The sequence below is a fragment of the Dietzia sp. B32 genome (assembly GCF_024732245.1).
Classification (GTDB): Bacteria; Actinomycetota; Actinomycetes; order Mycobacteriales; family Mycobacteriaceae; genus Dietzia.
The window spans coordinates 629,029-740,837 of the sequence record NZ_CP093845.1; the positions used below are offsets into that span (position 1 = coordinate 629,029).

Sequence of the window (111,809 nt, forward strand, 5' to 3'; positions counted from 1 at the left end):
AGGTGCACACCGCTCGGCCCCATGAGCGCCAGGTCGACCGCCACGGGCGCGGGGACCTCCGTGTCCACGTCGACGGTGTGCACCACACCTGGCTCGAAGGCACCGGACAGGTCGGCATCCAGACGCTCGCCCTTGTCGGCCGCCGGTGCGAGCATGCCCCCGGCGGAGCGCAGGGGCTCGAGGTGCCCCGGCCCCGGGACGGCGACGACCAACGTCCCTCCCGGCCTGAGGACCCGGGCGAACTCCGCGGTGTTGCGGGGGGCGAACACCAGCTGCAGCAGATCGACGCAGTCGTCCACGACGGGGAGCCCGTCCCACGTGTCCGACACCAGGGCCGCCACGTCGTCGTGGACCCGGGCGAGCCGCCGCGCCGCCGCGGTCGAGATCTCCGTGCCGATCCCGAGCACCCCCGATCCGGGCCCGGTCCCGGCCACGGCGTCCACGACCGCGGCGAGGTAGAAACCGGTGCCGGCTCCGGCCTCGAGCACCACCGGACCGATGGGAGCGGTGGGAAGGTCGTGGGCCGCGCGCGCGACGGCCCCGCGCCCGAGTCCGTGCCGGGCGACGTCGCCGAGGGTCGCGGCGAGGGGGTCGAACAGCCCCGATCCGAGGACACGGTCGCGCGCCGCCACCTGGTCCGGACCGTCGCCGGGAAACCGGCGACCGCGGGGACCGAAGAGACTGAGGTGGCCCTGCCGGGCCCGGTCGAACGAGTGCCCGTCATCGCACACCATCGCGCGGTCGGCGGCGCGCATGGCCTGGCCACAGGCCGGGCACCGCAACAGCGGGACGGCCCGGTCGAGTGCCAGCGGGCCGCCCGGCACGGACCCCGTCGGTCCTCCGGTCACCGGCGTGGCCGGTCCGCGAGGTCGCGGAGCAGCGCCACCAGCGTGCGGGTCGCGAACCCGGTGGCCACGGGGCCGACCTCGTCGATCTCCTCGGGCGAGCGCGCCGGTCCGGCGATGTCGAGGTGCGCCCAGGGCCGCCCGTCGACGAAGCCCTCGAGGAACAGCGCGGCGGTGATCGCCCCCGGGCCCTTGGGCGCCTGGCGCCGGTCGGCGACGTCGGACCGGACCGCCGACCGCAGGTCGTCGGGGAGCGGCAGCCGCCACCAGCGCTCCCCCGCCACGGCTCCCGCCGCGGCGACACGGTCGGCCAGGTCGTCGTCGTTCGCCATCACCGCACCTGTGCGCATCCCCAGCGCCACCTTCATCGCCCCGGTGAGGGTGGCCACGTCCACCACGACCTCCGGATCGCATTCCGCGACGCCGTGGGCGAGCGCGTCCGCGAGGACCATCCGTCCCTCCGCGTCGGTGTTGGTGACCTCCGAGGTGGTGCCACCCACGTGGGTGACGACGTCACCCGGCCGGTAGGCGGAACCGGACAGCATGTTCTCGGCCGACGGCACCACCACGGTCAGATCGAGTTCCGCGTACCGGGGCGAGGCGTCAGCGCAGAACGCCGCGGCCGCCGCCACGACCGCCGCCGACCCCGCCATGTCCGTACGCATGAGATGCATCCCGTCGGCGGGCTTGACCGAGATCCCCCCGGTGTCGAAGGTGACGCCCTTGCCCACCAGCAGCACCCGCGGGCCGGAACCGGGTCGGCGGGCCACGAGGACGTGCGGTTCGGCCGCGGAGCCCCCGCCCACCGCGAGCACGCCACCGAACTCGCCGGAGACGAGCCCGTCCCCCTCGATGACCTCGGTGCGCATCCCCGCCGCGCCCAGTGCCTCGGCCATCCGGGCCACCAGCCACCCCGGCGTCTTCAGATCCGAGGGGGCCCCGGCGAGATCGCGGGCCATCGCGGTGGCCCGGGCGGCCTCCTCGGCCGCTGCCACCGCACGGGAGACGATCCCCTTGTCGTCGTCGTCGTTGTCGTTGCCGTCTCCCGACCCGGGTGCGACCTCCACGACAAGGTCGGGGACGACCGGAGCGGGGTCCGCGGCGAAGACATCCTGGCCCCGCGCGCCCACCAGGTACCCCAGGACCAGGTCACCCACCCGGGCGGCCGGCACCGCACCGGGCACGGCGACGGTCGCCGGACCGCTCGCCCGCGTGTCGCGCAGGTGCCGGGCCACCGCGGCACCCGCCCGCCGGTAGCCCAGTCCGTGGTCCACCGCCCCCGCCCATCCGGAACGCGGGGCGGAATCCTCCAGTTCGACCTCGATCACCGGCCGCCCGTCGAGCACACGGACCCGCGCCTCGACGGCGAGCCCACGCGGCGTGCGCCCGGGCTCGGGGGCCCGGGTGCGAACGGGTAGGGCGCCATCGGGTGCGGGACCGGAGATGACACGGACCGAGGGCAGGGGACGACCGGGGACGGCGGACATCGGGGAGGACCTTCCGGGATATGAGTCGGCGCACCCGCCACGAGGGTCGGATGCGCCGGCATCGGTGGGGCGAAGAGATCAGGAGATGGCCTGCGACAGCTCCTCGCTGAGCGACCTCGCCTCGTCGGGGGTCAGCTCGACGACCAGGCGTCCGCCACCCTCCAGAGGGACGCGCATGACGATCCCACGGCCTTCCTTGGCCGCCTCCATCGGTCCGTCACCGGTCCTGGGCTTCATAGCCGCCATCGAGTCGTTTCCCTTCGTCCTTGTCCGTGGGGCGGCGCTCTGTACGGGCGCACGTCCCCGCGATCGGTACTACTGAGTGGATGGTCTCGATTCTAGCGCGTCCGGCCGCGTCCGGACGGCGTAGCGGGACGACCGTCCATCCCCGTCCGCGAGGCGCCCTCCCCGGTGCCGTCACCCGGGGCGGGATCCTCTCCCGACAGCGAGCGCAACCGGTCGATCTCGGCTGCGGCCTGCTCGAGCGCCCAGTCGACCTCGGCCATGGTGTATCCGCGGGCGGACATGCCGAAACGCACCGCGCGCAGGTCCCCGCCGGACAGCGGGCCCTCCGGGAGACTGGTGACCGTGTGACCCCGGGCCACGGGGGGCAGCACCTCGGAACGGCCGAACACGACGAGTGACAGGGCGAACAGTCCCGCCGCCACGATCAGGGTGACGACCACGTAGACGACGATGGTGAGCATGCCTGCGCTCCCCTCCTGTAGTGACGACCTGCGGGACAAGTCTGGCACACGGGTCGCCCACCACGGGGCCGCGGCTCAGGCCAGGCCGCGCACGGTCCGAGCAGGTCGGCGGGTCCCCACGATGGACGCCACCATCTTGAGGGCGCGCATGGTCCCCGGGACGTCGTGGGTGCGGAACACCCGCGCACCCAGGTAGGCGGCGACCGACGTCGCGGCGAGGGTGCCCTCCGCGCGGTCGTCCACGCCGGTGTCCAGCGTCTCGCCGATGAAGTCCTTGTTGCTCAGGGCCATGAGGACGGGGTGCCCGAGCGCGACGATCTCGTCCATCCGGCGCAGCAGTTCGAGTCCGTGGAAGGTGTTCTTGCCGAAATCGTGGGTGGGGTCGACGAGGATGCCGTCCGCCGGGACGCCCGCCGCGAGGGCCCGGTCCGCGGCGGCGGTGAGTTCCCCGACGACGTCGCGGACGACGTCGGCGTACCCCACGCGGAACGGCCGCGTCCGCGGCACCGCGCCGCCCGTGTGGGAACACACGAACCCGGCGCTCGCCTCACCGGCGGCGGAGAGGACGCCGGGGTCGTGGCCCGCCCAGGTGTCGTTGACCAGATCCGCTCCGGCCGCCAACGCGCGGCGGGCGACCCCGCCGCGCCAGGTGTCAACCGAGATGAGGACGTGCGGGTGGCGGTCGCGGACCGCCTCCACGAACGGCACCACCCTGCGGGTCTCCTCCTCCGCGTCGACGAGGTCGCCCGGCCCGGCCTTGACGCCACCGATGTCGAGGATGTCCGCCCCGGCGGCCACCACCTCGTCCACCCGGTGCATCGCGGCGGCGTCGGTGAACGTGGCCCCGCGGTCGTAGAAGGAGTCCGGTGTGCGGTTGACGATCGCCATCACCAGTGGCCGGTCGACCGGGACCGGGCGGCCGCACAGCGTGGGCGCCGGCGCGGCACCCGCACCGGCACCGGCACCGGCACCGGCACCGGCACCGGCACCGGCAGGGTTCACCGTCGTCCTCCGCAGGCGTCGAGGGCGGCATCGAGGTCGTCGCACACCACCAGGCTGGCGAGCGCCTCGGGCTTGACCAGTCCCTGCTCCGCGAGACCGCCCACCCAGTCGAGCAGCGGCCGGTAGAAACCGATGGGGTCGTAGAGCACCACCGGCTTGTGGTGGAAGCCCAGGGAGGCGGACGTCCACATCTCGAACATCTCCTCCATGGTCCCGATCCCGCCGGGCAGGGTGAGGAACGCGTCGGAGCGCACCTCCATCTCCCGCTTGCGTTCACGCATGGTGGTGACGACGACGAGGTCGTCGGCCGCGGTGTCGGCGACCTCCCGCACCCGCAGGCCCTCGGGGATCACACCGACGGTGCGGGCGCCTCCCGCGCGCGCCGCCTCGGCGAGTGCACCCATCATCGAGACGTTGCCGCCCCCCGACACGAGCGACCACCCGCGCCGGGCGATGGCATCGCCCACCTCGGTGGCGATGGCCAGCAAGTCCGGGTCATAGGTGGACGAGGCGCAGTACACGCAGACCCGCCGACCGGGGACCGGGGCCGTCACCGCTCCACCCCGCGGTGCTCCTCGCCGTACAGGTCTTCCCGCTCCTCCGAGGACAACGCGGCCCGGTGGTGCGCCTCGCGGATGTACTCCACCGCCTCCGTCACGGAGTCGGTCAGCAGGAACAGATCCGGATCGGACGCCGAGATCATCCCCTGCTCGGCCAACGTGCCGCGGATCCAGTTCGTCAACGGGGCCCAGAACTCCACGCCGAGAAGGACGATCGGGAACCGGGTGATCTTGTCCGTCTGCACGAGCGTGATGGCCTCGAAGAACTCGTCGAGGGTGCCGAAGCCGCCCGGCGTACAGACGAAGGCCTGCGTGTACTTGACGAACATCGTCTTGCGGATGAAGAAGTAGCGGAAGTGCAGCCCCAGGTCGACCCACCGGTTCAGCCCCTGCTCCTGCGGCAGCTCGATGCCGAGGCCGACAGACTGGCCGTCGGCCTCCCACGCACCCTTGTTGGCGGCCTCCATCTGCCCGGGACCGCCCCCGGTGACCACCGCGTATCCGGCCTCCACGAGCGCCCGGCCGAGCTCGACGGCCTGCTCGTACGCGGGATCCCCGGGCCGGGTGCGCGCCGATCCGAACACGCTCACCGCGTCCGACAGCTCCGCCAGGGCACCGAAGCCGTTGACGAACTCGCTCTGGATGCGCAGCACCCGCCACGGGTCGGTGTGCAGCCAGTCGGTGTCCTGGTTCTTGTCCAGTAGTCGTTGATCGGTGGTGGTGTGCTCGCCACCCTTCTCACGACGGACGAGAACGGGGCCTCGCATGTGGACGGGGTCATTGGGGGCCATGGGCCGGGGGTCTCCTTCTGAGCAGTGGTGATGGGGCTGTGCAGTGGTGATGGGCCGAGCCTCCGGAACCGGGGACGCAGTCGGTCCGTCTCAGCCCCGCGTGGTGAGGTAGGTGCGCAGGACTTGGGCGACCTCGGTGATCTGTGCCGCCGGGCAGTGCTCGTCGCGCTTGTGCGCCATCCCGGGGTCACCGGGCCCGAGATTGACCGCGGGGATACCGAGGGCGGCGAAACGGGACACATCGGTCCACCCGTACTTGGCACGGACCCTCCCTCCGGCCGCACGGACGAGATCCGCCGCGGCCGGGGCAGCGAGGCCGGGCAGCGCCCCCGGTGAGAGGTCCGTGAGCTCCCAGTACAGCCCGGGTTCGGCGGGCGGGCTCTCCCCTTCCGCCACCCGCGGGAGGTCGGTCAGTCCCAGGGCGTCGAGCGCGTGCGCGAGTGCGGCGTCGGTGTCGCGGTCCGGTGCCGAGCGGAAGTTCACGTCGAGCCACGCCTCGTCCGGGACGGTGTTGCCGGCGACCCCCGCCGCCATCCGTACCGCCTGCAGTCCCTCGCGGTAGACACACCCGTCGATGTCCACCGATCGGGCCTCGTAGGCGCCGAGAGCACTGAGAACCGGTGCGAGCCGGTGCACGGCGTTGTCGCCCAGCCAGCTCCGTGCCGAGTGCGCCCGCACACCGCGGGCGTGGACCCGGATCCGGAGGGTCCCCTGGCACCCGGCCTCGATGAGACCACCGGTCGGCTCGCCGAGGATCGCCACGTCACCCGTCAGCCAGTCGCGATGCGTGCGTTCGAGGACGCCCAGACCGTTGGCCGTGGCCTCGATCTCCTCGCAGTCGTAGAGCACCAGCGTGAGGTCGTGCGCCAGGTCCTCCGAGTCCGCCAGGGCCGCGAACAGGTGGAGGAAGACCGCGTCCCCGGACTTCATGTCCACGGTCCCGCATCCGTGCAGGACCAGGTCCTCCCCGTCGCCGGTGACCCGGCACGGGACGTTGTCGGCGAGGGGGACGGTGTCGAGGTGCCCGGCCAGGACGACCCTGGTCGGTAGCCCCCGGGTGGTCCGGGCGAGAACCCGGTTGCCGTCCCGGATCACCTCCGTCCGGCCCGCGGCCGGCCCGGTGAAGCCCGCGACGGTCGCCTCGAGGGCGTTCTGCACGGCGGCGGCGATCGCGTCCTCCTCGCGGGAGGGGCTGGGGATGTCCACCAGTGCGCGGGTGAGGTGGACCGGGTCTGCGGTCAGATCGAGGGCGGCTGTCACGGCCCCCACCCTAGTTGCCCGCGACCCGTGCTCGTCGGGGCCGACCGCTAGCATCGGGGCCATGAGTGCACATGGAGCCGTGGCCACCGGAATCGCCACCCTGACGTCCGACCACACCGTTCTCGACGTGTGGTACCCCGAGCCGGCGCTGGGTGCCGCGCCTTCCAGCGGCCACCGGGTCCTGTCCGGCGACGAGGTCCCCGCAGAATTGTCGCCGCTGACCGGCCCCGACGCCGACCGCGGGGTCGAGAGGGTGGCCGTGCGGGTCGAGATCGAGGACCTCACCGCGCCGCCGGCCGACGCGTACGACGCCTACCTGCGTCTCCACCTCATCAGCCATCGCCTCATCAAACCGCACTACGCGAACATGGACGGCCTGTTCGGCAAGCTGAGCAACGTCGTGTGGACCAACTTCGGACCGTGCGCCGTCCAGGGGTTCGAGTTGGTGCGTGCCAAGCTGCGCGCCCGCGGCCCGGTCACGGTGTACGGCGTGGACAAGTTCCCGCGCATGGTGGATTACGTGGTCCCGTCGGGCGTGCGCATCGCCGACGCCGACCGCGTCCGCCTGGGTGCCCACCTCGCCGAGGGCACCACGGTGATGCACGAGGGGTTCGTCAACTTCAACGCCGGCACGCTGGGCGCGTCGATGGTCGAGGGCCGCATCTCGGCGGGCGTCGTGGTCGGTACCGACTCCGATGTCGGCGGCGGCGCCTCGATCATGGGCACGCTCTCCGGAGGCGGCAAGGAGACCATCTCGATCGGTGAGCGTTGCCTGCTCGGTGCGAATTCGGGCGTGGGGATCTCCCTCGGCGACGACTGCGTGGTCGAGGCCGGACTGTACGTCACCGCCGGCACCAAGGTCGACGTCCGCGCGGGCGCGTGGGCCGAGCGGGAACCGGTCAAGGCCGGGCAGCTCTCGGGCATGGACAACCTGCTGTTCCGCCGCAACTCCCTGACCGGTGCCGTCGAGGCGGTGCCGTGGAAGCGCGAGGGCGTCGAGCTCAACGCCGACCTGCACGCCAACGACTGACCCCGACGCTCGCCGGCGGCGTCGACCTCCGACGACAAGGACGTTCCGCACACATCGCCCGAGAGGCGGGTGCGCGGAACGTCCTTTTCGATGGGGAGGCCGGGCGACGCGGGAGGCCGCGCGACCCGAGAGGCCGGGCGACGCGGGAGGCCTGGTCAGCCCAGTCTGCGCACGGCCTCGTCCACCGTGGCGTCGGTGGCGGTGAGCGCGATGCGGACGTGTCGGGCCCCGGCGGGTCCGTAGAACTCGCCCGGCGCGACCAGCACCCCGCGTTCGGCGAACCAGTCCACGGTGTCGCGGCACGGCTCCTCGCGGGTGGCCCACAGGTACAACCCGGCCTCGGAGTGGTCGATCCGGAAGCCGGCCGCCTCGACCGTCGGCAGCAGGCGTTCACGGCGGGCCCGGTACCGCTCGCGCTGTTCAGCCTCGTGGGCGTCGTCGCCCAACGCAGCCGTCATCGCCGACTGGACGGGCAGAGGCATCATCATCCCGGCATGCTTGCGCACCGCGAGCAGTTCGGCGATCAGGGCGGGGTCGCCCGCGACGAACCCGGCGCGGTACGACGCGAGGTTGGAGGTCTTGGACAGCGAGTGCAGTGCGAGGAGGCCGGTGTGGTCGCCGTCGGAGACGCGGGGATCCAGGATCGAGGGCGCCTCGCCCTCCCACACCAGACCGAGGTAGCACTCGTCGGAGGCGACGATCACGCCGCGATCGCGTGCCCAGACGACCACCTTGCGCAGGTGGTCCACCCCGAGCACCTTGCCGCTCGGGTTCGACGGCGAGTTGAGATACAGCAGGGTCGGCGAGGACGGGCCGAGCTGGGTGAGCGAATCGGCCCGGACCACGGTGGCGCCCGCCAGCAGTGCCCCGACCTCGTAGGTCGGGTAGGCGACCTCGGGCACGACGACCGTGTGGCCCGGCCCCAGCCCCAGCTGGGCCGGCAGGCCCGCGATGAGTTCCTTGGTCCCGATCGCCGGCAGGACGGCGTTGGGCGTCAGACCCGTGACGCCGTATCGGCGCTCGAGCGCGTCGACCGCGGCCCGCCGAAGGGCGGGGGTGCCGACGGTCGTGGGGTATCCGGGCCGGTCCGAATCGGCGGCGAGCGCCTCGCGGATCACCGGGGCGACCGGGTCCACGGGCGTGCCGACGGTGAGGTCCACCAGACCGTCCGGGTGGGCCGAGGCGCGCGAGCGCGCGCCTGACAGGGTGTCCCAGGGGAACACCGGGAGCGCGCGCCCGGGCGGTCGACGCTCCGGGCGCGACACCACCGGGGTCACTCCTGGTTCATGGGCGGGAGCGCCTTGACCATCGGGTGGTCGTAGTCGACCTTGCCGACCTTGGCCGCGCCACCCGGCGATCCGAGCTCGACGAAGAAGTCCGCGTTGGCGGCGTTGTACTCGGTCCACTCGTCCGGGACGTCGTCCTCGTAGAAGATGGCCTCCACGGGACAGACCGGCTCACACGCTCCACAGTCGACACACTCGTCGGGGTGGATGTACAACATCCGTCCACCCTCGTAGATGCAGTCGACAGGACACTCCTCGACGCAGGACTTGTCCATCACGTCGACGCACGGCTCTGCGATCGTGTAGGTCACGTCAGCCACCTTCCTCGTAGCGGTATGACCTGCATCGTATGTCACAGGCCACGCGGATGCGGAAGCCGCCCCGCGCGCGGGCGGACCTATGTGACGACGGTCACCCCGATGGGCCGGTGGGCGGGTCCGTAGACGGTGTCCCGACGGCGGACCGGGCGTCCGATCCCGGTGGCGATCTCCTCGATCTCCTCCGGGGACTTGGCGGAACCGTTCTCGGCGCCGGCCATCCGAGAGATGGTCTCCTCCATCAGGGTCCCGCCCAGGTCGTCCGCGCCGGACCGCAGCATGGTGCGCGTCCCCGCGACCCCGAGCTTGACCCAGCTCGTCTGAACGTGGTCGATCGCCCCGTGCAGCATGATCCGCGCCAGGGCGTGGACCGCGACGTTCTCCTCCCTGGTCGGTCCGGGCCGCGAGGCGCCGGCCAGGTACAGCGGCGCGCTGCGGTGCACGAAGGGCAGTGGGACGAACTCCGTGAAACCTCCGGTGCGCTCCTGGATGCCGCGCAGGGTCCGCAGGTGGGCCACCCAGTGGCGGGGGGTGTCGACGTGGCCGTACATCATCGTCGAACTCGACCGCAGCCCCACCTCGTGTGCGGTGGTGACGATGTCGATCCACTCGGCGGCCGGAAGTTTGCCCTTGGTCAGCACCCACCGGACCTCGTCGTCGAGGATCTCCGCCGCCGTGCCCGGGATGGTGTCCAGCCCGGCAGCGCGGAGCTCGGTGAGCCACTCCCGGACCCCCACGCCGGATCGGGAGGCGCCGTTGGAGATCTCCATGGGACTGAAGGCGTGGACGTGCATGGACGGCACCCGCGCCTTGACCGCGCGGACGAGGTCGGCGTACCCGGACACCGGCAGGTCGGGGTCGATACCGCCCTGCATGCACACCTCGGACGCGCCGGATACGTATGCCTCGTACGCGCGGTCGGCGACCTCGGCGGCGGACAACGAGAACGCGTCGGCGTCACCCTTGCGCTGGGCGAAGGCGCAGAAGCGGCAGCCGGTGTAACAGATGTTGGAGAAGTTGATGTTGCGGTTGACCACATAGGTCACCGTCTCCCCCACCACGTCCGCGCGGATCCGGTCTGCGAGCCCCGCCACGGCGGCCAGACCGTCCCCGGTGGCGGTTGCCAGGGCGAGGTACTGCTCGTCGGTGAGCCCGGCGGGGTCGTTCTCCGCCGCCCGGAGCGCCGCCACGACCTCGGAGTCCGCCCGCTCGGGGGTCAGCGCTGCCGCGCCCAGCTCCGCCGCGCGGGCCCGGATGACGTCCCAGTTGCCGAAGGCCTCGCCGATGTCCGACCGGGTGTCCGTATTGCGGCCCTCGGAGTCGATCGCCGTGTGCAGATCGGTCCGTCCGCTCGAGTCCCAGTCGTCGTCGGGCTCCTGCCACGGCCGTCCCTGCGGCTGCACCACCTCGTCGTCGTCCCCCACCACGGCGAGCCCGCTCGACGGGTCCGCCAGCGCACGGACGTGGCCCGCCACCCGTGGGTCGATCCACGCGTCGCCCGCACCGACGTACCGGGGGTGCGCGGTGAGTCGTTCGGTCAGCGTCCACCCGCGCGCGGCCAGGTCGGCGGTGAGCTCGTCGAGGTGCGGCCACGGCCGCTCGGGGTTGACGTGGTCCGGGGTGAGCGGCGAGATGCCACCCAGGTCGTCCACACCGGCGTCGATCAGGGCCAGCACGTCGTCGCGGTCGACGAGGTTGGGCGGGGCCTGCACCGCCACGCGCGGGTCGAGTACCAGGCGGGCGACGGCGATCGCGGCGAGGAACTCGTCGGTGTCCGCGTCGTCCACGGCCCGCATCGCGGTGTCCGGCTTGGCGCGGAAGTTCTGCACGATCACCTCCTGCAGGTGCCCGAACTCGCGCGCCAGCCCGGCCAGGGCCAGCAGGCTCTCCGCCCGCTCGGTGCGGTTCTCCCCGATCCCCACGAGGATCCCGGTGGTGAACGGCACGGCCAGACGCCCCGCGTCGGTGAGGGTGCGCAACCGGACCGCCGGGTCCTTGTCCGGGCTGCCGTGGTGGCACTGGCCCGGGGTGGTGAACAACCGGGTCGCGGTGGTCTCCAGCATCATGCCCATCGACGGGGCGACCGGCTTGAGGGTGGACAGTTCGGACCAACTCATCACGCCCGGGTTGAGGTGCGGCAGCAGCCCGGTCTCCTCGAGCACCCGGATGGCCATGGCGCGCACGTAGTCCAGCGTCGAGGAGAAGCCGCGGGACTCGAGCCACTCCCGGGCCTCGGGCCACCGGTCCTCCGGCCGGTCTCCGAGGGTGAACAGGGCCTCCTTGCACCCGGCCTGCGCACCGCGGCGGCACAGGTCGATGACCTCGTCGGGGTCGAGGAACATGCCCTCGCCCGCCGCGCGGAGCCTGCCCGGCACGGTGACGAACGTGCAGTAGTGGCAGCGGTCCCGGCACAGGCGGGTGAGCGGGACGAACACCTTGCGGGAGTACGTCACCACCCCGGGGCGCCCCTCGTCCACCAGCCGTGCGTCCCGGCGGGCCGCGGCGAGGGAGGTCAGCCGCGCCAGGTCCTCGCCCCGCGTGGCGAGCAGCACGGCGGCCTCGGTGACGTCCAGGGTGAGCCCGTCGGAGGCCCGGCGCAGGGCGCGCCGCATGGCCGACGCCGTGGGCTGGGGATCGGCGGGGGTCGGTACGTGATCCATGCCCGTGATGATGCCCCACCTCGGGGACTCGGCGAGCACGGCGTGCTCCACGTGAGGTCAGGGGCTTGCGGTGTGCTCCCTCCCACTAGTCTTACCGTCATGCCCGATCACGCAGTCCCCCTCCGCACGAACGGGGATCCCCTGGTGTCCAGCCCGGCCCCCGGCGAGGGGGGCGCGCACGCGCTCCGCGAACCGCGCCCGACCCTCGACGAGCGCGACGCCGGCGGCGAGCTGCCGGGTGGCGGTGACACCCTGCCGGACACCGGTGACGCGCTGCTCACCACCAATCGGGTACTGGTGACCGCACCCCGGCACCGGATCGAGAAGCGCACGCCGCTGCTGTGGGTGATGGAGGGGATCTGGTCCTGGGCGGTCCTCGCCGGTCTGCAGGTGGGGTGGTACTTCTGGGGCGACAACGTCATGGGGTTCTGGAACTGGGTCGCCGTCGCGGTGACGATCCCGTTCGCGTTCATGAGCATCGTCGTGGCGCCGTGGTGGCGCTACGTCGTGGCGCGGTGGGATGTCTCCGACACCGCGGTGTGCTCCCGCAAGGGCTGGTGGACCACCCAGTTCCGGATCGCGCCGCTCGCCCGCCTGCAGACCGTGTACACCACGCGCACCCTGTTCGAGCGGTGGTTCGGACTGGCGACGGTCAACGCCTCCACCGCGTCCGCCCAGGGGACGGTGGAGATCCGGGGTCTGAACCTGGCCGACGCGGAGACCCTGGCCCAGCACCTCATCGCGATCGCGAACCTGGATTCGGAGGACGGGACGTGACCGGGCCGGACGACAACGACGACGACGAGGTCGGCTCCTCCGTCGACACCGCACAGCCCCCCGTGGCCGAACCGGCGGAGGAGGTCTCCGGCACCGACGACCCCGCGGTGGCGGGGAAGATCGACCCGGCAGCCCCCTGGGAGCGCCTGTCCTGGCGGATGCTGCTCGTGTACCCGCTGGGGATGCTCACCCGCCTCCTCCCGCTCTTCCTCATCTCGCTGTGGCTGGGTTCCAACCGCAGCAACTACTGGTTCGAGATCGTCATCGTCTCCCTGGTGATCGTCAGCGGTGTCCTCCGGTGGCTGTCGACCAGCTATCAGGTCGGCAGCACGCACATCATCCTGAAGAAGGGGTTCTTCAGTCGCCAGGTAGTCACCGTCGCCCGCCAGCGGATCCGCAGCGTTGACACGGAATCCGACCTCTTCCACCGGGTCCTCAAGGTCTCGATCGTGGAGGTGGGGACCGGGCGGGCCGACTCCGGAAAGTCCGACGCCGAGCGGTTCCGCCTCGACGCCATCGACACCACGCTGGTCGAGCCACTCCGCGACGAGCTGCTCAAGCACCGACGGGCCCTGGACCCGTCCCTCGGCGTGGAGGACGAGGAGCAGTGGGGGTCGAAGTATGGCGAGGACATCGCCCGGTGGAAGGTGACCTGGTCGCGGTTCGCACCGTTCTCCTTCATCGGGTTCGGTGTCCTGTTCTCCCTGTGGCTCGTCACCTGGCAGATGGGCGACATGCACGACCGCATCATGGGCCTGGCGGTGGTCGAGGGGACCATCGCCTGGCTGGATTCGCTGGGGCAGCCCTGGGCGGTCATCGGCAAGGGCATCGGGATCTGGATGGTGGCCGGGGTCCTGGCGGTCATCACCTACGCCATCCGGTACGGCAAGTACGCGCTGACCGAACGTGGTCAACTGCTCTACGTGCAGAACGGTGTCCTGCGGCGCAAGCACATCGCGCTGGACAAGGCACGGCTGCGTGGTGTGGAGCTGCGGTTGCCCGTCTACCTGCGGATGCTCGGGGGCGGCCGGCTCGAACCCATCATGACGGGCACCAAGAAGGGCGCCACCGCGTCCACCCTGCTGCCGCAGGCGCCGATCGAGGACGTGCGTCGGGTGGCGATCCGCATCCTGGGTGACGAGACGCCGGTGACGGTCCCTCTGCGGCGACACCCGTGGAAAGCGGCCCGTCGGCGCATCACCCGCGGCCTGCTCCCGTTCTGGGTCGTCGCCGGGGTCATCGTGCTGGTCCGGATCGACTCGGGCCCGTCGGCAGACATCTGGGTTCGCTGGGGCATCCCCGCCGCTCTGGTGTTCTTCCTCCTGCTGTCGGTGGACCGCATCCGCATGCTCGGACACGCCCTGCTGCCGGACATGCTGGTGACGTCCAGCGGATCGTGGACGGCCAAGCGTTCGATCCTCGAGGCCGACGGGATCATCGGCTGGACCGTGACCCAGTCGGTGTTCCAGCGGACGGCCGGCGTGGCGACGGCGTCTGCCGCGACCCCCGCGGGCAACGGCGTCTATTCGGTGGTCGACATCGATGCCGACGAAGCGTGGGCGCTGGCCGAGGCGCTGACGCCCGGGATCACTGACGTGTGGAATCACGCCGGGGCCCACGAGGGCCGCGTCTCACCGTCGATGGGTGTCCGGAACGGGTGAGGGCCGCAGGGTGGCCACCCACAGCGGGATGAGGCCACCGAAAGCGAGGAGTGCGAGCGCCCGCAGGCCGATCGACACGGGCGTGTCGCCTCCGGGGCCCAGGTTGATCGCGGCGAGCGTGAGGATCCACACGAGGGCGGGGAACGCCGCCACGATCTTCCTGCCCGACCACATCGAGGCGACCCGGACCAGGAACAGCGACCAGGCCCCGGCGGCGAGGACGCTGATCGGGAGCGGCACGGGACCGACGTACATGGTCAGCCACGCCGACGCGAGCACACAGCTGGCCGCCGCGCCGACCGCCAGCAGTACCAGGGCGATCGCCAGCTCAGCCGCGGGGGCCCGGCGCACCGACGGGGCGGCGGCGGTCACGACCGCGCCTCGCCGAGCCCGTCGAGCAGGTGCGCGGACCCCGGCTGGCACTTGACGTACGGCCCGTCACTCTCGGCGCGGTCCCGCGCGATGTACCACTCCACCTGGGGGACGGATTGCAGGACCCCGTTGGTCAGCGCGAGGAACCACGGCTCGCCCTCGGGGCCGGGCACCAGCTCGAGCTGCGTCGCGTGGGCCGTCAGGGACTCGAGTTTGGCGGCGTAGTCCGCGTCGTCGAGCGGGACGCGGTGAGTGAGCCGGGAATCCGCAACGGACGGCAGCTCGTCGTCCTCCGAGTGGCGCAGGTGCGGGGGCGGATCGGGGTGGGTCCGGCTGACCTCGGACCGCGCGGTGACGGTCCACGCCACCCGGTCCGGCCGATGGGTGGCCTCCTCGATCGCGGCGTGGACCGCTTCGTGGGCCCGGATGTGATCCGGGTGCCCGTAGCCGCCCTTCGGGTCGTAGGTCACCACGAGGTGCGGCCGGAAATCGTCGAGGACGGTCACGAGCTCGTCCACCGCCTCCCTGCCCGATCCCACGAACGCGCGCGGGTGGTCGGCCGACGGGGTCCCGGCCATCCCGGAGTCCCGCCACCGGCCCGCACCACCGAGGAACCGGGCGCGGCCCACCCCGAGTGCGCGCAGTGCACCGGCCAGTTCGCCGATCCGGTACCCGCCGAGCTGGTCGGCGCGGTCCGCGACGAGTCCGGCCAGCTCGCCGCCAAGCACCTCGCCCTCCTCTCCGAGCGTGCAGGTGACCACGCGGACGTCGGCGCCCGCGGCCACCAGGGCGGCGATGGTGCCGCCGGTGGTGATCGCCTCGTCGTCGGGGTGGGCGTGGACGAACAGGGCGCGCAGGCCGGTCGCGGACGGGGTCGCGGTGGACGGTGTCATCCGGTCCTCCTCCAGGTGGGTGCGGTGTCGAACACGTCGGTGACCCGCCTCGGGCCCTGTCCGTCGAGGCCCGGCCGTGCGGGATCCGCCCCGCTCACGTCCACCCCGTCGGTGGCGAGCAGCAGGGACGGTCGGACCAGCGGCACGCGCAGGGCCAGCCCGGCGACCCGGTTGCCCGCGGCGGCCAGATCGGTGTCGCCTCCCGGACCCGCCACCCCGAGCACGCGATCGAGCTCGGGATCGCAGATCCCGGCCACGTCGCCGGCCCGTGCGGGCGCGCCGCGGCCGATGGTGCGGGACGGGGTGGTCGGGGTGGAGGTGACCGTCGTCGTGGCGCTCGTCCGCGGCGCCGGGGTCTCCCCCGTGTCCGGCTCGGGTGGGATCAGGCTCGTCACCGTGGTCGGGAGGCGGGACGGGGAGACCGACGCCGACGCCGACACCGACGCCGACGTGCGGACGACCGCAGGGCTTCCGCAGGCGAAGCGCGACTCCGCCGCGACCTCCGGCCGCCCGTCGACCCGCTGCCAGCCCACCACGCCGTCGACGAGCCCGTGCGGTAGCGCATCCGCATAGAGGGCCGCGGGGTCGAGTTCCCACACCCGGGCACCGATCCCCGCGCCGCGCAGTTGGTCGGCGACGGTGTAGGCGGCGGTCACGGCCCGGTCGTCCGACGCCTCGACCCCGAGGGTGACGGACAGCGGGGTCCCGTCGCGGCGCCACCGCGGGCCCGCGCGGGTGAACCCCGCCTCGGTCAGCGTGCGCTCGACGACCCCTTCGTCGGCGGTGGGGGTGTCGGTGGATCGCTCCGGGAACGGGAACGAGGACACCGTGGGCTCGGACTCCCCGGTGACGATCCGCCCGACCACCTCGGGGTCGATCGCCGCCGAGACCGCGCGACGGACCGCGGGATCGGTGACCGCCGGGGCGACCGCGTTGAGCGCGAGTTCGAGTTGCGCCGCGCTCTCGACCGGGGCGGTGGTGACGCCCGGAACCGTCGAGGAGACGTCGGCCGCCACCGGGTTCGCCGAGACCAGGGCCATCGACCCGGGTCCGTCCCTCAACGCGGCGCCGAGCTGGCCGGCGCCCGTGGCCCGTCGCACGACGATCTGGTCGAGCTCGGGGGCGCGGGCCCAGTACCGGTCGTTGCGGACGAACTCGATCTCGCCCCGGCCGATGTCGGCCGCGCGGATCATGAACGGGCCGGCACTCATGACGGGCAGGCTCTGCATGGATCCCTGGAACCCGTCGGGGGCACCCTTGAGGATGTGGGCGGGCAGCAGGTGCGTGAACAGAGCCTGCCAGTGCTCCGGCACGGAGTCGAAGACCACGTCGACGACCTTGCCCCCCGCGCCGGATCGGATCTCGACGATCCTCTCGTATCCGGCCGGGTCGACGACGCCGGGTTGGCTGGTCATCTGCCGCCACAGGTACTCGAAGTCCTCGGCGGCCACGGGGACGCCGTCGGACCACTGTGCCTGCTGATCGATCGCGTACCGGACCGTGGAGGGAGCGCCGGGGACGAGTTCGGCGGAGACCAACAGGTCCCGGTTGAGCACCGGCTCCCCGTCGGCACCCCGGACGAACGCACTCGGCAACAGCAGCGAGGCCACGAGGTCGGTGTCCAGGCCCTGGTCCGCGAGGAGGTGAGGGTTGAACCCCGCCTCGACCCGGCTCAACGCAAGCAGGAGACCGCCGGCCGTGAGGCTGACCGACGCACCGTCGGAGCGTTCGTCACCCACCACCGTCGGAGGCGGGGGGTCGGCGACGCAGCCGGCGACGACGACGAGGGCGAGCGCTGCGCCCAGCACGGCGGCACCCCGCCGGCGCACCGACGCCCCCCTCGTCGTCATCGTTACCGGTCTAGCCGACGGTCTGCTGCTCGCGCGACTTGGCCTTGCTGCGGGCCTTGGCCCGCTCGGTCGCGGTCAGAGCGACCTTGCGCACGCGGATGGCGTCCGGGCCAACCTCGACGCACTCGTCGCCGGCACAGAACTCCATGGCCTCCTCGAGGGAGAGGTTGCGGGCCTTGGACAGCGTCTCCGTCGCGTCGGAGGACGCCGCACGCATGTTGGTGAGCTTCTTCTCCTTGGTGATGTTGACGTCCATGTCCTCGGAGCGCGGGTTCTCCCCCACCACGACGCCCTCGTAGACCTCGGAGCCGGGCTCGATGAAGAAGTCGCCGCGGTCGGCGAGGCCCAGTAGCGCGAAGGCGGTGGCCTTTCCGGCCCGGTCCGCCACGAGGGAACCGGTGTGGCGCGAGCGGATCTCCCCGACCCACGGCTCGTACCCGGCGGACACCGAGTTGGCGATGCCGGATCCGCGGGTCTCGGTCATGAAGGTGGTGCGGAATCCGATCAGGCCGCGGGCGGGGACCAGGAACTCCATACGGACCCATCCGGTGCCGTGGTTGCTCATCTGCTCCATGCGGCCCTTGCGGGCGGCCATGAGCTGGGTGACCGCGCCGAGGTACTCCTCCGGCACGTCGATGGTCATGTGCTCCATCGGCTCGTGGACCTTGCCGTCGATGCGCTTGGTGACCACCTGGGGCTTGCCCACGGTGAGCTCGAAGCCCTCGCGGCGCATGGTCTCGACGAGGATCGACAGCGCCATCTCGCCACGACCCTGCACCTCCCAGTCGTCGGGCCGCTCGGTGTCGAGGACCTTGAGCGAGACGTTGCCCACGAGCTCCTGGTCCAGACGGGCCTTGACCATGCGCGCGGTGAGCTTGGTGCCGCCGTTGCGGCCGGCGAGCGGCGACGTGTTGACGCCGATGGTCATGGAGATCGCGGGCTCGTCGACGGTGATGGCGGGCAGCGCGACCGGGTTCTCCGGATCGGCCAGGGTGTCACCGATCATGATGTCGCTGATGCCGGCCACCGCCACGATGTCGCCGGCGACGGCCTCATCGGTGGGAACGCGCTCCACGCCCTCGGTCGCGAGCAGCTCCGAGATCCGGACCGACTTGGTCTCCGTCTCGCCGTCCGGCAGGTGGTGGATCCACGCGACCTGCTGGCCCTTGCGCAGTCGACCGTTGTGGATGCGGACCAGGCCGATCCGGCCCAGGAAGTTGGAGGCGTCCAGGTTGGTGACGTGGGCCTGCAGCGGGGCGTCGGCGTCGCCGCGGGGGGCGGGGATCACCTCGTAGAGGAGCTTGAAGAAGTCGTCGAGGTTCTCCGCGTCCGGCTCCTGGCCGTTGGCCGGCTGGGTGATGGAGGCCTTGCCGGCGCGCCCGGAGGCGAACACGACGGGCAGCTCGAGGGCGTGCTCGGCGGCGGCCTGGGCGTCGGGGTCCTCGAGGTCGGAGGCCAAATCCAGGAGCAGGTCCTGCGCCTCCTCGACGACCTCGTCGATCCGCGCGTCGGGTCGGTCGGTCTTGTTGACCACGATGATCACGGGCAGCGAGGCGGCGAGCGCCTTGCGGAGAACGAATCGGGTCTGCGGCAGCGGGCCCTCCGAGGAGTCGATCAGCAGGACGACGCCGTCGACCATGTTCAGTCCGCGCTCGACCTCGCCGCCGAAGTCCGCGTGACCCGGGGTGTCGATGATGTTGAAGACGAGGTCCGCGCCACCCGCCCCCGCGCCGTGCCGGCGCACGGAGGTGTTCTTGGCGAGGATGGTGATCCCCTTCTCGCGCTCGAGGTCACCCGAGTCCATCACGCGGTCCACGAGCTCGGCGCGTTCGTCGAACGCTCCGGACTGACGCAGCATCGCGTCGACGAGTGTCGTTTTCCCGTGATCGACGTGCGCCACGATGGCGACGTTGCGGAACTCGGTCAAGGCCATACGCTGGGTTCTCCCTCGGAGGCTTACCGCGCCCGGGGCGGCTCGGGGCCGCCGGGCGCGTAATGGGAATCAGCGGCGTGTGTCAGCCGCGATCCACAGGCGCGTCCGGTCGAGCGCGCGTGCGAATCCACATTACCTGCTATACCGGACGATCTCCCTATCGTGAGACGCTCCCGACAGAAGCACCACGGTGGTGTTATTTACATCACGCACAACTTCTGTAACATCAGCACCAGATCGCCTCTCCATCCGAGTCCCGGTGCCCGTGACTCGGGACACTTATGAGAATATCTAGCGGTCGACCGGTCGGCCCGCCAGCCGGTCCGCCCGCCCAGCCGAAGAATGGACTCGCCAGTGATCCGCCACTCGCTCAGGACCTCGTTCCGGACCCTCGGCCTCGGTGCCGTAGCCGCCCTCGCGGTCGGTCTCGCCGCACCCGCCACCGCCAGCGCGCAGTCGCTCGACGAACTGGGACGTCCGACCGAGCCCGTGCTGCAGGCGATCGAGAACCTCTCCGAGCAGCAGTGGATCCCCGAGGACACGCGGGGCACCATCGCCCGCCTCGTCGGGTTCTTCCGCGGCACCGGCGAGCCCGGGACCCCGCTTCCCGAGAACGGCCCGGTCATCGCGCAGTTCGCGTACCCGACGATCATGCAGCAGTGCATCGGCGGCGACCAGACCGCCGTCGGCGCCGCGACCGCCGTCCCCGGGCCGGCCGATCTCCCGCTTCCCGGCATCGACCCCGGCAAGCTCGGTTTCATCTTCACCGCGCTGGGTACCGAGGGAGTCGCGGCCCAGCAGGCCCAGCCCATGACCGTGGAGTGGATCAACATCTCCAACGGTCGTCGCGGTTCCACCGTCCTGACCTACAACGGCATCAACGAGGGCGGGCCGGCCACGGTCAACGGCGTCGCGGACACCGGCGCGGGTCAGGTCCTCATGCTCCTGCAGGGCGGGGTCACCACGAACCTGGAGGACGGCGGGACCGCGAACTGCGTCGCCTTCCCCACCGTGGGGACCGCGTTCGTCCGGTGACCGGCGACGGTGGCGCGCCCGTCGGGCGCAGCGCCGTCCCAGACCAGGACCTGACCGAGGCCCGTCTCGCCCTTGCCGGCGGCGGGCCTCTGGTCGTTCTCAGCGGTGCCGGGATGAGCGCCGAGAGCGGCGTGCCCACCTTCCGCGACGCCCGGACGGGACTGTGGGAACGGTACGACCCCACCGCTCTGGCCACCCCGGAGGCCTGGGCCCGCGATCGCGACACCGTGTGGGCCTGGTACAGGTGGCGCGAACACCTGGTCTGGGGGGGCGAGACCGAACGACGGGCACGTCGCGGTCGCCCGCGCCGAAGCGTACCGGGACGTCGTGGTGGTCACCCAGAACGTCGATGACCTGCATGAGCGCGCTGGTTCCAGCCGGGTCCACCACGTCCACGGCAGCCTGTTCGCCCACCGCTGTGATACCTGCGGTACACCGATGGACGTCGGTCCTCCTCCCGCCGAGCCGGTCGACCGCCTCACCCCGCCGGCCTGCGACCGGTGTGGTGGGCGGGCCCGTCCGGGTGTGGTGTGGTTCGGCGAGATGCTCCCCGGCCGGCCCTGGGACGCGGCCGTCGACGCGGTCACCTCGGCTGCCGCGGTGCTCGTCGTCGGGACCTCCGGCCTGGTCCATCCCGCGGCGTCGTTGCCCGGTCTCGCCGCGGATGCGCAGGTGCCGGTGATCGAGGTGAACCCCGGCCCGTCGGGACTCGGATCCGAGGTCGCGGTCCGGGTGCGGGCGACCGCAGGTCAGGCACTGCCCGTCCTCCTGTCCCCCTGAGCCATTCGGGCCGCACTCCCCTCCCCGAGCCGCCGCACGAACGGCTGGCGGAAACCTCCCTGGGGCCGGGAGGGCGCGCTAGCGTAGCGCGCAGGGACCCACGCCCGGTGTTCCCGCTCCTCCGTTCACGCGGAGGTCAGGACCGGAGATCACGCCATGTCTGATTCATCCCCATCCGTCCCCTCCATCACCTCGGTCATCGCCGCCGAGGTGATCGGCACGTTCTGGCTCGTCCTCGGCGGTTGCGGCACCGCCGTGTTCGCGGCGGTCCAGATCGCCACCGCCGATACCGGTGACATTCCCGTCGGCGTCGGCTACCTCGGTGTCGCGATCGCGTTCGGGCTCACCGTCCTCACCGCCGCATACGCGTTCGGACACATCTCGGGTGGCCACTTCAACCCCGCCGTGACCATCGGCGCCGCGGTCGCCGGCCGCCTGCCCTGGGCCAAGGCCCCCGTCTACATCGTCAGTCAGGTCGTTGGAGGTCTGGTCGCGGGCGCGCTGATCCTCGTGGTCGCGAGCGGCAAGGACGGGTTCGAGGCCACCGGCAGCATGGCCGCCAACGGTTACGGGGCCAACTCGCCCGATGGCTACGGTCTGCTCTCTGCTCTGCTCATCGAGATCGTGCTCACGACCCTCTTCGTGTGGGTCATCCTCGGCGCCACCGATCGCCGGGCCCCCGTCGGCTTCGCGCCCGCGGCCATCGGCCTCACGCTGACGCTGATCCACCTCATCTCCATCCCCATCACCAACACGTCGGTGAACCCGGCACGGTCGACGGCGGTGGCGTTCTTCAACGGCGGCGGCGCACCTGGCCAGCTGTGGCTGTTCTGGGTGGCCCCGATCGTCGGTGCGCTCATCGCGGGCGCGCTGTACGGCCCGTTGTTCGGCGGTCGCGCCGCGAACGGCCGATCCGCGTCCGTCTCGGCCTGACGCAGGAGGGCCCGCCGGAGACGAGCGTCTCCAGCGGGCCCTCCTGCGTCAGGCCGATCCGCGGTGCGGTGGCGGCCCGTCGGGTCAGCGCCGGGGTTCATCCCGGTCGGTCCGGCCCAGCATCTTGTCCACGATCCCCGGCTTCTCGTCCCGTCGGACATCGGGGTCGACGGTGTCTCCCGGTGTCACGCTCCCGCGCCCCGTCTCTCCGAGCCGGTCGGAACCAGCGGGATCGTCGGCCCTGGCGTGGCGCCCGCCCACGTCACCCATGCCGACCCCGGTGCCACCCGAGGTCCCGGTGCCCGGCCCGTGGGCATGGGTGCCCGAACCGATCCCGGCCCCGGGAGCCGCGGAGGAGCCCACCCCGGCTCCGGTGCCGGCGTGAGTACCGGCACCGGACGCGACACCTCGATCGGTGACGCCGCCTCGCCCCTCGTCGGAGACCCTGTCACCGGGGGTCATGCCGCGATCGTGGTCACCGAGGTGGTCGTCATGGCCGAGACCACGGCCATCGTGACGGTCGTCATGGCCCAGGCCACGGTCGCCGCCACGGTCGTCATGGCCGAGACCACGGCCATCGTGACGGTCGTCATGGCCCGGGCCACGGCCGCCGTCGCGGTCGCGGTCGCGGTCGCGGTCGCGGTCGCGGTTGAGGTCATCGGCCCGGCCCTTGGGGTCGAGCTTGTGGGCAGTCTGTTCCATCCGCCGGACGTCGTGCTTCTGCTCGTCTACGGCACCACGCTGCTGCTCGGCCTCGGCGCGGAGCTTGTCGGCCTCCGCGGCCTTGGCACGGGCCTCCTGCTGAGCGGCGCTCGCGCGGTGCTCCTGCTGGCGGGCGACGGCATCCTGTTGTTCGAGCTGGTTCTCGCGTTCACGCGCGGTGCGCCGCAGTTCCGCGGCCTCGGTGAGCTTCTTGCGGTTGCTGCTCCTGATGGCCATCGCGATGAGCGCGATGACGACGATCAGCGCGATCACCCCGATGATGATCCAGATGATGGGGTCCACAGCTGCCTCCCTTTCAGGGGTCGGGTTGCTTCAGGAACGTAACCCCGCCCCCAGACGGGTGCCACCGGTCGGGTGCCACCGCTCGTCCAGCCGCCTAGTGGTGGGCACGAGGGAGCAGGCCCGCCTCCCTCGCCTCCCTGCTGAGCCGCTCGCGATGATCGGGGTGCGCGATGGCGATCAGTGCCGCGGCCCGTTCGGCGACCGACTTGCCCCTCAGCTCCGCGATACCGAACTCCGTGACGACGTTCTCGATGATGTTCTTGTGGGTCGTGACCGGACTGCCGGGCGTGAGTGACAGCGAGATCCGGCTGACGCCCTTGGAGGTCTGGGACGGCGTCACGATGAACCCGTGACCTCCCGGAGAGAAGGTGCACCCGCGGGCGAAGTCGGCCTGTCCCCCGGCACCGGACCAGTAGCGGCCACCGATGGTCTCCGAGGCCGCCTGGCCGAACAGGTCCACCTCGCTGGTCGCGTTGATCGAATAGAGGTTGTGCTCCTGGCCGATCACTCTCGGGTCGTTCACGATGTCCACCGGGAGCATCGCCACCGACGGGTTGTTGTGGAGCCAGTCCATGAGTCGCTGCGATCCCAGAGCGAACGTGGTGACGTGCTTGAACGGTCGACCGGTCTTGCGGGAGCCGTCCACCACACCGGCCTCGACGAGGTCCATCACCCCGTCCGACAACGCCTCTGTGTGGATCCCCAGATGCCGGTGCCCGGCCAGCCGCGACAGGAAAGCGTTGGGCAGCCTGCCGACCCCCAGCTGGAGACAGGCGCCGTCGGGGACCCGCTCGGCGATGATCTCCGCGATCGCGTTGTCGATGTCCCCCGGCGGCGGTGCCTCCATGGTGATCATCGGGGTGTCATTGCGGGTCACGCCCGCGACCTGCGAGATGTGGATGTGGTTGCGCCCGAAGGTGCGGGGCATCTGGGAATTGACCTCGACGAAGAACGGCACCTGCCCGATGAACGAGGCAACGTAGTCGGCGTTGGTGCCCATCGAGAAGAAGCCGTGCTCGTCGATCTCCGACACGGTGGTGATCGCCAACCCGGGAGGCGAGAATTCCCGCAGGGTCGCGGGCACCTGCGCGAAGTCGACCGGGATCAGGTCGCAGTGGCCCCGGTGGAAGTTCTCCCGCGACCCGCGCCCGAGGAAGTAGTCGACGTGCCGGAGCCTGCCCGGGTACGCACCCTCCATGAACGGCAGGGACTCCCACGGGTCCATGTGGTGGATGGTCACGTCCTCCAGACCGTCGGCCCCCGAGTCCAGTGCGCGGAGCAGCGCCGGCGGGGCGGCGTTCTGGATGGGGACGATGACGTGCATCCCCGGCGTGACGTGGTCGAGAACCGCTTCCGCCGGGAGTTCCTCGTACTCGACGTTCCTCGTCACAGGGCACCTGCTCTCGTTGACCGGGGCGCGGGATGCGCCGAGTGGGCTCAGGCCAGCGCCGGGATGACCTCGCGCTCGAACAGGTCGAGCCCGGAGGTGTCGGTGGCGATCTCGGGGAAGTAGAAGACGCCGTACTCCATTCCGAGCGCCTTGAGCTCGGACAATTTCTCGATGATCTGCTCCGGTGTCCCCACGGCCGGAAGGCCGCGGTAGGCGCCGAGTTGGCGTTCGGCCTCGTCAGCCCCGACGTGCTTCGCCAACCGGTCCTTCAGCGTCGCCAGCCGATCCTCGACGTCCTTCTCCGTCTCCCCGATCGCCACGTTGTAGTTCGCGGTCCTGGTGATCTCGGCCGGATCCCGCCCGATGTCCTCGCAGTGCCCGCGCAGGATCCGTGACTTGTGGGCGAAGCCCTCCGCGGTGCCGTCGAAGTTGGTGTAGTCGGCGTACCGGGCCGCTGTCCGGAGAGTCTTCCGCTCGCCCCCGCCCGCGATCCACATCGGGATGCCGCCCTCCTGCAGGGGCTGCGGCTGGACGATCGCCCCGTCGACCCGGTACTGCTCGCCGTTCAGCGAGACGACGCCGTCGGACCACGCCTGCGTCATGATGCGTACGCCCTCGTCGAGCATCGCCAGTCGCTCGCCCGCCGAGGGGAAACCGTAGCCGTACGCGCGCCATTCGTGCTCGTACCAGCCCGCCCCGATCCCCATCTCCACCCGGCCGCCGGAGATGTGATCGACCGTCGCGGCGATCTTCGCCAGCAGTGCCGGGTTCCGGTAGCCGATGCAGGTGCACATCTGCCCGAGCCGGACCCGGGACGTGGTCGCACCCAGGGCCGACATCAGGCTCCACGCCTCGTGGGTCGCCTCGGTCGACGTGAGCGGCGAGGTGTGCATGTGGTCGTACACCCACAGCGACTCCCACGGCCCGGCGTCGGCGCGGGCTGCCAGGTCGGAGATGACGGGCCAGTGACGGGCGGCCGGCACGTCGACCAGATCGAGGCGCCAACCCTGGGGCAGGAAGAGTCCGAATCGCATGTGCGCGAGCCTAGCCCGACGACAGGTCCCGGGTGGCCGACCTCACCACCGGTTCGGACCGGGGATCCGACGCCGCCGGATCAGAGGGTGCGGTCCTCGTCGTCGTCTGGCGGATCGAGGGTCCCCGGGTCCAGGGTGAACCCCGGCGGACGGGGACCGTCCGGAGCGGTCCCCAACAGTGCGACGCGCACTGTCGTCTCGGTCGCACCGGCCTGGTGCTCGCCGATCCTCGCGTCGACGGGGACCTCCACGTCGGCGTCGACGACCGCGGTCTCCACGCGCGCCCCGGACCGGACCACGGCTCCGGGCAGGACCACACTGTCGCGGACCCGCGCCCCCGTCTCGATGACGGCGCCGGGCCCCACGACGGAATGCTCGACCGCCCCGTGGACGACCGCACCGTGACCGAGCAGCGAGCCGGACACCTCCGCCGTCTCCCCGACCCTCGCCGGCCCGCTGTAGGTCGAGGCGGAACGAAGCGACCAACCCGGGACATCGAGCTCGTGGACAGGGGGCTCGCCGAGCAGGTCCATGTGCCCGGCCCAGTAGGACTCGACGGTCCCCACGTCCCGCCAGTAGCCCTCGTGCCTCCACTCACGGGCATGCCCGGCCTCGACCATGGCGGGCAGCACGTTGTCCCCGATGTCGCCCATGTCGGAGTCGCCCCCCGCCGAGACGACGTCCTCGTGGGCACGTTCGAGTCGGCTGATGAGGGCGGCGGTGTTGAAGACGAAGATCTCCGCGCAGATCAGGTCGCCCTCGGGGGCGTCCGGCTTGTAGCGGTACCCGGTGACGGTCCTGTCCTCGCCCACGCGGACGACCCCGTAGCGGGAGGCGTCCTCGGGGGCCACCCGCGTGGTGACCATGGTGAGCTCGGCGAACGAGTTCAGGTGGTCGCGGACCAACTCGTCGTAGTCGAGTCGGTACACGGCGTCCGCACTGACGACCACCGTCACGTCCGGCGCCGCCTCCCGCAGGGGTTCGACCTGCTTCCACAGTGCGTCCGCGGTCCCGGAGTGGAAACCGTCCCGGCCCGTGCCCTGCGACGGGTGCAGTACGAGCAGGCCGCCGTCGAGTCGATCGAGGTCCCAGGGGCGGCCACTGCGCAGGTGGGATCCCAGGGACACCGGATGGAACTGCTGCACCACCCAGACGTCCCGGAGTCCCGAGTTGGCGGCGTTGCTCAAGGAGAAATCAATCAGTTGGTACCCGGCCCCGTACGGTACCGCCGGCTTGGCCCGGTCCCTGGTCAGTGCGCGCAGCCGCGACCCGGCCCCGCCCGCGAGGACGATGGTGACCGCCGATAAGGGCGCCATGCGGGAACTCCTCTCCGGTGGGCTGCGGGTACCCCACCCCGTCCGAGAACGACACTGTAACCGGAGCGGGCGCACACTCCCACTGCTCGCGGTATGTCGTGTCCCGTCGATCAGGCCGTGGACATCGCCACGCCGCACTCGTCCAGCTCGGCCTCTCCGTCGAAGTACAGAGCCACGTACCGGCCGGCGACCTCCGCGACCTGCATCTCCATGTCGTACACCGTCTTGAGCACATCGGTGCGCATGATCTCGGCCGGGGTGCCGTCGGAGACGATCCGGCCGTCCTTCATCGCGATGATCCGGTCCGAGTAGGCGGCGGCGATGTTGATGTCGTGGATGACGAGCACGATCGTCTTGCCCCGATCCGCAGCCGTGCGACGCAGCAAGCGCATGATCGAGGTGGCGTGCCGGAGATCGAGGTTGTTGAGCGGCTCGTCCAGCAAGACGTAGTCAGTGTCCTGGGCGAGCACCATCGCGATGTGGGCGCGCTGACGCTGCCCACCGGACAACTCGTCGAGATACCGGTCGGCGAGGTCCTCGAGCTCCATCGCCCCCAGTGCGTAGTCGATGTGCTCGGCGTCGTCCGGGCCGGGACGGCCACCGTTGTGGGGGAACCTCCCGAAGCCCACGAGCTCACGCACGGTGAGTCGGATGGACACGGCGTTCTCCTGGCGCAGCACGGCGAGACGGCGGGCCAGCTCACGCCCACCATTGACCGACACGTCGACCCCGTCGACGAGCACCGTCCCGGAATCCGCCGCCTGGAGTCGGCTCATGACTCCCAGCAGCGTCGACTTTCCGGCGCCGTTGGGGCCGATGAGAGAGGTGACGCCACCGTGCGCGAAGCATGCCGTGACCTCATGGAGGACCCGGGTGTCGCCGTAGGACGAGCACACCGACCGCGCCTCGATGCCGCAGCCGGCCGACCACGGGTTCTCACCGGTGCGGTCGCCGCGGCGTCGGAACGGGAGAAGGGACATGACGTGCCTCTCTTTCAGCGTGCGCGGTTGGTCAGGAGCAGGAACAGGAACAGCAGGCCACCGGCGAACTCGATGACGATGCTCAGAGCGGACTCCACGCCGAGGGCGCCGAGGACCATCTCGCCCCCCGCCAGGGCGATCACGCCCAGCAGCGAGGCCACCGGGAGGGTGTACCGGTGCAGGGTGGTGCCGAGCAGTGCGTACGCCGCGTTGGCGACGATGAGCCCGAAGAACATCACCGGTCCGATCAGCGCGGTCGAGGCCGAGACGAGGAAGGAGACCACCACCAGGATCACGATCGTGACCTTCCGGTGGTTCACGCCGAGCGCGACGGCGGGGTCGCGTCCCAGGAGCATCACGTCGAGCCGTCGACCGAGAATCGCCACGACGACGAGCCCCGCCACCACGATGACCCCGCACGCCACCAGAACGTCGAGTTGGACCCCGCGGAAACTCGCGAACATGGCGTCCTGGACCTGCAGGTAGGCCGCCGGGTCCAACAGTCTCTGGAAGAACGAGGACGCCGAGCGGAAGAACACACCGAACACGACACCCACCAGCAACAACAGGTGGATATCGGTCCTCCGGCCCCCGAGCAGCCACAGGTACAGCGAGGTCGACGCCACCACCATGATCGCGGTCTGACCCAGGAACCCGGAGAGACCACCGCTCGTCAGACCGCCGATGACGGCGGCGTCGCGCGGGATCATGAAGAACACGAGCATCGTCTGGATGAGCAGGTACAGCGAATCGAAACCCATCAGCGCCGGCGTGAGGATCCGGTTGCCGGTGACGGTCTGGAAGATCACCGTCGAGACGCCGACCGCCACCGAGACCAGGACGATCGCCACAGCGTGGCGCGAGAGTCGGTCTAGCGAGTAGGACCAGGCCCTCGACCCGACGGTGGCCGGCAGCCCGGAGAGGATCAGGGCGGCGATCGCCGCGACGGCGACCACGGCGCACACGATCACCACGATCCACCGACGGCGGCGGTCCGACTCCGCTCGGGTCCGTCCGTGGATGAGGCCCGCCGGCGGGGCGCTGAGGATGGCGGTCTCAGGCATTGCGCACTCCTCGGAGCATCATGGCCAGGAACACCGCGCCGCCGAGGATCCCGACGATCGTGCCCACGGGGACCTCTCCGGCACCGGGTGCGCCGCCGGCGAACAAGCCCGGAAGCGACCTGCCCACCATGTCGCAGACCAGGACGGTCACCGCCCCGAGCAGCGCCACGAGTGGCAGGCCGCGGCGGGCGTCGTCGCCCACCAGCCGGGAGACCACGTTGGGGACGACCAGTCCGAGCAGCGGGAGGGCACCCACGGTGACCACCACGACGGCCGCGACCGCCGCCACGATGGCCATCCCGGCCGCGACGACGGTCTTGTGGTCGAGGCCGAGACCGGTCGAGACGTCCTCGCCCAGACCGGCGACGGTGAAGCGGTCGGCGGCGATGTAGGCGAGGACGCCGAGCACCGCCACCAGCCACAACAACTCGTACCGCCCGGCCAGGACCGCGGAGAAATCGGCGAGCATCCACGAGTTGAGCATCTGGAGCAGATCCCGGGACAGGGCCAGGAAGGCGGCGACCGCACCGACCACGGACCCGAGCATGATGCCGATGAGGGGAACCACGAAGGAGTCCGACACCGGGACGCGCCGGATACAGGCGAGGAAGAGTGCGGTCCCGGCGAGCGCGAACACCATGGCCACGAGCATCTTGGCCACGATCGGCGCGCCGGGCGCGATGATCGCCACCACCACCAGGCCCAATCCTGCCGACTCGACGGTGCCGGCGGTCGACGGTTCCACGAAGCGGTTGCGGGTGAGCAGCTGCATCAGCAGTCCTGCGATCGCCAGCGAGGCACCCGCGAGGGCGGCGGCCGCCGTGCGCGGGAGACGGGCCTCGACGAGGTAGACGCGGTGCGCCTCGGTGAGCCCACCGGTGAGCGCGTCCCACACGGTGATGTTCGCCGCTCCGACGAACACGCTCGCGACGAGCGAGACCACGAGCGCAACGACGCCGAGCGCCGGCCACAGCGAAGTATGCTGCAGCCGGCGCTCGACCAGGGTCGTCGTCATCAGTGAGTGGTGTCCACCGTCAGGAGACGGCGGAGTCGATCTCGTCGATCATCGCCTCGAGCACCCCGAGGCCGCCCCCGACGAGGTACCAGTTCTGGCCGTCCAGGAAGTGGACGTTGTCGTTGGTCGCGGCAGCCGTGCGGTTGAAGAGCGGGTTGTCGAGCAGGGCGGCCGCAGCCTCACCCTCGGCGCCGATCGCGGCATCGCGATCGATGACGAAGACGTGGTCGGGGTTCAGCTCGGCGATCTGCTCCCAGCTGAGCGGGGCACCGTGGCTCCCCTCCGCCTCGAGCTCGCCGGCGGGGGTCATGCCGAGCTCGTTGAAGATCAGGTCGAAGCGCGATCCCGGTCCGTACCCGGTGACCTTTCCGCCGGACGTCATGAGCACGAGGGCCGTGCCGGCGCCCTCTGCCTTGGCCTTGGTGGCGGACACCATCTCGTCGATCTCGGCGAGCTCGCCCGCGGCCTTGTCCTCGGCTCCGAACAGCGCGGCGATCTCTTCGACCTTCGCGCGGTTCGACGCGATCGTCTCGGAGGTGTCCGGGTCGCCCGCGATCACCTGGTCGGAGATCTTGGCGAACTCCGGCTCCATCTCCCGGGTGCGGTTACCGAACAGGATGAGGTCGGGGCCCAGTTCGGCGATGACGTCCATCTTCGGCTCCTTGAGGCTGCCGATGTCCGTGTACTCGTCGCCCGAGTACGCGTCCAGCGCCTCCGGGAAGACGCCGGTCTTCACCAGTCCGACGACGCGATCCTCGAGATCGAGCTCATCCAGCGTATCGGCCGCGGCGTGGCTGGTGAGCACGACGCGGGTCGGCCCCTCACCCTCGTTCCCCGCGGACTGTGCATCCGAGCTCCCGCAGGCGGTCAGGGCGCCACCGGTCAGCGCGATGGCGGCCGTCGCTGCGACGATCTTGGGGAATCGCTTCATGTCACTCCAAGGTTGGTTCGGAAGGTTAGGCTCACCTTAAACACCCTCGCGGCTCCTGGGCAAGTCTTAAGTATGGCTTACCTCACCTGGGGGCGTCGCCGTGACTCACCCGGCCGGTCGGGCGAGTGGCCGTCGACTCGCCGTCCCGCGGCCTGACCGGATGCGGAGAGTCCCCCGTCGTCGCACAATCGACGGCATGGATACCGATCGCGAATTCGACCAGGACACCGACGGCGACCACGACGAGAACACCCTCGACGGCAGCGAGGGGCTGGACGCGGACGTCATCTCCACCGACGGGGAGGACCTCACCGTCGACGCCCCGGAGTCGTGGAAGCCCGTCGAGGAGAACGACACCCTCGACGAGAAGCTTGCCGCCGAGCGTCCGGACGTCGACTCCCCCGAGCCCGAGGACGGGGGAGTCCCGACGGAGCCCCACGACGCGATCGACGACCTCGACCCCGAGGGCGGGACGCGGGTCCTCGGCGAGGCGTAGCGCACGGGGGGGCCGGTGGAGCGCGGACGGGACCCGGCGCGGCCACCGCCCGGCGGGAGGAGATGTCGCGGTGAACACCCACAGCATCACGGAGGCCATGCGAGCGCAGGATCGACGCCACTTCCTCCCGCCGGAGGTCGCCCCGGACCACGAACTCGACGCGCCCCTGCCCATCGGGTTCGGGCAGACCAATTCGCAGCCGTCGACCGTCGCGGCGATGCTCGCCCTCCTGGAACCGTTTCCCGCAATGCGGGCCCTCGACGTGGGCTCGGGCAGCGGGTGGACGTCTGCGATCCTCGGTGAGCTCGGGGGCCCTGAGGCGTCGGTGTTCGCGGTAGAGCTGGTTCCCGAACTGGTGGAGCGCTCCCGGTCCGCGATCAGACAACCCTGGGTACATGTCCGGCGGGCGGAACCCGGCGTCCTCGGTCTTCCCGCACTGGGACCCTTCGACCGCATTCTCGTCTCGGCCATGGCCGACGACCTCCCCACGGAGCTGGCCGACCAACTGGCGCCGGGCGGCATCCTGGTGGCGCCCTGGGCCGGCGTGATGCACCGCGTACGACGGACGGATGACGGTGTCGAGATCACCGATCACGGGCGGTACCGGTTCGTCCCCCTCATCCACACCCGATTCTGACCTGGTGACCCCGGCCACTATCCTGAGGGAAGTTTGTCCACCTGCAGAACCAGGAGCCTCTGATGGCCGACTTCCTCTACGAGGACCTCCTTCCCGTCGGGGAGGACACCACCGAGTACCGCCTCCTCACCACCGAGGGCGTCTCCACGGTCGAGGGTCCCGACGGCCTGACGTTCCTCCGGGTGGATCCCGAGGCGATCCGGCTGCTCACCGAGACGGCGATGCACGACATCTCCCACTACCTCCGTAGTGACCACCTGGCCCAGGTCGCGAAGATCCTCGACGACCCCGCGGCCAGTGACAACGACAAGTTCGTCGCCCTCGACCTGTTGAAGAACGCCAACATCGCCGCCGGCGGGGTGCTCCCCATGTGCCAGGACACCGGGACGGCCATCGTCAAGGGCGAGCGTGGACAGCACGTTCTCACGCCCGGCCCGGACGAGCAGGCCGTCGCACGCGGCGTGTACGACGCGTTCACCCGCCTCAACCTGCGCTACTCGCAGAACGCGCCCATCACCATGTGGGACGAGAAGAACACCGGGTCGAACCTTCCGGCGCAGATCGAGATCGGCGCCAATACGACGCCGGGCGGGGAGAACGCCTACAAGTTCCTCTTCATGGCCAAGGGCGGCGGGTCAGCCAACAAGTCGTACCTGTACCAGGAGACCAAGGCGATCCTGAACCCCGAGCGGATGATGCAGTTCATCGAGGAGAAGATCCGTTCCCTCGGAACCGCCGCGTGCCCGCCGTACCACCTGGCGATCGTGGTGGGCGGTACCTCGGCGGAGTTCGCGCTGAAGACCGCCAAGCTCGCCTCCGCCCACTATCTGGACGAGCTCCCCCGCGAGGGCGCGATGACCGGGCGCGGCTTCCGTGACGTCGAGCTCGAGGAGAAGGTCTTCGAGCTCACCCAGCAGATCGGCATCGGCGCGCAGTTCGGTGGCAAGTACTTCTGCCACGACGTCCGCGTCGTCCGCCTGCCCCGGCACGGCGCCTCGCTTCCGGTCGCGATCGCGGTGTCCTGCTCCGCCGATCGCCAGGCCAAGGCCAAGATCACCCCGGAGGGCGTGTTCCTCGAGCAGCTCGAGTTCGAGCCGGGCCGGTTCCTGCCCGCCACCACGGACGCCGAGCTCGACGCCGCCACCCACGGCGTCTCGGGCACGGGCAAGGGCGCCGCGGTGAAGATCGACCTCAACAAGCCGATGCCGGAGATCCTCGCCGAGCTCAGCAAGCACCCGGTCAAGACCCGTCTGGCGCTGACCGGTCCGCTCGTCGTGGCCCGCGACATCGCACACTCCAAGATCAAGGAGAGGCTGGACGCCGGCGAGGAGATGCCGCAGTACCTCAAGGACCACCCCGTCTATTACGCCGGGCCGGCCAAGACGCCCGAGGGCATGCCGTCGGGGTCGTTCGGCCCCACCACCGCCGGCCGCATGGACTCCTACGTCGAGCAGTTCCAGGCTGCGGGCGGCTCCATGGTGATGCTGGCCAAGGGAAACCGCTCCAAGCAGGTCACCGATGCCTGCGCCACCCACGGCGGGTTCTACCTGGGTTCCATCGGCGGGCCCGCCGCGCGACTGGCGCAGGACTGCATCAAGCACGTCGAGGTCATCGAGTACGAGGAGCTCGGCATGGAGGCGGTGTGGAAGATCGACGTCGAGGACTTCCCCGCGTTCATCGTGGTGGACGACAAGGGCGAGGACTTCTTCGCCCACACCGGCGAGGTCACGCTGACGATCGGCAAGCGCCCCGGACTCTGACCCACCCGCGTTCCCGCGTTCCCGCGTTCCCGCAGATCCGCTATCCGCATTCCGGATCCGCTTCTCCATGTCGAGTAGCGGATCCGGAATGCGGATAGCGGATTTCGTAGGCCAGACGGGCGGGAGTCCGGGTCAGGCGTCGGTGCCCGCAGCCGCGGCGTCGATGGCGGCCACGTCCAGTTTGACCATGTCCATCATCGCCGCGAACGCCCGTCTCGCGGCCTCGCGGTCCTCGCCGCGCCACAGGTCGTAGAGGGACTGGGGCGCGACCTGCCAGCGCACTCCGTAGCGGTCGATCAGCCACCCGCACTGGACCTCGCGGCCCCCTCCTGCGAGCAGACCGTTCCAGTAGTGGTCGATCTCCGCCTGGTCGGCGCACCGGATCTCGAGGGAGATCGCGTCGGTGTACTCGGGCTCCGAGCCTCCGTTGAGGGCGATGAAGGGCCGTCCGTCGAGCTCGAACTCCACGGTGAGCACGTCCCCCGCCCTCGGTCCCGGGGTGTCGACGGGACTGGTGTCCACGGCGACGACGCGCGAGTCGGGGAACACCGAGCAGTAGAACTCAGCGGCCTCCTCCGCCTCGGTGGCGAACCACAGACACGTGGTCATCACGGCCATCGCGGCCTCCTCCCGGGCTCGCCCGGTCGGACGGGTCTCCCGCTCCCAGTGTCCACCGGCCCGGCGCCCCCGGAAAGGACTCGGGCATCACGGTTCGGCATCGGCGGCGGCGGTGGGCGGGGTGGGCCCGGTGGGCGGGCGTCTAGAATCGCGACATGGACAGGATGACGCGTGTCCTCGCCGCTCTCGCCCTCGCCACCACGCTCGGCGTCGGCCTCACGGCCTGTTCCGGAGACGACGGCGGCGGATCGGGTGACACCGCCGCGCCGATGACGGCGGAGGAGATGACGACGACGAACTCGGCCCCCGTCCCCGGGCCTGCCGAGTCCACGGTCCACATCCCGGTGGCCGTCGCGGATCGCTGGGAGGAACTCGGTGGCCAGCAGGGCGATCTCGGCCGGGTGACGGGGCCCGCCACGGCGGTCGAGGGCGGGTCGGTCACCGACTTCGAGGGTGGGTCGATCGTGCTCACGCCGGCCGGGCGCGCCTTCGTGGTCCAGGGTGAGATCCTCGCCGCCTACGACGAGGCGGGCGGGCCCGCGGGCGAGTTGGGTTTCCCCGTCTCCGACGAGACCACCACGGACGGCGGATGGATCTCGGCGTTCGAGCACGGCACGATCGCGTTCCTGGACGGTCGGCCGGTCGTCGAGGTCCCGTGACGATCACAGCGCCGGGCGGGTAGCCCCGGTGGAGACCATCGCGATCTACCTCGTCGTGGTGTTCGGGTGCGGGTTCGTGGCCCGGCTGATGCACCTGCCCACCCTGATCGGATACCTCGCCTCGGGGTTCATCCTGCACGCCCCCGGTATCGAGGCCCTACCCGTGGTCGATTCACTCGCCGACCTCGGGGTGACGATCCTGCTGTTCACCATCGGGCTCAAGCTCGACGTGAGGATGCTGCTGCGACGCGAGGTGATGGCCACGACGGCGGTCAACCTCCTGGCCGTGGCGGGGTTGACCGCGGGGTTCCTGGGCGCGTTGTCCACCATCGGGGTGCGGCTTCTCGCCGACGCGGACTGGCAGGTGGTGGCGCTGCTCGGGTTCGCACTGTCGTTCTCCAGCACCGTGTTCGTCGTCCAGGTACTCGACGTCCGGTCCGACTCCCACACCCTGTACGGCCGGGTCGCGATCGGCATCCTCGTCCTCCAGGACGTGGTGGCGGTCGTGTTCCTCACCGCGATGAAGGGCGCCCCTCCGAGCCCGTGGGCGCTGGCGCTGCCGCTGCTGATCCCCGCCGTGTGGCTCGTCCGCCGCGCCTGGAGCCGGCTCGGCCATGGTGAACTGCAGGCGCTCTTCGGGATCACGATGGCGCTGGTGCCCGGCTACTGGCTGTTCGAGAGCGTCGGTATCAAGGGCGACTTCGGGGCGATGGTGGTGGGGGTCCTCCTGGCCTCGCACCCGCGCGCGGCCGAGTTGTCCCGGACCCTCTTCGGTCTCCGCGAACTCCTGCTCGTGGGCTTCTTCGTCTCGATCGGGCTCCATGTCACGCCCACCCCGGAGACGCTGCTGCTGGGCCTTCTCCTCGTGGCGTTGCTGCCCCTGGAGGCCGCCGTGTTCACCCTGGTGCTGGCGGCGTTCGGGCTGCGCAAGCGCACCTCGATCCTCGCCGGGCTCGCGTTGGCGAACTTCTCGGAGTTCGGTCTCATCGTCACCGCGACCGGGGTCGACGCGGGGCTGGTCGAACAGGACTGGCTCGTGGTGGTATCGGTCGCGGTGGCCGCCAGCTTCGTGCTCTCGACGCTGGTCAACCACCGGGGGACCCGCCTCGTGGCACGGTTGTCCTCGCTCGTGCCCACCCTGCGGGACGAGCGCACCCACCCGGAGGACGCCCCGCTCGACATCGGTCACGCCCGGGTGCTGGTCCTGGGGGTGGGGCGGGTGGGCCGCGCGGTGCGGGACCGTCTCACGGACGAGTACGGTCTGACGGTCGTCGGGGTGGAGAACGACCCCGTGAAGGCGTCCGGGCTCCGCGAGCAGGGGGTCCGGGTCATCGAGGCCGATGCGACCGACGACGACTTCTGGGACCGCTGTGTCAACGACGAGAAGGTGGACATCATAGTGCTGGCCATGCCGTTCCACGGTTCCAACCTCATCGCCCTCGAGCAGGTGGACGCGCGGGACTTCGAGGGCACCATCGCGGTGGTCGCCCAGTACGACGACGAGAGGGACGAACTCATCGCACGGGGAGCCGACGTGGCGTTCCACATCTTCGAAGGCACCGGGGTCGGTCTGGCCGACAGTGCCGCCGAGGCCGCAGGAGTGCGGGAGTGACGTCCTCGGAACACACCACGACCACGCCCACCCCGCCGACCACCACGTCGGTGCCGGCCACGATGCTGCTCGCACTGGCGTTGACCGGGGCGATCGGGCCGTTCGCCACCGACACCTACCTGCCGGCGCTGCCGCTGATCGTCGAGGAGTTCGGGATCACGGCCTCCACCGCCCAGCTGACCCTCACCGCGTTCATAGTCTCGTTGGCGGCGGGGCAGCTGGTGATCGGGCCGCTCTCCGACCGGGTGGGACGTCGGACCTTGCTCATCCTGGGCTCGGTGGGCACCGCGCTCGCGGCGGTGGTCTGCGCTCTCGCGCCGTCCATCTGGATCCTGGTGCTCGGCCGCGTCGCGCAGGGCTTCGCGGGTGCCGCCGGGATCGTGTTGAGCAAGGCCGTCGTGGCCGACGTGGGCCGTGGCCCGGGCGTCGCCAAGGCGTTCGCCACCCTGATGGCGATCCAGTCCGTCGCCCCGGTCATCGCCCCGCTCATCGGCGGCGCGGTCGTCCCGTTCGGCGGCTGGCGCGGAGTGTTCTGGCTGCTGGCCGGGCTGTCCGCGATCACCGTCGTGGGGGTCCTGGTCGCGGTGCCCGAGTCGCTCCCCGAGGGATCCCGCCGGACCGGTGGCGTGCTGTCCACCCTCGAAGACATGAGCATCGTGGCCACCCACGGCCCGTTCGTGGCCCGCGTGTCCGTATTCGTCTTCACCTTCGGTGTCCTGTTCGGCTACATCTCCGCGAGTCCGTTCATCTATCAGGACATGGTGGGCCTGTCCCCCACCGCGTACTCCGTGGCGTTCACCGTCAATGCTCTGGGGATCCTGGTCTCGAACGTCGCGGGTGCCCGGCTGGTCGGCAGGTTCGCCCCGGAGAAGATCATGCGCACCGGCGTGGTGGGCATGGTGACGGCGATCGTCTACCTCGTCGTCGTCGTCGCTTCCTCCTCCGCCGGCACCCTGGGGCTGGCACCGGTCACCGTGGGCTTCGTCCTGCTCACCCTGTCCGTCGGTCTGATCCTGCCCAACGCCGCGGCCCTGTCCATGCAGGCCACCCGGGGCCACTCCGGTTCCGGGTCGGCCCTCCTGGGGGCCGCGCAGTTCGCCCTGGCCGCAGTGGTCTCCCCGCTCACCGGCCTCGCCGGACCGCACTCGGCGATCCCGCTGCTCGTCGTGATGGGGGTGAACGCCGCCCTGGTCGTGGCGGCGACGTGGGCGGTGGTCAGCCGGCCAGCGCGCGCCACGTGAGCGCGGCGGCGAGCGCCCCCACGGCGTTGAACGCCCAGTGCAGGCCGATCGGGGCCAGGAGGCTGTTGCTGCGGCGGCGGATCCAGATGAACCCCGCCCCCGCCGCCGAGGTCGCGGCCACCGCCAGTCCGATCCCCGCGACCTGACCCACCACACCGGTGCCCAGCACGGCCGCGAGCCCGGCGTTGCCGGCCGTGAGCCCGAGGGACGACGTGACGTGCCACAGGCCGAAGGCCAGTGACCCGATCACGAATACCCCGGTGGTGCCGAAGGTCCGCTCGAGAGCGCCCTGGAGGACCCCACGGAACGCGAACTCCTCCGGCAGGACCGTCATCAAGGGGATCAGGACCAGCGCCGAGAACACCGCCATACGAAGGTCCGAATAACGCTCGGACAGGAAGAAGGGACTGGTCGCCGGGATCAGGCACCCGGCCGTGACCACGGCCGCGACCACGACGGTCGCCGCGAGTCCGTACGCCAGCCCGCGCGGCATGTGCCGCGCCGCCAGACCCAGGTCCGCCCACCGCATCCACCGCGCCTTGGCGACCACGACCAGCACGAGAACGGCGAGCGGAACGATCCACTCGCGGAACGGCAGACCCGCCAGGTTGGCGGTGAGATTGATCGCCACCAGCGTCGCCAGGACGGCGCCGACGCCCGCCACCCCCCGCACTCGGGAGCTGCCGGACAGGGACGGGATCATCGCGGTCATCAGTCGCGACGATACCGCGCACCCCGTCCGTACCGGGGGTATGGTGACGCGGACGACCACTTCACACGATGAGGGAGTCCGCCATGGCCACGGTGACCTCGACCGCGTCCCGCGCCCTGACCGGCGCCCGCCGCAGGGTGGGCCTGGTGGTCCGCTCCCGGGTGGCGGGCGACGACGCCGATGCGAGACGGCAGCAGATCTGGCACTCCGAGGGCGCGCGCTGGAACTCCCCGGACGACGCCATCTGCCGCGTCAACGGGGACGCCTCCATGTTCGCCGGCGGACTCACCGCGCTCCTGCTGCAGTCCCTGCACCCGCTCGCCATGGCCGGGGTGGCGGACCACAGCGACTACCGGGGCGACCCGTGGGGACGGCTCCAACGCACCTCGCAGTTCATCGCGACCACGACGTTCGGAACGATCTCCGACGCCTCCGGGCTCATCCGGGCGATCAACGGAGCGCACCGCGCCGTCGTGGGAACCGACTACCGAGGACGCCCCTACGACGCCCGCGACCCCCACCTGCTGCGCTGGGTGCACGTCGCCGAGATCTGGAGCTTCCTCGAGTGCCACCGCCTCTACGGGCGTGAGCGGCTGACGCCGGCCGAACGCGACGAGTACGTACGCCAGTCCTCGAGGACCGGCCTCATGCTGGGCGCCAGGGACGTGCCCCTCAGCGTGCGCGAACTCGAGGAGGCGCTGGCGGAGTTCCGCCCCGAGCTCGAGGCCTCCCCCGCCGCTCTCGATGCGCGGCACTTCCTGCTCGACGGACCGCCGATGGGGATGGCCGACAAGCCCGCCTACGCACTACTGCGCGAGGGCGCTGTCGCAGCGCTACCAGGGTGGGCACGGACGATGCTCGGACTCCCGGACGGGCCACTCGGATCCAGCGGACTCGGGCAGGCGCTCGGCCGCACCGGAGTCTCCTCACTGCGCTGGGTCCTCGACGCGATCGAGTGACGCGGCGCTACCCTGTGACGACCGACCCCTCCGGGGTCGGTCGTGTCGTCCGCGGGGATACCCCGCCCGTTGAGAAGTGAGGTCTGTCATGGCCGGTGGACTCGCCGCTCTGCTCGACGACGTCGCAGTACTCGCACGCATGGCCGCGGCCAGCGCCGACGACGTCGCGGCCGCCGCCGGCCGTGCCGGTGTCAAGGCCGCCGGCGTGGTGGTCGACGACACCGCCGTCACCCCCCAGTACGTCAGCGACGTCGACCCGTCCCGCGAGCTGCCCATGATCCGGAAGATCGCAATCGGGTCACTGGGAAACAAGGCGATCATCATCGTCTTCGCGCTGCTCCTCAGCCAGTTCGTGCCGTGGATCCTCACCCCGATCCTCATGCTGGGCGGGCTCTACCTCTGTTACGAGGGGGCGGAGAAGGTGTGGGAGCGCATCTCCGGGCACCACGAGGAGGCGGCCCCCGTAGTGGACCGCGGTCCCGATGCCGAGGCCAAGATGGTCCGCAGTGCCGTGACCACCGATTTCATCCTCAGCGCCGAGATCATGGTGATCTCTCTCAACGAGGTCGCCGACGAGAGGTTCTGGTCCCGGGCGATCATCCTGGTCGTCGTCGGCCTGGGCATCACCGCGCTCGTCTACGGCATCGTCGCGGTGATCGTGAAAATGGACGACGTCGGCCTCCACCTGGCCCGCAAGGAGTCCCCCGGCGTACAACGGTTCGGCCGCGGCATGGTCAAAGCCATGCCCACCGTGCTCGAGGTGATCTCCTTCGTCGGCATGCTCGCCATGCTGTGGGTCGGCGGCCACATCCTCCTCGTCGGACTCGACGAACTCGGCGTCACCGCCCCGTACCACCTCGTGCACGTCCTGGCCGAGCCCGCCGCGGGCGTCGCCGGTGTCGGTGCGGCCCTCGCGTGGCTCATCGACACCGTGTGCGCACTGGTCTTCGGCCTCGCGGTGGGCGCCGTGATCGTGACGGTCATGCACCTGCTCCCGAAGCGGCGCTCCGACTCACACGGCGACTCACCCTCACACGCCGCCTCACGCCCCGACTCACACGCCGCCTCACGCCCCGGGCCCGGCGACGAGGCCGGCACGGACAACGGGGGCCCGGACGCGCGCACCCAGCGCGGCGGGGGCCCACGAACCGGCGTGGGAGAGGACTCCGGGCACTGATGCTGCTCACCGTGGGGCACGGCCGACTGGATCGCGACGAGTTGGCACGACTGCTCACCGGCGCGGGCGTCGAACTCCTGGTGGACATCCGGCGCTTCCCGGGGAGCCGCGCGAACTCCGCCGCCGCCAAGGGCGCGGTGCCGGAGATCGTCGGCGAGGCGGGGATCGACTATCGGTGGGAAGAGGACCTGGGTGGTCGTCGCAGCCTCACGGCCGATCGTCGCAGGGCCTCCCCCGACACCTGGTGGCGTGTCGAGGCGTTCCGCGCCTACAGTGCCTGGACCCGGGACCCCGCGTTCCGCACGGCCCTGGACCGGGTCGTCGCCGACGCCAGGCTGCGACGGGTCGCGGTGATGTGCTCGGAATCGGTGTGGTGGCGTTGCCATCGCCGGATCGTCGCGGACGTGGTGGCCACCGTTCACGGACTCCCTGTGGGACATCTGATGCACACCGGCAAGATCACCGAGCACAGTCCGAGCGAGGGGCTCCGGATCGACGAGCACGGCGAACCGGTCTGGGACGGCTGACCCCGCGCGGGCGGGCTCGGCGATGGCCTAGTCTCGCGCCATGGACCCCGTTTCGACCCTGGCCCCCAACCTCACCCCCGTCGCCGCCCTGCTGGGCACCTGGAAAGGCGAGGGGGCGGGTTCGTACCCGACGATCGACGACTTCACCTACACCGAGGAGATCACGCTCACCGACGTGGGCAAGCCCTTCCTGCACTACGTCCAACGGACGTGGAGCCCCACCGGATCACCCATGCACACCGAGACCGGTTACCTTCGGATCCCCGGAGGGGGAACCGCCGAATTCGTCCTGTCCCAGCCCACCGGGCAGACCGAGCTGTGCGAGGGGACGCTCGTCGCCGAGGCGGACACCCTGGTCCTGGAGTTCCACTCGCGGGTGCACAACAGCGCCAGCGCGAAGCTGGTCGACACCACGCACCGGCGGTACGAGGTCGTCGGTGACCGGATCACCACGATGTTCGCCATGGCCGCGGTCGGCCAACCCCTCACCCACCACCTGCGTTCCGAGCTGCGCAGGGCCTGAGCCGGGCGCGGTCCGAACGGATTCCGGCGTGGACACACGTCCGCGCGACCTGCTACACCGGATCATGAACGAGGAACACCCGGGTGGAGGACGGCACGACCGTCCACGACAGGAGGGCACCGTGGCCGGGAAAAGCGACGACAACGGGGCGTCGAACATCAAGGACGAGAAGGTCTACGAGGCCCTTCGTGAGGACGGCGCGAGCAAGGAGAAGGCGGCCAGGATCGCCAATGCGTCGGCCGGGGAGTCCCGCTCGAAGATCGGCCGGAAGGGCGGACAATCCGGGTCCTACGAGGACTGGACGGTCGACGAACTCCGGGATCGGGCCCGGGAGATCGGTATCGAGGGCCGCTCGGACATGAACAAGGCTGACCTGATCAAGGCACTGCGCGACCACTGATCGCGCCCGCCCGTCCGGTGTGAACCCGACGCGGTCGGCGGTCGACGAGTGGAACGGTCAACGAGCAGAGCGGTCAACGGACACAGTGATCAACGAGCGGAGCGGTCGCGAAAGACCAGGCGGGACAGGGCGTCCAGAGCGAAACCGAGTACGCCGATCACGAGGATCACGGCCATGACCTGGTCGTACGCCAACTGGTCGCGGGCGTTGAGGATCTGGTAGCCCAGGCCGGACCGCACGCCGAGCATCTCGGCGGGTACCAACACGATCCACGCCGTGCCGAGCGCGAGTCGGATTCCACCGAGAATCGCCGGTCGGACAGCGGGTATGACCACGCGGGTGAGGCGCTCCCAGGCGCTGGCACCCATGGTCCGGGCCACATCGAGGTACCCGGGGTCCATCGCGTTCACGCCGGCTGAGGTCGAGAGCATGATCGGCCATATCGCGGCGGCGGCGACGAGGAAGATCACGGGTTCGTTGCCGATCCCGAACACCGCGATCGCGACCGGCGCCCAGGACAGCGGCGAGATCATCCGCAGGAACTGCACGAGCGGCCCGGCGACCGCCTCCGCGGTCCGCCGCAGTCCCAGCCAGAGCCCCAGTGGCACCCCGAGGAACGCGGCGACGGCGAGTCCCGCGACGAGGCGGTACAGACTCACCGCCGCGTCGGACAGCAGCACTCCCCTGTCGAGCAGGTCGCCGAATCCGGACCACGTCTCGGCGGGAGACATTCCGCCGAGCACCGGATCGTCGGTGACGAGTCCGGAGGTCAGCAGGGTCCACACGCCCAGACCGATGAGCAGTCCCAGCAGTCCGGCGGCCCAGCGCAGGAGAAGACCTGACGGCCGTGTCCCGGAGGTCCGACGTCCGCCGCGGGTGCCGGGGGCCGGGGCGTCGACGACGACAGCCCCCATCGCCACGGGGTCGGTGGCCGGGTCCGGGGTCGAGTCGGTGCGCGTCATCTAGATCAGCCGTTCGGGTCGGGTCAGGGAAGCGGGGAGACCGAGGGCCGCGGGCCCGCCGTGCCGGGCGATCGCGGCGCGGACGAAACGGTCGTCGACGAGCTCGTCGTGGACACTCGAGGGATCGAGACCGTCGAGGAAACGGGTCTCACCATCGACGACGGTCGTCCGCATCTGACGGACGAGCTCGGAGGTGAAGCTCGGGAACGGGTACGGGTGGAAGTCGATCCGGGGCCGGGGCGGGCCGCCATCCGGGTCCGGGGCGGTCCCCGCCATCGCGACCTCGACCGCCTTCGGCGGCTGCGGGAGGTACCCCTTCCCCGACAGGATGGCCGCGGCCGCGCTGCGGTCGGCGCGGATCCCGAGCTGCGCGGCGACGGCGGCGTCGACCAGGGACTGGACGGTGTCGGGGCGGTTGTCGATCAGGTCCTGGTGGACCACCGTGACGCAGCACGCGTGGTCCCGCCACACCTGGTCGAGAAGCATGTGCAGTGAGCCCACGCCCCGGGCGACCGCGCCGGCATTGAACGGGTCGGCGACCGTGAACGCTGAGATCGACCCGGTGGCCAGCGCGGGAATCATGTCCGAGGGCCCCATGACGACGAGTTCGACGGTCCCCTCGGACCTGCTCGCGGCCCGGCGGGCCACCGGGGTGAGCCCATGTGCGCGCAGGACCCGCTGGAGGAGGATGTTGTGGATCGACCACCAGCCGGGAATCGCCACCTGGGTGCCCGCGAGCTGGGCGACGTCCGTGACGTGCGGAGCGACTGTGATGGCCCCTCCGCCGGTGTGGTTCCAACTCACCATCCTGACGTCGGCGCCGATGACGTACCGGAGCTGGACCGCGGAGGGCATGAGCAGGTGGATGAGATCCACCTGGCGAGTGAGGAAGGCCTCCATGAGCGAGGACCAGGAGCGGAAGAGCACCGGTCGCCCGACGATGAGTTTCTGCTGGTCGAAGTACCCGTCTCCATGCGCCACCAGGAGCGGGGCCGCGTCGGTGATGGGCAGGTAGCCGATACGGAGTTCGTCGGTGGCCACGCCGCGGGGGGCGGTGGCGGTCGTGACCAGATTGCCGAGGGAGGCCGCACCGCCGACCGCTCCTGCGCCCACGGCGAGGGCGCCGCCGGCCCTCAGGAGCGTGCGCCGGTCGAGGAGGGGGCCACGGGCCCCGCGTTCGTGCACCATCGCCGGGTCAGGCCGTCCGGTACGCGGCGAGGATGCTGCCGCGCAGGGCCGGATCGGATTCCTGGGAGCCGTGGGTCGGGTTGGTCCACTCCTGCTGGACGCGGCCCGACGATCCCAGGAGTGCGATACGGGAACCGACGACGAGCGCCTCGTCGACGTCGTGCGTCACCATGACGGTGGTGACCCCGAGGTCTGCGGTCACTCCGACGAGCCATCGCTGTGAGTCCGCCCGCGTGACGGGATCGAGTGCGCTGAACGGCTCGTCGAGCAGCAGGATCTCCGGACGCGTCGCCGCGGCACGGACGACCGCCACGCGCTGCGCCTGGCCGCCCGAGATCTCGTCGGGACGCGAGTCGGCGAGCTCGGCGATACCGAAGTGCTCGAGCAGACCGTCGACGTGGCCGGGGTCCACCCGGCCGCGCAGTGCCCGGAAACGCCCACCCAGCGCGACGTTCTCGCGGACCGACAGCCATGGGTACAACAGCGGCTTCTGGAACACAACCGCATAGGAGTGCGCGCGGGTGTCACGGGTGTCGTCCGATCCCACCCTCAGCTCGCCGCCGGCGGGTTCCTCGAGCCCGGCGAGGAGCCGCAGGAGCGTCGACTTGCCGACTCCTGACGGCCCCAGCAGGACGAGCGACTCACCGGCGCCGACCTGCAGCTCGAGGTCGTCGAACAGCAGCCTCCCACCGGGCAGCCGGTGCTGCAGGCCCGTCACGCTCACCGCGACGGGCCTGGCGAGGACACCAGCGGTCACGAGGAGACCCCCAGTCGGTCGAGCTCCCAGCGCAGCTGGGACTGCGACGGGGACTGCACGGGCAGGAACGCCGCCTCGCGCATACGACGATTGGCCGGGGCGGCCTGGGCGTATCCCATGCCACCGCAGAGGACCGCCTCGAGGCGGGTGGCCGCCGGCGCGATCTCCGCACCGTCGAGCCGCAGCAGGAGGAGATCGCCCAGCGCGGCCTCGGTCGGTGTCGCGCCCAGGCGGTGCAGTTCGGCATGCATGTGCTGGTGCCGCACCGCCAGGTCGTCGTGCTCGTCGGCGTAGAAGGCGCCCAGACCCTCGAGACGGCCCTCGGCCTCGGTGAGGGAACGCGCGGCGACGCCCGAGCAGAAGGCCGCCTGCAGGATGAGGAACTGGGGACGCACGCCGGACAGGAAATCGCCGAGATCCTCCCCCAGCACCTGCTCGTCCGGGACCACCACGCCGTCGAGACCGATCATGGTGGAGGCCGTCGCGTTGAGCGCCAGGAGGTCAGGGGCGTTCCTGATCTCGACACCGGGTGCCGACGCCTCGAAGGTGAGCACCAGGCTGCGCCCGTCCTCGGTATTGGCGGCGAGAACGATGATGCTGTCCGGGTACACGTTCGAGGCCCACGCGATCGGTCCGTCGATCCGGTACCCCCCCGACACCGGAGTGGCGGTGATGGGGACCTTGCCCAGCCCGACGACCTGCCGCTGGGCGGCGGCCATGCCCGTCACACCCGGGCGACCGCCGTCCGCGACCGCCCGGTAGGTCCGGGCCGCCGCGTCGGAGCGGTCCGCCGCGTGCCGTAGGTAGGCGGCGGTCATGCGTTGCGCCCAGGACGCGAACGCCACCGCCAGACTCTCCGTGGCCACGGCCTCGATGACCGAGGCGGCGACGGCGACCGGGGTGCGGTCGACGTCGAAGAGACCGAGTCCGGCGAGAGCGGCGATGTCCTCCCGCAGGTCCGCCTCGTCGCGGTCCAGGGCTGACGCCCGCGCAGCGACCGAGTCGATCACCGCGACGAGCTCCGCCACGTCGACGTCACCGAAACCGCCGGCGGTCAGCCGGGCTCGGGGCGTCCCGAGAACGGGGATCTGCGTCGCGGCGGTGCTCACGACAGCTCGTGCAGTCGCGAGATGGGGGTGGAGACGATCTCACGGGCGCGGACGACCGAATCGGTGTCCGGGGCGTTGTAGAAGCACAGGCACTTGTCCGTGTCCTCGCGAACGTAGGTGCGCAGGAAGGAGACCTCGGGGATCTCGGCGTACTTCGGGGACTTCTCCTTCTTGCGTGTGAGGTAGGTGTCCATGTCGATCTCCGCGGGGATGTCCCACTCGACCAGGTAACCGGCCTCGGGGCGGGCGGCCTTGATGGTCTCCAGGTCGGTGCCGACCAGGCGGACCTGCGCGGGCGCGGTCACCTCGGCGGCGTCGATCGTGCCGGCATCGAGGACCGGGGCGTCGGTGTCGCAGGCTCCGTTGGGGCCGTCCGCCAGCTCGACGATCGTGAAGACGCGTGAGGCACCCTTGGTCACCTGGGTCTCGATGACCTCGGCACCACTGCCGGTCAGGGCGGCGGCGATGGAATCGACGAGACCGGAGGGATCGGCCTGCTGCTCCGGCGACGGAGTGATCTCGTAGAGGAAGAGGGTCATGAACAAGTCCTTTCGGGACGTCTCGTGATGGCCTAACGGTAGAGAGAACAGACCGTTCTGTCTAACTATTCCCGGCCGCCTCCCCCTTTCCGGAGGGCTGCACGGTGAACAGTGGGAGAACGGGAGCCGTCCGTCATCGAACCGGCACTACAGTCGTGTCATGCGCACTGTCTTCCATTCCAAGCTCGATGAATTCTCCGACCAGCTGGTCCGCTTCTGCGAGACCAACATCCGCCTGCTCGACCGCGCCAGCGCGGCCCTGCTCGACGGCGACGAACTCGCCGCCATCGAGGTGATCGACGGCGCTGCGGAACTGGAGGATCTCCGTGAGGCCAGTGAGCAGCACGCGTTCGAGCTCCTCCTGCTCGAGTCCCCGGTGGCCGGCGATCTCCGTCAGGTGGTCTCGGGGATCTACATCGTCGAGCACTTCACCCGCATGGCCGCGCTGGCCGGCCACATCGCCCGGGTCGCCCGGCGGCGTCACCCGCAGTCCGTGGTCCCCGAGCCCCTCGTTCCCCTTCTCCGCGAGCTCGCGCAGCGGGATGGGGAGATGGCGCGCCGGCTCACCGCGCTACTCGTCGAGCACGATGCGGACAAGGCCCGCACCCTCGATGCCGAGGACGACGCCGTCGACCGTCTCCACTCCGACCTGATGAAGCAGATCTCGAGCGAGGACTGGCCCCACGGCTCCGTCGCGGCCGTCGATCTCGCGCTCCTGGCGCGGTACTACGAGCGGTTCGCCGACCATACGGTGAGCATCGCCAACCGCGTCGTCTACCTCGCGACGGGCGAACGCCCCGAGGGGGGCTCGATCTCCCACCTCGACGACGGCACCGTCCTGGACTGAGGGCTGGCCCGTGGTCTCGGTGAGGGATAGGGTGAGCCCACCGCGTCGTTGAGGAGACCGCATGTCCCGCCCGGTGCACTTCGAGATCCACGCCTCCGATCCCGTGCGCGCCTGCCGGTTCTACGCCGACGCACTGGGCTGGACGGTCGAGGACTGGAGCGGTTTCGCCGGGGTCCCGTACTTCGGTGTGACCTCCGGGCCCGAAGACCAGCCCGGTATCAACGGCGCGATCATGCAGCGGACCGGCGACCCGCCCCCGGCCGGATCGCCGGTCCAGGGCGCCGTTCTCACCGTGGGGTGCGAGGACTTCGATGCCACCGCCCGGATGATCCTGTCGGCCGGGGGCGCCGTCGCGCTGGACAAGCATGCGCTCCCGGGAATGGCGTGGCAGGGCTATTTCCTCGACACCGAGGGCAATGTTTTCGGGCTCCACCAGCCGGACCCGGAAGCCGGCTGACACCCGGTTGCCGGGGACCGCAACCGGGTGTCGCGCGCTCGCCGGGGGGGTCAGCGGCAGATCGCCCCGGTGGAGGCCGACTGCACGAGCTTGGAGTACTTGGCGAGGACGCCGCGGGTGTAGCGCGGAGGGAGCGGCTCCCACCCGTCACGCCTGGATTGCAGCTCCGACTCCTCGACGAGCAGCTTGAGGGTGCCCTTCGAGACGTCGAGCCGGATACGGTCACCGTCGCGGACGAACGCGATCGGGCCACCATCGGCCGCCTCCGGGGCGATGTGGCCCACGCACAACCCCGTGGTCCCACCGGAGAAGCGCCCGTCGGTCATCAGCAGGACGTCCTTGCCCAGGCCCGCGCCTTTGATCGCGCCGGTGATCGCGAGCATCTCCCGCATACCGGGTCCACCCTTGGGACCCTCGTACCGAATGACGACCACGTCCCCGGCGGTGATGGTCCCGTCCTCGAGTGCGTCCATCGCGGCGCGCTCCCGCTCGAAGACGCGGGCGGTGCCCTCGAAGACGTCGGAGTCGAAGCCTGCGGACTTGACCACGGCACCCTCCGGGGCGAGCGATCCGTGGAGAATGGTGATGCCGCCGGTCGGATGGATGGGCTCCCCCATGGCACGGAGCACCTTGCCGTCCGGGTCCGGCGGGGCGATGTCGGCGAGGTTCTCGGCGACGGTGCGGCCTGTGACGGTGAGGCAGTCGCCGTGGAGCAGACCGGCGTCGAGCAGGGCCCGCATGACCACGGGGACGCCACCGATCCTGTCCACGTCGGTCATCACGTGGGCGCCGAACGGCTTGACGTCCGCCAGATGCGGGACCTTGGCGCCGATGCGGGCGAAGTCATCGAGGGTGAGCTCGACCTCGGCCTCGCTGGCGATCGCGAGCAGGTGCAGCACCGCGTTGGTGGACCCGCCGAAGGCCATGACCACGGCGATCGCGTTCTCGAACGCCTCCTTGGTCATGATGTCGCGCGCGGTGATGCCCTTGCGCAGGAGTTCCACCACTGCCTCACCGCTGGCCTTGGCGTAGTCGTCACGCCGACGGTCCGGGGCCGGCGGCGACGCGCTCCCGGGCAGCGACATGCCCAGGGCCTCGGCCGCGCTGGCCATGGTGTTCGCGGTGTACATGCCACCGCAGGCCCCCTCACCCGGGCAGATCGCGCGCTCGATGGTGTCGACGTCTTCGCGGCTCATCAGGCCCCGCGAGCAGGCCCCGACGGCCTCGAACGCGTCGATGATCGTGACCTGCTTCTCCGTGCCGTCGGAGAGCTTCGCGAACCCCGGCAGGGTCGAACCGGCATAGAGGAAGACGCTCGCGAGGTCGAGCCGGGCGGCCGCCATGAGCATGCCCGGGAGCGACTTGTCGCAGCCGGCGAGCAGGACCGAGCCGTCCAGGCGCTCGGCGCTCATCACCGTCTCCACACTGTCGGCGATCACCTCACGGGACACCAGCGAGAAGTGCATTCCCTCGTGTCCCATCGAGATCCCGTCGGAGACCGAGATCGTCCCGAACTCCAGCGGGTACCCGCCGCCGGCGTGGGTACCCTCCTTGACCGCCTTGGCCAGCCTGTCGAGGGAGAGGTTGCACGGGGTGATCTCGTTCCACGACGAGGCGACACCGATCTGTGGCTTGGCCCAGTCGTCGTCGCCCATCCCCACCGCCCGCAGCATCCCGCGCGCGGCCGTCTTCTCCAGGCCGTCGGTCACATCGCGGCTTCGGGGCTTGATGTCGGCCTCACGGCCGGTGGTCGGGTTCTCGGAGCGGGGGGTGTCGGTTCCGGAGGTCATGGGGCCAGCCTAGGCACTCACCGCGGCCGGCGCGGCCGGACCCTCCTGGGAGCCGCATCACCCGGGGTGGGGAGCACGAGTCACGACGCTGCGGTGCCCGGGGGCGGCGGCACCGCCCGGTCAGCGGGAGCGGTCCCGGACCAGGTCGTATCGGCGCAGCGCCTCGCGGCGCTCCTCGGCATGGTCGACGATCGGCACCGGGTAGCCGTGGTCGTACCCTCCCGGAGCCCTCCACGGTTCGTGCGCGGCGGCGCCGGGCAGGTGGGCCAGCTCCGGCACCCATCTGCGGACGTAGTCGCCGTCAGGGTCGAACCTGCGGCCCTGCGTCACCGGGTTGAACACGCGGAAGTACGGGGAGGCGTCGGTTCCCGTGCCGGCGACCCACTGCCACCCGTGGTTGTTGGACGCGATGTCACCGTCGACGAGGTGATCGAGGAAGTGACGGGCCCCGACCGGCCACCACACGTGCAGGTCCTTGACCAGAAAGCTGGCCGTGACCATGCGGACCCTGTTGTGCATCCACCCTTCGGCGAGCAGTTGCCGCATCCCGGCGTCCACGAACGGGTACCCGGTCCTGCCACGCCGCCACGCCTTGACGAGCTCGTCCACCTCGGGCCCGCGGTCGTAGTGCATGCCCGCGAGCGAGTCGCGCAGATCCCGCCAGGCGGACCGCGGTCGGTGCCACAGGACGTCGGCGTAGAACTCGCGCCACGCGAGTTCGGTGACGAAGCGGCGGGCCCCCTCCCCGGCCGCGACCGGGTGGTCCGCCAGCTCGGCCAGGATCGTGCGCGGGTGGATCTCCCCGTACTTGAGGTGCACGGACAACCTGCTGGTGGTGTCGAGATCTGGCCGGTCCCGCTGCTCGTCGTAGGAGTCGAGGTCGTCGCGCAGGAACTCCCGCCACCGCGTGAGCGCCGCGGCCTCACCCGCCGCGGCGCCACCGGCGCCGGTGCCGGTGCCGGTGCCGGTGCCGGTGCCGGTGCCGGTGCCGGACGCAGTGTCGGGGACATCGGGGACATCGGAGAGATCCTCCCCTGTCGCCGTGGTCCAGGGGATGTGGTCGGGCCGCTGGCCGGGCGCCGGCCACCCGTGGTCGTGCCAGGCGCGCGAGAACGGGGTGAAGACCTTGTACGGCTGCCCGCTGCCGCCCAGGACCCGCCCCGGGCCGACGGCGTAGGGGGATCCGGTCTCCACGAGTCGGCGACCGTCGGCGTCGAGCGCGGTACGAACCCGGTCGTCGCGGCGTCGACCGTAGGGGGTGGACTCCCGGCTGATGTGGACGTGGTCGGCGCCGAGCTCGCGGGCGAGTGCCGGGATCACCTTTGCGGGGTCGCCGCTGCGTACGACCAACGCTTCGTCGGTGTCCGCCGAGAGCGCCGCGAGCGAGGCGACGAGTCGGCCCGCCCGGGTGCCCGCCCGACGCAGAAGCGCGGGGTCCGGGACGAAGACCGGCAGGATCTCGTCCCCGGACGCGACGGCCTCCAGGAGGGCGGGGTGGTCGGACAGTCGCAGATCGCGACGGAACCACAGGATCGAGATCCCCACGGGGCCTCCCTCGTCGACGGGCACGGCCGGTCCGGGCCGGCGGCCACGGTGATCCGTCGAGTGTGGCAGACGAATGCCGGGCAGCCCGGTCAGTCGAGTGAAGGAAAGCGGGGCACGACGTGTTCGGCCAGCTCGTCGATCACCTCGCGGACGGGCCGACGGCAGGCCCCCAGGCCCAGCTGCACGTGGTTCACCCCGATCCCCCGCAGGTCCTCGAGGTGGTCGACCAACCGCCGCCTGCCGATCCGGAACCCGAAGTTGATCGGGGAGGCGGTCTCGTCGGGGTCGTCCGCCAGGTCGATCTGGAGCGACTGCGCGAATGGTTTGAACACCTCTCCGTCGTCGCCGTCGTCGCCGGTGGCACCGGCGGCGGCCACCATCTCCCTCCACCGCACGACCGTCCGCCGCTGGGCGTCGAAGTCCCGCGGGTAGGTCATCCACCCGTCGCCGTGCGCGGCGAGGTAGGCCACGCTCTGCTGACACGAGCCGATCATGATCGTCGGTACCGACGAGGCGCTGGGCTTGGGCACCACGTCCGCACTGTGCATCCACCCGGCCGACCACCGGATGCCCCGCATCTCGGTGGTCATGGCGTGCGTCAGGACCCTCACGTTCTCCCGGAATCTCTCGCCGCGCCCGCCCTGTTCCAGACCGAACGCCCGGAACTCCTCGGGCCGGTCCCCCGACGCCAGGCCCAGCAGGAACCGACCACCGGAGAGCCGATCGAGGCTGGCGGCGGACTTGGCGACGTGCAGTGGATGGCGCACGGGAAGGACGATGCCGGCGGTGCCCAACGCGATCCGTGAGGTGTGAGCGGCCATGTAGGTGAGGAACACCCACGGGTCGTAGACCTGCCCGACGTCACCGAACGACGGCACCCGCAACGGGATGTCACGGGCGTAGAGGGCCGCGAACCCACCGGCCTCGGCGGCCTGCGCGACCTGCGCCTGCGCGTCGGCGTCACAGATCTCGTCCCCGTCGGCCCCGGTCCGGAGGGGGAAACCCAGGCCGAGGGTGAGGCGTCCGGGCGCGTAGGTACGGCGGAAACCCGGCAACTCGCGGGGGTCACCGTCGGAGCGGGTGCACGGCGAGTCGGTCATGCCCTCCACCCTCGCACGCCCTCCCCGCCGCCCGCCCGCGGCCCGACAGCCGTGCTCTGGATTAGGATCCCCCTCATCCACCGAGCTGGAGGCGACGCGTTGACCACGACCCTGCTGGCCGCGGAGGCCTCCTCGACCGAACTGGTCTCGCTGTTCTGGGTCGTGCTGGTCGTCTTTGCCGCGCCGGTGCTGTCGTCGCTGACGCGGTCACTGGTCCCCGGCGTCGTACTGCTCCTCGTGGGCGGGATGCTGGTCGGTCCGAACGGGTTCGGTCTGGCGGTCGAGAGCGGCGGGGTGGCGATGCTCGCCGAGCTGGGCCTGGGGATGCTGTTCCTCCTGGCCGGGTTCGAGTTGGAGGTGTCCTCCGTGACGGGACGCGGTGGTCGGCGCGCCGCGGGGACGTGGCTGGTGAGCATGATCCTGGCCGCCGGGGTGGGATGGCTGGTGTCCGGGCGGTGGGAGACCTCGGTGGCGATCGGGCTGCTGCTCACCTCCACGGCGGTCGGGACGCTGCTGCCGATCCTCAAGGGCGCGGGCCATGACGGCACGCCCGTCGGCCGGGCGGTCCTCACCCACGGAGCCGTCGGCGAGTTGGGGCCGGTCCTGGTGATGGCCGTGCTGCTCGGCACGCGCAGTGTCGGGTCCTCCCTGGTGGCCGTGGGGTTGTTCTTCGCCGCCGCGCTGGTCACCCTGGTGGTCCCGGCACACCTCCTGCGCATCCCAGGCCTGGGGCGGGCCCTGGTGCGCGGTACCACCACCACGAGCCAGCTGGCGATGCGCACCGTCCTGTTGCTGCTGGCCGCGATGATGGTCGTGGCCACGGTCTTCGGGCTCGACGTGGTGTTGGGTGCGTTCGCGGCGGGCATCATCCTGCGGCGTCTGGTGGACGTGCTCGCCGATCAGCTCCGCCCGGGCGACGAGGTCCCCGGCCGGGGGCTGGCCGAGGTCCTCACGCACCAGCTGGAGACCGTGGGGTACAGCGTGTTCATCCCCGTCTTCTTCGTGGTGTCGGGAATGGCGATCAGTGTGAACGCGGTCGCCGCCGCGCCGGGGATCCTGGTCGCGGCGGTGGCGAGCATGCTCGTGATCCGCGGGGGCGGGGTGTGGGTGTCCGAGACCCTCGTGCGCAACAGCCCGGGCCTGACCACGACACGCGAGCGCGCCCGGGTGGGTCTCTATGCCGCCACGGGGCTGCCGATCATCGTCGCCGTGACCGGGGTCGCCGTGGACAACGGGCTCCTCGGCGCGGAGATCTCCTCGGTCCTCGTCGCCGCCGGGGCCGTCACCGTGCTGGTGTTCCCGATGCTCGCGGAGCTGGTGCGCACCCTCGACGACCGGCCGGACCGTTCCCGGCGGCGGGCGTCGGGCCCCGAGGGTCCGCCGATAGGGTCGGTGAGACGTGGGGACGAGCTCCCCGACGCGACGGACACGACGACGACGAAGTGAGGTACCGGTGAAGCTGACGGTCATCGGGGGTTCCCAGGGGACAGGGGCGAAAGTGGCCGAGCTCGCGCTCGATGCCGGTCACGAGGTCACGGTCGTCTCGCGCAGTGGCAGCGCACCCGCGGGTGCGGTGGTGGTGACCGGGAGTGCGACCGACCCGGAGGTGGCCCGCCGGGCTGTGGACGGGGCCGACGCCGTGGTCGTCACGGTGGGCGGCGCCAAGGGGGTCCGTCGGCAGCGCACCGGGGTCACACGGGCGGTCGTCGACGCGATGTCGGCCACCGGGGCCCGACGGTTGGTGGTGCAGTCCTCCCTCGGTGCCGGGGACTCCGGTGCCCAGATGCCGCTGCCACTCCGTCTCCTGATGAAGGTCGTGCTGGCCGCCCCGCTGGCCGACCACGACGCGCAGGAGGCCGTCGTGCGGGAGTCGGGGCTCGACTGGACCGTCGTCCGCCCGACCGGTCTCACCAACGCCGCGGGCAACGGACGATGGCGCGCCCACGAGGTCGGTGACGGCGGTCGGCTGGGCGGGACCGTCCCCCGCGCGGATCTGGCGGCCTACCTGCTCGAGGTGGTCTCGGACGATTCTCTCGTGGGCAGAGCGGTGGGCATCAGCAGCTGAGGCCCGCGGGCCATGAGCCAGCCGCCGAGCAGCGCGCCCAGGCCTCCCGCCGCCATGTCGCCGATCGTGTCCCCGTAGGTCACGTAGATGTCGTCGGTGAGGTAGGCGTGACCGAACCACTCGACCATCTCCCAGAGCGCACCGAGCGCCAGTCCCAGCACCGTGGTCAGCACGAGTCCCCCGGTGGTGGAGAAACCGCGGGCGCCCGGTGAACGGACGATTCCGCGGCGGGCCAGGAACAGGTAGGTCACCACCGCCATCGCGCCGGCGAGGACGAAGTGCACGGGGATGTCCCACCAGGTCACGGCCCGGTAGAGGTCGATGACGTTGCTCCACGCCGCCACGAGGAGGGCGACGGACACCAGGATGTCCGCCCACGGCCGCATTCCGAGGAATCTGGGGAACATGAGGCCGGGTAGCGCGAACGCGACGATGGCCGCGTCGGTGAGGCCGTGGAAGAGCACCGCGAGGACCACGCTGAGGACACCGAGCAGGCGCAGTGCGTCCGCGATCCGCTGCGCTCCGGTCTCGGCGGGCCGGAGGAAGTCGTCGATCACGTCGCCCGACCCCCTTCCTCGTCTCGCGCCGGGTCCCGCCCTGCCCGGCGACCGTTGCCCTGCCGGACCACGGCCTGCACCGGAAGGTGATCCGACGGCCACGCACCTTCGTGGCGCCGCGGGTTGATCGCGGCGTCGGTGACCCTAACCTGTGACGTGACCAGTATCCAGTCGATCCGGGTGCCACCTCGTCGCGGCTCGCGGTAGGCGGCATACGTGCCCCACGACTCGGTCCGCCGGTGCTCCGCCGCGCTCCAGCTGTCGATCAGCTCCCCCCGCGCCAGCAGGTCACGAACCGCCGGGTCGGCCGGGCCGGCGTTCAGGTCCCCGGTCACCACGGTCAGCACGTCCCCGCCGCCCAGCAGACTCCGGATGGCGCGGGCCGAGAGCACGCGGGAACGTCGCGAGAGGGGATCCAGGTGGGTGTTGACGACCCGCCACTCGTGGCCGGTGGCGCGGTCCCGGAAGTGCGCCGCCACGAGCACCCGGGGGAAGAGATTTCCCCAGGACACGGAACCGGGACGATCCGGGGTGTCGGACAGCGCGACCTGATCCCACCCCAGCAGGTCGAGCCTGGCCGTGTCGTAGAAGATCGGGCACGCCTCGCCGCCACCGTCGGATACCCTGCCCCGCCCGATGTACTCGAAACCCCGGCCGAGCCCGTCGAGCACGGTCGCGGCCTGCTCGCCGAGCACCTCCTGGGCGCACAGCAGGGTCGGCCGCTCGGCCCCCAGCAGGGCCCGGAGTGCGGGCGCACGACCACGCCACCTGTCGGCCGCGCGGGTGAACGCGGGCGGAACCGGTCGTCGGATGTTCCAGCTCATCACGTGGATCCCCGGTGCGGGCACCGGACCGATGACCGGCGCCGTCCGTTCGCCGTCACCCGCGACGGTGCCGGGGCCGGTGCCGGGGCCGGTGTCGGGGCCGGTGCCCGGGCGATGCCGTTCCATCGGGTCATCCTCGGATCTGCGCGAAAGAGCTCGGTCACGAGTGTATTCGGAGCAGCGGCACCGCGCGGACCGGTCGCCGGTGCGGCCCGCGAGGGAAGTCGCCGACCTCCCGACGTTCGCGCGGTGGGAGGATGACCACGTGTCCACTCCCCCGCCCCTGCCGTTCAAGGACGGCGTCGGGCCCACGCGGCTGAGGGTGCCGACCACCGGCCCCTGGTCGGGGATCACCGGGTTCCTCGAGTCCAGGTTCGACCACCTGGACCCGGGGGAACTGCACCGCCGGATCGGTGCCGGGGAGATCGTCGACGCCGACGGCCGGGCGATCGCCCACGACACCCCGCTGGGCACCCACGAGTTCGTCTGGTACCACCGCGACCTGCCCGCCGAGACAGTTCTGCCGTACCGGGAGGAGATCCTGTACCGCGACGATCACCTCGTCGTCGTCGACAAACCCCACTTCCTCCCCACCACGCCGTCGGGAAGGTTCCTCCGCGAGACGGCCCTCGTCCGGCTGCGTCGGCGCCTCGGCAACGACGCGTTGACGCCGATCCACCGTCTGGACCGTGAGACCGCCGGGTTGGTCCTGTTCTCCGCGCGACGTGACACGCGCGGCGCGTACCAGTCGATGTTCGAGCGGCGAGAGGTCACCAAGGTCTACGACGCCGTCTCCGCTCTCCCGACCGACTGGGACGACCGTGCACCCGCACTCGACGGGCGCCCGCTGCCGGTCGTCCACCGCAACCACATCCGGTCCCGGCGCGGCGAGCTCCGCGTCACCGTCGACCCCGGGCTCGCGCCGAACTCCGAGACCCACGTCGGCCTCCTCGCCGCCGGTCACAGTGTCACCGGGCGCGCGGTCGTGCACACGGTCCTGCGGCCCCGCACCGGCCGGCCCCACCAGCTACGCGTGCACCTCGCCGCGCTGGGCGTCCCCATCCTCGGTGACCGGCGCTACCCCGAACTGCTGCCCGAGGCGCCCGACGATCCGGACCTCCCGCTCCAGCTCCTCGCCCGCGAGCTAGAGTTCACCGATCCGCTCTCGGGAGCCGCGCGCCGCTTCGTCACCCGGCGCACGCTGGAGCACTCGCCCGTCAACGGTCTCGCCGGAAACTGAGGTGCGTGACGCCGCCGGGCGAGGGGGTGGCCTCGATGTGGAAGCGCTCCTCCAGTCCCTCCATCCCGTCCCAGAGCCGTACACCCCTGCCCAACAGGATCGGAACGAGCGCGATGTGCATCTCGTCGATGAGGTCCGCCTCGACGAACTGCCGGATGGTCGTGGCACCCCCGCCGATCCGCACGTCACCGCCCGCCGCGAGCCCCCGCGCATGGTCCAGGGCGACCGCGGGCGGGGCGTCGAGGAAGTGGAAGCTGTTCCCCCCGCCGAGCTCCAGGACCGGCCGCGGGTGATGGGTGAGCACCACGACCGGGGTGTGGAACGGCGGATCGTCCCCCCACCATCCGCGCCACTGCTCGTCCCACGGGCCCCGCGACGGGGCGAACTTGTTGCGGCCCATGATCTCCACGCCCACCCCGGTGTTCCACCGGCTCGCGAACGCCTCGTCCACGCCCACCGACGGCTCCTGCGCTCCGTGGAAACCCATCGCCTGGAACGTGCGCGTCGGCAGGGCCCACTCGAGCAGGCGGTGGCCGGCGTGACCGAACGGCGCCTCGAGGCTCTGCCCCTCGCCGGTTCCGAACCCGTCGAGCGAGACCGAGAAGTTGTGGACCCGCACCCGCGAGGTCATGACCCGGCCCGCCCGCCCGCGTCTGCGGCCAGCTCGCCGACGTAGGTCGCCAGGTGGTCCAACGTCTGCCGGCCACCCTCGACCGCGTGGTACTCGTCCACGGCACGATCCCGGTGTTCGCGCGTGGAGAAGACCGTCGTGAAGTCGATGCGGGTCCCGCCGCCCTCCGTGACGAACTCGAGTGTCGACTCGAACGCGTCGGGGTCGTCCGCGAACTCCCCGTGGAGGAGCCCGATCCGCCGTCCCGGAACGATCTCCCGCCACTGGATCCACTCCCGGTAGTCGGTTCCGTCCGGCCCGTGCATGACGAAATCCCACACCCCGCCCTCGCGGAACTCGAAGGACCGCGTGGTGGTGGTGAACCCCTCCGGGCCCCACCACCGCGACAGGTGCCGCACCTCGGTGAACGCCCGGAACACCAGGTCGGGTGGGGCGTCGACGTATCTGCTGATCCCGACCTCGCGATCCGCGGTCGGTGACACCACCGGATCGCCTCTACCGTTCGCGCTCATGGGTCATCCCTCCTCGTCCTCTGCCCGCGCCAACTCCCGGACGTAGGCGTCCAACTTGTCGAAGCTCTCGTTCCAGTACCGCTCGAAACCTCCGGCCCACTCGTGAACGGGCCGGAGCCCACGGGCGTCGAGGTCATAGAGTCGCTGCTTGCCGTCCCGGCGATCGCGCACCAGCCCGACCTCGCGGAGCACCCGGAGGTGTTTGGAGGCCCCGGGTTGGGTCATCCCCAGATCGAGGGCCACCTCGGTCACCGACCGCTCGCCGCCGCGCAGGAGGACCAGGATCTGCCGACGCTGTGGTTCGGCGATCGCGTTGAAGACGTCCGAGGTGGTCGCTGCCCGTGCCATACCGACAATCGTATGCCGATATGGGCAAGTGTCAATGGGGCGACGCATGATGCTCCCCGCCACCCCGACCCGGCCCGGCCCGACCCGGCCCGGCCCGACCCGGCCCGACCCGACCCTCCGGCTAGCAGGTCGGCGTGGGCGCCGCCCCACTCCAACGGTCGAGGGTCCACTGCACCAGCTGCGGGGTCAGCGGCGAGTCAGCCGCGACCAGACCGTTGTGGTCGAGACCCGGGTAGGTGCGGTAGTCCAGCCGATCGCCCGCCGCGCAGCGCGCGTCGACCCAGTTCTGCTGCATGGCCGGCTTGACCAACGGGTCGGCCAGGCCCTGGGCGATCAGGACGGGCGCGGGCCACGGGCCGGTCGGCGAGTTCATCCGGAGCTTCTCCCCCAGGTCGCCGTCGAGGACCGCGTCGGGGAAGACCTGTTCCGGGATCTGCGTGCCGCGCAGCAGAGCCGCGATGACGTCCTTCTCGTTGAAGCAGAGGTCGCCGACCTTCTCCACCCCGTGCGCCGTGCCCGGGTTGAGGTGCCCGGACAGGTCCAGCTCCGGATAGTTCACGTTCCACGACCGGGCGATGTACGCGGAGACGGTCTTCCCGGCCACCTCGCTCTTACTGGCCTCGGCGAGGTCGAACAGGTCCGTCGCGGGCGCCATGCCGGCGATCCCCCTGAGGGTGAGCTCGGGCGCGTAGTCCCCGGCGATCTGCCCCGTCCACAGGGCGCCGTGGCCACCCTGGGAGTGGCCCCACACCACCGTGTCGGCGCCGAGGGTGAGCCCGTCGAGTTGCCGGGCCGCGCGGGAGGCGTCGAGGACGTTGCGGGCCTCCGCCTGCCCCACCAGGTACGGGTGCATCCCGGAGGTCCCCAGACCCACGTAGTCGGAGGTCACGCCGGCCCAGCCGTGGTCGGTCACCATCTCCTCGAGCGCAGTGCCGGCGCCGTCGGCGAACGGGGTGGCGCTGAGCGACGGCGCGCACCGCGGCACGATCCCGGTGGTGCCGTGGGCGACACTGAGCAAGGGCAGCTCGTCCGCACCCCGGTCCGCGGGCGCGAGGACGGTGCCGCTCGCCACGGTCACCGTGTCGTCGGGCCGGGTGGTGGTGTAGAGGATCCTCCACGCGTCGGCCCCGGCCGGCACCCCGGCAGTGAGGGCCTCGGCACGGAGCAGGACACCCGGCTCGTCGGGGATCGGTTCGACCGGCGTGTAGAAGGCGTCCGGCTCGGGCCGCTCGTCGCCGCGGAGGAGTACCGCACTGACCACCGCCAGCGCGACGACCACCAGGAACACCGCGGCCGCCCCCAGGGTGCGCCCCCAGCGGCGCACCCGCGCGCGCCCGGCGTGCACGCGCTCGCCCACCCGTGCCCGGGCCCGTGTGAGGACGATCTCCACAAGGGCGCGCAGTCCGATGAACACCAACCAGGCGCCGACCGCGTACCGGACCAGCTCGATCGCGAGCACCGGCCAGACCAGACACAACAGCCCCAGTAGCACTGCGGCGGCACCGCTGAAGACCCCCGCGACCCTCCGGTCGGCATCGCCCCTGAACGCCCCGGCGAGGATGTGGATCCCGTGCAGGACGAGCGCGGCGACCATGACCCACAGCAGGCTGCGGACACTCGCCGACCGCCAGGCGAGGACCACGATGCCCGCCGCGACCGCGGCGAGTCCCACCGGGACGCGCGTCCGCCACCCGGTGTCGCCGGCGCCGTCGACACCGGTGACCGTGGCGAGGCCGACGACGACGAGGCCGGCCCCCGCGAGCGTGACGATCACGGGTACGCCGAAGTGGACCAGCATCAGTAGCGTCCCCAGGGCGATCGTCGCGATCGCCAACGCGACGCCGACGATCCGCCTCCGTCGGTCGGTGTGCCCGCCAGTCCCCTCGCGCATGGACCATCTCCTCCGGTGAGAGCCGGGGCCCGCACACGGCGTGCGGTTCGACCCCTCCCAGAAAGTTAGCCCGCGGCGTCCCCCGTCCGGCCTGAACGGGGACTCCCCGCCCGTCGACGCCGACCGGGCGACGCCCCACGTCGCGGCTTCCGCCCGCCCTGAGGCCCCGGCCACCGCGGGTCAGGTGCCCGCCGAGTCGACCTCACCGCGGAAGTGGTCGAGGAACTCCCGGGCCAGGGCGAGGAACTTCTCCGCATCGGCGGGACCCATCGCCTCCAGCGCGGCAGCGTATGCCCCGAGCGAGATGCCCGCGTCGTCCTCGAACGCCCGGCGCCCCTCCTCGGTGCGGTCGAACTCGTAGGCGGAGCCACCGGGACGTCGGGACCTGACGAGCAGGCCGCTCCCCAGTGCCGCGTTGACCTGACGGTTGACCGTGGACTGCTCCAGGCCGAGTTCTGCGGCGATCTCCTTGAGCGTGCGCGCGTGACCGTCGGAGAAGAGCCAGAGCAACCGCAGATCGGCGGTGCCCAGACGCATGGCGCCCTCGAGGGCTCGCCGCTGCCTGTCCAGTTGCCCGAACAGGGCCGCGAGCTGTCGCTCCGCCGGGCCGCGCCCGTCCGACCACCGGACCTTCGCCGAGGCCATGGCCACTCCTCCCCCGCACACTTGCCACACCGATTCCGGATATGTACTCTACACATCATTGATATGTATGGTACATACACGCTGGCGTTGCCGGCGTCTACGAGAGGAACCGATGTCACGGTTTTCCGACAGGGCCTCGGCCACACCACTGGTGATCATCCTGGCCCTGGGGTTCTCCAGCCTGTGCACAGCACTGATGCAGTCGCTGGTCATCCCGCTGCAGGGTGAGCTGCCCCGCCTGCTCAGCACCTCCCCGAGCAACGCCGCATGGGTCGTCACGGCCACGCTGCTCGCCGGCGGCGTGGCCATGCCGCTGTCCGGCAAGCTGGCCGACCTCCGCGGCCGCAAGCCCGTCCTGGTGGTCTCCGCCCTTCTCCTGCTGGCCGGATCGCTGATCTGCGCCGTGTCCACCACCCTGGCACCGGTCCTCGTGGGTCGTGTTCTCCAGGGGCTCGCCATGGGGTACATCCCCGTGGCGATCAGTTTCGTCCGCGAGACGGTTCCGGCGTCCATGCAGAACACCGCCGTCGCCGGCATCAGCGCGACGCTCGGTGTTGGCGGCGCCCTGGGACTTCCCTTCGCGGCCTGGATCGCCCAGTCCTACGACTGGCACGCCCTGTTCTGGGTCTCCACCGGCCTGGCCACGGTCATGGTCCTGCTCTCCGCCCTCGTCCTCCCGCACCGCGTCCCGGCTGACGACTCGCGACTGGACGTCGTCGGCGCGATCGGCTTGTCCGTCGGCGTGGTGGCCGTCCTCGGCGGCATCTCCAAGGGCGGCGACTGGGGCTGGAGCTCACCCCTCACCCTCGGCGCGATTCTCGGCGGAGCCGTGGTCCTCGTGGCCTGGGGGTTCTACGAGACCCGCCACCCCCACCCGCTGGTCGACCTGCGCACGAGCGCCCGGCGGCCCATCCTGCTGACCAACCTCGCCGCCCTGCTCATCGGCTTCGGGATGATGGCGCAGTCGATCGTCGTCCCACAACTCCTCCAGCTACCCGAGGCGACCGGCTACGGGCTCGGGCAGACGATGCTGCAGGCCGGACTGTGGATGGCGCCGGCCGGCTTGTTCATGCTGGTCTGCGCCCCGATCTCCAGCATGATGCTCACCCGGCTCGGGGGGCGCGTCACGCTGGCGGTCGGTGCGACGATCATCGCCGGCGGGTACCTCATCGGCGCCGGATTCTCCTCGGCGCCATGGCAGCTCATGCTGGCGACCTGCGTCGCCTCCGCCGGGGTCGGCATCGGCTACGCGGCGATGCCCACCCTCATCATGGAGAACTCCCCCGCCAGCGAGGCAGGGTCCGGCGTGGGCGTGAACGCCCTCATGCGGTCGATGGGAACCACCATCGCCGGTGCCGTCATGGCCCTGGTACTGACCAGCCGGATGACGGACCTGGGCGGCGGCATCCGGATCCCGGCGCAGGACACGTTCCACCTGTGCTTCCTCCTGGGTGCGGGCGCTGCCCTCGTCGGCGCCGTGGTGGTTCTGTTCCTCCCGCGCGGGCGGACCACTGCCCCCACCGGCCCGATGACGATCGAGGCCGAGCAAGAACTCGCCCCCGCGCACTGATCGCACGTGGGGCGGGCCGCACGTGGGGCGGGCCGTGCGTGGTTCTCACTCCACGAATCGTGCGAGTTGCCCCGTGACGAGGGTCCAGCCCTGCACCAGCCCCAGCGCTTCGTGCGTGCCCCGCCCCTCGTCGTCGGCGTGCCGCGCGGTGATCCGATACCTCGTGCCGTCCGGGCGGTCGCCGAGCGTGACCTCTCCGGTCACGGCCACCGGTGCGGGGTTGGTCGGACGCAGGGTGCTGTCCACCGCGTTCGTGAACACCAGGCGTTCGCACTCGTCGACCACCAGGAAGGCCGCGTCCATGTGGGGCGAGAAATGCAGCCCGTCCTCGCTCATCGACGTGACGAACCCACCGCCCGCGTGCGGCGCGAAGTGCTCCACCCGGCAGAGGTACGGTTCCGGAATCCACCACTGCGCGAACGCCGTCGACGTGGTCCAGGCCTCCCAGACCGCCTGGCGCGAAGCCCGTATTACCCGCTCGAAGGTCAGGTCGTCGTGGTGCGGATGCATGGGCATCTCCCGTCCGGCGATGGTGCGGTGGGTCGCGAACCGACTCGCGGCCGGACCCGGGCGGAGCCTCAGTTCGGAGAGCCCCAGTGGGCGAGCTGGTCCGTCGACACCTGGGCGAGCCACATCTGCCACAGCGGGCCGAACGACACCCGTCGCACCCCGAGGCCCCTCAGCGCGGAGGCGTCCCCGGCTCCGTGGCCCCTGACCGGATGCGCGGTGACGTTCAGCGGGATCGTCACAGCCTGCACGAGTCGCCCGACCTGGTCCGCCGTCGAGAGCCCGACCGGGTAGACCGATCGCGCGCCGGCGTCCTCCATCAGCCGGATCCGTGCTTCGGCCTCGGCCAGCGGATCCGTGAACACGTCGGTTCCGAGCTTGACCGCGTCGGTTCGGCCGTTGATGACGAACGCGACCCCCGCCTCGTCGGCCGCGCGACGGGCTCCGGCGATGTAGTCGGCGTGCTCCTGCCGCTCGCGGACCCTCCCGCCTTCGCCGTGGACCACATCCTCGATGTTCGCCCCGACCGCCCCCGCGTCGAGGAGTCGGCCGATGAGCTCTCCCGGCTCCAGCCCGTACCCGGACTCGACGTCCGCGCTGACGGGGACGTCCACCGCGTCGGTTATTCGCCTGACCACTGCAAGATATTCGGAGAAGTCCATGTTCTCGCCGTCGGCGCTACCGAGGGAGTCGGCGACGGGGTGACTGCCCACCGTGAGTCCGGTGAACCCCGCATCGACCGCGATGCGGGCGCTCCACACGTCCCAGACCGTCGGGAGGATCAGCAGGTCTCCGGAGCCGTGCCGGTCGGAGAATTCGGCAGCGCGTGCGCTGACATCGGTCATGGGAACCTCCTGGTGCCGTCGTTCCCCCGACCCTACGGGATGCACCCCCGTACCCGACCACCGTAGAGTGATGTGCATCACACCCACGGAGGTCGTCGTGAACCACGTCTACAGCATCACCGAGATCGTCGGGTCGTCCCCCGACGGTACGGACCAGGCCATCGCCAACGCCGTAGCGGAGGCGTCCAAGTCGTTGCGGAACCTCGAGTGGTTCGAGGTGCAGTCCGTCCGCGGCAAACTCGACGGCGGCTCGGTCACGCACTGGCAGGTCACCATCAAGGTGGGCTTCCGACACGAATCCTGAGTGCGGGCCGCGGGGCCCGGGACTCATGCACTCCGGTGCGTGACGCGCGAACCGGCGCTGCGGTTCCCCCGGGTCGAGTTCCCCACAGGCCGCTTCTCCCATTCCACAGATCCGGGGTCAGGCCTGTCGATTCGCACTGCGGTGCCGAAAACTCTCGGACATGAGATTCGAACAACTCCCAGACGACTGGTCCCGCCGCCCGCTCGACGACGCCCCGCTCGCCGCCGGCGTCATCGACCTCGTCATCGGCTACGAGGACCGCCAGCGCGACACTCTGCTCATCCTGCCCTGCGACGAGTACGACGCCGCACTGCCCTCGCCCATCCTCATCGGAGACACCGACTGGACGGCGTCCTCCCGCGACCGCCGCCGCTCGATGGCCGTGCTGTCACAGGTCCCGGTCCCCGGCTTCGTCGTGGGACTGTCGGCCGGACGCCGCCTGCCCGCCAAGGTGGTCAGGGGCTGGCTACGGACGATCGAGGACGAACTGGACTCCTCCGGGCAGGCCCTGCTCGCGTTCGGCGTGGCCGATCCCCACGGCGTCGAGATCGTCGGCGGCCGCGCAGCTCGCAACGGGAGCCTCGGAGCAGCCGCCGGGTAACATCGCACCTCGTGCCCGACAACCCACAGCCCTCGGAAACGGGCAGCATCGTCGACTACTCGGCGCTACCCGGACCGGGCGGGCGCAGGTCGAAGCTCCCCCACGTCGACGCGTCCGGGTGGACCCTCAAGGTCGCCTTGTCGCAACGGCCGTGGAGCTTCGTCGCGTCCGGCGCCATGGCCGTGGCGTTCCTGTGCAACGGCCTGACCCCGGTGGTCGTGGGGCGAGCAGTCGACGATGCGATCGCCACCTCCACACCCGACCGGCTGTGGTTCTGGATAGCGATCCTCGGCTGCGTGTTCGTCATGGCGATCGCCGCCAACTGGACCGCCCGTTTCATGTTGGTCCGCAGCCAGCAACTGGTGAGCCACGACCTGCGGACGGCGGTCACCGACCGCATCCAGGACCCCCGCGGGTTCGCTGGCCGGGATCGCACCGCCGGCGGCCTGCTGTCCGTCGCGTCCTCGGACACCACCCGCGTCGGCGACATCGTCATGATGACGGTCATGCCGGTCGCCGAGGCGGCCGCCATCACCTACGGCGCGGCGATGATGTTCGGCATCAACCCGTGGCTGAGTCTGGCCACGCTGATCGGCGGGCCCCTGCTCGTCGTGGTCGCACTGTGGGTGGCGCGCCCGCTGCAGGAACGGTCCGTCGAGCGGCAGCGGGCGATCGCCCAGGCCGCGGCCACCGCCACCGACGTCGTGCAGGGGCTGCGCATCCTCAAGGGACTGGGCGCCATCGTCACCGTCCGCGGTCGCTACGACGAGGTCTCCGACACCGCCTATCGCAGAACGGTCCACGCCGACGCGGCCGAGGCCCGCCTCAACGGCGCCACCGAGGCCGCGGGCGCCCTCTTCGTCTCAACGCTCGGCATCTCCGCCGGTGCGCTCGCCCTCGGCGGTCACGTCACGATCGGCGAGCTCATCACGGTGGTGGGCCTCACCCAGTTCCTCGTCGTACCCATGACCATGTTCGGCCGGAACCTCGCCTCCCGCTGGGCATCGGCCGAGGCGTCGGGCAAGCGGATCCGTGAGGTCCTCGGCGCCGACTTCGAACGCCTCTCCGAGGTCGACGTCGCGGCCACCCGACGCTTCATCGACGCCCTCCCTCCGGGCCTGACCGTCGTCGACGGCGGCGACCCCGAGTTGGTGCACCTGCTCGAGTCGCTGCCCCGCACGCGCGTGGTCGTGGCGCCGCACGCCGCGGACCTGTTCGACGGGAGCGTGGCCGACAACGTCCACCCGGATCGGGACACCGCCGAACGGGCGCTCGCGGTGGCCTGCTGCGACGACATCCCCGAGGGCCCCGACAAGCGCGTCGGGGAGAGCGGGCGGATGCTCTCGGGAGGCCAGCGTCAACGCGTCGCCCTCGCCCGCGCCGTCGCCTGGGGTCCGGAGGTCCTGGTGCTGCAGGATCCCACCACCGCGGTCGACTCGGTCACCGAGCAGAACCTCGCGGACAACGTCACCCGTCACCGAGCAGGCCGGATCACCCTCGTGTTCACCCGGGCCCCCGCATGGAGCGCGGTGGCCGACGCCCACCTCACCGTGAATCAGCTCCGCGCGACGGCGGAGGGTGTCCTCGTGGGGGCAGGGAGATGACGACGACGAACCGGACGCCTCCCGTCAAGACCGACAGTGCCCTGAGGTTCCCGGTCGCCTCCGCGGGCCAGGTCCGTCGCGAGGTCGCCCGGCAGTTGGGCCGGGTCCGCCACGCCGGACGGTGGCTGACCCTGGCCGTGCTCCTGCTGAGCCTCGGTGCCTACGCCGGGGTTCTCATCCCGCAGCTCATGGGCCGCATCGTGGACCTCGTCTCCGGGCAGTCACAGGGGTCGCTGTGGCTGATCGGGGGGCAACTACTCGCCGCCGCCGTCGTCGGCGCCCTGCTGAGCGCCGCCGGTTTCTACATCGTGGCGAGACTGTCCGAACGGGTGATCGCCAACCTGCGCCAGGACATGGTCGGCACCGCGCTGGGACTGCCCACCCACCGCGTCGAGGACGCCGGTTCGGGAGACCTGGTCAGTCGGTCCACCGACGACGTGGCAGAACTGTCCTCGGCCGTCACGGAGACGGTCCCGACCCTGTCCACCTCGGTGTTGACGGTCGTGGCCACGGTGATCGCGCTGTTCGCCCTGGACTGGCAGTTCGTCGTCATCCCTGTCGTCGTCGCACCCCTGTACTACCTCGCCGCGCGCCAGTACCTGGCCAAGGCACCCGATCGCTACGCCGCGGAACGCGCCGCGATGGCCGAGCGGGCCCGCCGTGTCCTGGAAGCGATCCGCGGCCGTGCGACGGTCCGCGCGTTCTCCCTCGAGGCCCGGATGCACACCCTGATCGGGAACGCCTCCTGGGACGTCGTCCGCAAGGGGATCCGGGCCCGGACCACCATGCTCGTGCTCAACGTGTGGATGCTGCTCGGCGAGTTCCTCATGCTCGCGATCGCTCTGGGGGTCGGCTACCACCTCGTCGCCACCGACGCCCTGACCGTCGGCGCGGTGACGGGCGCGGTCCTCATGATCATCCGACTGCGGGGACCGTTGAACACCTTCATGCGCATCCTCGACGTCGTGCAGTCGGGTTACGCCTCGCTCGCCCGCATCGTGGGCGTCGTGGTGGATCCGCCGGTCCCGGTACCCGACAGCGGGGTCGAGCCGGCGCAGGGGCGCGTCGAACTGCGCGACGTCAGCTTCAGCTACGGCGGCGCCTGGGCCGTCCGGGACATCAACTTCGCCATCTCCCCCGGCCAGACGGTCGCGATCGTCGGAGCATCGGGGGCCGGGAAGACCACCGTGGCAGCGCTCCTGGCCGGGCTCCTCGTCCCCGATTCCGGCGAGGTCCTCGTCGACGGCCATCCGGTCTCGTCCCTGTCGGACGGCGAACGCATCGCCCGCCTGGCCACGGTCAGCCAGGAGGTGCACGTCTTCTCGGGGACCCTGCGCCAGGACCTCACGCTGGCCAGGCCCGCCGCCACCGATGCGGAACTACTCCACGTCCTGGGACGGGTGCACGCCGCAGCGTGGTTCGACCGGTTGTCGGCGGGGCTCGACACCGTTGTCGGCGCGCGCGGGATCCAACTCGACCCCGTCGCCGCGCAGCAACTGGCGCTGGCCCGGGTGCTCCTGCTGGACCCCGCCCTCATCGTCATGGACGAGGCCACCGCGGAAGCCGGTTCCGCAGGCGCCGGGGCGCTCGAACTCGCCGCCGACGAGGTCACCCGCGACCGGTCGGCCCTGGTCATCGCACACCGGCTCGATCAGGCCTCCCGCGCCGACACGATCCTCGTCATGGACGGGGGCCGGATCGTCGAACGCGGCACCCACGGTGACCTGCTCGCCCGGGACGGGATCTACGCGCACCTGTGGTCCGCATGGTCCGTCGGCCGACGTACCACCGGCGGGTCGGCGGGGGCACCGATCGGGCCCGGGACCACACGACCGGGGTAGACGACACAGTGAAACGGCGCACAGGTGTCCGACTCGGGTGATGATGGAGTCGGCGAATTGACCCCGTTCCACAAGAACATGATCAGCCTTCGAGACGAAAAGAGTCGACATCCATGACCTCAGACAGACAGACGATCATCTACACGCTCACCGATGAGGCCCCGCGGCTGGCGACGGAGGCGTTCCTCCCCGTCGTGCGCACCTTCGCCGACGCGGCCGGCATCGACGTCACGACGAGCGACATCTCCGTGGCGGCGCGCATCCTGGCCGCCTTCCCGGAGCGGCTCACCGATGAGCAGAAGGTCCCCGACAATCTCGGCGAGTTGGGGCGGATGACCCACGAGCCGGGCACCAACATCATCAAGCTGCCCAACATCAGCGCCTCCGTCCCGCAGCTCACCAGGGCGATCGCCGAGCTGCAGTCGCAGGGTTACGACCTTCCCGACTTCCCCTGGGACCCGCAGACCGACGAGGAGAAGGAGACCGCCGAGCGGTACTCCGGCATTCTCGGTAGCGCGGTCAACCCGGTGCTGCGCCAGGGCAACTCCGACCGACGCGCCCCGAAGGCCGTCAAGGAGTACGCCAAGGCCAACCCGCACTCCATGGGCAAGTGGTCCATGGCCTCGCAGACCCACGTCGCGCACATGACCCACGGTGACTTCTACGCGGGCGAGAAGTCGATCATCCTCGACCGCGACTGCGACGTGCGTATGGAGGTCGATACGCCGGACGGCGAGACCCGCGTCCTCAAGACGGAATCCCTGTTGAAGGGCACCGTCGTGGACTCCATGTTCATGAGCAAGAAGGCTCTGCTGGAGTTCTACGAGGAGCAGCTCAACGACGCCAAGGAGACCGGCGTCATGTTCTCGCTGCACGTCAAGGCCACCATGATGAAGGTGAGCCACCCGATCGTGTTCGGGCACGCGGTCCGCGTGTTCTACAAGGACGCCTTCGCCAAGTACGGCGAGCTGTTCGACGAGCTCGGCATCAATGTCAACAACGGCATGGGCGACCTCTACGCCAAGATCGACACCCTGCCGTCGGCGAAGAAGGAGGAGATCATCGAGGAGCTGCACCGCTGCCACGAACAGCGGCCTGAGCTCGCGATGGTCGACTCGGCCCGCGGCATCTCCAACTTCCACTCCCCCTCCGACGTGATCGTCGACGCCTCGATGCCCGCGATGATTCGCATCGGCGGCAAGATGTACGGCGCGGACGGCCGCAAGAAGGACACCAAGGCCGTCATCCCGGAGTCCACGTTCGCTCGGATCTACCAGGAGATCATCAACTTCTGTAAGACCAACGGAGCGTTCGACCCCACCACCATGGGGACCGTGCCGAACGTCGGCCTCATGGCGCAGAAGGCCGAGGAGTACGGCAGCCACGACAAGACCTTCGAGGTCGAGACCGGCGGCGTGGCCAACATCGTCGACGCCGCGACCGGTGAGGTCTTGCTCTCGCAGGAGGTCGAGGCCGGTGACATCTGGCGCATGTGCACTGTCAACGACGCGCCGATCCGTGACTGGGTCAAGCTCGCCGTGGACCGCGCCCGCGCCTCCGACATGCCGGCCGTGTTCTGGCTGGATCCGTACCGGCCCCACGAGGCCAGGCTCATCGAGCTGGTCGAGAAGTACCTCGCCGAGCACGACACGGAGGGCCTGGACATCCAGATCATGTCCCAGGTGCGCGCCATGCGCTACACCCTCGAGCGCGCGTGGCGTGGACTGGACACCATCTCGGTGACCGGCAACATCCTGCGCGACTACCTCACGGACCTGTTCCCGATCCTGGAGCTGGGCACCAGTGCCAAGATGCTGTCGATCGTGCCGCTGATGGCGGGCGGCGGTCTGTACGAGACGGGTGCCGGCGGTTCCGCTCCGAAGCACGTCCAGCAGCTGGTGGAGGAGAACCACCTGCGCTGGGACTCACTCGGGGAGTTCCTCGCAATCGGTGCGAGCCTGGACGACCTCGGGCGCAAGTACGACAACCCCAAGGCCACGATCCTGGCCGAGGCGTTGGACACCGCGACCGGCAAGCTGCTGGAGAACGGCAAGTCGCCCTCACGCGTGACCGGTGAACTCGACAACCGTGGCAGCCAGTTCTGGCTGGCGCTGTACTGGGCGCAGGAGCTGGCCTCCCAGACCGAGGACGCCGAGCTGGCCTCCCGGTTCGCCCCCCTGGCCGAGAAGCTGGATGCCGACAAGGACACCATCCTGCAGGAACTGACGGAGGTCCAGGGCGACGCGGTCGATCTCGGTGGCTACTACCGGCCCGACATCGCCAAGCTGAAGGACGCGATGCGTCCCAGCGCGACGCTCAACGCACACCTGGACAGCGCCTTCGCCTGATCCCGGCCGCGCCTTGGCCAGCCCACCGCGCCCCCGCCGGAGTGATCCGGCGGGGGCGCGGTCAGTCACCGGGCCGGACTACACTCGTGTCGGAGCTGGCCCCGGTTCCCCGATGATGGGAGTCCGGATGTCCGGCACCGCTCAACCGTCCTATGCCACCTCCGATCAGCGGGAGTCCGCCGACGCCCCGGGACGCGCCCTCCTGTCGCTCGGGGTCCTCGCGAACTCGTCGATGGAGAACGAGAGGCGCCTGCCCCTGCATCCGCACCACCTGGACAGGATCGATCCGGAGGTGCGGGCGCGGATGATCGTCGAACACGGGTACGCCGCCGACTTCCAGCTCGAGCCCGGTTACGTGGAGTCGCGGGTGGGTCGGGTCGCCGAGAGGTCGGAGGTCATCCGGGACGCCGACGTTCTTCTGCTCCCCAAGCCCCAGGCATCGGATGTGCGCGAGATCCCCGCGGGTCGCACCCTCTGGGGATGGCCCCACTGCGTCCAGGACGCCGGACTGACGCAGACCGCGATCGACCAGCGCCTCACCCTCATCGCCTTCGAAGCGATGAACCACTGGACCCGGCAGGGTGACTTCAGCCTGCACGTGCTCCACAAGAACAACGAACTCGCCGGGTACTGCTCGGTCCTCCACGCCCTGAGTCTCATCGGAGCCACCGGCAACTACGGGCCACGACGCAGCGCAGTCGTGATCGGCTTCGGGGCGACCGCCCGCGGGGCGGTCACCGCATTGAGTGCCCACGGGATCCACGACATCCAGGTCCTCACGCAGCGAGGGGCGACGGCCGTCGGCTCCCCAATCCACAGCGCGCACATCACCCAGCTCCACACCGATGGCGGCGACGCCTATCTCGGCTCAGTGCCCACCGACGGCGGCGACATCCCGCTCCCGGCCTTCCTCGCCGCGCACGACATCGTCGTCAACTGCACACTCCAGGACGTGGACGCACCCATGACGTACCTGCGCACCCGGGACCTCGAAGGCTTCGCGGCGGGGAGCCTGATCATCGACGTCTCCTGTGACGCGGGAATGGGTTTCGAATGGGCGCAGCCCACGGGATTCGACGACCCGATGTTCACCGTGGGCCACGGGGTGAACTACTACGCGGTCGATCACAGCCCGTCGTACCTCTGGAACTCCGCCACGTGGGAGATCAGTGAGGCACTGCTCCCGTTCCTGCGCACCGTCATGGAAGGCCCGGCGGCGTGGGACGGCGACCTCACCCTCTCTCGCGCCATCGAGATCCGTGACGGGGTGATCGTCAACCCGAGCATCCTTCGTTTCCAGGGGCGCGAAGCGGCCTTCCCCCATTCGCTGGTCGGAACGCCGGACGCCACATAGGGACCTCACGAGGACTCCGCGTCGAACCGGGTTGCACTCACCCGCCGGGTGCGCTGGGATCGGACGATGAACGTGGAGCGGATCGTCCCGGACCTCACCGTCTCCGACCTGCCGAGGGCCGTTCAGGAGTACACGGCGATCCTCGGGCTGGAGGTCGTGATGGATCACGGCTGGATCGTGACCCTCGCGGACGCCCACGGCCGCCAGCTCAGCCTGCTCACCCGTGATGCCACCGCGGCCGTGAACCCCACGGTCTCGGTATTCGTCGACGACGTCGTCGCCGCGTTCGAGACGGCGGTCGCGACAGGTCTGGAGATCGTGTATCCCCTCACCGCGGAGGAATGGGGCGTCACGCGGTTCTTCGTCCGCGATCGCTCCGGCAACGTCGTCAATGTCGGGATGCACACCGTTCCGCAGCGCTCGGGCCCGGGGACCGCATCCTCGAATGCACGCTGACGGCCTGAGCTGGCGCGTTCCGCTCGGCGCGAGATATCAGGCCCCCGCGAACACGACGCGGTTCCCGTCAGGGTCCTCGACCACGAGAATTCTCTGACCACCGCCGGGCTGCGGCCCGGGGTTGTCGATCCCGGAAGCGTCGAGGCGCCGCGCCTCCTTGTCCAGATCATCGACCCCGATCACCACCGAAGAGTGCCCTGCCCGGCCCGGCTCGGCCCACACCTGGAGTCCGAATGAGTCTCCGAGATGCCATTCGAGGAGGCCCGGCATCGGCCGGTCGTCCGGTCCCCGGCCGAGCACACGTGAGTACCACGCTTCCGCCGCCGATCCGTCGGAGACGGTGCAATTGCCCATCAGTCGCCTATATATCGTTGCTCCTCGTCGAGAGCCGGAACAACCGGATCATATCCCCCTCGAGTCGGGCCGGATCGCTACAGAAGGGAAGTCCCCCGCAATCTTGCTGGTCGAGCCCATGGCGTTGGTCGACCCATCGGAGTAGACCTGAGGGACACGCACCAGGAGGTGGGGCGGCATGCGCTTGAACCGGCTCATCCTGCGGATACTCGACAGCCCGTTCCGCCGCGTGCTGCCGCGCGAGCTCGGCGAGATCTCCTATACCGGACCGGTCTCGGGCCGGTCGGTCCGTCTCCCCGCACTGTGCGTCGCGGACGGGAGTCGGTTCCTCGTGGTGGCCGGTCGGCCCGGGCGGAAGACCTGGTGGCGGGCGTTCCGGCATCCGTGTCACGCACAGCTGCTGCGCGGAGGAACTCGATCCGCCACCGTGGGGCACGTCCTCCCGGAACCAGAGCGTTCCACCGCGCTCGAGACCTACCTCGTCACCCACCCGGGTAGCCGACGCGGCATCGGGCCTTCGACACCGATCATCGCCTTTGAGACGCGTCCGCCGACTGGCTCGGACATCGGATCTGTGAGGTGATCACGGATGAAGGACCGATGCTGGCCAGCATCGACCTGTACTGGATACCACTCGGGGCCGGCGCCGGTGGCCGGTGCGTCCGTGGAAGCGGACGACTCTACGAGATCGTCGCCGCGATTCACCAGCACAGGCGGCGCGCCGACCTCTACCACTCGGCACTGATAGTGCACCTCGACGGTCACGATCACGCCATCGAGATGGCGCCCGTGTGGGTCACCGGTGACAGCGACCGTGGTGTCGTCTCCGAGGGCGCGGTCGGGTTCCGTTCGTGGGGAAGGTGCAGGGTCTTCCGCTACGAGGTCCGCTGCTGGCGAGACGGCGCGATCCCCGACGTCGGCTCGGCGGTCAACGGCCCCCGTCGGGTCAGCGGGAGCCGGGACCGGGCGCGACAGGTGCTGGAGCTGGTTGCGGAGTTCCCGGCGGCGACCTGGGGCCGCGACGAACTGCACAACGGCGACATGTGGAACTCCAACACCCTCACATCCTGGTTACTCGCTCGCAGTGGTCACGACATGGCGCTCATCCGACCGCCCGACGGTGGACGAGCGCCCGGATGGAAAGCCGGCCTGACCCAGGCCGGGTCCACGGCCGGTCAGCCGCTGTCCGACCCGTGACGCGCCTCGACGGCGTTCCAGACCTGACGCCAGTGCTCGGCCAGGGAGTCGATGGTCTCGTGGGCGTTCAACCCGCTCGGCTGCGGCACGACCCACAGCGTGACATCACCGGACCAACCCGGGATATCCGAGGTGTCCTGCTCCCCATAGCCGGCCTTCGGCCGCGCGAATGCGATGCGGAACGCGGTTATGCCCGCGACGGCGACGACATGAGGACGCATCTCACGGGCCAGCACCGTCACGCGCTCCGCCCCTGCCCGTAGTTCGTCGCGGGTGAGCTCGTCGGCGCGCGCGGTGGCCCGCCCGACGAGGTTGGTCATGCCGATGCCGCGCGCGAGCAGTTGGTTCTCGTCCTCCGACGAGAAGCCGGCCGCGGCGTCCACGACGTGGTCGGTCAGACCGGCCCGGTGCAGCGCCGGCCAGAACCGGTTACCGGGCCGCGCGAAGGGTGCGTTGACGGCCGCGGTCCACAAGCCCGGGTTGACCCCGACGATGAGCAGCCGTAGCCCGCTGGTGTCGGCGGGCAGGACGTCGTCGATAGCGTGCGGGTCGTCCGTCGCGAAACGGGTCAGGTCGTCACGACCGGGACGGCTCCCGCCCATCGGGGAGGGCCGCCGGGGGATGCCTGTCACGACTCGGCGGCGTCGATCTCACGCCTGTGTACACGGACGAGGTCGCTGATCAGATCATCGGCCAGTGGAGTGGCCAGGGTGAAGTGGACCGAGTGTTCGGTAGTTCGGTGGTCCGTCAGCTGGTCCTCCAGCTCCCGGATCGCCCATGAGGAGGGGTAGAAGCTCATGTGTTTCTTGGACGCGGTGAAGTACACCAGTGCCCGGTTCTTGTACATGAGCGTCGGCATCCCGTAACTCATGGTTTCCTCGACTTCCGGGACGAGCTGTCTGACGAGCGCCCGGATTCGTTCGAGCTCTGCTCGGCGCGCGGGGTCGAGCGCCCCCAGATACTCCTCGACGGTTGTCGCCTTCTCGACCATGGGGAGAGGCTAGCGCGATGAGACCCCGAGAGTCCCGGGTGCCCGGGTCCGGTCGGGGTCACCGACCCGGCTTGATTGAGGACGAGGTGTGTCCGCATCACCTGCGAGGCTGGGCCCATGAGTCAACCGGACGGCCCGCAGTCCCCCGTTGTACTGGCGACCAGAGAGCGATGGCGCGAGTGGCTCTGCAGGAATGACGAGAGTTCCGCCGGCATCTGGCTGATGCTCGCGAAGAAGGGAGTGACGTCTCCGACCTCACTCAGTTATCAGGAGGCTCTCGAAGAAGCCCTGTGCAGCGGATGGATCGACGGCCAGCGCGTCGGTTACGACGAGCAGACGTACGTGCAGCGCTTCACTCCGCGCCGAGCGCGCTCGCTCTGGTCTCTGCGGAACGTCGAGATCGTCGCGCGCCTCGCTGCAGACCAGCGACTGCGGCCGCGGGGCGTCGCGGAGATCGACCGCGCGAAGTCCGACGGTCGCTGGGACCGCGCCTACCCCGGGCAGGCGACCGCGCAACCCCCGGAATCGCTCGACATCGCCCTCGAGGCGGCACCAGCTGCCAAAGCGGCCTTCGCGCGACTCACCCGGGCCGAACGCTTCAGCGCGCTCCTGCCCCTGCTCACCGCTACCAACGAGGACGCTCTCGAGCGACGGGTGGCCCGCCTGATATCGCGGCTCACGGGGTCGTGACCGGGCCCCTCTCTCCGCCACCGGGTGTCGCTCGCGCTCCCACCAGCAATTCTCCTCACCACGGCGGCGAGCGTGCGGGCATCGACGGCAGACCGGAGATCAACCGCCTCTCGTTTGCGAGCAACCGTCACACGCCGCTGACCACGACGATTTAGCAACTCAGTTGCCGATCGCCGAATCCACTCACCGCGTCGCCACTGAGATCGGCTGGGGCTGCACTGTCGGACCCGGATGACATGATCCGTGCCGCGCCGACGTTGGCAGGCATCGTCGGTCCACCAACCCACAATGAGGTGAGCGATGCCCCGCAGAACGGCACAGTGCGAGACCGACCGGGTCTGGCGTCTCCTGCTGGCTGCAGTCGAACAACTCCACGGCCGCGGATTCACCGGAATCCGGGCCCTTCCCTACTTCGGTGCAGTCGGCTACTGGCGTATCGACGTCACCGCCGCGGCGAATCTCCGGTCGGGCGTCAACCTCCCGGAGCGTGATCCGGACGCAGTCTTCCGGACGACAGAGGGTGGGTTCCCGCGTGTCGGCGGCCTTGTGGTCGAGTCATCGACAACGGTGGATGACGTGGCGGACGAGATCCTTCGCCATCTCGGTTCGCCGAGGGAAGTGATCTACTTCAACGACTCTGAGTACTGCAGATGGTTCGCTGACCTACGTCGGTTGTCGTACGAGATCGGCATTCCCCCTTCGGCATTCCAGGAATTCCACGACGGGTGGCGGTGCGGGGAGGTCGACATCGCTCCCCCACCGGGATGGGAGACGAAGCAGTGGTGACGCGAGACGATCACGGCGCAGCATAGAGCGCCTGACGGTGCTCGGCGCTCGCGACCCTGTTCGGTCGGTCAGGGGCGGTCCCCGGAGAGCTCGTCCTTCCTTTCCCGGCGTCTGCGCAGTCGTCCCAGCGTCAGACTCGTCCGGTCCGACGCTGTCAGTCGGCGAGCGGCTGCGCTTCGGGAGCGAGTTCCTCTTCATCCTCGTCCCCGCGGCGCACCGGCGGCGTCGCCGGTAGTCCCACGGTGGCGAGGAGCCCGATCAGCAGGGCACCCGCTGCACCGAAGGTCGCGACGCGGGCGGCGGTGACCATGGCATCCTCCGCGGCCTGCTGCACCTCCTCGTTCGAGCCCGGCATCTCAGCCAGGCCCGGAATCGCCGTACCCGCGGACCCCTTCACCGCCGAGACGATCTGCTCTTGTTCCTGCGGGGTGAATCCACCGAGGTCCTCGAGGTTTGACGACGCCGCGTTGGCGAGAGTGGTCACCAGAACCGTGCCGAGGATGGCTACGCCGAGAGCCGAGCCGAGTTGCCGCACTGTGCTCTGGAACCCGGAGGCCTGCCCGCTCTGGGCCACCGGGACGTCGACCATGATCACGTTGGTGAGCTGCGCTGTGGCCAGACCCACGCCCACGCCGTAGAGGAAAAGCCACGCGGCCAGGACCCAGGCGTCGGCTGTGGCCGAGATGCTCAGCGCCAGGCCCACCACCGCGATCATCTCGAGCAACAGCCCGATGCGGACGATGCTGCGTCCGCCCATGCGGCCGGCGAGCTGGGCTGTGCCACCGGAGATCAGGAACGTACCCAATGCGAGGGCCAGGATCAGCAGGCCGGTGTTGAGTGGAGTGTATCCGAGCACGCCCTGGACGTAGAGCGGGAGGGCGAACAGCATGCCGAACTCGCCTAGCGAGACGATGAGCGCGGCGATCGATCCGTAGCGCAGGCTCCGGATCCGGAGCAGTCCGAGGTCCAGCAGCACCGGGCGTCCGGCGCGGACACGCCTGCGTTCAACGGACACGAAGGCCGCCATCGCCAGCACCCCGAGGGCAAACGCGAACGGCACCGGCGACAGTGACGACGGCCAGGTCCAGCCGCCGATCGAGGGCGGGGTGTCGATGTTCCACCATCCGTAACGTTGGCCCTCGATCAGGCCGAACACCAGCGCAGACAAGCCGATCACCGACAGTGCGATCCCGGCGATATCGATTCCGCGATCGGTGTGGAGATCGCGAGTCTCGGGAACCCAGCGGATCGTGCCGATCACGATGATGATGCCGATCGGCAGGTTGATGAGGAAAGCCCAGTGCCAACTGACGTAGGTCGCGAGCCATCCGCCGACGAGCGGGCCGACCGCGGCCATGCCACCGATCGTCGAGCCCCAGATCGCGAACGCGATGCCGCGCTCGCGCCCGGTGAACATGGCGTTCACCGTGGCCAGGGTCGAGGGGAGGATCATCGCGCCGCCGACACCCTGCAGCATTCGGCCCAGGAGAAGCACCGAGCCGTTCGGTGCTGCGGCGGCGATGAGGCTCGCCAGCACGAAGACCGTGATGCCGATGAGCAGGAACCGTCGGCGACCGAACAGGTCTCCCATGCGGCCGACCGTGATCAGCAGCGCCGCAAAGACAAGCGCGTAGATCGAGTTCGCCCACTCGGCCTCGGACACGTTGAGCGAGAGATCCTGGATCAGCACCGGCAGGATCACGTTAACCACGGTGGCGTCCATGATGATGATCGACACGGCCAGCGACACGATCGCCATCGCATACCAACGCTTGGGATGAGGGAAAATCTGCGGTTCGCCCACGTGGTCCTTCGTTCTCGAAGCAGAGTCACTCGGCGCCAGAGGTTACTGACACCACGTCAGCATACTCCTGGATGCCCGCACACGAACGCGAGTCGCCCGCCGGGTACATCCGCCCATCGAACGCCGATCGCCCCGGATCCGCTGACTGGATTCGGGGCGATCAGAGTGCCTACTAGACGTTGAAGCGGAACTCCACCACGTCGCCGTCGACCATGACGTAGTCCTTGCCCTCCATGCGAACCTTGCCGGCGGCCTTGGCGGCGGCCATCGACCCGGCCGCGTCCAGATCCTCGAAGGAGACGATCTCGGCCTTGATGAAGCCCTTCTCGAAGTCCGTGTGGATGACGCCGGCGGCCTTGGGGGCGGTGTCGCCCTTGCGGATGGTCCAGGCGCGCGACTCCTTGGGGCCGGCGGTGAGGTAGGTCTGCAGGCCGAGGGTGTGGAAGCCAGCGCGGGCGAGCGAGTTCAGACCCGGCTCGTGCTGACCGATCGACTCCAGCAGTTCCATGGCGTCGGCCTCGTCGAGCTCGAGGAGCTCCGCCTCGACCTTCGCGTCGAGGAACACGGCGTCGGCCGGGGCCACCGCGGCACGCAGTTCGGCCTGTCGCTCCTCGTTGGTGAGCACGGCCTCGTCGGCGTTGAAGACGTAGAGGAAGGGCTTGGCGGTCATGAGGTGCAGGTCCCGGAGCAGGGTACGGTCCACCTCGTCCTGCGCCTTGAACAGGGTCCGGCCGTCCTCGAGAACTGCCTGCGCCTTGCGGACCTCGTCGAGGGTCGCGACGAGGGACTTGTCCTTGCGAGAGTCCTTCTCGAGCCGCGGGATCGCCTTCTCGATGGTCTCCAGGTCCGCCAGGATCAGCTCGGTGGCGATCACCTCGATGTCGGCCATCGGGTCGACCTTGCCGTCGACGTGGATCACGTCCGGGTCGTCGAAGACCCGCACGACCTGGCAGATGGCGTCGGCCTCGCGGATGTTGGCGAGAAACTTGTTACCCATGCCCTCGCCGGTGCTGGCGCCCTTGACGATGCCGGCGATGTCGACGAACGAGACCACGGCCGGCAGGATCCGCTCGGACCCGAAGATCTCGGCGAGTCGGTTCAGGCGGGGGTCGGGCAGATCGACCACGCCGACGTTGGGCTCGATGGTGGCGAACGGGTAGTTCGCCGCGAGGACGTCGTTGTTCGTCAGGGCGTTGAACAGGGTCGACTTACCGACGTTGGGCAGTCCGACGATTCCGAGGGTGAGGCTCACGAGGCCCGAGTCTACGTCCCGCCTCCCCCGGGCTCCCGCCCCGCCACCCCGGCCCTCGACAGTGAGCGCGCCCGCGTGGCCTCTGTCATCATGTGGGGCATGAGTGATGAGCCGAAACCGCCTCCCGCGCCGGGTGCAGAGGAGGAGCACGTCGACCGGTCCGTCCTCATCGGCATCGGGGGTCGCTGGGTCACCGACTGGGCGTTGCGGCTGGCCATCCTGCTCGTCGCCTGCTGGCTCGTGTCCCGTATCGGCGGCGCACTGTGGGTGGGGATCCTCCCGATCCTGCTGGCGCTCATCGTCTCCACCGTGCTGTGGCCCCCGACGGGGTGGATGACCCGACACGGCGTCCCCAAGTCGTTGGCCGCGCTCATCTCCCTGGTCGGGTCCCTCGGGGTGGTCGCCGGGGTCATCGCGCTGATCGCCCCGTCGATCGTCGAGCAGAGTGTCCAGCTCGCGGATCAGACCTCCGACGCGATCGGCGAGGTCCAGGACTGGCTCCGCGGGCCCCCGCTCAACATCCGTGACGAGCAACTCGACGGTGTCCTGGGTCAGCTCAGTTCGACCCTCCAGGATCGCGGCGACCAGATCGCCAACGGGGTGTTCACCGGGGTGACCGCGGTGGGTTCCCTCGTCGTCACCCTCGTCCTGGTGCTGGTCCTCACCTTCTTCTTCATCAAGGACGGCCCGCGCTTCCTCCCGTTCGTCCGTCGGATCGCCGGCCGCAACGCCGGCCGCCACCTCACCGAGGTCGCCACCCGCGCGTGGAACACCCTGGGCGGGTTCATCCGGACGCAGGCGATCGTCTCGTTCGTCGACGCCTCCCTCATCGGAATCGCCCTGGTCGTCCTCGGGGTCCCCCTGGCGTGGGCGCTGGCTGTGATCACGTTCCTCGCCGGCTTCATCCCCATCGTCGGTGCGTTCACCGCCGGCGCACTGGCGGTCCTCATCGCACTCGTCGCCAATGGGTTCACCACGGCGATCATCGTGCTGATCGTGATCGTCGCCGTGCAGCAGCTCGAGGGCAATATCCTCCAGCCGATCCTGCAGTCCCGGGCGATGAACCTGCATCCGGTCGTGGTGCTGTTGGGCGTCGCCGCCGGCAGTACCCTGTTCGGCATCGTCGGCGCGTTCCTCGCCGTCCCGATCCTGGCCGTGGTCGCGGTCATCCTGCGGTATCTGGGCGAACAGATCGATCTGCGGACCGGGGACGTCACCGCCTCCGACCTCGCGTCGGCGACAGACGAGGGTCGCCTGACGGCCTGGCTGGGTGAACTGTCGAGCTCGCGTTTCGCCCCCCTGCGCAAGAGCAGTAGCGCCATCATGGCCGGGATGATGGACGCGCGCCCGGGTCTCGGGGTCGGGGCGCCGGGGATGGTCCCGCCCGTGGTGCCCCGACCGGGCGCCACAGCGGTGGGGACCGGAGGGGACGACGACGAGGTCGTCCCCCCGACCCCCGATGCCACCGATCCGTCTGCGGACGAGGCGGATCCGCCCACCGGCCCGGTCGACCCCGACGCCGTGACCGGCGACCGCCCGTCGCCGTCGGAAGGCAGGACCAACCCCCTGAGACGCTTCGGCCGATTCCTCGCGCGACGCCTCGAAGGTTAGAGTCATGTCCCGTGAGTAGACGCAGGAGTGGCCGGGTACCGGCGGACGAACGGTCCGTGGTGTCCTCCGTAAGGGGGCTTCCCGCCTGGACAGCGGTCCTGTTGGCGGTGGCGATCTCACTGACCGGCGTGGCGATCGACTCGATCTCCGGAGAGCTCGGCACGTCGTTCACGATCACGTTCTTCCTCGGCTGCCTCGTGTCCGTGCTCGCGGTCGTCCGTCGCTCGGTGTTCGTCGCCGGGGTTCAGCCGCCGATCATCATGGCCGTGCTGGTGCCGCTGGTCTACGTCACCTCCGGCGTCGGTGCCGGCGCGGACGTCTTCTCGCGGACGCAGCTCGTCTCGATCATCCTGCCGTTGGCGACCCGCTTCCCGCTGATGATGACCACCACGATCGTGGTGGTCGGGATCGCCCTGATCCGGGCCTTCGTGTGGGAACCGCGTCCCCGGAACTCCCGTCCGGTGGCCCCCCTCGTACAGCGGAGCGCCCCGGCGCACTCCCGCCGCTGAAGGCAGGGGGCGCCGCGGCGCTCTCCGGATACACCACGTCTCCCCCGCCGCTTCTCCGGCGGGGGCGACCGATCAGACCTTCTTGGGGACCCGCAGCTCACGGGGCAGCGAGAACGTGATGGTCTCCTGCGCCGTCCGCACCGTGGAGACGTCGCCGAAGCCGTGGTCGGCAAGCAGGTCCACCACGCCCCGCACGAGGATCTCCGGCACGGACGCGCCCGAGGTGACCCCGACCGTGGTGACGCCCTCGAACCAGGACGTGTCGATCTCCTTGGCGTAGTCCACCAAGTGCGCGTCGCGGGCTCCCGCCTGCAGCGCGACCTCCACCAGTCGCACGGAGTTGGACGAGTTCTGTGAACCCACCACGATCACGAGGTCGCACTGCGGGGCCATGGTCTTGACCGCGACCTGACGGTTCTGCGTGGCGTAGCAGATGTCGTCGGAGGGCGGGTCGATGAGCGTGGGGTACTTCTGCTTGAGGCGGCGCACCGTCTCCATGGTCTCGTCCACGCTGAGCGTGGTCTGCGAGAGCCAGATTAGCTTTTCGGTGTCCACGGGGATGTCCAGTTCGTCGACGGAGTCGGGCCCGTCGACCAGTGTCACCACGTCGGGCGCCTCACCGGCGGTCCCCTCGACCTCCTCGTGACCCTCGTGGCCCACCAGCAGGATGAGGTAACCCTCGCGCGCGAAGCGCTTGACCTCGGTGTGCACCTTGGTCACCAGGGGGCAGGTGGCGTCGAACGTCTTGAGTTCGAGCCGGAGGGCGCTCTCCCGGACGGCGGGCGAGACCCCGTGCGCCGAGAACACGAGGTTCGCCCCGCGCGGGACCTCGTCGGTCTCGTCGACGAAGATCACGCCCTGGTCGGTGAAGGACTCCACGACGTGCTTGTTGTGGACGATCTCCTTGCGGACGTACAGCGGTGCCCCGTGCTTGGCCAGGGCTTTCTCGACCGTCTCGACGGCTCGGTCGACGCCGGCACAGTAGCCGCGCGGTTCCGCGAGTAGTACCCGCTTGGTTGCCGGTTCGGCGATCATGTCGGTCTGCTCGGTCATGTCCCCAGGGTACGGTTCATACTGGATTTCGACCATTACGCCTCCCTTCACGCCCCCCGGCAGAGAGGTCCGCATGTTCAGACCCCTGTTCCTGACCCGTGCCTCGATCGGACTCGCCGCCACCGCGGCCGAGCGTGTCGTGGCCCTGCCCGGCCGTGCGGTCGAGGCGGTCACCACGCTGCCCGGCATCCCCGTGCGGGTCGCCGGCGGTCTGGTGCAGTCCTACCTCCACGCCGGTCAGGCCCTCACCGACCTGGCCGTGAAGGGCGACAAGGTACTGGCCTCCGTCTTCCCCGCCCGGTCCGATCAGCCGGAGTGGGCGACGTTCGACGAGGACGAGGCCGACCCCGACGAGGTCCTGGACGTGTCCTACCGGGTCTACGGTTCGTCCTCCGCCGCCGGTCGGGGCCGCGGCAGCGACGACGACCCCGACGTGCCGACCGGCCGCGTCACCCCCCGCGACGCGTGACGGCCTCCTCTCCCCGCACCCCCAGCAGCGCCGAGCAGCCGTGGCCGGTCCGGGTGGTCTCGGACCAGATCGCGGCGTGGATCCACCGGCTCGGGGCGGTGTGGGTCGAGGGGCAGATCACCCAGCTCAGCCTGCGCCCCGGCACCCGGACCGCGTTCCTCACCCTGCGTGACCCCTCCGTGGACAACTCGTTGACCCTCACCTGCCCGCCCAGGCTCATCTCGGAGTCGCCGGTACCCGTCACCGAGGGCAGCCGGGTGGTGGTGCGGGGCACCCCGCGCTTCTACACGGGCCGCGGGTCGTTCTCCCTCCAGGTCTCGGAGATCCGCCCGGTGGGCGTGGGCGAGCTCCTCGCCCGCATCGAGCGTCTCAAGCAGGCGCTCTCGGCGGAGGGGTTGTTCGATCCCCGCCTCAAGCGGCCCCTGCCGTTCCTGCCCACGTGCGTGGGCCTGATCACCGGACGGGCGAGTGCTGCGGAACGCGACGTCGTCGAGGTCGCCCGCGGCCGCTGGCCGGACGTCCGTTTCGCCGTGCGCAACACCCCGGTGCAGGGGGCGTCGGCCGTGCCCCAGATCCTCGATGCGCTGGCCGGGCTCGACGCGGACCCCGTCGTCGACGTCATCATCCTCGCCCGCGGCGGCGGGTCGGTCGAGGACCTCCTCCCCTTCTCCGACGAGGCCCTCATCCGTGCGATCTCGCGGTGCCGCACCCCGGTGGTCTCCGCCATCGGACACGAGCCGGACTCGCCGTTGTCGGACCTCGTCGCCGATCTCCGTGCGGCCACCCCCACCGATGCGGCCAAGCGCGTGGTCCCCGACGTGGTCGAGGAGCGGCGCCGCATCGCCGAGGCCCGGTCCCGTACCGCCCGGGCCCTCCGCGGCTGGGTGGACAGGGAGCGTAACCAGCTGGCGGCCGTGCGGTCGCGGCCGTGCATGGCGAACCCGTACGGGATCGTGGACTCGCGGGCGGAGATCGTCGCCGAGGCCCTCCGCGCGGCCCGACGCGACATCACCCGGATCATCGACTCGGAGTCCACGTCGCTGGGCCACCTGTCGGCGCGCCTCACCACGCTCGGGCCCGCCGCCACCCTGGCCCGCGGCTATGCCGTGGTGCAGTCCGTCGCCGGGAGCCACGACGGCCGGGTGGTCTCGTCGATCGCCGACGCCCCACCCGGTTCGCAGCTGCGGATCCGCGTCTCCGACGGTTCCATCTCCGCGGCGGCACTCGGGTCGACACCCGCCGCCGGCCGCACAACCCCGTCCCCTGACACCTCCGAGCCCCAGACACCCGAGCCCCCGACACCCGCGCCCCAGACACCCGCGCCCCAGACACCCGCGCCCCCCAATCCCGAGGAGCAGTCCTGATGTCCGACGAGCAGACCCCCGTCTCCGAACTGGGGTACGAGCAGGCCCGCGACGAGCTGATCGAGGTGGTCCGCATCCTCGAGGCCGGGGGCCAGGACCTCGACGCCTCGCTGGCGTTGTGGGAGCGCGGTGAGGAACTCGCCGCGCGGTGCACCGAGCACCTCGACGGTGCCCGTGCGCGGATCGACGCCGTCCTCGGCGACGACGACGAGGGCGGCTCCGACCGGGGCTGAGCCCGTCGCCCGGCCGGGCACGAACACCGACCGCGGCCCCGATGCGATCACCGCGTGCACCGCACGCGGGCAGCTACCGGGTCGGCAGTGGCTGCTCGCCCTGCACCGCAGCGGCGAGTGACTCGAAATCGGACGTCGGCGCGGATCCGGTGACGGCGACGCGGACGTCGTCGAGGTCGAGCACCCACACCGGCCGGACGTCGTCCCCGGTGAAGACCGCCCACTCGCGACCGGAGACCGGCACCATCGTCCGGCTGGGCCGCGGCCCGCCGCCCAGGGACCGGAACGCGTCCTCGGGGGCGTCTGACTGGACGAGTTCGACGTAGCTGCGCTCGCCGGTCACCCAGCCCACGTGGCTGGACGTGGTCCCGGCGAAGCCCTGGACGCGACCCGAGTTGGGGGTCCAGCTGTCGGGGACCTCGGGCGAGCGGATCGGGAAACCCAGACTCCGGGCGTCCTGTTCCAGCGAGGCCTGTGCGTCGAAGTCGGGGATCTGTCCCTGCTGCGGGCCGGACGGGCTGAAGGTGCACAGCCCGGCCACTCCGGCGAAGACGCCGCAGATCACCATGAGCACCACCACCGACCAGAACATGTCGCGGTTGCCCTGCAGGATTCTCGGTTTCGACTCGGCCACGCCTGCGAGTATCCCACCCACCCGGGGCGAGTCCGGCGCGTGGCCCCCGGCGGGGTGACCGAGGTGGAACAATGGGCGCCGACACCCCACCGAGAACGCCATTACGAGGAGCCAGACCACCTATGTCCCACACCAAGCGCCCCGATCGAAACCTCGCCATGGAGCTGGTCCGTGTGACCGAGGCCGCGGCCCTGGCAGCCGGACGATGGGTCGGGCGTGGTGACAAGAACGGCGGCGACGGCGCTGCGGTGGACGCGATGCGGGAGCTCATCTCGACCGTCGACATGGACGGCGTCGTGGTGATCGGTGAGGGCGAGAAGGACGAGGCGCCCATGCTCTTCAACGGCGAGAAGGTCGGCACCGGCGAGGGGCCGGCCGTCGACGTGGCCGTGGACCCCATCGACGGCACGCGGCTCATGGCGGAGGGCCGGCCCAACTCGATCGCGGTGATCGCCGTCGCCGAGCGCGGTTCGATGTTCGATCCGTCCGCCGTGTTCTACATGCGCAAGATCGCCGTGGGCCCGGACGCCGTCGGCAGGATCGACCTCGCCAAGTCCACCGAGTGGAACATTCGGTCGGTCGCCGAGGCCAAGAACATCGACGTCGGGGACATGACGGTGTGCGTCCTCGACCGGCCGCGCCACGCCGAGCTCATCGCCGAGATCCGTGCCGCGGGCGCCAAGGTGCGGCTCATCATGGACGGCGACGTCGCCGGCGGTGTGGCCGCGGCCTCCGACGACAGCTCGGTGGACATGCTCATGGGCATCGGCGGTACGCCCGAGGGGATCATCACCGCATGCGCGTTGAAGTGCATGGGCGGCGAGATCCAGGGGCAGCTGTGGCCGCAGGACGAGGCGGAGCGCCAGAAGGCGGTCGACGCCGGACTCGACGTCGACGCGATCCTCGGCACGGACGATCTGGTCAAGGGCGACAACTGTTTCTTCGCCGCCACCGGCATCACCAACGGCGACATGGTCCGCGGCGTGAGCTACCGCTCCAACGGCGCCGTCACCCGCTCGCTGGTGATGCGGTCCAAGTCGGGCACCGTCCGCCACGTCGAGGGCCGCCACAAGATGGAGAAGCTCCGCGAGTTCTCCGCCGTGGACTACGGCCAGGCCACCGGCGGCAACTGAGCACTCCCCCGGCAACCCGCGCCCGCCGCACCGGACTCTCCTGCACGGTGCGGCGGGCGCGCCTAGTCTGGCCGGTATGGCCGATCAGACTGAATTCCGTATCGAACACGACACGATGGGCGAGGTCCGGGTCCCCGTGGACGCCCTCTGGCGGGCACAGACCCAGCGCGCGGTCGAGAACTTCCCCGTTTCGGGTAGCGGGCTCGAGCGCGCGCAGATCCGTGCGCTCGGCCTGTTGAAGTCCGCCTGCGCGACCGTCAACGGCCGGCTGGGGCTGCTCGACCCCGACAAGGTCGACGCTATCGTCGCCGCGGCCGGACGGATCGCCGAGGGCGAGCTGGACGAGCATTTCCCGGTGGACGTGTTCCAGACCGGCTCGGGCACCAGTTCCAACATGAACACCAACGAGGTCATCGCCTCGTTGTGTGCGGCCGAGGGTGTCACCGTGCATCCCAACGACGACGTCAACATGTCGCAGTCGTCCAATGACACCTTCCCGACCGCGACCCACGTCGCGGCCACGGAGGTCGTGATCGCGGATCTCGTCCCCGCCCTGGGCACCCTGGCCGAGTCCTTCGAGGCCAAGGCGGAGCAGTGGCGCGAGGTGGTCAAGCCCGGACGCACCCACCTGATGGACGCCGTGCCCGTGACCCTGGGTCAGGAGTTCGCCGGGTACGCCCGCCAGATCCGTGCCGGCGTCGAGCGTGTCTGCGGGACGCTGCCCCGCGTCGGCGAGCTGCCGATCGGCGGCACCGCCGCGGGCACCGGGCTCAACGCCCCCGACGGCTTCGGCTCCGCCGTGGTCGAGGAGCTGCGCTCCCTGACCGGGCTCGAGGAGCTCCGTCTGGCGGCGGATCCGTTCGAGGCCCAGGCCGCCCGCGACGGGCTGGTCGAGCTGTCCGGGGCGCTACGCTCCGTCGCCGTCTCGCTGACCAAGATCGCCAACGACATCCGGTGGATGGGGTCGGGGCCCATGACCGGGCTCTCCGAGATCCACCTGCCGGACCTGCAGCCGGGGTCGTCGATCATGCCCGGCAAGGTCAACCCGGTGCTGTGTGAGACGGTCGCGCAGGTCGCCGCCCAGGTCGTGGGCAACGACGCGGCCGTCGCCTGGGCGGGCGCGAGTGGCGCGTTCGAGCTCAACACCGCGATCCCGGTGATGGCGCGAAACGTGCTCGAGTCGGTCCGGATCCTCGCGAATTCCTCCACCCTGTTCGCCGAGCGCTGCATCGACGGGATCGAGCCCGATGCCGATCGGATGCGTCGCCTCGCCGAGTCCTCCCCCTCGATCGTCACGCCCCTGAACTCGGCGATCGGCTACGAGGAGGCCGCCCGGGTCGCCAAGCACGCTCTCGCCGAGGGGATCACCATCCGCGAGGCCGTCATCGCCCTGGGCTTCGTCCCGGACCCGTTGTCCGAGTCCGAGCTCGACCGCCGACTCGACGTCCTGGGGATGACGGGCCTCGACCGCGAGCGCTGACACCGCCTCACCCTTGCGCCGCCTCACGGCACCGCCGGACCACCGGACCACCGCACGGCCTCCCACCGCTCGGCCTCCCACCGCCGATCGGCTGCGCGCCCGGAATGCCCGCCTCGCGGGGAGTTGCGCGTCGGGAATGGTCCCGACACGCATCGCACCTGCGGCTAGCGGCGCGTACCGGTTCAGCCGGAGTGCTCGATGACCCGGATGGACTGGTCCTCCAGGCGGATCTGCCCGTTCTGGAAATCCGAGTAGATGATCCCGTCGGCGGCGGTCTCGTCGCTCACGGGCCACCCCAACCGGCCGGCCGGCCCGCCGTTGTCGAGGTAGGTGGCGAGGATCTGCCCGCGCACGATCTGCGCTCCGGTGGCCGGTGACCAGTAGACGGTCCCGTCGATGAAGTCTTGCTTCCTACCGCCGTCGAGTTCCTCGGCCGGGGCGACTGGGGCCTGCAGCGCGAGCGGAGTCTCCTTGGCGTCGCTGTACCGGCGGTAGATGGCCATGTTCGTGAGGAACTCGTCCTCGCCGATCTTGACGACGATCGGGTCGTCCGCATCGGACCCGGCCGCCTGCCCGACGCCCGGTTGATCCGACGCCCCGTCGGCCTCCGACCCGGCACCGTCCGACCCGGCACCGGTCTGGGACTGCGCCTCGGCCGGCATGCCACCGGGGACCTGATCGCCGCACGCGCCCAGCACGAGGGCGCACGCGACGACGACCGGGAGCGCGGACACCAGTGTCGGGCGACGGGACATGGGAGACCTCCGTTACGGCAAGATTCGGGCCCGGACTCGACGAGCCCGGACCCGAATCATCCCACGGTGCCCGGGGCATCCCGTCAGGCGGCGTGGATCCGTCGCAGCTCCCCGGAGGAGCCCTCCGGGTGGAACTCCTCCAACATGGTGGTGACGAGTTCGGCGATCGCCGAGCGTTCCGAGCGACTCAGGGTGACGTGCGCGAACAGTGGGTGCCCCTTGAGCTTCTCCACCACCGCCTGGATGCCGTCGTGCCGGCCGACCCGGAGGTTGTCCCGCTGAGCGACGTCGTGGGTGAGGACGACCCGCGACCCGGTCCCCAATCGCGAGAGCACCGTGAGCAGGACGTTCCGCTCCAGTGACTGCGCCTCGTCGACGATGACGAACGAGTCGTGCAGGCTCCGCCCGCGGATGTGGGTCAACGGCAGCACCTCGAGGATGTCGCGGTCCAGGACCTCGTCGATCACGTTCTCGCTCACCAGTCCCTCGAGGGTGTCGAACACTGCCTGGGACCAGGGCGACATCTTCTCCGACTCGCTGCCCGGCAGGTAGCCCAGTTCCTGGCCGCCCACGGCGTAGAGCGGGCGGAACACGACGATCTTGCGGTGCCGACGCCTCTCCAGGACCGACTCCAGGCCCGCGCACAGCGCGAGCGCCGACTTGCCTGTGCCCGCCCGCCCGCCGAGGGACACGATCCCGATCGACTCGTCCAGCAGGCAGTCGATCGCGATGCGCTGCTCGGCGGAGCGTCCCCGCAGGCCGAACACCTCGACATCGCCGCGGACCAGCCGGAGCCCACCGTCGACGGTGACGCGGGCCAGCGCCGACGACGACTCGGTCTGGACCCGGACACCGCAGTGCACCGGGGTCCCGCTCTCCAGCCCCGCGGCCCGGGCGGCCAACGGCGACGTCCCACCAGCCGAGAACAGAGTGTCCACCAGCTCCTGGGTGGCGGGCAGGTCGGCGACCCCGCTGTAGCCGGTCAGCACCACGTCCTGGGCGCGGTACTCGTCGGCGGGGAGCCCGACCGATCCCGCCTTGACCCGCAGCGGGACGTCCTTGGAGACCAGCACGGTGTCGGCACCCTCGGCCCGGAGGTTGAGCGCACACGCGAGGATCCTGGAGTCGTTGCCCGTATCGCGGAACCCGGACGGCAGGACGGCCTGATCGGTGTGGTTGAGCTCGACCCGGAGGGTCCCTCCGGCGGCGGTGACGGCGATGTCGCCGTCGAGGCGCCCGTGCCGCAGGCGCAGGTCCTCGAGCAGCCGCAGCGCCTCGCGGGCGAAGTAGCCCAGCTCGGGATGATTGCGCTTGCCCTCCAGCTCGCTGATCACCGCGATGGGCAGCACCACTCGGTGCTCGGCGAAGCGGGTGACGGCCCACGGGTCGGACAGCAGAACCGAGGTGTCGAGGACGTAGGTACGTACGGTGTCGGTCACGGCGCGCTCCTCGCCCGCGGCACCCGCGAGCGTGTTGGGATGGACCGGCCGGCCCAGGTCACCCGGTGGTGACGGGGCCGGGTGCCGGCCCCCTCCCGATCGAGACAGACGATCATCGGCTGGGACCTCCCGACGGTCGGCTTCCCCACCGACCGTTGCCGATGACGCTACGCCCGAATCACATCCCTGTAGTTAAGTCTGGGTGAACTATCAGGAGGCCCGTCACGCCACTCGTTCGAACGCCGCGGCCAGCCCCTGCCCACCACCGAGGCACATCGTCTCCAGCGCGAGCGTGCCCTCCCGCCGCGCGAGTTCGCGCGACAGGGTGGTGAGGATCCGGGTCCCCGTCGCCCCGACGGGATGCCCGAGCGAGATCCCGGAGCCGTGCACGTTGAGCCGCTCGCGATCGGCGGCGGTGAACCCGTGGCCCGATTCCCATTCCCTCAGGCACGCGAGTACCTGCGCGGCGAACGCCTCGTTGAGTTCGATCAGATCGAAGTCCGACAGTCGCAGGTCGAGCCGGTCGAGCAACCCGGCCGTCGCGGAGACCGGGCCGATGCCCATCCGCGCGGGGTGGACCCCGGTCACGGTCCAGCCGAGCGGTCGGACGAAGGCGCGCAGTCCCAGCTCCTCCGCGCGGCGTCGGGTGGTCACCACGCACACCGAGGCCCCGTCGTTCTCCCCCGACGCGTTGCCCGCGGTGACCGTGGCGTCGGGATCGACGCGGGAGCGGATGGGTCGCAGGTCGGCGAGGGAGGCAGCCGTGACGCCTCGCCGGGGGTGCTCGTCTGTGTCGACGACGACGAGGTCGCCCTTCGGCTGTGGGACCCGCACCGGCACGATCTCCTCGTCGAACACGCCCGAGTCCTGCGCGGCGACCGCGCGCCGCTGACTCTCGGCCGCCAGTTCATCCTGTTCGGCCCGGGAGATCGAAAACTCCGCCCGGAGGTTCTCGGCGGTCTCCAGCATGCCGCCCTCGACCGGGTGGTCGCGGCCACCGGAGGTCACCCGGCCTCGGGCGATCCGGTCGATGAACTCGACCCGGTCGCCGCGGACCCCGCCGCGCAGCCCGAGGGAGTAGAACTCGCTGTTCGACATCGACTCGGCGCCACCGGCGATCACCACGTCGCTCACGCCGACGGCGACCTGCATGGCGGCGTTGAGCACGGCCTGCAGGCCCGATCCGCAGCGTCGGTCGATCTGGATCCCCGGCGTGCTGATGTCCAGACCGGCGTCGAGTGCCGCGACCCGGCCGATCGCGGGCGCCTCGCCGTTGGGGTAACACTGGCCCAGGATCACGTCGCCGATGTCCGCCGTTCCGAGGCCGGTGCGCTCGATGAGTCCCGCGATCGCGGCCGCGGCGAGGTCGGCGGCCTGCAGTGGCGCCAGGACGCCGCCCCGGCGGCCCACCGCGGTCCGGACGGGTTCACAGACCACCACGTCGGCCAGTGCCTCGGCCATCCTGGATCCGGGCACCGGGGCCTGTCGCCTCACTCGACCATCATCCGGACGGTCTCGGCCACGACCGCCGGCCGGTCGGAACCCTCGACCTCGACGGTCACCAGACTGTTGAGTTGGACTCCGGACGACTTCCGCTGGAGCGACGTCAACTCGATCCCCGCACGGATACGTGACCCGACCGGCACCGGCGCGGGGAACCGCACCTTGTCGACCCCGTAGTTGATCATCATGGCGAATCCCCGGATCTCCATCACCTCGGCGCCGAGCACCGGCAGCAGCGACAGGGTGAGGTACCCGTGCGCGATGGTGCGACCGTACGGCCCGTCGGCGGCCCGGACCGGGTCGACGTGGATCCACTGGTGGTCCCCGGTGGCCTCGGCGAACGCGTCGATCCGCTCCTGGGTGATCTCCATCCAGTCGCTGTACCCGACGTGCCGACCGAGCTCGGCCTCGAGCTGCTCCAGTCCCTCGAACACCTTCACGACAGTCCTCTCCTCATTCCAACCCGCCACGTGCCACCAGTTGCGATGCGATGACGTTGCGCTGGATCTCGTTGGTCCCCTCGCCCACGATCATGAGCGGGGCGTCGCGGAAGTACCGTTCGATGTCGTACTCCGTCGAGTACCCGTAGCCACCGTGGATCCGGACCGCGTCGAGCGCGATCTCCATCCCCACCTCGGAGGCGAAGAGCTTGGCCATCCCCGCCTCCATGTCGCACCGCTGCCCCGCGTCGAACTTCTCGGCGGCGAACAGGGTGAGCTGGCGTGCGGCGGTGAGCTTGGTGGCCATGTCGGCCAGGCGGTGTCCGATGGCCTGGTGCTTCCAGATGGGTTGCCCGAAGGATTCGCGCTGCTGCGCGTACGCGAGGGAGTCCTCCAGCGCGGCGGCCGCGACGCCCAGCGCGCGGCTCGCCACCTGGATACGCCCGGTCTCCAGGCCCTTCATCATCTGCGCGAACCCCTTACCCGGTTCTCCTCCCAGGATCCGGGAGGCGGGGGTGCGGTAGCCGTCGAAGGACAGCTCACACGTCTCGACGCCCTTGTACCCGAGCTTGGACAGGTCCTCGGAGACCGTAAGACCGGGCCCGTGCTCGACCAGGACGATCGAGATCCCCCTGTGCTTCGGCAGCGCCGACGGGTCGGTCTTGCACAACAGGGCGATGAGGCCGGAGCGTCGCGCGTTGGAGATCCACGTCTTGGCACCGGTGATCACGAGCTCGTCACCCTCGGCCGTCGCGGTGGTGGTCATCGCCTGGAGGTCGGAGCCCCCGCCGGGTTCCGTCAGCGCCATGGTCGCCCGGATCTCGCCGGTCGCCAGCCGGGGGAGGTAGGTGGCCTTCTGCTCCTCGGTGCCGAACCCGCTGAGCAGTGAGGCGACCACGGTGTGCCCGCCCATGGCGCCGGCGAGCGACATCCACCCGCGGGCCAGCTCCTCGGTGACGCGGACGTAGCACGGCATCGAGACCGGCGTCCCCCCGAACTCCTCGGGCACCGCCAGACCGTAGATGCCGATCGCCTTCATCTGCTCGATCCAGCGTTCGGGGTACTCGTTCGCGTGTTCCATCTCGCGCACGTACGGCGTGACGTCGCGATCGATGAACTGACGCACGGTCGCGACCAGGTAGGCCTCGTCATCGTTCAGGTCCGGCATCGCAGAACACCTCGTCGTCGTCTCCATCCGCCGGTCAGGCGGGCTCCGGACCTCATCGTCGCAACCGCGTGCCCAATAGTCAATAATCATGCGCATGGTTTTGTGTAGTGTGTCAGCGGACGCCGGCGCGGGCTCGCGACGCACGCCACCCGGGCCGGAAGGAGGCCGCGATGACCGAGAACCCCACCCCGCAGGGGCCCGTCGTGGAGATCGGCGGCCCCTACTTCGACCAGCTCGAGGTGGGACAGGTCTTCGACGAGGCCCCCTCGGTCACCCTCACCGACGGGTTGGCGGCCGCGCACCAGGCCATCCTCGGTGACCGCCTGCGCCTGCCGCTGGACCGCCACCTGTCCCACGCGGTCACCGGCGCCGCTGTGGCACACCCCGGGCTGGTGACCGACATCGCGATCGGCCAGTCCACCGTGGTGACCCACCACGTCCGGGCGAACCTCTTCTACCGGGGCCTGCGTCTCCTGGCGGCTCCCCGGATCGGTGACACCCTGACGACGAGGACCGAGGTGGTGGGACTCAGGACCAACTCCCCCAGGCCCGGCCGCGCCCCCACCGGGCTGGTCGCCCTCCGGATCACGACGACCGACCAGGACGGCCGGGCCGTCCTGGACTTCCACCGGTGCGCGATGCTGCCGATGTCCGGGGGCGTGGACCCCACGTCCTGCGTCCACGACGACGACCTCTCGCGCATCGGCGGCGGGCACGAGCGCCCGTGGGCGACGCCGCAGGGCTGGAACCTCGACGCCTACCGCGCCGCGCTCCCCGGCGGACCACCGTCGATCCCCGCGGCCGGCACCGTCCTGCGACCGGGCGCCGACGTGGTGTCGGGTGCACCCGAGTTGGCGCGGCTGACCATGAACGTCGCCCGAACCCATCACGACGGCCGCGTCTCGGGCTCCGGCCGGCTGGTCTACGGCGGCCACACCATCGGACTCGCGCTCTCGCAGGCCACCCGGGCCCTGCCGTCCATGCTCACGGTGCTCGGGTGGCACTCGTGCGACCACGTGGGTCCGGTCCGCGAGGGCGACACCCTGAGCAGCGACGTCGTGGTGGGCGCGGCGGTGGAGGCGGCAGGAGGTGGGACGGCGCTCGACCTGCGGTCGCTCGTCACCGCGCACCGGCAGGACGGCGACGCGCCCGTCCTGGACTGGACCTACACCGTGCTCATGCCCTGAGACGGGAGACGGAGATAATGGTGGCCATGAGTTCAGGCAGCGGCGGGGTCCGCCCGGCGGTAGGCCGACCCAAGAAGACGGCTTTGCTCGTGGCCCAACAGATCGTCGAGGACATCTCCCGCCGCGGGAACACCGTCGGCGACCGGCTGCCGCCCGAGCACCTCATGCTGGAGGAGTACGGGGTCGGCCGCGGCACCCTCCGGGAATCGCTCCGCTACCTGGAGCTCCAGGGCGTCATCATGCTCAAGCCCGGCCCGGGCGGCGGCCCCATCGTGCAGCAACCCGACGGCGGCACCCTCGCCGCCACCCTGAGCCTGCTCCTGCAGTTCGAGAACGCCCCGTTCTCGACGATCATGGAGGCCCGCGCCGCCCTCGAGCCGGGTATCGCGCGGCTGGCCACCACCCGCATCGACGACGCCGGCCTGGAGCGACTCGCGGAGAACCTCCGGGAGACCCGGGCACGGTCGGCCGACCCGGCAGCCTTCTCCGCGCACTCGGAACGCTTCCACGAGCTCATCGCCTGGAGTTCCGGAAACGCCCTCTTCGGCTACCTCTTCGACGCGCTGACGGGCCTCATCGCCGGGGCCTCGATGGGGATCAGCTACCCGAAGCGCCAACGCGAGCTGACCTGCGACATCCATGAGGACATCTACGCCGCGATCGCCGATCGCGACGCGGACACCGCCTCCCGGTTGATGTCCGTGCACATCGACGAGCACACCACGTACCTCGAGAAGCGGTTCCGGTCCGAACTCGCCCAGCCGATCCGCTGGGACCTCGCCTGAGCGCACGGCATCGCACGGCCCGCGGTCCGGGCACTCAGATGTGCCGCCCTCCCGTGATCTCCAGGACGGTGCCGGTCATGTAACTGGACATGTCGCTGGCGAGGAACAGCACCACCTGCGCGACCTCGCTCGGCTCGGCTGCGCGCCCCATGGGGATCTCGGCCAACTTCTCCTCCCAGACGTGCTCGGGCATGGCCAGTGTCATGGCGGTGCGGATGAGCCCCGGCTGGACCGCGTTGACGCGCACCCCCGCGAACGCCACCTCCTTGGCCGCCGCCTTGGTGAGCCCCACGATCCCGGCCTTGGCTGCGGAGTAGTTGGTCTGGCCGACGAGACCGACCTTGCCGGAGATCGACGAGATGTTGACGATCGCCCCTCCCCCGTGCCCGCGCATCCGGCCGGCGGCGGCGCGGGTGCCGTTCCACGTCCCCTTGAGGTGGATGGCGATGATGTCGTCGAACTGCTGCTCTGTCATCTTGCGCATGGTCGCGTCACGGGTGACGCCGGCGTTGTTGACGAACACCCCCAGCGGCCCGAACGCCTCCTCGGCCACGTCGATCATCGCCTCGACCGCCGCCCCGTCCCGGACGTCGCAGTGGACGTAGCGCGCGGAGTCCTGCCCGCCCAGGTCGGCGACGGCCGCGGCGCCCGCCTCGTCGTCGATGTCGCCGATCATCACCCGCGCGCCCTGGTCGATGAACGTCCGGGCGATCTCCAACCCGATGCCGCGAGCGGCCCCGGTGACGACTGCGGTCTTACCCTCGAGCAGGCCCATGGTGTGTGTCCTCTTCTCGTGTGTCGTGGTCGGTGGTGTTCCCGAGTGCTCCGTCACGCCGGAGTTCCGCCAGGATCGCATCGGTGTGCTGCCCCAGCGCGGGGACGGGCCCCATCGGCAGCTCTACCTCGGTGAAGGTCATCGGCGGGAGCAGGCCGCGGACCGGGCCCCCGGGCGTCTCGACGTCCCGCCACCGGTCCCGCGCCTCGAGCTGCGGGTGGTCGACCAGCCCGGCGACGTCGTTGAGCCGGGCGGCGGGGACGCCGAACTCGTCGAGCCGGTCGGCCAGCTCCACCGAGTCGAACCCCCTGGTCAGGGACCCGATCAGCGCGTCCACCTCGGCTCTCCGGGCGACGCGGGCGATGTTGGTGGCGTACCTCTCGTCGTCGACCAGCTCCGGCCGCCCCAACACGTCGCGCACCAGTGCGGCCCACCCCCGGTCGTTCTGGACGCCGATCAGCACCTGCCCGTCGCGGGTCGGGAACGCGTCGTACGGGCAGATCGACGCGTGGGACAGTCCCATCCGCTCGACCTGCCTCCCCGCATACATCCGGGTGTACATGGGGTGGCCCATCCACTCGGCGGTGGCCTCGAACATGGACACCTCGACGGTGGCCCCGCGCCCGGTCCGTTCCCGCCGGAAGAGCGCAGACTGGATCGCCGACAGGGCGTACATCCCGGTCGCGATGTCGGACACCGGCACCCCGGTCTTGGTGGCGGACTCGGGGGTGCCGGTGATCGAGCACAGCCCGGCCTCGGCCTGCACGAGCATGTCGTAGGCCTTGCGGCCCGAGTACGGGCCGGTGTCGCCGTAGCCGGAGATGGTGACGACGACGAGGTCGTCCCGCCGCTCGCGCAGTGCGGTCGCCCCGAGTCCCAACCGGTCCATCGCCCCGGGGGCCAGATTGCTGATCACCACGTCCGCCCGGTCGGCCAGGGCCAACGCGGTCTGCCTGCCGCCCGGCGAGGCGAGATCCAGTTCGATCGACTCCTTGCCCCGGCCCAGCCACACGAAGTGGGAGGCCAGCCCGTGCACGGCGTCGTCGTAGGCGCGGGCGAAGTCGCCCTCCCCCGGGCGTTCGATCTTGATGACCCGCGCCCCCAGGTCGGCCAGGTGCCGGGTCGCCAGCGGCGCGGCGACGGCCTGCTCCACGGCGAGAACGGTGATCCCCGCCAGCGGCAGGGGCTCGCCGGTCACCGGGAGCCCGCGTCCCGCATCGCGCTCCTCACTAGGCCACCGCCGATGATGAGGCGCTGGATCTCGCTCGTGCCCTCGTACAGTCGGAGCAGCCGGACGTCGCGGTAGATCCGCTCCACCGCCACGCCCCGCATGTAGCCCGTGCCGCCGTGGATCTGGACCGCCTTGTCCGCGACGTCGGCGACCATCTCGGTGCAGTACAGCTTGGCCACCGAGGGGGCGATCCGTCGGTCCTCGCCGGAGACGTACTTGGCGGCGGCCTCGCGGACGAGGGCCCGCCCCGCCATGACGCCGGTCTGCTGGTCGGCGAGCATCCCCTGGACCAGTTGGAACCCGCCGATGGCCTCGCCACCCTGGGTGGTGGTCGCCGCGAAGGCGAGCGACTCGTCGAGCGCCCGCTGCGCCGATCCCACGGCGACGGCGGCGATGTGGATGCGGCCGCGGGCCAGCGAGGTCATCGCCGCCCGGTACCCGGCGTCCTCGTCGCCCCCCACCAGGGCGGTGGCGGGTACGCGCACACCCCGGAAGTCCACCTCGGCGGTCCACGCGCCCTCCTGCCCCATTTTCTTGTCCCTGGGGCCGACACTCACGCCCGGGGCGTCCGCCGGGACGAGGAACACGGCGATCCCCGTCCCGCCGGCATCGGCGGGACGGGTACGTGCGAACACGATGAACAGATCCGCCAGCGGGGCGTTGGTGATGAAGCGCTTGGTGCCGTCGATGATCCAGTCACCGCCCTCACTGCCCGCACCGCCGTCTCGCACGGCCTTCGTGGTCAGCCCGGCGGGGTTCGAGCCGGCGCCGTCCTCGGTCAGGGCGAACGAGGCGATGACCTCGCCGGAGGCGATCCGCTCGAGCCATTCAGCCTTCTGGGCGTCGGTGCCGAAGTTCACGAGAACCTGGCCGGCGATCCCGTTGTTGGTTCCGAACAACGACCTCATGGCCAGCGTCGTGTAGCCGAATTCCATCGCCAACTCGACATCCTGGGTCAGGTCGAGGCCCAACCCGCCCCACTGCTGTGGGATCGCGTACCCGAACAAGCCCATGTCGGCCAGGTCTGCACGGATGTCGTCGGGGACCGCGTCGGTGTCGGCGATCTCCTGCTCGCGGGGTACGACCATCGTGCGGATGTACTCACGCGTGGTCGCGAGGATGGCCGCGAAGTCTTCCGCGTCGACCTCCGTGTCGCTCTCCGTGTCTGTGTCGACCACGGGGGTCGCGCTGCTCGGCTGCTCGCTCATGGTCTCGCCCCTGTCCGCCGGCGATGGGTGTCGCGGAACACATTTCCACGCTGTATGCTTCAAACTATTATCAGGATTTGCACCGCGGGGCAACTGGCCCGCCGCCCCACCGGGAGCCGTTGATGACAGAGCCCTCCGCGTCCCGACCGCTGGACGGGATCCGCGTCGTCGAGCTCTCGAGCTTCGTCGCCTCACCCCTCTGCGGACTCACGCTCGCGCAACTCGGCGCCGAGGTCATCCGGGTCGACCCGGTGGGTGGTGCCGCGGACGTGAACCGGTGGCCCCTGGCGCCCGGCGGGACGTCGATCTACTGGACCGGGCTCAACCGGGGCAAGGCGTCGGTCACCCTCGACCTGCGCTCCGACGACGGCCGGCGGGCATTCCGCGAGCTCGTCACCGCGCCCGGCGAGGGCGGGGGGATCCTCGTGACGAACTCGGGAGGTCGGAGCTGGATGAGTCACGACGTCCTGGCCGCCGAGCGCGAGGACGTCATCACCCTCGAACTGCTCGGCCGCCGCGACGGCCGGCCCGGGGTGGATTACACGGTCAACGCCGCCCTGGGCTTCCCCTCGATCACCGGCCCGGCCGAGGGCGGGACCGTCGTCAACCATGTCCTGCCGGCCTGGGACGTGGCCGCCGGACTGCACGCGGCGCTGGCCGTGGTGGCGGCCGTCCGCGAGCGCGAACGCACCGGCCGCGGGCGGCGGATCGTGCTCCCCCTCGACGACGTCGCCCTGGCCACCGCGGGGACGCTCGGGTACCTGACCGAACCCCAGCTCGACGGGTCGTCGCGCCCCGCGGTGGGCAATCACGTCTACGGGACGTTCGGCACGGATTTCACCACCCGCGACGGCGGTCGGTTCATGATCGTCGCCCTGACCACCCGGCACTTCCACGACCTGGCTCGCCTCACAGGCACCCGGGAGGCCGTCGACGCGCTCGAGACCGCGACCGGCGCCGACTTCACCGAAGAGGGCGACCGCTACTCCTATCGCGAGGTCCTCGCCGCACTGTTCGCCCGCTGGTTTTCCGCCCGGAGCACCGACGAGGTCGCGCGCGCCCTCGCCGACTCGGTGGTGCTCCACGAGCGATACCGCACGTTCGCCGAGGTCGTCTCGGAGGGCGAGCTCGAGACCAACCCCCTCTTCTCCCGCCTCGACCAACCCGGCATCGGCCCCTATCTGGCCGCCGCGTACCCGGCGACGTTCGACGGGGACCACCTCGGCACCGGCCCGGCGCCCTCCCTCGGCGCGGGCAACGACCGACTCACCCCGGGAGGACGATCCGGATGACCCACGAACCCACCGCCCGCGAGGACGTTCCCGTCTACCTCACGGAGGACCGGCTCGCGATCCGGGACCTCGCCCGGGACTTCACCGCCAGGGAGGTCCTCCCGGTCGCGAACCGCCTGGACCCGGAGAAGGGCGACATCCCGGACGAGCTACGGCAGAAGATGGCCGACATGGGCTTCTTCGGGATCATGATCGACGAGGAGCACGGCGGCCTGGGACTGGGAGTCTTCGAGTACTGCCTGGTCGCCGAGGAGCTGGCCCGGGGGTGGCTGTCCGTGTCGGGTCTGCTCGCCCGGGGCAACGGCATGGGCGGCGGGTTCACCGCCGAGCAGCAGGCCCGCCTGCTCCCCCGCGTCGCCCGTGGCGAGTGGCTGGGCGCCTACGCGCTGTCGGAGGCCGAGGCGGGGTCCGACGTCGCCAACATCTCGTGCCGCGCCGTCCGCGACGGCGACGAATGGGTCATCAAGGGCACCAAGATGTGGTGCACGTACGCAGACCGGGCCGACTACCTCGTCCTGTTCGCCCGCACCGATCCGGACCGCGACCCGGACAAGCCGTACCGGGGCATCTCGACCTTCCTGGTGGAGAAGGAGCGCGGCTCCTTTCCCGCCGGTATCACCGGCACTCCGGTCCGCAAGATCGGCTACTTCGGGTGGCAGACCTGGGAGCTGTCCTTCGACGACTTCCGGATCCCCGCCGACGCGCTGCTCGGCGAGGAGGGCAGGGGCTTCTACATGGCGGTGTCCGGGCTCGAGGTCGGCCGGGCGCACACCGCGGCCCGCGCCATCGGTCTGGCCCGGGCGGCGCTGGAGGACTCGATCGCCTACGTCGCCACCCGCGAGCAGTTCGGCCGCCCGATCGGCGAGTTCCAGTACCTGCGCTTCGAGATCGCCAAGATGGCGGCCGACATCGAGGCGGCGCGCCAGCTCATGTACTCCGTCGCCACCGCGATCGACTCGGGCCGCCGCTGTTCGCTCGAGGCCGCCATGTGCAAGCTCGTGGCCACCGAGATGGCCGAGCGGGTGACCTCGCAGGGCGTCCAGATCCACGGCGGGGCCGGCTACACCACCGACTTCCAGGTGGAACGGCACTGGCGGGACGCCCGCCTCACCCGCATCTTCGAGGGCACCAGCGAGATCCAGATGCGGATCATCTCGGACGAGCTCCTCGGCCGCTGACGACTGCGTACAGTCGGCACCATGAGAGCTGCGGTGTGTGTGGAGACCGGGTCCCCGCTGGTGATCGAGGACATCCCGATCCCCGAACCGCGAGCGGGTGAGGTGCTGGTCCACAACCACGCCTGCGGGGTCTGCCACACCGACCTGCACGTGATGAAGGGCGAGGTCGGATTCCCGCTGCCGGGGGTCCTGGGCCACGAGATCTCGGGCGTCGTCGCCGAGGTCGGCCCCGGGGTCACCCACGTCCGCCCCGGCGACCGGGTGGTCGGCTCGTTCATCATGCCGTGTGGATCGTGCGAGAACTGTGCCCGCGGGATGGAGGACATCTGCTCGACGTTCTTCGAGTACAACCGTCTGCGCGGCACCCTGTACGACGGCGAGACCCGCCTGCACCGGGCCTCCGGCGAACCACTCTCCATGTACTCGATGGGCGGGCTGGCCGAGTACAGCGTCACGCCCGCCACCGCGGTGTTCGCCCTCCCCGAGCAGCTCGACCTCACCGATTCCGCCATCCTCGGCTGCTCGATGTTCACCGCCTACGGCGCGGTCCGCAACGTGGGCGACGTCCGGACCGGGGAATCCGTCGCGGTGGTGGCGGTAGGTGGGGTCGGTCAGAACATCGTCCAGCTGTCGGCGGTCAGTGGCGCCGAATCGGTCATCGCCATCGATGTGGACGACGACAAGCTCGCCCTCGCCCGCCGCATGGGTGCCACCCACACCGTCAACTCGCGGGCGGTCGACGCGACCGAGGCGATCATGGAGATCACCGGCGGTCGCGGGGTGGACGTCGCCTTCGAGGCCCTGGGGTCGGCGGCCACCACCCGGCAGGCGACCGACATCGCCCGCGAGGGCGGCCGGGTCGTCGTCGTGGGGATCCCACCCGCGGGCACCTCGCTGGACGTGGACCTGGCCCGCATCGTGCGTCGCAAGATCCAGATCAAGGGGTCCTACGGGGCCCGCGCCCGGCAGGACGTGCCGGCGCTCGTGCGCCTGCTGGCCGCGGGGAAGCTCGACCTGGGCGGGATGATCTCCCGGCGCGTCCCGCTCTCGGCGGCACCGGAGACCTATGAGGCGCTGGATCGCGGCGAGGTGCTCGGCCGGGCGGTCGTCCTCACCGGGGAGTAGCCACCGAACACCGCGACCCCCGGCCTCCGTGAGGGAGGTCGGGGGTCGCGGCGGGTGATCCGGCTCGGATCAGAGCAACTCGATGATGGTGGCGTTGGCCTGGCCGCCGCCCTCACACATCGTCTGCAGGCCGTACTTGATGCCCTCGTTCTTCATGTGATGGACGAGGTCGGCGAAGATCCGGGCGCCGGAGCCGCCGAGCGGGTGCCCGAGCGCGATGGCGCCACCGTTGGGGTTGAGCTTCGCCGGGTCCGCCCCGGTCTCGGCGAGCCACGCCATCGGCACGGACGCGAACGCCTCGTTGACCTCGTACACCCCGATGTCGTCGATCGACAGTCCGGCCTTGGCCAGTGTCTTGGCCGTGGCGGGGATCGGCGCGGTGAGCATGATGACCGGATCGTCGCCGGCGAGCGTTGCGGTGTGCACCCGTGCGATCGGGGTGCAGCCGTACTTGGCGGCCGCCTCCTCGCTCATCACGAGGATCGCCGCGGCGCCGTCCGAGATCTGCGAGGCATTGCCGGCGTGGATGACGCCGTCTTCCTTGAACGGGGTCTTCAGTCCGGCCAGCCCCTCGACGGTGCTGCCGCGGCGGATGCCCTGGTCGGTGTCGAAGACGCCGTCCGGGGTGGTCACCGGCACGATGTGCCCGGCGAAGAAGCCGGCGTCCTGCGCGGCGGCGGCCTTCTCGTGCGACGCCACGGCGAACTCGTCGAGCTGGGTGCGCGTGAAGCCCCACCGCTCGGCGATCATCTCTGCACCGACGCCCTGGTTGGGGGCGGTGCCGTCGTAGCGGTCGAGGAACGACTGCCCGTACGGGAACGACTCGGAGGAGACGTGCGAGCCCATCGGCACCCGCGTCATCGACTCGACGCCGCCGGCCACCACGACATCGTGATACCCGGACTCGACCACGGCCACCGCGAAGCTCAGCGCCTGCTGCGACGAGCCACACTGCCGGTCGATCGTCACGCCGGTGACCGTCTCCGGCCACCCCGCCGACAGGGCGGCGGTCCGGGCGATGTCCCCGGCCTGCTCGCCTGCCTGGGTGACACAGCCCCAGATGACGTCCTCGACGATCGAACCGTCGATCCCGGCGCGCTCGGCCAGCGCCTTGAGAACGGTCCCCGACAGATCGGCGGGATGCACCCCGGCCAGTCCACCCTTGCGCTTGCCCACCGCGCTGCGCACGGCCTCCACGATCACTGCACCCATGTGCGTGTTCCTCTCTTGAACGGTGAGTATCCGGTCCGGGAAGACCGGGTGTTGTCAGTGTTGCGCATCACGCTCAGCCGATGTACGGCGGCGTCCGCTTGAGCTCGCCCCGCGCGATGGTGCGGCGGTGGACGGCGTCCGGGCCGTCGACGATCCGCAGCGCACGCGCCCAGGCGTAGAAGTACGCCAGCGGGGTGTCACCGGAGACGCCGGCCCCGCCGAAGATCTCGATGGCCCGGTCGATCACCGCGCAGGCGACCTGCGGGGCGATCACCTTGATGGCGGAGATCTCGAACCGCGCCTCCTTGGCGCCGACGGTGTCGATCATCCACGCGCAGTGCTGGACCTGCAGGCGGGCCTGGTCGATCTCGATCCGCGAGTTGGCGATGTGCTCCTGCACCACGCCCTGGCTGGCCAGCGACCCGCCGAACGCGTGCCGGGACTTGGCGCGGTCGACCATGAGCGCCAGCGCCCGCTCCGCCATGCCGATGGCGCGCATCGCGTGGTGGATGCGGCCCGGCCCGAGACGGGCCTGGGCGATCGCGAACCCGGCACCCTCCTCGCCGAGGAGGTTCGACACGGGGACCCGCACGTCGGAGAACACGATCTCGCAGTGACCGTGCTGGTCCTGGTACCCGAACAGCGGCAGGTTGCGCTCGATCGTCAGACCCGGGGTGTCCCGGGGCACGAGGACCATCGACTGCTGCCGGTGGGTCTCCGCGGACTCATCGGTCTTGCCCATGACGATGAGGATCTCGCAGCGGGTGTCGGCGATGCCGGTGATCCACCACTTGCGACCGTTGATCACGTACTCGTCGCCCTCGCGACGGATCACGGTCTGGATGTTGGTGGCGTCCGAGGAGGCCACGTCCGGCTCGGTCATGGCGTACGCCGAGCGGATCTTGCCCTCCTTGAGCGGCTCGAGGTACTTGGCCTTCTGCTCGTCGGTGCCGAACAGGTGGAAGGTCTCCATGTTCCCGGTGTCGGGCGCCTGCGAGTTGATCGCCTCCGGGGCGATGACGGGCGACCACCCGGTGATCTCCGAGACCGCGGCGAACTCGAGGTTGGAGATCCCGGACCACTCGGGCAGGAAGAGGTTCCACAGGCCCCGGCGACGGGCCTCGGCCTTGAGGTCCTCCATGACCGGCGGGTAGGCGTTGTCGCCGTGCTCGCGCAGGTACTCGGCCCAGACGGGCTCGGCGGGGAAGACGTGCTCCCGCATGAACTCCCACATGTTCTCCTGCAGCTCGATGCTGCGCTGACTGTGAGCGAATTCCATGTCATTACTCCTGTAGAAGCGATCCGCGGCTGCCCGCCGCGGGCGGGATGAGGGAAGAGGTGCCTGCGTCAGTGCAGGGTTGGTTCAGTGCAAAGTCAGTTCAATGCATAGTCATCCCACCGTCGACCACGAGCGTGGTCCCGGTGATGAAGGACGAGGCGTCCGAGGCCAGGAACAGCAGCGCCGAGTCGAGCTCGGGCTGCAGCCCCAGCCGACCGAAGATGGTGCTGCCGGTGATGTCGGCGAGCATCTTCTCCGGGATCTCGTCGGTCATCTCGGAGGCGAAGTACCCCGGGGCCAGCGCGTTGACGCGGATGCCACGGCGGCTGCCCCACTGCGCTGCGAGGTCGCGGGTCAGTCCGAGCACGGCCGCCTTGGTCGCCGAGTACGCGGCCTGGGGGGCGAAGCCGGCGGTGAGACCCAGGACGCTCGCGACGTTGACGATGCACGCGCCCGGCTCCATGACGGCCGCGCACTCCTTGGCGGCCCAGTAGGCGCCGTTCAGGTTGACGTCGACCACGCTGCGGAACTGCTCGGGGGTCTCCTTGAGAGCGGGCACGGCGGTGCCGATGCCCGCGTTGTTGACCAGCACGTCGATGCGCCCGTGGGCGTCCATCGCCGCGCGGACCATCGCCGCACACGATTCGGGGTCCGCGACGTCGCAGGCCACGGTGGTCGCCACCGCCCCGGTCGCACGGAGCTCCTCGGCGAGGGCGTCGAGGCGCTCACGGCGCCGGGCGGCCAGGACGACCGTGGCACCGGCCGAGGACAGGGCCCGCGCGAAACCGGCCCCGAGCCCGGAGGAGGCGCCCGTGATCACCACGACGCGGCCGTCCAGCCGGAAGCGGTCGAGCACGGGCAGCGCCGACTGCGGTCCGGTCCGGGGATCGACCGGGGTGGGCGCTGCGGATGAAGACTCGGCCATCAGTTGGTCACCTTCCTGGAGTCGAGGATCGAGTGGCCGTGGTCGACCAGCTCGCGGATCTGCGGGCCGATGTCACCGAAGTCCTGACCGGCCATGTCGCCGGCCTCGGAGCGGGTCGCCACGCCCTGGGCGATCGCCGCGAACTTGAAGACGGCGAACGCCAGGTACCACGGCATGTGCGACGGATCGGTGTCGGTCGCCGCGCAGTACCGGTCGAGGAGGCGCTGGGGGCCGGGCCACCCCGGTTCGGTGGTGATGCTCGGGATGAGCGGCACCGTCGGCCCGTCAGGGTCGCCCCAGTACAGGACCGTCTGCGCCAGGTCGGCGACCGGATCGCCGAGCGTGGACAGCTCCCAGTCGAGGATGGCCTTGATCCGCCCCGGGTCGTCGGGGTCGACGACGTAGTTGTCGAGCCGGTAGTCACCGTGGATGATCCGCGACGACGGCGAGGTGGGCATGCTCTCGCCGAGACGCGCGGCCAGGTCGGGCAGCCGGTCGGCTCGAACGGAGTCGGACGCCTTCTCGGATTGCCCGAGCCAGCGTCGCAACTGCCGCTCCAGATAGCCGTCCGGGCGACCGAGATCCCCCAGCCCGACCGCGTTCTGATCCACCGCGTGAAGTGCGACCATCGCGTCGATCTGCGCGTCCGCCATCGCCGCCTTGTCGTCGTCGCTCTCGGCGAAGCCGGCCGGTAGCACGTCACGGATGACGTGACCGACCACCTTCTCCATCACGTAGTACGGCACGCCCAGGTCCTCGCCGGTGGTCTCGTTGAGCACCACCTTCGCCACCGGTACGCCCGTGCCCGCCAGCCCGAGCTGGATCCGCGCCTCGCGGCCCATGTCGTGCGCGCTGGGCAGGAGCTCGCCCGTCGGCGGGCGCCGCAGGATCAGCTCCCCGGCGTCCGAGCGGAGCGTGAACGTGAGATTGGACTTGCCGCCGGCGATGAGGTCGGCGTCGAAGTCAGCCCAGGCCTGCTCCCCTGTGGCCTCGGCGATCTTCGGCCCCACGACGTCGGGGCGGAGCAACTGGTCGACGGACAGTCCCGTGGACTCGGACGATGAAGTGGTCATGGCGTGGATCCTCGCGGTTGATGGGCGACCGGGCGGGTGGTTCGGGTCAGTTGTGGCCGACGCTCAGTTGTGGCCGACACGGTGCAGGTCGTGGCCCCGGGTCTCCTTCATGAAGGCGGTCGCGACCATCGTCGCCACGCAGAGGGCGATGATGTAGGCGCTGATCATCCAGTACAGATCCCACTGGATGAACTGGGCGTTGAGGTAGGGCGCACTGCCGCCGAACACCGCGACGGACAGCGAGTACGCGAACCCGATGCCGGCAGTGCGCATCTTGGTGGGGAACGCCTCGGACATGAACGAGGACAGGATCGAACCGGCGGCCGCGACCAGGGTCATGGCGATGAGCGAGGCGAGGAACAGCGTCCAGGGACGCTCGTCGATCATCCCCATGAGCACCGGGGTGGTGATGATCGTGCCGACGCCGAAGATGAAGATGACCGGACGGCGCCCGATGTGGTCGGAGAGCAGGCCCCACAGCGGGAGCGTGCACAGGGCGATGAGCTGGCTGCCGAAGATCGCCCAGAACGCGGCCTGTGAATCCATGTCACGCTGCGTGATTGCGAAGGTCGAGGCGTACGAGCTCCAGGTGTAGTGCGCGACCGTGATACCGGAGACCATGGCCACGACCAGTGCGATGGCACCGGCGAGCTTGCGGCGCGAGAACGTGGCGACCGGGGAGTTCGGATCGGCGGCAGCGGCCTCGGCGGCCTTGTCGAAGACGTCGGACTCCTCCATGCCGGACCGCAGGTACAGCACGAACAGTGCGAACACGGCACCGAGCAGGAACGGGACACGCCAGCCCCACTCGCCCACCGCGGACTCGGACAGGACGGCGGTGATGGTGCCGCCGATTCCGTAGGCGATGACCGTGCCGCCCATGATGGCGACGAAGACGAGGCTTCCCCACATGCCGCGACGGTGCGGAGGCGCGATCTCGGCGACGTAGCTGTAGGCGGTGGCCGACTCGCCACCATGCGCGAAGCCCTGGATCATGCGGCACAGCAGCAGCAGCGCCGAGGCGACGATCCCGAGCGTCCCGTAGGTCGGGAGCAGACCGATGAGCAGGCTGGCACCGGCCATCATGAGCATCGTGGTGATGAGGACGAACTTACGGCCCCGGACGTCGGCGATGCGGCCGAAGACGATGCCGCCCAGCGGGCGCATGAGGAAGCCCACGGCGAAGACGGCGAACGTCGCCAGCAGCGCCGAGACCGGGTTCTCGTTGTTGAACATCGCCGCGGCGATGTACGGGGCGAAGACCGCGTAGGCGGTCCACTCGTACCACTCGAACAGCTGGCCGGTGGTGCTGGCGGCCAGTGAGCGGACGTTACCGCGGTTACCCGTGTCGGACTGCTTCGGGACGACGGCGGTGTCGCCGACCCTCCCGCGGTTCTCGGGGTTGATGGTGGCCTCGGCCATGTCAGTGTCCTTCGGTGGTAGTGGAGGGGTGGGGTGGCGTGTGGTCGTCGCGGAGTTCGCGACGCCGGATCTTCCCGGTCTGTGTCTTGGGCAGCTCACCGACGACGTGCACCTCGGCCGGCCGCTTGTAGGCGGCGAGCCGCTCGGCGGCGAAGGCGATCAGCTCGTCCTCGGTCGCGGCCCGCCCGGCCTTGAGGGAGACGAACGCGGCGACCTTCTCCCCGCGGTACTCGTCGGGAAGTCCCACGACGGCGGCCTCGAACACGGCGTCGTGCTCGTACAGGGCGTCCTCGACCTCGCGGGGCCAGACCTTGTACCCGGAGGCGTTGATCTGGTCCTTGAGGCGGTCCACGAGGTAGACCCAGCCGTCGGCGTCCATGACGGCGACATCGCCGGTGTGCAGGCGACCGCCGGGCATGGTCGACGCGGTCGCGGACTCGTTGCGCCAGTACCCGGACACGATCTGCGGGCCCGACAGGACGAGTTCGCCCTGCTCGCCCGGTGCCACCGGCTGATCGTCCACGCCGACGACCTCGGCGCCGATCCCCGGCAGCGGGACGCCGATGGACAGGGTGCCGCTCGCGTCGTCGACCGGCGCCCGGAGCCCGGGCGGCACCGCGATGACCCCGGAGGTCGTCTCGGTCATGCCGTACCCGTTGTGGATGTAGTGGCCGAACCGCTCCTCGAAGCGCTCGACCGTCGACGGCGGGATGGGCGCCCCGCCGCTGTACAGGGTCTTGACCGCCGAGAAGTGTTCCGGGCCTGCCTCGTCGAGGCGCATGAGCGCGTTGTAGGCGGTGATCGAACCGATGGTGAACGTCACCCCGTGCTCGCGGAACGCGTCCAGCATGACCTCGGGACGGAAACGTCCGGCGAAGACGAGGGTGGAGTCGCTGACCAGCGCGAGGGTGGCGTTGATGACGGCACCGGTGATGTGGAACAACGGCGCCATCGCGAGCACCACGTCGCCCGGCACGAGCCCCACGAAGTCGGCGAAGCTCCGCGCGACGGCGATCACGTTGGCGTGGGAGTTCATCGCACCCTTGGGCGGCCCGGTCGTTCCCGAGGTGTAGGTGAGCAGCGCGAGATCGTCGGGGGTGCCCTCCGCGGGCTGGGGCGTGCGCCCCTCGAACTCGCGGATCAGGGAGACCAGGTCCCCGTCCGGCGAGGGTTCGACCTGCTGGTCGTCGCCGAACGCGCGGGGGTCGTTTCGGGTCTGCAGATCCCGCTCGCTGGTGCCGAGGACCCACGCCACAGCGGTGCCGGAGACCGCGTCGCGGATGGCGGGCACGTCACGGTCGGTCGCGATGATCCCCACCGCGCCGGAGTCCTCGACGGGGAGCCGGAGCTCGCGACCGAAGTACATGGGGTTGAGGACGACGGCGGCGGCGCCGATCTTCCACAGTGCCAGCATGGCCAGCGCGTACTGGGGGATGTTCTGGAGGTGGATGCCGACACGGTCCCCGGGCGCGACCCCGCGGACCTGCAGGGCCGTCGCGAGCGCATCCGCCATCGCGTCGACCTCGCGGGCGGAGAATCCGCTGTCGAAGTACGCGATGGCGATCCGCTCCGGCGAGGACGCGACACGCTCACGCCAGGCGTCCACGAGCGTCGCCCGCCGCGTCACCAGGCTCTCGTCGAGCCCCGGTCGATACAGCGTGCGCCATGGCCTCGGGTCTTCCTGGCTCATCGTCGCTCCTCTCGTTCAGGTCGTTCTGCCGTTTACCGACCGATCGATCGCTCGGTGTGCCATAGTGTTACCCACACCACATCAGGTGTCAAGCGAGAGGGTGGATAGGGTTGTGACGATGAGTGAGAAGACCTCGGCGGACTGGCGGGAGTTCGGCCCGGACGAACTCTCCACTCCCCTACGCGCGGCCCTGGAGGTCTTCGCCCGGCACGGCTACCACGGGGCCTCGATCAGGATGATCGCCGAAGCCGCCGGGCTCTCGGTCCCGGGCCTGTACCACCACTACCGCTCGAAGCAGGCGATCCTGGCCGCGGTCGTGGATTCGGCCATGGCGGAGATGCTCACACACACCCGGGCCGCCGCCGATGACGCGGAGGAACGCACCGTGACCAGGTTCGAGAATGTCGTCGAGTGCCTGGCCCGCTTCCACATGGCGCGTCGCGACCACGCGTTCGTGGCGTCCACGGAGATGCGCAGCATGGACCCGGACGTGCGGGCCCACCACATCGCGCAACGCGACGCCCAGCAGGAGATGCTCGAGGACGCCATCCGTGCCGGGATCGAATCCGGCGAGTTCACGTGCGCACACCCCGAGGACGCGGCGCGCGCCATCGCCTCACTGTGCGTGTCGATCGCGTCCTGGTACCGCCCCGACGGACCACTGTCCGCCGACGACGTCGTCGCCCGACACCTCGAGTTCGCCCGGGGCATGGTCGGTGCGGCGCGGGTCTGAATCCGCACCCCGTAGCCGGCCCCACCCCGTATCCGGCCCCGCGCCCTATCCGGCCCCCGCGCCGTCAGCGCCGCCGCGCACCCCGGCCCGTGGGCTTGGGCGCACGCTCTGCCCGGGACTTCGCCTTGGCGGCGGTCTTCTCGCGCGCGGTCCGCTTCTCTCGCGGGGGCTCCCCCGCACCTCGTGACGTACCCGCCCTGCGACCCCGCACGATGCCGACGAACTCGTCGATCAGCTCGTCACCCTCCCGCGCCGGCGACCACGCGATGCCCATCCGCGTCGCGGGGACCCCCTCGACCGGCCTCACCACCACGTCCCGCCGACTCAGTGATCGCGCGTACGGCAGCGGCAGCACGAGCAGCCCGACGCCGGCGGCGACCAGATCCACCGCGGCGGAGACCTCGTCGGGTGTCGCGCCGATCGGGTCCACCGGCTCGAGCCAATGCTCGCCGTCCAGATCCGCGGCGGCGACCGAATCGAAAGCGCCGAGTTCGTGATCCTTCTCGGCCAACACGGCCATCGTCTCGGTGTACAGCGGAACCCGGAGCAGGCCGGGCGGGGCCGACCGCGGTGCGTCATCGGGCTCGCGGACGAAGATCACGTCGAAACCGTCAGCCCCGGCGGAGTCGGCGAGCTCCGCTCGCGGGTCGCCCGCGCGCCGCGCCGAGACGGGGACGCCGGGGTTGCGCTCCCGCCACCGGGTCAGCCACTTGTCGGGCTGCACGCCGGGGACATAACCGACGGCCAGGCGGCCCGCCACGGAATCGCTGTCGTCGTTCACCCCCCAACGGTAACCTCTCGTCAGCTGAACCCAATTCAGTACAGTCCCACCCCTCGACCGGAGGCACCATGACCCACATCTTCAGAACCGTCGACGAGTTCCGCCGAGCCGCGGACCTCGACCTGGGGGCGGGTGACTGGTTCACCATCACCCAGGAACGGATCGACACGTTCGCCGACGTCACGGAGGACTGGCAGTGGATCCATGTCGACGCCGAGAAGGCGGCCGACACCGACCTGGGCACGACGGTCGCCCACGGATACCTCACCCTGTCCCTCATCCCCCGCCTGAGCTCCGAGCTGTTCACCTTCGAAGGCGTGGGCAGGGCGGTCAACTACGGCTTGGACAAGGTGCGGTTCCCGTCCTACGTCCGCCC

The 111,809-nt window shown here is 70.5% G+C and carries 111 protein-coding genes and 1 pseudogene (2 of these 112 only partly in view); 48 read left to right on the plus strand and 64 right to left on the minus strand.

What is annotated here, in order from left to right; genetic code table 11:
• The 8 genes from L8M95_RS02985 to dapE all read right to left on the minus strand — a co-directional run.
• Positions 1–848, minus strand: the 5' portion of a protein-coding gene (locus tag L8M95_RS02985) for a putative RNA methyltransferase (protein ID WP_260487853.1). Its footprint begins 112 nt before the window's first position; 848 of the gene's 960 nt are visible here — the first part of the coding sequence; the start codon lies at positions 846–848; the stop codon falls past the left edge of the window.
• Complete coding sequence (locus L8M95_RS02990) at positions 845–2,332, minus strand: M17 family metallopeptidase (protein WP_260487854.1); 1,488 nt, start codon at positions 2,330–2,332, stop codon at positions 845–847. The genes L8M95_RS02985 and L8M95_RS02990 overlap by 4 nt, the downstream gene beginning before the upstream one ends.
• 78 nt (positions 2,333–2,410) lie before the next feature.
• A complete protein-coding gene (locus L8M95_RS02995) occupies positions 2,411–2,578 on the minus strand; it encodes a DUF3117 domain-containing protein (RefSeq protein WP_260487855.1) in 168 nt (55 codons plus the stop codon).
• A 92-nt stretch (positions 2,579–2,670) separates the two neighbouring features.
• Positions 2,671–3,039 carry a DivIVA domain-containing protein gene (locus tag L8M95_RS03000; protein ID WP_260487856.1) on the minus strand — a complete coding sequence of 123 codons (369 nt, stop codon included), beginning with the start codon at positions 3,037–3,039 and terminating at the stop codon, positions 2,671–2,673.
• Between the two features lie 75 nt (positions 3,040–3,114).
• Positions 3,115–3,927 (minus strand): dihydropteroate synthase, encoded by an 813-nt coding sequence (gene folP / locus L8M95_RS03005; RefSeq protein ID WP_260489136.1) that lies wholly within the window; start codon positions 3,925–3,927, stop codon positions 3,115–3,117.
• A 110-nt stretch (positions 3,928–4,037) separates the two neighbouring features.
• The gene (locus tag L8M95_RS03010) at positions 4,038–4,595 is read right to left on the minus strand and encodes a TIGR00730 family Rossman fold protein (protein WP_260487857.1); all 558 of its coding nucleotides are present in this window, start codon (positions 4,593–4,595) and stop codon (positions 4,038–4,040) included.
• Complete coding sequence (locus L8M95_RS03015; protein WP_260487858.1) at positions 4,592–5,392, minus strand: TIGR00730 family Rossman fold protein; 801 nt, start codon at positions 5,390–5,392, stop codon at positions 4,592–4,594. Before L8M95_RS03015 ends, L8M95_RS03010 begins: the two co-directional genes overlap by 4 nt.
• A gap of 90 nt (positions 5,393–5,482) precedes the next feature.
• Positions 5,483–6,652 carry a succinyl-diaminopimelate desuccinylase gene (gene dapE, locus L8M95_RS03020; protein ID WP_396119347.1) on the minus strand — a complete coding sequence of 390 codons (1,170 nt, stop codon included), beginning with the start codon at positions 6,650–6,652 and terminating at the stop codon, positions 5,483–5,485.
• Between the two features lie 61 nt (positions 6,653–6,713).
• Between dapE and dapD the strand changes: the two genes are divergently transcribed.
• Positions 6,714–7,682 carry a 2,3,4,5-tetrahydropyridine-2,6-dicarboxylate N-succinyltransferase gene (gene dapD, locus L8M95_RS03025; RefSeq protein WP_260487860.1) on the plus strand — a complete coding sequence of 323 codons (969 nt, stop codon included), beginning with the start codon at positions 6,714–6,716 and terminating at the stop codon, positions 7,680–7,682.
• Between the two features lie 155 nt (positions 7,683–7,837).
• Here dapD and dapC read toward each other — a convergent pair whose 3' ends face one another.
• The 3 genes from dapC to L8M95_RS03040 form a co-directional block, all read right to left on the minus strand.
• Positions 7,838–8,950: a succinyldiaminopimelate transaminase gene (gene dapC, locus L8M95_RS03030; RefSeq protein WP_260487862.1), complete on the minus strand. Its 1,113-nt coding sequence runs from the start codon at positions 8,948–8,950 to the stop codon at positions 7,838–7,840.
• 5 nt (positions 8,951–8,955) lie between these two features.
• Positions 8,956–9,279 (minus strand): ferredoxin, encoded by a 324-nt coding sequence (gene fdxA / locus L8M95_RS03035; RefSeq protein WP_067718452.1) that lies wholly within the window; start codon positions 9,277–9,279, stop codon positions 8,956–8,958.
• An 86-nt stretch (positions 9,280–9,365) separates the two neighbouring features.
• A complete protein-coding gene (locus tag L8M95_RS03040; protein ID WP_260487865.1) occupies positions 9,366–11,945 on the minus strand; it encodes a bifunctional FO biosynthesis protein CofGH in 2,580 nt (859 codons plus the stop codon).
• Between the two features lie 99 nt (positions 11,946–12,044).
• Between L8M95_RS03040 and L8M95_RS03045 the strand changes: the two genes are divergently transcribed.
• Positions 12,045–12,722 carry a PH domain-containing protein gene (locus L8M95_RS03045; protein WP_260487867.1) on the plus strand — a complete coding sequence of 226 codons (678 nt, stop codon included), beginning with the start codon at positions 12,045–12,047 and terminating at the stop codon, positions 12,720–12,722.
• Positions 12,719–14,383, plus strand: coding sequence for a PH domain-containing protein (locus tag L8M95_RS03050; RefSeq protein WP_260487869.1), 1,665 nt, complete (start codon positions 12,719–12,721; stop codon positions 14,381–14,383). Before L8M95_RS03045 ends, L8M95_RS03050 begins: the two co-directional genes overlap by 4 nt.
• Here L8M95_RS03050 and L8M95_RS03055 read toward each other — a convergent pair.
• Genes L8M95_RS03055 through typA form a run of 4 tightly spaced genes read right to left on the minus strand, consistent with a single transcriptional unit; the run spans position 14,354 to position 19,431 of the window.
• Complete coding sequence (locus tag L8M95_RS03055; protein ID WP_260487871.1) at positions 14,354–14,755, minus strand: hypothetical protein; 402 nt, start codon at positions 14,753–14,755, stop codon at positions 14,354–14,356. The genes L8M95_RS03050 and L8M95_RS03055 overlap by 30 nt on opposite strands.
• The gene (gene mshB / locus L8M95_RS03060; RefSeq protein WP_260487873.1) at positions 14,752–15,648 is read right to left on the minus strand and encodes an N-acetyl-1-D-myo-inositol-2-amino-2-deoxy-alpha-D-glucopyranoside deacetylase; all 897 of its coding nucleotides are present in this window, start codon (positions 15,646–15,648) and stop codon (positions 14,752–14,754) included. The genes L8M95_RS03055 and mshB overlap by 4 nt, the downstream gene beginning before the upstream one ends.
• Positions 15,645–17,498: an ABC transporter family substrate-binding protein gene (locus L8M95_RS03065; RefSeq protein WP_260487875.1), complete on the minus strand. Its 1,854-nt coding sequence runs from the start codon at positions 17,496–17,498 to the stop codon at positions 15,645–15,647. Before L8M95_RS03065 ends, mshB begins: the two co-directional genes overlap by 4 nt.
• Positions 17,499–17,508: 10 nt before the next feature.
• The gene (gene typA, locus L8M95_RS03070) at positions 17,509–19,431 is read right to left on the minus strand and encodes a translational GTPase TypA (RefSeq protein ID WP_260487877.1); all 1,923 of its coding nucleotides are present in this window, start codon (positions 19,429–19,431) and stop codon (positions 17,509–17,511) included.
• Positions 19,432–19,785: 354 nt separating this feature from the next.
• Between typA and L8M95_RS03075 the strand changes: the two genes are divergently transcribed.
• The 3 genes and pseudogenes from L8M95_RS03075 to aqpZ all read left to right on the plus strand — a co-directional run bounded on the left by L8M95_RS03075 (position 19,786) and on the right by aqpZ (position 22,179).
• Complete coding sequence (locus L8M95_RS03075; protein ID WP_260487879.1) at positions 19,786–20,466, plus strand: hypothetical protein; 681 nt, start codon at positions 19,786–19,788, stop codon at positions 20,464–20,466.
• Positions 20,467–20,579: 113 nt separating this feature from the next.
• Positions 20,580–21,246: pseudogene (locus L8M95_RS03080) on the plus strand (SIR2 family NAD-dependent protein deacylase).
• Between the two features lie 156 nt (positions 21,247–21,402).
• Positions 21,403–22,179, plus strand: a complete 777-nt coding sequence (aqpZ, locus tag L8M95_RS03085) for an aquaporin Z (protein ID WP_260487880.1) — start codon at positions 21,403–21,405, stop codon at positions 22,177–22,179.
• Between the two features lie 84 nt (positions 22,180–22,263).
• On the opposite strand, the gene L8M95_RS03090 is transcribed toward aqpZ, so the two are convergent.
• The 8 genes from L8M95_RS03090 to L8M95_RS03125 form a co-directional block, all read right to left on the minus strand.
• Positions 22,264–23,184: a hypothetical protein gene (locus L8M95_RS03090; RefSeq protein WP_260487882.1), complete on the minus strand. Its 921-nt coding sequence runs from the start codon at positions 23,182–23,184 to the stop codon at positions 22,264–22,266.
• Between the two features lie 94 nt (positions 23,185–23,278).
• Positions 23,279–24,508 carry an acetyl-CoA hydrolase/transferase family protein gene (locus tag L8M95_RS03095; RefSeq protein WP_260489138.1) on the minus strand — a complete coding sequence of 410 codons (1,230 nt, stop codon included), beginning with the start codon at positions 24,506–24,508 and terminating at the stop codon, positions 23,279–23,281.
• 113 nt (positions 24,509–24,621) lie between these two features.
• Positions 24,622–25,608: an LLM class F420-dependent oxidoreductase gene (locus L8M95_RS03100; RefSeq protein WP_260487884.1), complete on the minus strand. Its 987-nt coding sequence runs from the start codon at positions 25,606–25,608 to the stop codon at positions 24,622–24,624.
• Between the two features lie 80 nt (positions 25,609–25,688).
• On the minus strand, positions 25,689–26,924 hold the full coding sequence (locus tag L8M95_RS03105) for a glucose-1-phosphate adenylyltransferase family protein (RefSeq protein WP_260487886.1): 1,236 nt from the start codon (positions 26,922–26,924) through the stop codon (positions 25,689–25,691).
• Between the two features lie 110 nt (positions 26,925–27,034).
• Positions 27,035–27,904 (minus strand): ABC transporter ATP-binding protein, encoded by an 870-nt coding sequence (locus tag L8M95_RS03110; RefSeq protein ID WP_260487888.1) that lies wholly within the window; start codon positions 27,902–27,904, stop codon positions 27,035–27,037.
• Between the two features lie 14 nt (positions 27,905–27,918).
• On the minus strand, positions 27,919–28,968 hold the full coding sequence (locus L8M95_RS03115) for an iron chelate uptake ABC transporter family permease subunit (protein WP_260487890.1): 1,050 nt from the start codon (positions 28,966–28,968) through the stop codon (positions 27,919–27,921).
• Positions 28,961–29,983: an iron chelate uptake ABC transporter family permease subunit gene (locus tag L8M95_RS03120; protein WP_260487892.1), complete on the minus strand. Its 1,023-nt coding sequence runs from the start codon at positions 29,981–29,983 to the stop codon at positions 28,961–28,963. The genes L8M95_RS03115 and L8M95_RS03120 overlap by 8 nt, the downstream gene beginning before the upstream one ends.
• 19 nt (positions 29,984–30,002) lie before the next feature.
• Positions 30,003–30,914 (minus strand): siderophore ABC transporter substrate-binding protein, encoded by a 912-nt coding sequence (locus L8M95_RS03125; protein ID WP_260487894.1) that lies wholly within the window; start codon positions 30,912–30,914, stop codon positions 30,003–30,005.
• 196 nt (positions 30,915–31,110) lie between these two features.
• On the opposite strand from L8M95_RS03125, the gene L8M95_RS03130 reads away from it, so the two are divergent.
• The 3 genes from L8M95_RS03130 (at position 31,111) to L8M95_RS03140 (ending at position 33,807) form a co-directional block, all read left to right on the plus strand.
• Positions 31,111–31,410: a hypothetical protein gene (locus L8M95_RS03130; protein ID WP_260487895.1), complete on the plus strand. Its 300-nt coding sequence runs from the start codon at positions 31,111–31,113 to the stop codon at positions 31,408–31,410.
• Positions 31,411–31,480: 70 nt separating this feature from the next.
• Entirely contained in the window at positions 31,481–32,047 is a 567-nt protein-coding gene (locus tag L8M95_RS03135; protein WP_260487896.1) for a protein-L-isoaspartate O-methyltransferase, read from the plus strand.
• Between the two features lie 62 nt (positions 32,048–32,109).
• The gene (locus L8M95_RS03140) at positions 32,110–33,807 is read left to right on the plus strand and encodes a fumarate hydratase (RefSeq protein WP_260487897.1); all 1,698 of its coding nucleotides are present in this window, start codon (positions 32,110–32,112) and stop codon (positions 33,805–33,807) included.
• A gap of 132 nt (positions 33,808–33,939) precedes the next feature.
• Here L8M95_RS03140 and L8M95_RS03145 read toward each other — a convergent pair whose 3' ends face one another.
• A complete protein-coding gene (locus L8M95_RS03145; protein WP_260487898.1) occupies positions 33,940–34,425 on the minus strand; it encodes a VOC family protein in 486 nt (161 codons plus the stop codon).
• A 155-nt stretch (positions 34,426–34,580) separates the two neighbouring features.
• On the opposite strand from L8M95_RS03145, the gene L8M95_RS03150 reads away from it, so the two are divergent.
• From L8M95_RS03150 to L8M95_RS03160, 3 genes are read left to right on the plus strand one after another with little or no spacing between them, the layout of a single operon-like run.
• Positions 34,581–35,084, plus strand: a complete 504-nt coding sequence (locus L8M95_RS03150; protein WP_260487899.1) for an LGFP repeat-containing protein — start codon at positions 34,581–34,583, stop codon at positions 35,082–35,084.
• Between the two features lie 28 nt (positions 35,085–35,112).
• Positions 35,113–36,696, plus strand: coding sequence for a cation:proton antiporter family protein (locus L8M95_RS03155; protein WP_260487900.1), 1,584 nt, complete (start codon positions 35,113–35,115; stop codon positions 36,694–36,696).
• Positions 36,693–37,937 carry a multidrug effflux MFS transporter gene (locus tag L8M95_RS03160; RefSeq protein ID WP_260487901.1) on the plus strand — a complete coding sequence of 415 codons (1,245 nt, stop codon included), beginning with the start codon at positions 36,693–36,695 and terminating at the stop codon, positions 37,935–37,937. Before L8M95_RS03155 ends, L8M95_RS03160 begins: the two co-directional genes overlap by 4 nt.
• On the opposite strand, the gene L8M95_RS03165 is transcribed toward L8M95_RS03160, so the two are convergent.
• On the minus strand, positions 37,912–38,649 hold the full coding sequence (locus L8M95_RS03165) for a CPBP family intramembrane glutamic endopeptidase (RefSeq protein ID WP_260487902.1): 738 nt from the start codon (positions 38,647–38,649) through the stop codon (positions 37,912–37,914). The genes L8M95_RS03160 and L8M95_RS03165 overlap by 26 nt on opposite strands.
• A 68-nt stretch (positions 38,650–38,717) precedes the next feature.
• On the opposite strand from L8M95_RS03165, the gene L8M95_RS03170 reads away from it, so the two are divergent.
• From L8M95_RS03170 to L8M95_RS03190, 5 genes are all read left to right on the plus strand, one after another.
• On the plus strand, positions 38,718–39,608 hold the full coding sequence (locus L8M95_RS03170; protein WP_260487904.1) for an oxygenase MpaB family protein: 891 nt from the start codon (positions 38,718–38,720) through the stop codon (positions 39,606–39,608).
• Positions 39,609–39,696: 88 nt separating this feature from the next.
• Positions 39,697–40,785, plus strand: a complete 1,089-nt coding sequence (locus L8M95_RS03175; protein ID WP_260487905.1) for a DUF808 domain-containing protein — start codon at positions 39,697–39,699, stop codon at positions 40,783–40,785.
• Positions 40,785–41,312: a DUF488 family protein gene (locus tag L8M95_RS03180; RefSeq protein WP_260487907.1), complete on the plus strand. Its 528-nt coding sequence runs from the start codon at positions 40,785–40,787 to the stop codon at positions 41,310–41,312. The genes L8M95_RS03175 and L8M95_RS03180 overlap by 1 nt, the downstream gene beginning before the upstream one ends.
• Positions 41,313–41,352: 40 nt before the next feature.
• On the plus strand, positions 41,353–41,835 hold the full coding sequence (locus L8M95_RS03185; protein ID WP_260487908.1) for an FABP family protein: 483 nt from the start codon (positions 41,353–41,355) through the stop codon (positions 41,833–41,835).
• Between the two features lie 121 nt (positions 41,836–41,956).
• Positions 41,957–42,235: an SAP domain-containing protein gene (locus L8M95_RS03190; RefSeq protein ID WP_260487909.1), complete on the plus strand. Its 279-nt coding sequence runs from the start codon at positions 41,957–41,959 to the stop codon at positions 42,233–42,235.
• An 89-nt stretch (positions 42,236–42,324) separates the two neighbouring features.
• Here L8M95_RS03190 and L8M95_RS03195 read toward each other — a convergent pair whose 3' ends face one another.
• The 5 genes from L8M95_RS03195 to L8M95_RS03215 are packed head-to-tail and all read right to left on the minus strand — an operon-like array spanning position 42,325 to position 46,790.
• Positions 42,325–43,197: an ABC transporter permease gene (locus L8M95_RS03195; RefSeq protein WP_312027440.1), complete on the minus strand. Its 873-nt coding sequence runs from the start codon at positions 43,195–43,197 to the stop codon at positions 42,325–42,327.
• A complete protein-coding gene (locus tag L8M95_RS03200) occupies positions 43,198–44,385 on the minus strand; it encodes an ABC transporter substrate-binding protein (protein ID WP_260487910.1) in 1,188 nt (395 codons plus the stop codon).
• A 7-nt stretch (positions 44,386–44,392) separates the two neighbouring features.
• A complete protein-coding gene (locus tag L8M95_RS03205; protein ID WP_396119733.1) occupies positions 44,393–45,094 on the minus strand; it encodes an ABC transporter ATP-binding protein in 702 nt (233 codons plus the stop codon).
• Between the two features lie 44 nt (positions 45,095–45,138).
• On the minus strand, positions 45,139–46,251 hold the full coding sequence (locus L8M95_RS03210; RefSeq protein ID WP_260487912.1) for an acyl-CoA dehydrogenase family protein: 1,113 nt from the start codon (positions 46,249–46,251) through the stop codon (positions 45,139–45,141).
• Positions 46,248–46,790, minus strand: coding sequence for a DUF4242 domain-containing protein (locus tag L8M95_RS03215; protein ID WP_260487913.1), 543 nt, complete (start codon positions 46,788–46,790; stop codon positions 46,248–46,250). Before L8M95_RS03215 ends, L8M95_RS03210 begins: the two co-directional genes overlap by 4 nt.
• A gap of 160 nt (positions 46,791–46,950) precedes the next feature.
• Here L8M95_RS03215 and L8M95_RS03220 point away from each other — a divergent pair, with 160 nt between their 5' ends.
• Both L8M95_RS03220 and L8M95_RS03225 read left to right on the plus strand, forming a co-directional pair.
• The gene (locus L8M95_RS03220) at positions 46,951–47,637 is read left to right on the plus strand and encodes a PhoU domain-containing protein (protein ID WP_260487914.1); all 687 of its coding nucleotides are present in this window, start codon (positions 46,951–46,953) and stop codon (positions 47,635–47,637) included.
• A 61-nt stretch (positions 47,638–47,698) separates the two neighbouring features.
• Complete coding sequence (locus L8M95_RS03225) at positions 47,699–48,094, plus strand: VOC family protein (RefSeq protein WP_260487915.1); 396 nt, start codon at positions 47,699–47,701, stop codon at positions 48,092–48,094.
• A gap of 50 nt (positions 48,095–48,144) precedes the next feature.
• Here the strand turns inward: L8M95_RS03225 and ilvD are convergent, their stop codons facing one another.
• From ilvD to L8M95_RS03240, 3 genes are all read right to left on the minus strand, one after another.
• Positions 48,145–49,884, minus strand: a complete 1,740-nt coding sequence (ilvD, locus tag L8M95_RS03230; protein WP_260487916.1) for a dihydroxy-acid dehydratase — start codon at positions 49,882–49,884, stop codon at positions 48,145–48,147.
• A gap of 120 nt (positions 49,885–50,004) precedes the next feature.
• Positions 50,005–51,423, minus strand: a complete 1,419-nt coding sequence (locus L8M95_RS03235; protein ID WP_260489140.1) for a deoxyribodipyrimidine photo-lyase — start codon at positions 51,421–51,423, stop codon at positions 50,005–50,007.
• Between the two features lie 95 nt (positions 51,424–51,518).
• Entirely contained in the window at positions 51,519–52,529 is a 1,011-nt protein-coding gene (locus L8M95_RS03240; RefSeq protein WP_260487917.1) for an LLM class oxidoreductase, read from the minus strand.
• 99 nt (positions 52,530–52,628) lie between these two features.
• Here L8M95_RS03240 and L8M95_RS03245 point away from each other — a divergent pair, with 99 nt between their 5' ends.
• Both L8M95_RS03245 and L8M95_RS03250 read left to right on the plus strand, forming a co-directional pair.
• On the plus strand, positions 52,629–53,975 hold the full coding sequence (locus L8M95_RS03245) for a cation:proton antiporter (protein ID WP_260487918.1): 1,347 nt from the start codon (positions 52,629–52,631) through the stop codon (positions 53,973–53,975).
• Between the two features lie 7 nt (positions 53,976–53,982).
• Positions 53,983–54,594, plus strand: a complete 612-nt coding sequence (locus L8M95_RS03250) for an NAD(P)-dependent oxidoreductase (RefSeq protein WP_260487919.1) — start codon at positions 53,983–53,985, stop codon at positions 54,592–54,594.
• Here L8M95_RS03250 and L8M95_RS03255 read toward each other — a convergent pair.
• Positions 54,531–55,151, minus strand: coding sequence for a hypothetical protein (locus tag L8M95_RS03255; protein ID WP_260487920.1), 621 nt, complete (start codon positions 55,149–55,151; stop codon positions 54,531–54,533). The genes L8M95_RS03250 and L8M95_RS03255 overlap by 64 nt on opposite strands.
• Positions 55,148–56,101: an endonuclease/exonuclease/phosphatase family protein gene (locus L8M95_RS03260; RefSeq protein WP_260487921.1), complete on the minus strand. Its 954-nt coding sequence runs from the start codon at positions 56,099–56,101 to the stop codon at positions 55,148–55,150. The genes L8M95_RS03255 and L8M95_RS03260 overlap by 4 nt, the downstream gene beginning before the upstream one ends.
• A 139-nt stretch (positions 56,102–56,240) precedes the next feature.
• On the opposite strand from L8M95_RS03260, the gene L8M95_RS03265 reads away from it, so the two are divergent.
• The gene (locus tag L8M95_RS03265) at positions 56,241–57,215 is read left to right on the plus strand and encodes a pseudouridine synthase (RefSeq protein WP_260487922.1); all 975 of its coding nucleotides are present in this window, start codon (positions 56,241–56,243) and stop codon (positions 57,213–57,215) included.
• Here the strand turns inward: L8M95_RS03265 and L8M95_RS03270 are convergent.
• The 5 genes from L8M95_RS03270 to L8M95_RS03290 all read right to left on the minus strand — a co-directional run bounded on the left by L8M95_RS03270 (position 57,193) and on the right by L8M95_RS03290 (position 61,242).
• Positions 57,193–57,846: a dihydrofolate reductase family protein gene (locus L8M95_RS03270; RefSeq protein ID WP_260487923.1), complete on the minus strand. Its 654-nt coding sequence runs from the start codon at positions 57,844–57,846 to the stop codon at positions 57,193–57,195. The two genes, L8M95_RS03265 and L8M95_RS03270, sit on opposite strands and share 23 nt — an antisense overlap.
• A complete protein-coding gene (locus L8M95_RS03275; RefSeq protein ID WP_260487925.1) occupies positions 57,843–58,358 on the minus strand; it encodes an SRPBCC family protein in 516 nt (171 codons plus the stop codon). The genes L8M95_RS03270 and L8M95_RS03275 overlap by 4 nt, the downstream gene beginning before the upstream one ends.
• A 3-nt stretch (positions 58,359–58,361) precedes the next feature.
• Positions 58,362–58,706, minus strand: coding sequence for a helix-turn-helix transcriptional regulator (locus L8M95_RS03280; RefSeq protein WP_260487927.1), 345 nt, complete (start codon positions 58,704–58,706; stop codon positions 58,362–58,364).
• A 121-nt stretch (positions 58,707–58,827) separates the two neighbouring features.
• The gene (locus tag L8M95_RS03285; protein WP_260487929.1) at positions 58,828–60,597 is read right to left on the minus strand and encodes a lipase family protein; all 1,770 of its coding nucleotides are present in this window, start codon (positions 60,595–60,597) and stop codon (positions 58,828–58,830) included.
• A gap of 180 nt (positions 60,598–60,777) precedes the next feature.
• A complete protein-coding gene (locus L8M95_RS03290) occupies positions 60,778–61,242 on the minus strand; it encodes a MarR family winged helix-turn-helix transcriptional regulator (RefSeq protein WP_260487930.1) in 465 nt (154 codons plus the stop codon).
• 112 nt (positions 61,243–61,354) lie between these two features.
• Here L8M95_RS03290 and L8M95_RS03295 point away from each other — a divergent pair, with 112 nt between their 5' ends.
• Entirely contained in the window at positions 61,355–62,812 is a 1,458-nt protein-coding gene (locus L8M95_RS03295; RefSeq protein ID WP_260487932.1) for an MFS transporter, read from the plus strand.
• A 45-nt stretch (positions 62,813–62,857) separates the two neighbouring features.
• Here the strand turns inward: L8M95_RS03295 and L8M95_RS03300 are convergent, their stop codons facing one another.
• Together L8M95_RS03300 and L8M95_RS03305 are read right to left on the minus strand one after the other, a co-directional pair.
• A complete protein-coding gene (locus L8M95_RS03300; protein WP_312027441.1) occupies positions 62,858–63,322 on the minus strand; it encodes an SRPBCC domain-containing protein in 465 nt (154 codons plus the stop codon).
• 68 nt (positions 63,323–63,390) lie between these two features.
• Entirely contained in the window at positions 63,391–64,164 is a 774-nt protein-coding gene (locus L8M95_RS03305) for an isocitrate lyase/phosphoenolpyruvate mutase family protein (RefSeq protein WP_260487935.1), read from the minus strand.
• 97 nt (positions 64,165–64,261) lie between these two features.
• On the opposite strand from L8M95_RS03305, the gene L8M95_RS03310 reads away from it, so the two are divergent.
• The 7 genes from L8M95_RS03310 to L8M95_RS03340 all read left to right on the plus strand — a co-directional run bounded on the left by L8M95_RS03310 (position 64,262) and on the right by L8M95_RS03340 (position 72,672).
• Positions 64,262–64,468 (plus strand): dodecin, encoded by a 207-nt coding sequence (locus tag L8M95_RS03310; protein WP_312027454.1) that lies wholly within the window; start codon positions 64,262–64,264, stop codon positions 64,466–64,468.
• Positions 64,469–64,628: 160 nt separating this feature from the next.
• Complete coding sequence (locus L8M95_RS03315; protein WP_260487939.1) at positions 64,629–65,069, plus strand: hypothetical protein; 441 nt, start codon at positions 64,629–64,631, stop codon at positions 65,067–65,069.
• Between the two features lie 11 nt (positions 65,070–65,080).
• The gene (locus tag L8M95_RS03320; RefSeq protein ID WP_396119366.1) at positions 65,081–66,673 is read left to right on the plus strand and encodes an ABC transporter transmembrane domain-containing protein; all 1,593 of its coding nucleotides are present in this window, start codon (positions 65,081–65,083) and stop codon (positions 66,671–66,673) included.
• Positions 66,674–66,714: 41 nt separating this feature from the next.
• Positions 66,715–68,514, plus strand: coding sequence for an ABC transporter ATP-binding protein (locus L8M95_RS03325; protein ID WP_396119738.1), 1,800 nt, complete (start codon positions 66,715–66,717; stop codon positions 68,512–68,514).
• A 113-nt stretch (positions 68,515–68,627) separates the two neighbouring features.
• Positions 68,628–70,862 carry an NADP-dependent isocitrate dehydrogenase gene (locus L8M95_RS03330; protein ID WP_260487942.1) on the plus strand — a complete coding sequence of 745 codons (2,235 nt, stop codon included), beginning with the start codon at positions 68,628–68,630 and terminating at the stop codon, positions 70,860–70,862.
• Between the two features lie 232 nt (positions 70,863–71,094).
• Positions 71,095–72,216: a N(5)-(carboxyethyl)ornithine synthase gene (locus L8M95_RS03335; RefSeq protein WP_260489142.1), complete on the plus strand. Its 1,122-nt coding sequence runs from the start codon at positions 71,095–71,097 to the stop codon at positions 72,214–72,216.
• A gap of 66 nt (positions 72,217–72,282) precedes the next feature.
• Positions 72,283–72,672, plus strand: coding sequence for a VOC family protein (locus L8M95_RS03340; RefSeq protein WP_260487944.1), 390 nt, complete (start codon positions 72,283–72,285; stop codon positions 72,670–72,672).
• A gap of 36 nt (positions 72,673–72,708) precedes the next feature.
• Here L8M95_RS03340 and L8M95_RS17560 read toward each other — a convergent pair whose 3' ends face one another.
• Complete coding sequence (locus L8M95_RS17560; RefSeq protein WP_396119368.1) at positions 72,709–73,026, minus strand: VOC family protein; 318 nt, start codon at positions 73,024–73,026, stop codon at positions 72,709–72,711.
• Between the two features lie 178 nt (positions 73,027–73,204).
• Between L8M95_RS17560 and L8M95_RS03350 the strand changes: the two genes are divergently transcribed.
• Together L8M95_RS03350 and L8M95_RS03355 are read left to right on the plus strand one after the other, a co-directional pair.
• Positions 73,205–73,609 (plus strand): hypothetical protein, encoded by a 405-nt coding sequence (locus L8M95_RS03350; protein WP_260487947.1) that lies wholly within the window; start codon positions 73,205–73,207, stop codon positions 73,607–73,609.
• Between the two features lie 17 nt (positions 73,610–73,626).
• Complete coding sequence (locus tag L8M95_RS03355) at positions 73,627–74,223, plus strand: hypothetical protein (RefSeq protein WP_260487949.1); 597 nt, start codon at positions 73,627–73,629, stop codon at positions 74,221–74,223.
• Here the strand turns inward: L8M95_RS03355 and L8M95_RS03360 are convergent.
• Positions 74,202–74,825 (minus strand): mismatch-specific DNA-glycosylase, encoded by a 624-nt coding sequence (locus L8M95_RS03360; RefSeq protein ID WP_260489143.1) that lies wholly within the window; start codon positions 74,823–74,825, stop codon positions 74,202–74,204. The two genes, L8M95_RS03355 and L8M95_RS03360, sit on opposite strands and share 22 nt — an antisense overlap.
• Before the next feature lie 26 nt (positions 74,826–74,851).
• Complete coding sequence (locus L8M95_RS03365; RefSeq protein WP_260487951.1) at positions 74,852–75,214, minus strand: iron chaperone; 363 nt, start codon at positions 75,212–75,214, stop codon at positions 74,852–74,854.
• A 117-nt stretch (positions 75,215–75,331) separates the two neighbouring features.
• Here L8M95_RS03365 and L8M95_RS03370 point away from each other — a divergent pair, with 117 nt between their 5' ends.
• Complete coding sequence (locus L8M95_RS03370) at positions 75,332–75,904, plus strand: YdeI family protein (protein ID WP_260487953.1); 573 nt, start codon at positions 75,332–75,334, stop codon at positions 75,902–75,904.
• 300 nt (positions 75,905–76,204) lie between these two features.
• Positions 76,205–76,690 (plus strand): hypothetical protein, encoded by a 486-nt coding sequence (locus tag L8M95_RS03375; protein ID WP_260487954.1) that lies wholly within the window; start codon positions 76,205–76,207, stop codon positions 76,688–76,690.
• A 154-nt stretch (positions 76,691–76,844) separates the two neighbouring features.
• On the opposite strand, the gene L8M95_RS03380 is transcribed toward L8M95_RS03375, so the two are convergent.
• Together L8M95_RS03380 and ychF are read right to left on the minus strand one after the other, a co-directional pair.
• Positions 76,845–78,449, minus strand: coding sequence for an MFS transporter (locus tag L8M95_RS03380; protein ID WP_260487955.1), 1,605 nt, complete (start codon positions 78,447–78,449; stop codon positions 76,845–76,847).
• A gap of 217 nt (positions 78,450–78,666) precedes the next feature.
• Positions 78,667–79,746 carry a redox-regulated ATPase YchF gene (gene ychF / locus L8M95_RS03385; RefSeq protein WP_260487956.1) on the minus strand — a complete coding sequence of 360 codons (1,080 nt, stop codon included), beginning with the start codon at positions 79,744–79,746 and terminating at the stop codon, positions 78,667–78,669.
• 99 nt (positions 79,747–79,845) lie between these two features.
• Here ychF and L8M95_RS03390 point away from each other — a divergent pair, with 99 nt between their 5' ends.
• Together L8M95_RS03390 and L8M95_RS03395 are read left to right on the plus strand one after the other, a co-directional pair.
• Entirely contained in the window at positions 79,846–81,357 is a 1,512-nt protein-coding gene (locus L8M95_RS03390) for an AI-2E family transporter (protein WP_260487957.1), read from the plus strand.
• A gap of 11 nt (positions 81,358–81,368) precedes the next feature.
• A complete protein-coding gene (locus tag L8M95_RS03395; protein ID WP_260487958.1) occupies positions 81,369–81,866 on the plus strand; it encodes a DUF6542 domain-containing protein in 498 nt (165 codons plus the stop codon).
• A gap of 72 nt (positions 81,867–81,938) precedes the next feature.
• Here L8M95_RS03395 and L8M95_RS03400 read toward each other — a convergent pair whose 3' ends face one another.
• Positions 81,939–82,919 carry a 4-hydroxy-3-methylbut-2-enyl diphosphate reductase gene (locus L8M95_RS03400; protein ID WP_260487959.1) on the minus strand — a complete coding sequence of 327 codons (981 nt, stop codon included), beginning with the start codon at positions 82,917–82,919 and terminating at the stop codon, positions 81,939–81,941.
• Positions 82,920–82,992: 73 nt separating this feature from the next.
• Here L8M95_RS03400 and L8M95_RS03405 point away from each other — a divergent pair, with 73 nt between their 5' ends.
• From L8M95_RS03405 to L8M95_RS03415, 3 genes are read left to right on the plus strand one after another with little or no spacing between them, the layout of a single operon-like run.
• Entirely contained in the window at positions 82,993–83,388 is a 396-nt protein-coding gene (locus L8M95_RS03405; protein ID WP_260487960.1) for a hypothetical protein, read from the plus strand.
• Complete coding sequence (gene xseA, locus L8M95_RS03410) at positions 83,385–84,752, plus strand: exodeoxyribonuclease VII large subunit (protein WP_260487961.1); 1,368 nt, start codon at positions 83,385–83,387, stop codon at positions 84,750–84,752. The genes L8M95_RS03405 and xseA overlap by 4 nt, the downstream gene beginning before the upstream one ends.
• Entirely contained in the window at positions 84,752–84,985 is a 234-nt protein-coding gene (locus L8M95_RS03415; protein ID WP_260487962.1) for an exodeoxyribonuclease VII small subunit, read from the plus strand. Before xseA ends, L8M95_RS03415 begins: the two co-directional genes overlap by 1 nt.
• Positions 84,986–85,058: 73 nt before the next feature.
• On the opposite strand, the gene L8M95_RS03420 is transcribed toward L8M95_RS03415, so the two are convergent.
• Positions 85,059–85,619: a DUF4245 domain-containing protein gene (locus L8M95_RS03420; RefSeq protein ID WP_260487963.1), complete on the minus strand. Its 561-nt coding sequence runs from the start codon at positions 85,617–85,619 to the stop codon at positions 85,059–85,061.
• Between the two features lie 122 nt (positions 85,620–85,741).
• On the opposite strand from L8M95_RS03420, the gene glpX reads away from it, so the two are divergent.
• Both glpX and L8M95_RS03430 read left to right on the plus strand, forming a co-directional pair.
• The gene (gene glpX / locus L8M95_RS03425) at positions 85,742–86,752 is read left to right on the plus strand and encodes a class II fructose-bisphosphatase (protein WP_260487964.1); all 1,011 of its coding nucleotides are present in this window, start codon (positions 85,742–85,744) and stop codon (positions 86,750–86,752) included.
• Positions 86,753–86,828: 76 nt separating this feature from the next.
• Positions 86,829–88,232 carry a class II fumarate hydratase gene (locus L8M95_RS03430; RefSeq protein ID WP_260487965.1) on the plus strand — a complete coding sequence of 468 codons (1,404 nt, stop codon included), beginning with the start codon at positions 86,829–86,831 and terminating at the stop codon, positions 88,230–88,232.
• A 182-nt stretch (positions 88,233–88,414) separates the two neighbouring features.
• On the opposite strand, the gene L8M95_RS03435 is transcribed toward L8M95_RS03430, so the two are convergent.
• The 5 genes from L8M95_RS03435 to L8M95_RS03455 all read right to left on the minus strand — a co-directional run bounded on the left by L8M95_RS03435 (position 88,415) and on the right by L8M95_RS03455 (position 93,537).
• Entirely contained in the window at positions 88,415–88,987 is a 573-nt protein-coding gene (locus tag L8M95_RS03435) for an LGFP repeat-containing protein (protein ID WP_260487966.1), read from the minus strand.
• Positions 88,988–89,070: 83 nt separating this feature from the next.
• Complete coding sequence (locus tag L8M95_RS03440) at positions 89,071–90,426, minus strand: PhoH family protein (RefSeq protein ID WP_260487967.1); 1,356 nt, start codon at positions 90,424–90,426, stop codon at positions 89,071–89,073.
• A gap of 222 nt (positions 90,427–90,648) precedes the next feature.
• On the minus strand, positions 90,649–91,875 hold the full coding sequence (locus L8M95_RS03445) for an acetyl-CoA C-acetyltransferase (protein ID WP_260489144.1): 1,227 nt from the start codon (positions 91,873–91,875) through the stop codon (positions 90,649–90,651).
• A 41-nt stretch (positions 91,876–91,916) separates the two neighbouring features.
• The gene (locus tag L8M95_RS03450; RefSeq protein WP_260487968.1) at positions 91,917–92,369 is read right to left on the minus strand and encodes a MaoC family dehydratase; all 453 of its coding nucleotides are present in this window, start codon (positions 92,367–92,369) and stop codon (positions 91,917–91,919) included.
• Positions 92,370–92,382: 13 nt separating this feature from the next.
• Entirely contained in the window at positions 92,383–93,537 is a 1,155-nt protein-coding gene (locus tag L8M95_RS03455) for an acyl-CoA dehydrogenase family protein (protein WP_260487969.1), read from the minus strand.
• Between the two features lie 170 nt (positions 93,538–93,707).
• On the opposite strand from L8M95_RS03455, the gene L8M95_RS03460 reads away from it, so the two are divergent.
• On the plus strand, positions 93,708–94,724 hold the full coding sequence (locus L8M95_RS03460) for a MaoC family dehydratase (RefSeq protein WP_260487970.1): 1,017 nt from the start codon (positions 93,708–93,710) through the stop codon (positions 94,722–94,724).
• 26 nt (positions 94,725–94,750) lie between these two features.
• Positions 94,751–95,509 carry a FadR/GntR family transcriptional regulator gene (locus L8M95_RS03465; protein ID WP_206472509.1) on the plus strand — a complete coding sequence of 253 codons (759 nt, stop codon included), beginning with the start codon at positions 94,751–94,753 and terminating at the stop codon, positions 95,507–95,509.
• Between the two features lie 34 nt (positions 95,510–95,543).
• Here the strand turns inward: L8M95_RS03465 and fabG are convergent, their stop codons facing one another.
• From fabG to L8M95_RS03480, 3 genes are read right to left on the minus strand one after another with little or no spacing between them, the layout of a single operon-like run.
• Positions 95,544–96,284, minus strand: coding sequence for a 3-oxoacyl-ACP reductase FabG (fabG, locus tag L8M95_RS03470; RefSeq protein ID WP_260487974.1), 741 nt, complete (start codon positions 96,282–96,284; stop codon positions 95,544–95,546).
• Complete coding sequence (locus L8M95_RS03475; RefSeq protein WP_260487976.1) at positions 96,265–97,482, minus strand: CaiB/BaiF CoA-transferase family protein; 1,218 nt, start codon at positions 97,480–97,482, stop codon at positions 96,265–96,267. The genes fabG and L8M95_RS03475 overlap by 20 nt, the downstream gene beginning before the upstream one ends.
• Positions 97,479–98,723 carry an acyl-CoA dehydrogenase family protein gene (locus L8M95_RS03480; protein WP_260487978.1) on the minus strand — a complete coding sequence of 415 codons (1,245 nt, stop codon included), beginning with the start codon at positions 98,721–98,723 and terminating at the stop codon, positions 97,479–97,481. Before L8M95_RS03480 ends, L8M95_RS03475 begins: the two co-directional genes overlap by 4 nt.
• A 122-nt stretch (positions 98,724–98,845) precedes the next feature.
• On the opposite strand from L8M95_RS03480, the gene L8M95_RS03485 reads away from it, so the two are divergent.
• The 3 genes from L8M95_RS03485 to L8M95_RS03495 are packed head-to-tail and all read left to right on the plus strand — an operon-like array spanning position 98,846 to position 102,318.
• On the plus strand, positions 98,846–100,015 hold the full coding sequence (locus tag L8M95_RS03485; RefSeq protein ID WP_260487980.1) for a CoA transferase: 1,170 nt from the start codon (positions 98,846–98,848) through the stop codon (positions 100,013–100,015).
• Positions 100,012–101,193 (plus strand): acyl-CoA dehydrogenase family protein, encoded by a 1,182-nt coding sequence (locus L8M95_RS03490; protein WP_260487982.1) that lies wholly within the window; start codon positions 100,012–100,014, stop codon positions 101,191–101,193. Before L8M95_RS03485 ends, L8M95_RS03490 begins: the two co-directional genes overlap by 4 nt.
• 21 nt (positions 101,194–101,214) lie before the next feature.
• On the plus strand, positions 101,215–102,318 hold the full coding sequence (locus tag L8M95_RS03495; protein ID WP_260487984.1) for a zinc-binding dehydrogenase: 1,104 nt from the start codon (positions 101,215–101,217) through the stop codon (positions 102,316–102,318).
• 69 nt (positions 102,319–102,387) lie between these two features.
• Here L8M95_RS03495 and L8M95_RS03500 read toward each other — a convergent pair whose 3' ends face one another.
• The 6 genes from L8M95_RS03500 to L8M95_RS03525 form a co-directional block, all read right to left on the minus strand.
• Positions 102,388–103,530, minus strand: coding sequence for a thiolase family protein (locus L8M95_RS03500; protein ID WP_260487986.1), 1,143 nt, complete (start codon positions 103,528–103,530; stop codon positions 102,388–102,390).
• 73 nt (positions 103,531–103,603) lie between these two features.
• Positions 103,604–104,809 carry an acyl-CoA dehydrogenase family protein gene (locus L8M95_RS03505; RefSeq protein WP_260487988.1) on the minus strand — a complete coding sequence of 402 codons (1,206 nt, stop codon included), beginning with the start codon at positions 104,807–104,809 and terminating at the stop codon, positions 103,604–103,606.
• A 100-nt stretch (positions 104,810–104,909) separates the two neighbouring features.
• Entirely contained in the window at positions 104,910–105,671 is a 762-nt protein-coding gene (locus L8M95_RS03510; RefSeq protein WP_260489145.1) for an SDR family NAD(P)-dependent oxidoreductase, read from the minus strand.
• Positions 105,672–105,733: 62 nt separating this feature from the next.
• Positions 105,734–106,807 carry a phosphotransferase family protein gene (locus L8M95_RS03515; protein ID WP_260487990.1) on the minus strand — a complete coding sequence of 358 codons (1,074 nt, stop codon included), beginning with the start codon at positions 106,805–106,807 and terminating at the stop codon, positions 105,734–105,736.
• A gap of 63 nt (positions 106,808–106,870) precedes the next feature.
• Positions 106,871–108,229 carry an MFS transporter gene (locus L8M95_RS03520; protein ID WP_260487992.1) on the minus strand — a complete coding sequence of 453 codons (1,359 nt, stop codon included), beginning with the start codon at positions 108,227–108,229 and terminating at the stop codon, positions 106,871–106,873.
• 1 nt (position 108,230) lies between these two features.
• Positions 108,231–109,919 carry a class I adenylate-forming enzyme family protein gene (locus L8M95_RS03525; RefSeq protein WP_260487994.1) on the minus strand — a complete coding sequence of 563 codons (1,689 nt, stop codon included), beginning with the start codon at positions 109,917–109,919 and terminating at the stop codon, positions 108,231–108,233.
• A 118-nt stretch (positions 109,920–110,037) separates the two neighbouring features.
• On the opposite strand from L8M95_RS03525, the gene L8M95_RS03530 reads away from it, so the two are divergent.
• Complete coding sequence (locus L8M95_RS03530; protein ID WP_260487996.1) at positions 110,038–110,652, plus strand: TetR/AcrR family transcriptional regulator; 615 nt, start codon at positions 110,038–110,040, stop codon at positions 110,650–110,652.
• A 64-nt stretch (positions 110,653–110,716) separates the two neighbouring features.
• Here the strand turns inward: L8M95_RS03530 and L8M95_RS03535 are convergent, their stop codons facing one another.
• A complete protein-coding gene (locus L8M95_RS03535; protein ID WP_260487998.1) occupies positions 110,717–111,433 on the minus strand; it encodes a LysR family transcriptional regulator substrate-binding protein in 717 nt (238 codons plus the stop codon).
• Positions 111,434–111,501: 68 nt separating this feature from the next.
• Here L8M95_RS03535 and L8M95_RS03540 point away from each other — a divergent pair, with 68 nt between their 5' ends.
• On the plus strand, positions 111,502–111,809 hold the 5' portion of the coding sequence (locus L8M95_RS03540; RefSeq protein WP_260488000.1) for a MaoC family dehydratase. 160 nt of this gene lie beyond the right edge of the window; the window shows 308 of its 468 coding nt (coding positions 1–308); the start codon lies at positions 111,502–111,504; the stop codon falls past the right edge of the window.

Excerpts from the sequence above, each read along its gene's own strand:
- L8M95_RS03195 (WP_312027440.1), bottom strand. The coding sequence starts at position 43,197 with ATGACGCGCACCGACTCGACCCCGGACCCGGCCACCGACCCCGTGGCG.
- L8M95_RS17560 (WP_396119368.1), bottom strand. The coding sequence starts at position 73,026 with ATGGGCAATTGCACCGTCTCCGACGGATCGGCGGCGGAAGCGTGGTAC.
- L8M95_RS03505 (WP_260487988.1), bottom strand. The coding sequence starts at position 104,809 with ATGGAATTCGCTCACAGTCAGCGCAGCATCGAGCTGCAGGAGAACATG.
- L8M95_RS03200 (WP_260487910.1), bottom strand. The coding sequence starts at position 44,385 with ATGGTGCACGAACGCGGGGCCCGTGGCCCCCTCCTCGACCGGCGCACG.
- L8M95_RS03170 (WP_260487904.1), top strand. The coding sequence starts at position 38,718 with ATGAGGGAGTCCGCCATGGCCACGGTGACCTCGACCGCGTCCCGCGCC.
- glpX (WP_260487964.1), top strand. The coding sequence starts at position 85,742 with ATGTCCCACACCAAGCGCCCCGATCGAAACCTCGCCATGGAGCTGGTC.
- L8M95_RS03115 (WP_260487890.1), bottom strand. The coding sequence starts at position 28,968 with ATGCCTGAGACCGCCATCCTCAGCGCCCCGCCGGCGGGCCTCATCCAC.
- ilvD (WP_260487916.1), bottom strand. The coding sequence starts at position 49,884 with ATGACCTCCGGAACCGACACCCCCCGCTCCGAGAACCCGACCACCGGC.
- L8M95_RS03185 (WP_260487908.1), top strand. The coding sequence starts at position 41,353 with ATGGACCCCGTTTCGACCCTGGCCCCCAACCTCACCCCCGTCGCCGCC.
- L8M95_RS03300 (WP_312027441.1), bottom strand. The coding sequence starts at position 63,322 with ATGCATCCGCACCACGACGACCTGACCTTCGAGCGGGTAATACGGGCT.
- L8M95_RS03015 (WP_260487858.1), bottom strand. The coding sequence starts at position 5,392 with ATGGCCCCCAATGACCCCGTCCACATGCGAGGCCCCGTTCTCGTCCGT.
- L8M95_RS03175 (WP_260487905.1), top strand. The coding sequence starts at position 39,697 with ATGGCCGGTGGACTCGCCGCTCTGCTCGACGACGTCGCAGTACTCGCA.
- dapD (WP_260487860.1), top strand. The coding sequence starts at position 6,714 with ATGAGTGCACATGGAGCCGTGGCCACCGGAATCGCCACCCTGACGTCC.
- L8M95_RS03220 (WP_260487914.1), top strand. The coding sequence starts at position 46,951 with ATGCGCACTGTCTTCCATTCCAAGCTCGATGAATTCTCCGACCAGCTG.
- L8M95_RS03455 (WP_260487969.1), bottom strand. The coding sequence starts at position 93,537 with ATGCCGGACCTGAACGATGACGAGGCCTACCTGGTCGCGACCGTGCGT.
- L8M95_RS03150 (WP_260487899.1), top strand. The coding sequence starts at position 34,581 with ATGGACAGGATGACGCGTGTCCTCGCCGCTCTCGCCCTCGCCACCACG.
- L8M95_RS03065 (WP_260487875.1), bottom strand. The coding sequence starts at position 17,498 with ATGACGACGAGGGGGGCGTCGGTGCGCCGGCGGGGTGCCGCCGTGCTG.
- L8M95_RS03360 (WP_260489143.1), bottom strand. The coding sequence starts at position 74,825 with ATGGGCGGGAGCCGTCCCGGTCGTGACGACCTGACCCGTTTCGCGACG.
- aqpZ (WP_260487880.1), top strand. The coding sequence starts at position 21,403 with ATGTCTGATTCATCCCCATCCGTCCCCTCCATCACCTCGGTCATCGCC.
- fabG (WP_260487974.1), bottom strand. The coding sequence starts at position 96,284 with ATGGGCCTGCTCGAGGGTAAGACCGCAGTCGTCACCGGGGCCGCTCGC.
- L8M95_RS03515 (WP_260487990.1), bottom strand. The coding sequence starts at position 106,807 with ATGACCACTTCATCGTCCGAGTCCACGGGACTGTCCGTCGACCAGTTG.
- L8M95_RS03040 (WP_260487865.1), bottom strand. The coding sequence starts at position 11,945 with ATGGATCACGTACCGACCCCCGCCGATCCCCAGCCCACGGCGTCGGCC.
- L8M95_RS03400 (WP_260487959.1), bottom strand. The coding sequence starts at position 82,919 with ATGACCGAGCAGACCGACATGATCGCCGAACCGGCAACCAAGCGGGTA.
- L8M95_RS03125 (WP_260487894.1), bottom strand. The coding sequence starts at position 30,914 with ATGAAGCGATTCCCCAAGATCGTCGCAGCGACGGCCGCCATCGCGCTG.
- L8M95_RS03270 (WP_260487923.1), bottom strand. The coding sequence starts at position 57,846 with ATGACCTCGCGGGTGCGGGTCCACAACTTCTCGGTCTCGCTCGACGGG.
- L8M95_RS03295 (WP_260487932.1), top strand. The coding sequence starts at position 61,355 with ATGTCACGGTTTTCCGACAGGGCCTCGGCCACACCACTGGTGATCATC.
- L8M95_RS02990 (WP_260487854.1), bottom strand. The coding sequence starts at position 2,332 with ATGTCCGCCGTCCCCGGTCGTCCCCTGCCCTCGGTCCGTGTCATCTCC.
- L8M95_RS03120 (WP_260487892.1), bottom strand. The coding sequence starts at position 29,983 with ATGACGACGACCCTGGTCGAGCGCCGGCTGCAGCATACTTCGCTGTGG.
- L8M95_RS03365 (WP_260487951.1), bottom strand. The coding sequence starts at position 75,214 with ATGGTCGAGAAGGCGACAACCGTCGAGGAGTATCTGGGGGCGCTCGAC.
- L8M95_RS03165 (WP_260487902.1), bottom strand. The coding sequence starts at position 38,649 with ATGACCGCGATGATCCCGTCCCTGTCCGGCAGCTCCCGAGTGCGGGGG.
- L8M95_RS03335 (WP_260489142.1), top strand. The coding sequence starts at position 71,095 with ATGGAGAACGAGAGGCGCCTGCCCCTGCATCCGCACCACCTGGACAGG.
- L8M95_RS03370 (WP_260487953.1), top strand. The coding sequence starts at position 75,332 with ATGAGTCAACCGGACGGCCCGCAGTCCCCCGTTGTACTGGCGACCAGA.
- L8M95_RS03520 (WP_260487992.1), bottom strand. The coding sequence starts at position 108,229 with ATGGCCGAGGCCACCATCAACCCCGAGAACCGCGGGAGGGTCGGCGAC.
- L8M95_RS03390 (WP_260487957.1), top strand. The coding sequence starts at position 79,846 with ATGAGTGATGAGCCGAAACCGCCTCCCGCGCCGGGTGCAGAGGAGGAG.
- L8M95_RS03495 (WP_260487984.1), top strand. The coding sequence starts at position 101,215 with ATGAGAGCTGCGGTGTGTGTGGAGACCGGGTCCCCGCTGGTGATCGAG.
- L8M95_RS03525 (WP_260487994.1), bottom strand. The coding sequence starts at position 109,919 with ATGAGCCAGGAAGACCCGAGGCCATGGCGCACGCTGTATCGACCGGGG.
- mshB (WP_260487873.1), bottom strand. The coding sequence starts at position 15,648 with ATGACACCGTCCACCGCGACCCCGTCCGCGACCGGCCTGCGCGCCCTG.
- L8M95_RS03130 (WP_260487895.1), top strand. The coding sequence starts at position 31,111 with ATGGATACCGATCGCGAATTCGACCAGGACACCGACGGCGACCACGAC.
- L8M95_RS03105 (WP_260487886.1), bottom strand. The coding sequence starts at position 26,924 with ATGGCGCCCTTATCGGCGGTCACCATCGTCCTCGCGGGCGGGGCCGGG.
- L8M95_RS03530 (WP_260487996.1), top strand. The coding sequence starts at position 110,038 with ATGAGTGAGAAGACCTCGGCGGACTGGCGGGAGTTCGGCCCGGACGAA.
- L8M95_RS03485 (WP_260487980.1), top strand. The coding sequence starts at position 98,846 with ATGACAGAGCCCTCCGCGTCCCGACCGCTGGACGGGATCCGCGTCGTC.
- L8M95_RS03375 (WP_260487954.1), top strand. The coding sequence starts at position 76,205 with ATGCCCCGCAGAACGGCACAGTGCGAGACCGACCGGGTCTGGCGTCTC.
- L8M95_RS03330 (WP_260487942.1), top strand. The coding sequence starts at position 68,628 with ATGACCTCAGACAGACAGACGATCATCTACACGCTCACCGATGAGGCC.
- L8M95_RS03140 (WP_260487897.1), top strand. The coding sequence starts at position 32,110 with ATGGCCGACTTCCTCTACGAGGACCTCCTTCCCGTCGGGGAGGACACC.
- L8M95_RS03100 (WP_260487884.1), bottom strand. The coding sequence starts at position 25,608 with ATGCGATTCGGACTCTTCCTGCCCCAGGGTTGGCGCCTCGATCTGGTC.
- L8M95_RS03285 (WP_260487929.1), bottom strand. The coding sequence starts at position 60,597 with ATGCGCGAGGGGACTGGCGGGCACACCGACCGACGGAGGCGGATCGTC.
- L8M95_RS03225 (WP_260487915.1), top strand. The coding sequence starts at position 47,699 with ATGTCCCGCCCGGTGCACTTCGAGATCCACGCCTCCGATCCCGTGCGC.
- L8M95_RS03290 (WP_260487930.1), bottom strand. The coding sequence starts at position 61,242 with ATGGCCTCGGCGAAGGTCCGGTGGTCGGACGGGCGCGGCCCGGCGGAG.
- L8M95_RS03340 (WP_260487944.1), top strand. The coding sequence starts at position 72,283 with ATGAACGTGGAGCGGATCGTCCCGGACCTCACCGTCTCCGACCTGCCG.
- L8M95_RS03500 (WP_260487986.1), bottom strand. The coding sequence starts at position 103,530 with ATGGGTGCAGTGATCGTGGAGGCCGTGCGCAGCGCGGTGGGCAAGCGC.
- L8M95_RS03405 (WP_260487960.1), top strand. The coding sequence starts at position 82,993 with ATGTTCAGACCCCTGTTCCTGACCCGTGCCTCGATCGGACTCGCCGCC.
- L8M95_RS03180 (WP_260487907.1), top strand. The coding sequence starts at position 40,785 with ATGCTGCTCACCGTGGGGCACGGCCGACTGGATCGCGACGAGTTGGCA.
- L8M95_RS02995 (WP_260487855.1), bottom strand. The coding sequence starts at position 2,578 with ATGGCGGCTATGAAGCCCAGGACCGGTGACGGACCGATGGAGGCGGCC.
- typA (WP_260487877.1), bottom strand. The coding sequence starts at position 19,431 with ATGGCCTTGACCGAGTTCCGCAACGTCGCCATCGTGGCGCACGTCGAT.
- L8M95_RS03380 (WP_260487955.1), bottom strand. The coding sequence starts at position 78,449 with ATGGCGATCGTGTCGCTGGCCGTGTCGATCATCATCATGGACGCCACC.
- L8M95_RS03315 (WP_260487939.1), top strand. The coding sequence starts at position 64,629 with ATGAGATTCGAACAACTCCCAGACGACTGGTCCCGCCGCCCGCTCGAC.
- L8M95_RS03490 (WP_260487982.1), top strand. The coding sequence starts at position 100,012 with ATGACCCACGAACCCACCGCCCGCGAGGACGTTCCCGTCTACCTCACG.
- L8M95_RS03110 (WP_260487888.1), bottom strand. The coding sequence starts at position 27,904 with ATGTCCCTTCTCCCGTTCCGACGCCGCGGCGACCGCACCGGTGAGAAC.
- L8M95_RS03435 (WP_260487966.1), bottom strand. The coding sequence starts at position 88,987 with ATGTCCCGTCGCCCGACACTGGTGTCCGCGCTCCCGGTCGTCGTCGCG.
- L8M95_RS03000 (WP_260487856.1), bottom strand. The coding sequence starts at position 3,039 with ATGCTCACCATCGTCGTCTACGTGGTCGTCACCCTGATCGTGGCGGCG.
- L8M95_RS03460 (WP_260487970.1), top strand. The coding sequence starts at position 93,708 with ATGACCGAGAACCCCACCCCGCAGGGGCCCGTCGTGGAGATCGGCGGC.
- L8M95_RS03240 (WP_260487917.1), bottom strand. The coding sequence starts at position 52,529 with ATGACCGACTCGCCGTGCACCCGCTCCGACGGTGACCCCCGCGAGTTG.
- L8M95_RS03215 (WP_260487913.1), bottom strand. The coding sequence starts at position 46,790 with ATGACCCTCTTCCTCTACGAGATCACTCCGTCGCCGGAGCAGCAGGCC.
- L8M95_RS03095 (WP_260489138.1), bottom strand. The coding sequence starts at position 24,508 with ATGCACGTCATCGTCCCCATCCAGAACGCCGCCCCGCCGGCGCTGCTC.
- L8M95_RS03480 (WP_260487978.1), bottom strand. The coding sequence starts at position 98,723 with ATGAGCGAGCAGCCGAGCAGCGCGACCCCCGTGGTCGACACAGACACG.
- L8M95_RS03260 (WP_260487921.1), bottom strand. The coding sequence starts at position 56,101 with ATGGAACGGCATCGCCCGGGCACCGGCCCCGACACCGGCCCCGGCACC.
- L8M95_RS03355 (WP_260487949.1), top strand. The coding sequence starts at position 73,627 with ATGCTGGCCAGCATCGACCTGTACTGGATACCACTCGGGGCCGGCGCC.
- L8M95_RS03280 (WP_260487927.1), bottom strand. The coding sequence starts at position 58,706 with ATGGCACGGGCAGCGACCACCTCGGACGTCTTCAACGCGATCGCCGAA.
- L8M95_RS03275 (WP_260487925.1), bottom strand. The coding sequence starts at position 58,358 with ATGAGCGCGAACGGTAGAGGCGATCCGGTGGTGTCACCGACCGCGGAT.
- L8M95_RS03045 (WP_260487867.1), top strand. The coding sequence starts at position 12,045 with ATGCCCGATCACGCAGTCCCCCTCCGCACGAACGGGGATCCCCTGGTG.
- L8M95_RS03430 (WP_260487965.1), top strand. The coding sequence starts at position 86,829 with ATGGCCGATCAGACTGAATTCCGTATCGAACACGACACGATGGGCGAG.
- L8M95_RS03350 (WP_260487947.1), top strand. The coding sequence starts at position 73,205 with ATGCGCTTGAACCGGCTCATCCTGCGGATACTCGACAGCCCGTTCCGC.
- L8M95_RS03145 (WP_260487898.1), bottom strand. The coding sequence starts at position 34,425 with ATGGCCGTGATGACCACGTGTCTGTGGTTCGCCACCGAGGCGGAGGAG.
- L8M95_RS03305 (WP_260487935.1), bottom strand. The coding sequence starts at position 64,164 with ATGACCGATGTCAGCGCACGCGCTGCCGAATTCTCCGACCGGCACGGC.
- L8M95_RS03465 (WP_206472509.1), top strand. The coding sequence starts at position 94,751 with ATGAGTTCAGGCAGCGGCGGGGTCCGCCCGGCGGTAGGCCGACCCAAG.
- L8M95_RS03415 (WP_260487962.1), top strand. The coding sequence starts at position 84,752 with ATGTCCGACGAGCAGACCCCCGTCTCCGAACTGGGGTACGAGCAGGCC.
- folP (WP_260489136.1), bottom strand. The coding sequence starts at position 3,927 with ATGGCGATCGTCAACCGCACACCGGACTCCTTCTACGACCGCGGGGCC.